The organism is Acidovorax sp. GW821-FHT10E03 (genome assembly GCF_059415205.1).
Genome location: NZ_JBWKMU010000018.1, coordinates 1 through 113117, shown reverse-complemented (window position 1 = coordinate 113117; position 113117 = coordinate 1). Strand labels below are relative to the sequence as shown.

The following is a 113117-nucleotide window of genomic DNA, read 5'->3' as shown; positions in this document are numbered from 1 at the left end:
GTCTACCGGCTGGTGGCGGGCCTGGCCGTGCTGCACCAGGCGCAGCGCGCTGGTCAGCGACGCGCCGACGCCGTCGTGCATCTCGCGCATGAGGCGCTGGCGCTCCAGCATCAGGGTCTGCTCGCGCTCGGCGGTGCGCAGGCGCTCGTGGGTGCGGCCCAGTTCGTGCTCCTGCGCGGCCAGGCGTTCGGCCAGGGTGGCGCGGGCGCGGGCGGCCTGGTCTTGCGCGTGGCTGTAGCGCGAGAACGCGAGGACCAGGAACAGCGTGAACAGGCCCACGCTGACATAGGGCGTGAGGTAGATGCCTTCGATGTTGCCCCAGTAGTTCTGCATGGCCATGTCGTGCAGGCTGATGGGTGCCACCATGGCGCCCCAGGCGGCCAGCAGCAGGTTGCTGGCGCTGCGCAGCCGCCAGGCCCCCACGGCGGCCACCGTGAGCAGCAGCAGCGTGGGCGGCACCATCAGCAGGCGCAGCAGCGGCAGCGTGGCGGTGTAGGCGGGCCACCACGACGGCAGCGCGGCGAGGGCCGCCGCCGCCAGGTACAGCGCCAGCGCCCGGCCCCCGCGCGGCCAGCGCTGGCCGTGAGCCAGGCACAGGAAGCACACCATGCAGCCCAGCGCGGCCAACTGCGCGGCCATGGCGATCCAGGTGAACCAGGCGAAGTCCATGTCCAGCCCCTCGCTGTCCACCAAGTAGGGCAGCGCGGCCACCGACTGGCAGGCCGCCATGGCGAAGAACAGCAGGAACAGGCGCACCTCGCCCTGCTGGCTGCGCCGGTACTTGAACCACAGCGCCAGCGCGAACAGGCTCATCAGCAGGAAGGCGGCGCGCCAGTACGACACCAGCCCCGTCTGCCAGAACATGCGCCAGCGCCAGGGTGTGAGCAGTTCCGTCGTGGGGCCGACCCACAACGACGACAGCGCACCGCCCACGCCCTGCTGGCTGGCCATGCGCAGGTGCACTTGCAGGTCGCCGGTGTGCGCGGCTTCATGAGGCAGGGCGCTCAGGCTGATCCAGATGGGGTCGTTGAAGCTGTTCCAGGGCCGGTCGCCGCGCGACTGCCAGACCAAGCGCCCCTGCACGTACACCGCCAGCGTCCCGATGGTCTGCCAGCGCGGGATGTACAGGCGTGTGCCCTGCGCCGTGGCGGCGAGCGCGCTGGCGGGCAGCGACAGGCGCCACCACTGCACCACGGGCGCGCCGCTGGCCAGCGCCGGATCGAGCACGCGCAGGGATCGCGGCACTGCGTGTGGCAGGTTGACCGCCTGCCAGGGCGTGCCGGAGGCCAGCACCGCGTCGTCTGCCGCGTGCAGCGAGGGCGGCGGCGCCCAGGCGGCACTGGGCGACTGCCAAGTCTGCGCTGCCGCCAGGTGGGCGGAGGTGGCGGCCTGGGCCAGGTGGCAGAAAACTATCAAAAAGAGAGCTGCCAGCGCTTTCTGGATAAGCGCCAGGGCCCGATTTTTCATGGATTGGCGGGTCACTCCAGCCAACCTTGACGCAGCGCGGTGGTGACGGCTTCGGCGCGGGTCGTCACCTGCAGCTTGACGTACACGCGCCGCACGAAGGTGCGCACCGTGTTTCGCGACACGCCCATGGCCTGGGCCACTTCGTCCACCGAGTGGCCGTGCGCCACCAGGCGCAGCAGTTCGACCTCGCGCGCGGAGGGGGCGGCGTCGATTTGCGCCGGGGCGGGCGGCGGCAGGGAGGGCAGGGCGTGGAGGCGCTGGCGTACCAGCAGCTTGCGCGCCACCAGCGGGTTGATGGGGCTGCCGCCCGCGTGCAGGCTGCGCACCTCGTCCAGAACGGCCTGGGGCGGCAGGTCCTTGAGCAGGTAGCCCATGGCCCCGGCCTCGATGGCGTGCAGCACGTGCGCCTCGTCGCCGAACATGGTGCTGACCATGGTCGCCGCCGCGGGCCAGCGCGCCTGCAGAGCGGGCAGCACGTCAAGGCCGCTGCCGTCGGGCAGGCCCAGGTCGAGCAGCAGCACGTCCAGCGGCGGGCCGTCCTGCAGGGCGGCCAGCGCCTCGGCCCGGCTGCACGCCAGCCATTGCACGCACATGTCGGGTGCGGCTTGCAGCGCATAGGCCAGGGCGATGCGGCAGGCCGCGTCATCTTCCACCACGGCGACGCGGATGGGGTTGTTGGGCAAGTCCATGCCCGCGGATGCTGCCACAGCCTCCGGCGCGCGTCTGTCGTCCTATAGGGGGACAGACAGGGGCGTGGAGGCTGCGTAGCCTTGCGCTGTGTCAAACCGTAGCCTTGTGTTGCAAGGCGATACAGGTGTCCCGGGGCTACAGGCCTTGCGGGACAAGCGCCAGCAGCTATCAAAAAATGACTCAACTCGCCCTCCACCGCCTTCTGTCCTTCACCACCACGCTGCTGCTGTCCTTGTCCGGCGCCAGCGCCCAGGCCGCCGTCTGCCGCGCCAGCCCCACGGGCACGGGCGACGGCAGCACCTGGGCGCAGGCCGCGCCGCTGCCCGCCGCGCTGGCGGATGCCGCCTGCACCGAAATTTGGCTCGCGCAAGGCAGCTACAGCCAGGCTGCGGATGCCGAGGGCTTTCGCATCGCGCGCAACCTGGCGCTCTATGGCGGCTTCATGGGCACCGAAAGCACCCTGGCCGAGCGGCCCGCGCCCGTGAATGCCAGCGCCACCGTGCTCGACGGCGAGAACCAGCGCCGCGTGCTGCGCCTGGACGGCACCACGCCCGGCGGCCACATCACCGCCAGCACGGTGATCGACGGCCTGAGCATCGCCCGGGGCCACGCCGCCATGGACGCTGGCGGCGGCCTGCTGTGCCACGGCCCCTGCAGCCCGCGCATCACGCACGTCGTCTTCTCGGGCAACTTTGCCGCTGGCGGTGGCGGCGCCATCTTCAACCGCGCCATGAGCATGGCGCCCGCCAGCCCCACCATCAGCCACAGTACCTTCAGCGGCAACCGGGCCTCCTCGGGCGGCGCCATCGCCAACTTTGCCCCGGGCGCCATCGCCAGCCCCGCCATCAGCCACAGCACCTTTCACGACAACCACGCCGCCACGCACGGCGGTGCTATCTACAGCAACGGCGGCCACCTGGGCAACAGCAGCCCGGTCATCACGCACAGCACATTCAGCGGCAATACGGCGCAGGAAGGCGGCGCGCTCTACAGCCTCGGCGGCGGCGGCGGCATCAGCATGCCCCAGGTCATCGCCAGCATCTTCTGGGGCAACACCACCACCACGGGACCGCAGATCAGCGACATCATCGAGGCCAGCACCACCGTCAGCCACAGCATCGTGGAGGGCGGCTTCGCCGGCACGGGCAACCTGGCCCTGGACCCGCAACTCGGCCCGCTGCAAGACAACGGCGGCCCCACGCTCACCCGCATGCCCGGCGCCACGGGCAGCGCCATCGACGCGGTGGACTGCGCTGCCACCGGCGCCACCACCGACCAGCGCGGTGCCGCCCGCCCGCAAGGCAGCCAGTGCGACATCGGCGCGGTGGAGCGGCGCCTGGGCAGCTATCCGCTGAACGTCGGCATCACCGGCCACGGCACCGTGGCGGGCGGCCCGGCCCCGTGCGCGGCCACCACCACCGCCACCTGCGCCTTCACCTACACGGATGAGGGTGCGCCGCTGCACGTCACCCTGGCCGCCACGCCCGGCACGGGCCAGGCCTTCGCGGGCTGGGGCGGCGCCTGCACTGGCACGGGCGCCACCTGCACCGTGGCGATCGACGGGGCGCGCAGTGTGTCGGCCCGTTTTGCCCCCACCGCGGGCCCCGGCCCCGGCGGCGCGCAGCCCATTCCCACGCTGGGCGGCGGCGCACTGGCGCTGCTGGGTGCACTGCTCGGCCTGCTCGCGCTGCGTCGCAGGGTTTGAAGTGTTTTTGGCCTTTACCCCTTATCCAATAAGCGCAAGAAGCTATAAAAAATGAAGCAAACCATTCTTCCCACGCTCCTCGCCGCCTGCCTGGCGCTGCCCGCCGTGGGGCTGGCCCAGACCTGCGCCAGCCCCAACGCCACCAGTGACTACATCGTGGGCCAGGCCGAAGGCCGCGCCAGCGCGATGCACTGGGAGACGGGGCTGGTCTGGTCGCGCGCCATCGAGGGCAGCACGCTAGCCGATCAGCAAAAGCCCTGGACGGACTGGATTAACAACTGGCTGCCCACGCCGTTCGCCGGGCAGGAGGACTGGGGCGTCAACGCGGCCCTGGCGCAAGACCGCCTGCACACCGGCGTCTGGCGGCTGCCCTACAAGCTGGAGAACAGCGCGCTGGCAGCGGGCTGCCCTGACCCGGACTTCCGCCTCAACCGGGAGGTGCTGCCCACCGTGCATGGACAGGGGGGGCTGCACGGGTCGCTCTGGACGGCATCGCCCCGGCCGGGCAACCAGGGCAGCGCCTGGCAGACCTTGTTCGACCAGCAGCCGCAGGTGGGCACCTGGCTCTCCACCAACTCCGGCGGAGAAGCGCGCCTGGTGCGCGGCGGACAGCCGTTTGCCAACCTGCCTGCGTCCCCGCCCGCCGATACCGTCCCGGCGGGCATGGTTGTGATCTACAACATCACCACCCCGCTGGCCAGCCAGTCGGGCGCAGGCGCATCGTGGGGCGGCGTGCGCATCAGCGGCAATGGCCGCCTGCGCGTGAATGGCGCAGGCTCCTGGGTGCGCGAGGCCATCGTGACCAGCGGCGACCAGATCCGCGTGCGCCTGCCGGCCCCGGCCACTGCGGGCCAGCAGGCCACGGCCACCCTGAGCCTGCGCAGCGGCGATACCACCGGCACCGCTGCCGCCGCCGCGAACGGCGGCGACGAAGCCACCCAGGTGCGCGAGAGCAGCATGCTCTTCACCCTCCATGCCAGCGCTGCGCCCGCGCCGCGCGCCTGCCGCGTCACGCCCAGCGGCAGCGGCGACGGCACCAGCTGGCCGCAGGCCGCCAGCCTGGACTTTGCGCTGGCCGAACCCAGTTGCAGCGAGGTCTGGCTGAAGCAATCCGCTGGCACTCCCTACGTGCCGTCCGGCGCGCAGGGCTTCGTCATCGAGCGCAACGTCAAGCTCTACGGCGGCTTCATTGGCACCGAGGCCGCGCTGGCCGAGCGGCCCCAGTCCGTGTCTCCCGGCCTGACGGTGCTGGACGCCAACAACAACAGCCGCGTGCTGTACCTGGACGGCAGCCTGGGCATCCCGCTTGATGACACGCTGATCGACAGCGTGTATCTGCTGCAGGGCGCGGCGGCCGGGCCTGGGGCCAACGGCGGCGCGCTGTACTGCAACGGCGCGGGCGTGGGCAGCGTGTGCAGCCCCTGGATAAACAGGGTGCACATCGGCGCCTCGTACGCCGACGGCGATGGCGGGGCCCTGTTCAACGACGCCAGCGGGGGCGGCGTCAGCAGCCCGGTGCTGACGAATGTCCTCATCAGCAACAACCACGCCGAGGGCCACGGCGGTGCCATCTACAACCGGGGCGAGGGCGGCACCAGCAGCCCCGTGCTGCGCAGTGTTTCTATGGAAGGCAACGACGCCTACAACGGCAGCGGTGGCGCCATGTACAACCTCGCCAAGGGCAGCGGCGGCGTCAGCAGCCCGGTGATCGAGCAGGCCAGTTTCACAGGCAACGGCGCGGGTGTGTCCGGCGGCGCCATCCACAGCCTGACGGAGGGCGGCGGCACCAGCCATATGCAGGTGCGCAACGCCACCTTCGCCATCAACCAGTCCTCCGCCGGCAGGCCCGGCGGCGCCATCGCCATCGTGGGGGTGGACGGGGATGCCCGCGTGGACGCGGTGCACGCCACCTTCATGGGCAACATGGCCGGTGGCAACGGCAACGCGCTCTTCACCCAGGGCGGCGTGGTGGGGGTGCGCAACTCCGTGCTGTGGGGTAGCGCGGCCACGCGCTCTCAGGCCGTCACCTTTTTCACGGGCTCCACCACCATCACCGACAGCCTGATCCAGGACGGCTGCGCGGGCGGCAACGTGGCCCCCATGGGCGGCACCGCCACCTGCAACGGCGTGACGCTGGACGCCGACCCCGAACTGGGCGCGTTCGGCGCCAACGGCATGGATGGCTTCCCCAGCCTCTACGGCTACCTGCCCGATCTCACCAGCCTGCTGCAGGACGCCGTGGCCTGCACCCTGCCGATCGACCAGCGCGGCATCGCCCGCCCGCAGGGCATGGGCGCCACGCCTTGCGATATCGGTGCGCTGGAGCGGCGGACCCATGTGGAACTGGCGGTCACCGTCACCGGCATGGGCGTCGTGAACGGCGCCCCGTCGGCCTGCGCCACTGGCACCTGCAGCTACAACTACCCTGGCGAGGGCACCCCGCAGCTCCTTACCCTCGCTGCCATGCCCGCCATGGGCCACACCTTCACCGGCTGGAGCGGCGCCTGCTCCGGCACTGGCACGTGCAGCATCACCATGGACCAGGCGCGCGCCGTGAGCGCCGAGTTCTCCGGCCCCATCGCGCACACCCTGGGCGGCACGGTAGCTGGCCTTACGGGTATTGGCCTGGTGCTGCGCAACGGTGGCGAAGACCTGTCGGTGCAGGCCAACGGCGGCTTCACCTTCTTGCAACCGGTGGCGGATGGCGGCAGCTACGCCGTCACCGTGAAGACCCCGCCCACGGGCCAGACCTGCACGGTAACGGGCGGCAGCGGCACTGCCACCGCCAATGTGATCAGCGTGCAGGTGGCCTGCGTCGCTGCCACTTACGCCGTCACCGCCCTGCCTGCTGGCGCTATGGCCTGCACATCCAACGCGGTTGCCTACCTCGGCACCGTCACATGCCACGCCACGCCGCCTGCGGGCCAGATCACGCAAAGCATCAGCGGCTGCAACGGCACACCCACGGGCGTGGGCGACAACGACTACACCACCGCGCCGGTCACCAGCGCCTGCACCATCACGGCGACCTTTGCGCCGCTGCCGCAGCAAACCCACACACTGGGCGGCACCGCTACGGGCCTTACGGGCAGCGGCCTGGTGCTGCGCAACGGCAACGAAGACCTGGCGGTGCAGGCCAACGGCGGCTTCACCTTCTTGCAGCCTGTGGCGGATGGCGGCAGTTACGCAGTCACCGTGCAGGCCCAGCCCACGGGCCAGCGCTGCACCATCGCCAACGCCAGTGGCAGCAACGTCGCCGCCAACGTGGGCAATGTGCAGGTGGCCTGCGCGCCATACTTCGAAGGCACCACCGTGCCCGCCAGCGGCCCGGGCGGTACCGGCAGCGCTACCTTCACCGGTGGCGGCCCCGCCTGCCGGTTCAACCTGGGCGCCACCCGCTTCGAGGCCGCGCCCGCCGCGCTGCCGCCGGGCCACACGCTGCCTCAGGGCCTGCTGCGCATCAAGCTCGTGGGCTGTACCACCGCCGTTGCCATGCAGGTCACCTGGCCCGAGCCCGTGGCCGGCTACACCAAGTACGGCTTGGCCGCCCGCACCGACACTCAGCCCAGCTACTTCGAGCCTGCCGGCCTTGTCATCAGCGGCCACACGGCCCGCTTCACCCTGACCGACGGCGCGCAAGGTGACGACGACTGGACGCCCAACGGTGAAATCGCAGACCCTTCTGGCCCCATGGCCCTGGCGGCCGAGGCCATTCCCACGCTCTCGGCCTGGGGCCTGCTGCTGCTGTCCGTGCTGCTGGGCCTGATGGTGCTGCACACCAGGAGACTGTCATGACACAACCCCGCCTCCGCCGGCGCTCGCGCTTCATGTGGCCGTTGCTCGCCGCCTGCGCCCTGGCCGGCCCCGCCCAGGCGGCCCCGTTTGCCTACATTCCCAACAGCAGCTCCGGCACTGTTTCGGTCATCGACGTAGCCAACGACACCGTCACAGCCACTGTGAACGTGGGCACCAACCCCTACGGCGTGGAGGTGAACCCGGCCGGCACCCGCGCTTATGTGGCCAACTCTGGCTCCGGCAATGTTTCCGTGATCAACCTGGCCACCAACACTGTTGTCGCCACCGTGCCTGTGGGCAACACTCCCACGGGAGTGGCGGTCAATCCGGCTGGCACTTATGCCTATGTGGCCAACTACGCCATCAACACTGTCTCGGTGATCGATCTGGCCACCAACACCGTCACGGCCGTTGTGCCTGTGAGTAGCCGCCCTTACGGTGTGGCGGTGAACCCGGTTGGCACTTATGCCTATGTGGCCAACTACGCCGCCAACACTGTCTCGGTGATCGACCTGGCCACCAACACCGTCATTGCCACTGTGCCAGTGGGCTCCAACCCTTCTGCCATAGCGGTGAATCCGGCCGGTACCCGTGCCTATGTGGCTAACCTCACCTCCGACAATGTCTCGGTGATCGACTTGGCTACCAATACCGTCGCAGCCACCGTGCCCGTGGGCAACGGCCCCATGGGGGTGGCGGTGAACCCTGCTGGCACCCGGGCCTACGTGAGCAGCCGCAGCACCGACAATGTCTCGGTAATCGACTTGACCACCGACACTGCCGTCGCCACCGTGTCAGTGGGCGACGGTCCTCTTGGTGTGGCAATAGACCCCGCCGGCACCCGCGCCTACGTGGTCAACCGCGGCTCCAACAATGTCTCGGTGATCGATCTGGCCACAAACACCGTCACCACCACCGTGGCCGTGGGGTGGAGTCCCGGAGCACTGGGCCTGTTCGTCGGCGGCCCCGTGCCAGCACCAGTCTCTCCCGCCGCGATCCCCAGCCTTCAGGCCTGGGCCTTGCTGCTGCTCGCGGCTGGGCTAGGGGGCCTTGGGCTGAAGCACCTGCGGCCTGCGCGGCGCGCTGGCGTTGCCGGACCGGGCTGAGGCTTCGGGGCGGGCCTGCGGGCATCCGGCGGCGCGGCTTGCGTCCCCGCAGCTCTCGAGCGCATATGTTGCCAGCACTGGCACATCCTCTTGTGTACACCAATGGCGCCACCGGCAAACCCGCCGCTGTACTGCTCGTTTGGACAGCAGGATCCACTGGCATGCGCTCGACCGTTGTACTTTTGCGCCACCTGGCACTGTGGGTCGCTGCGGGCCTGGCGAAGGTATTCGGATCGACCTTCCAGGCCCGATGGCTGAGCAGGTGGGAGGGTGGCTCGGCGTGCGTCTGAGTGCGCTGAAACTTTCCCATTGCCCATTGTCGTCTCAGACCGCCGCAGCTAGCCGGGCCGGTGAGCACAGTTCGCACGAAGTGGGTCTAGCGCCCAGGCTTTTCTGGAGCCTGCGCATGTCCATGCATGCCAGAACACGGCAAGGCAGAGCAACACGCGAACCAAAAAAGCCGCGGCGTTTTTGGCTGCGGCTTTTTGCGAGTTGGGGTTGTTAGAGGCTCTTGCGGAGCAGGGCCGCGAAGCGGGCTAGCGCCTACGGATACCAAAATGTCCACGTGGCATCCCGGGGAAATTGAAGTAGACCGTGCCTTTGAAGGGCTTGTGGCGCGCCAGATAGGCTGCTGCGCCCAGCAGCATGGGGGTATGGGCGTCGTGTCCGCAGGCATGCATCTTTCCGGCGCACTGGGATGTGTGTAGTGGGGCCAAGCTCCTGCATGTTGAGCGCAACTGGGTCTGCGCGTAGTGCAATGCTCGGCCCTTCGCCATTCGAGAGCTTTGCCACCGCACGTGTCACCGCCAGACCACGGTGCACTGGCAAGCCCATCAGCGAGCTGGGGCCGCTGAGTTGGATGGGCATTGATGGTCTCGGTCAGCGCTAGGCACTGCTCTGCTGCCTTGGCGGTAGTGAGGCCCGCATCTTTTTCCGTTTGCGCGGGCTTTGTGAAAAGCACACTGTTTTCTTCGAGCGCTAGGCGTGCGCAGGCCACCTCGACAAGAGGGGGCATCCGGTATGTGCTGCGCAATGACCTCGACCGCTGGCCCCACCGTCCCATGCGGGGTAGATGCACCCAGGGCGTTCGCTTCAGCGCCCGCCGCGCTCAATGCGCTCACACGCCCAGTGAAAGTTTCCGAACCTGCTTCCGTGACGCGAGCAATTTGTGTTGGCGAGGTCCGCCATAGGTCATTGGCTCTCCATTGGGGTAAACCCCAGAGCGGTTTTATGTATCCACGATGAAAATCCGTGCACGAAAATTATATTTTGCATACAAAACTATGAATTGCATACTGAATGGCTCAAAAGCACTGCGGGCGGTCGAGGCCTCGCGTGTTGGGCCGATTGCCAAGGATGGGTCATGAATCGCTTGTTGGATGCCTATTGCCAGGCCTTGGAAGCTGTGTGTGCGTTGTTGATGGCCGCCATGGTGGTCCTGGTATTCGGAAACGTGGTGCTGCGCTATTTCTTCAACACAGGCTGGCTGATCTCCGAGGAAATCTCCCGCTGGATGTTTGTCTGGATGGTGTTCATGGGCGCTGTGGTCGTAATGCGCGAGCGCGGCCACATGGGCACGGACATGGTGGTCGTGCGATTGCCCGCCTGGGCGCAGCGACTCTGTTTGGTGGCGGTGCAAGTCATCATGCTTTACATCACTTGGCTGATGTTTACCGGCAGTTGGAGCCAGGTGGTGGTGAATCGCGAAACGGAGGCACCTGTCAGTGGCCTCTCGGTCTCCATCTTCTACTTTGCGGGCGTCTTGTTCGCGGTGTCCACGCTGCTCATCCTGCTGCACCAGTTCTGGCTGACAGTGAGCGGGAAGCTCTCAGACGCTGAACTGGTGATGGTGCAGGAATCCGAAGAAACGGCACATCTCGTGCTGCCTCCATCCGTCGTCGCTGTGGATAGGCGCAAGTAAGCATTCATAAGAAATCGGAGACGGAAATGACGGTGCTCATCTTTGTAGGCGCGCTGCTGGCGGCCATGGCGATCGGTATGCCCATCGCCTATGCGCTGCTCTTCTCGGGCTTGGCCCTGATGTTCCACCTGGATCTGTTCGACGCACAGATCCTCGCGCAGAACGTGATCAACGGTGCCGACAGCTTTCCGCTACTGGCTGTTCCGTTCTTTATGCTGGCCGGTGAGATCATGAACGTGGGCGGTCTGTCCAAGCGCATCGTGCACTTGGCTATCACTCTGGTCGGGCACATGCGTGGGGGCCTGGGATTCGTTGCGATCATCGCGGCCTGCCTGATGGCAGCGTTGTCTGGTTCGGCCGTGGCCGATACGGCAGCACTGGCCGCTCTTTTACTGCCTATGATGGTCAAGGCAGGCCACGACAAGGCGCGGGCCGGTGGTTTGATCGCATCGGCCGGCATCATTGCGCCGGTGATTCCCCCCTCCATCGGCTTCGTGGTGTTCGGGGTTGCGGCCAACGTGTCCATCGGCAAGCTGTTCATGGCGGGTATCGTGCCCGGCCTGCTGATGGGGGTGGCCATCGCCGTGGCCTGGTGGCTGGTGGCGTCCCGCGAGAGCGTGAATCTCCCCGCTGCGTCCACGACGCAAGAGAAGCTCCAAGCGCTCAAGGGGTCGCTATGGGCCCTGGGTCTGCCTGTCATCGTGCTTTTCGGACTGAAGTTCGGCGTGTTTACACCCACCGAGGCCGCCGTAGTGGCTGCGGTGTATGCGTTGCTGGTATCTACAGTGGTCTATCGAGAGATCAGCCTGCGCCAGATGTACACGGTGTTCGTCTCGGCATCGAAGATCACCGCGGTGATCATGTTCCTGGTGGCAGCGTCCATGGTCTCGGCATGGCTGATCACCGTAGCCGACATTCCAGACCAAGTGATCGGCATGCTCAAGCCCTTTATGGACAACCCCACTTTGCTGCTGGTGGCAATCATGGTGCTGGTGATGGTCGTGGGAACAGCCATGGACATGATGCCCACCATCCTGATCCTCACTCCTGTGCTCATGCCCGTCATCAAAGAGGCTGGTATCGACCCGGTCTACTTCGGTGTGCTTTTCATCATGAACAATGCCATTGGCTTGGTCACCCCGCCGGTGGGTTCGGTGCTGAACGTGGTGGCTGGTGTGGGCAGGATGCGCTTGGACGATGTGGCCAAGGGGGTGGTGCCATTCATGATCGCCCAGTTCATCGTCATGTTCCTGCTGGTGCTGTTCCCCTCGATCGTGATGGTGCCTCTGAACTTCCTGACCAAGTGATTCTGAGGGATCTGCAATGAATACCAAGCTTTCCCCAAAGTCCACGACTGCTGGCGTGTTCGAGGCCGTGAGCGCGCACCTCAATGAGTTGCGCTCTGCCATTACAGAGCCCGTCCGCGTGCGCGAAGAAGACCTGGCCAACCAACTAGGGGTGAGCCGCACGCCAGTGCGTGAAGCGCTGATTCGGCTCGACAGCACCGGAGTCATCAGCCTGCGCCCGGGGCGTGGTGCGCTGCTGCAACCGGTGAGCGATCGTGACTACCGCGAATGGCTGCAGCTGCGTGAGCAGCTAGAAGGATTCGCCGCGCGCGAGGCAACGCTGAACGCATCGCAGCGTGACGTGATAGCACTGCGCGCCATTTTCGAGCCCTTCCTGGAGCCGGGAGTGGCCGAAGCCAAGGCGGCCCAGTATTCCCAAGCCAATGTGGCCTTCCACGTAGAGGTCATTCGGCTGGCCAACAACCATCTGCTCGAACGTGTGTGGGCGTCTTTCGGCCACCCTCAGACCAGTTACCGCCGCCAGACCATCGCTCGCCTGCACCGCAGCGCCGATTCTCTGCGCGAGCACCTTGAAATCATCGATGCCATCGAGCGGCGAGATGCCGACCTAGCCGAAGCCCTGGCACGAGCCCATGTGCGCGCACTGCTTGTGGCCGTTGAACAAGGAGGCTCGCAGCAAGTCGTGCAAAGTATTTCCCCACAGAAGCAGTCCACATGAAGTTCCTCAATTTCCTCCACGGTGATGGCGTCCGACTCGGCGCCGTGATCGCAGATACCCACATCCTCGACTTGACAGCTGCATGGCCGGTCCAGCCGGCGCCCGCATCGGTGGATGAACTCATCGCAGGTGGTGATGCTGCCGTCGCGCTAGCGCAGCAGGCCATCCAGACGGCCGGCGATGCCCTTGCCAGCGGCAATACCGCCAGCACCGTGCTCTATGCGAGCGCGACCATCCTGCCGCCAGTGGCGCTCACCGGCCGCAACATCTTCAACGTGGGCCGCAATTACCGCGAGCACATCATCGAAGGGAATTTGGCCAATGGCCGCCCGGCCGATGCCTTTCCGCAGGCCATCGAGTTCTTCACCAAACCACGCACCGCCCTGGTGGGGCACCGCGGCTGTGTACTGCGCCACGGCCAGTTGACCAATAGCCTCGACTACGAGGTAGAGCTGGCCATCGTCATCGGCAAGGGTGGGCGCGACATCCCTGTGGAGAAGGCGCACGAATATGTGTTCGGCTACACCATCCTGAACGATGTAACAGCGCGCGACCTGCAGCGCCTGCATGGGCAATGGTTCAAGGGCAAAAGCTTGGACACCAGCTGCCCGCTTGGCCCCGTGGTCGCGCATGCCAGCGCCGTCGAGAATCCAGACAACCTGAACTTGGTGCTGGAAGTCGACGGCGAAGAGCGTCAGAACGACAACACCAACTCCATGATATTCAACGTGGCCACCGTCATCGCGCAGCTGTCGGCGGGCATGACGTTGTTGCCAGGGGACGTCATCGCTACCGGCACCCCCAAAGGTGTTGGTTTTGCCCAGCGCCCGCAGCGGTGCCTCCAGGTAGGCCAGACCGTGCGAGCACGTATCGAGGGGATTGGCGAGCTGACCAATACCGTCGTCGCCTAGCACGCCTCAATAGCTGCGCTGCGCAGCTGTTCCATTCAACTTCCGCTATTCCTGAGGAGACAACATGGCCTTGATGACCCCTTTCCTGCCCAACGCTGAAAAGTACGGCCCCCTTGATTCGCGCAACGTGGCGGTGAACGACCTGCCCTGGAAGCCCACCCCGACGCCGGGCATCGATATGAAGGTGCTGGTGAAGGACGACGACACCGGCTTGCTAACGGCATTGTTTCGCTGGCAGCCCGGCACGGTGCTCGCGTTGCATGAACACGTGGAAATCGAGCAGAGCTATGTGCTCGAAGGTGAGTTCGAAGACGACGATGGTGTCTACATGGCAGGCAATTTCGCCTGGCGCCCCAGAGGCCATCGCCATGTCGCCCGCTCGCCCAAGGGTGCGCTGGTGCTGTGTTTCTTCCTCAAGCCGAACAAGTTTCTGGGTGGGGAACTGGACGGCCAGGAACTGAAGTAATTGACGTAGACCCCTTTCGATGGCCCCATTTTTTAGGAGACACACGTGACAGCACAAAAGACTTCCCCCCGTATCCGCAACCTGGGCCTGGCCATCACGACCGGCCTGATCGCCATGGGCGGCATGCAAGTACATGCGCAGGACATTCAGGACCGCAAGATCAAGTTCAGCTACGCCGTCGCCAAGGACAACCCGATCGGCTTGGCCGTGGACAAGTTTGCCCAGATTGTCGGCGCCAAGACCGGGGGCAAGATCAAAGTCACTGGCTACCCTGGCGCCACGCTGGGCAACGAGATCCAGTCGATGTCGTCTGCCCAGGGCGGTATCTTGGAGATGTCGGTGGTCTCCACCGCAGGCGCTGCCGGCAACGTGAAAGAACTTGCCATTTTCGACCTGCCTTTCATCTTCCGCAGCGAGAAGGAAGCCGATGCCGTCGTGGATGGGGAAGTCGGCCAGTCGTTGCTCAAAAAGTTCTCAGAAAAAAACCTCATTGGCCTGTGCTACATGGACTACGGTTTCCGCCAGGTTACCAACAGCAAGCATCCCATCAATCGCCTGGAAGACTTCCGTGACCTGAAGCTGCGCACACTGCAGAACCGCGTGTACATCGACGTGTTCAAGGCGCTGGGTGCCACGCCCTTGCCCCTGCCTTACCCAGAAACCTACACCGCGCTGGAAACCAAGGCCATCGACGGGCAGGAAAGCGCTTATCTGGTCACCAAGTCCAGCTCATATCAGGACATCCAGACCTACCTGACCGAAACCCGCCACTTCTATCTGCCTGCCGTCGTATTGGTGAGCAAGAAGTTTTGGGATCGCCTGAGCACCGCCGAGCGTGGCGTACTGGAATCCTCGTGCAAGGAAGCCCAGACCTACCACCGTGAAGTGAGCCGAAAAATGGAAGCAGACGTGGTCAAGGACCTTATCAAGGCCGGCATGAAGTTCAATACCATCGAGCCCGCCGAACACGCCCGCATGGTGCAAGCTACCGCATCAGTGATCGAGAAGTACAAGCCGGAACTGGGTGTCGACTTGGTTAACAAGACCATGGCCACTATCGAGAAGGCCCGCAGGACTCCCTGAACCTGATATAGCGCCTCCCGGACCGGCCATGCCCGGTCGCTTCCTGACAGGACGAGCGGACCTCAACACGGTCGCTTTCCTGCCCCAGAGCTGGCACGGCGTACCGCGCCAGAAGCAAAGGCGAACGCGGTGGCACCGGGTGCCGTCGCAACTCCCCGTGGTAGCAGTGGCCGATCCGGTCACGCTGAAGAATGTGCCGGCACCACGCATTGGCGCGCCGGACGAGATCGCCTGGCTGCTGGCCTTCCTGTGCTCATCAGGTGCCAGCTTTGTCTGCGGCGCCAGGCTTGATGTCAATGGCGGTTCCTATATGCGCTGAAGAGCAACCACTGAGAAACAGAATATGGACATGCAGTTTCAAGATCTGCGCGTGATGATCACCGCAGGTGCTTCTGGCATTGGCCTGGCCATTGCCCAGGCCTTTGCGCAAGCAGGGGCTCGGGTACAAATCAGCGACATCTCGGCGTCTGCCATTGAAGCTGCCGTGCCCTCGCTGCCGGGAGGTGGCGGCTGGATTGCGGATGCGTCCAACCCCGCTGCGGTGGATGCCTGGTTTGCGCACGCCTTGGCGACGCTGGGCGGCCTGGATGTACTGGTGAACAATGCCGGCATTGCTGGTCCTACGGCGCGTATCGAGGAAATCGAACCGCAGCAATGGGACGAGACCATTGCGGTCAATCTGCGCAGCCAGTACCTGTGCGTGCGCCGCGCGATTCCGGCGCTGCGTACATCGCATCGCGCCAGCATCATCAACCTCAGTTCGGTGGCCGGGCGCCTGGGGTACCCGCTGCGTACGCCCTATGCTGCATCCAAGTGGGCAGTCGTCGGGCTGACCCAAAGCCTTGCACTGGAACTGGGCGGCGACGACATCACCGTGAACGCCATCCTACCCGGCATCGTGGACAGCGAGCGCTCCCGGAACGTCACGGCGGCCAAGGCGCAGGCGCGCCAGATCAGTGAGGCCGACATGCTCACCGAAATCCTGGCGAACGTGGCCTTGCACCGCAAGGTGCAGTTGGCTGACGTAGCACAGACTGCGCTTTTTCTCGCGTCCTCAGCGGGGCGCAGTTTTACTGGCCAGAGCCTGAACGTTTGTGCCGGCATCCAATCCTTGCGTTGAAAGAAAGCAATCCACATGGCAAAGACCTATTTTGAAAAAAACTTTGGCTTACAGGGCCGCGTGGCCTGTGTGACAGGCAGTGCTGCGGGCCTGGGCCTGGCCATCGCCCGCCACCTGGGGCAAGCGGGAGCACGCATCGTGGTCAATGACCTGGACGCAGGCCGCTGCGAAGAGGCCGTGCGCTTGCTGACGGTGGAAGGCGTGGAAGCGCGTCATGCTGTGTTCGACGTATCCCAGGCCGAGGCGGTGGGCCAGGCCATTGACACACTGGCCTTCGACGGCTGGGCGCCCGACATCATGGTCAGCAATGCCGGAAACCAGAACCGCAAGTTGGTGACCGAGATGACGCTTGTGCAGTGGCAGTCGCTGTTCGATGTGCATGTGAACGGCGCCTTCAATTGCGCCCACGCGGTGTTGCCGCATATGACGCGCAAGGGCTTTGGCCGGATCATTTTGATGTCTTCCGTAGCCGGCCAAGCGTGTATGCCCGGTATCGCAGCCTACGCTTCGGCCAAGGGTGCTATCGCCGCATTCACCCGCGCGTTGGCGGTGGAGTACGGCAGCGCTGGCGTCAACAGCAATGCGCTGGCTCCGGGCTTCGTGCGCACCCAGTTCACGCAGGGTCTGCAGGAGCGCGAAGGTTTTGACAGCTTCCTGCAGAGCGCCGTGCCAATAGGTCGATGGGCAGAGCCCGACGACATCGCACCTGCCGTGGTGTATCTGGCGTCGAATGCTGGTTCGTTTGTCAATGGGCATGTTCTCGCCATCGACGGAGGAATGTTGGCCCGCATGTAGGACCGCAGTCCATTTGTCTCTACCCATTGTGTGATGCACCGTGCATCCCCACGAATCAGAAAGATCCCTGCCCATGTACATGCACCTCGTCATGATGGAGTTCATTCCCGATGCCGGCCCCGAGTTTTTCCACAAAGTGGAGGCCTATGCCGTGCGGATTCGCCAAGAATGCGCGGATGTGCTGACCTACCACTTTGGCGCCAATGAAGCAGCTCGATCCGATGGCTACACCCATGCGGTGGTGTCTGCGTTCAAGGGCCGCCCCGCGCACGACGCTTACCAGGCCAGTCCGGCCCATGTGGAAATGAAGACCTATATGGGGCCATACATCCAGCGACTTGTGGTTTTCGATGGCGCAGCGCCCCTGCAATTGCAATAGTCCTAGGTAGTACCTGGCATACGAACTTCTGCCCAGCTGTGGCGGCCATAGAGGGCAAGTTACGCCTGTTTCCGCTGCTGCTATTTACACAGAAAAAAGACGCCCAGCTCTGGGCGAAGGCAAATAATTTAGCCGACGATATTCAGTTCACGGGAGCGTAGTCAGCAATTCGAGACTCGGCACGACAGTGCGGGCCTGATCCTTCAGAGCCTGCTCGGTCGGATTTCTCGCGGTCTGGCTATGCACGGGAGATCCTAGCGCAACGTGGCCGCCATGGCGGCCTCAATTGATCTCGCAAGCTGTTAGAACTGATCGTTGGAGTCCGGGCGAGACAGCGCATCGCGGACCGCACGCGGAGCTGGTGGTCGGCATCCGAGAGGGTCCGTCGGCGGAGAGCCCGGTCCTATCTTTCGATGACTGCATTGCGCCGAAAAACGTGAGGTCAAATCCCCCTTCGCCGGGCTTCAATGCAGCGTAAACAAGAGTGCCTGCAGCTCCTGGCGATTGTGGACACGTAGTCGGTCATAGATCTGGCGTCGATAGGACGTAGTAGTGTGGGTGCTGATACCCATGTGCGCAGCGATCTGATCTTCGGGCAGGCCGCGTGCCAGCCAGTAGGCCAACTCGTGCTGGCGCTGCGGTAACCCAAGCGCACGCAGCGCGGGCAGCAGTTGCGTCACGCGCTGTACCCGCTGCGCGATGTGGATGCCCACCGCCCGGTCTTCGCCCTTGACGTCGGTCATCTGTGTGGCGCGCAGCGAGAACAAGCCGCTGGCGTTATGGAGGTCCATCTGCGGCAGTACGGGCGCGGCACCTTTCACCACGGAGCGCAGGCGCTCCAGCAACACCCGCAGCGCGCATGGCAGCTCGTTGCGCTGATACCACCGCAAGCCAAAGGCTAACGCCATCAACTTGTCTGCCTGGGGGGACGTCCACAGCAGCCGGCCCTGTGGCGTGGCCACCAGCGTGGCACTGTCAACCAATACGCTGCCCTGCGGATCTAGTTCGCCAGGCTGCAGGATGCGCGCCAGCCAAGGTTCCAGCCGCCCGAGCATGGCGGCGTCTTCAGGCGCGAAGCGGGGTGCACCAGGCTTGCGGCACAGCTTGAGCGAGCCGACGCCCTGGCTCTGCGGCGTGCGCAGCACCAGGCTCAGAAAGTCTTGCCACTCGCACGGCCGCGCCAACTCGTTGTAGAACTCGCTGCGCATGAACTCATGGCGCGGCACGGTGATGATCTGCTCCATCGATAGCACTCCATGCTCGTGGCGCATGGCGGCAGCGAAGTCGTGCAGGCTGTAGCGCACCAGCTTGAGTTCCGACGCTCTCAGCTGCGGATCGAAATAGAGGTGCATCCACTCGCGCGCGGCCGAGGGTTCGCTATACGCATCCCACACCCCGTCGGTATCGGGGTGGAAGTACACGCCTGTATCAAAGCCGATCAAGCGATGCAGTTCATGCAGCACAGGTTCGATAAGCTCCGGCCCGCTGAAATCCAGGCAGGCCATTTGTTGCAGGCGCGCCACGGCCTGTTGCTGAATGCGGGGAAGAGACATGGAGCCGCGATCTAGTTGTACGTCGCAACGTATCAATGCGCTGCGCACGCAACAACTTAGCACATGGATAACTTTTTTGCCCCACCCCCAAGGGGGTGCTGGCATGCAATGAGCTTCACCCCCCTAGGGGCGTGGCGGCGGGGGATGAGATTTTCTACAGTGCTTGGGATAGAAGTTTTTGCTCCCGTATCACATGAAAAAACAATGCATCGCCGCTTTGCTCGCCCTCACTGCCTGCGCCTGGGCGCAGGCCGCCACCCTGGTCGCCGATACCGCCGCTGACCTGAGCGACCCCACCCCAGGGGACGGCATCTGCGGCACGGGCGTAGCGGGCACCTGCTCGCTGCGCGCCGCCATACAGGAGGCCAACGCGCTGCCCGGCGCCGACACCATCACTCTGTACTCGGGCAACTACGAGCTGACGCAAGCGCCCGCAAACAACCTCCTCACCATCAGCAGCGACCTCACCATCAACGGCATGGGCGTGAGCGCGGGTGCCACCGCCATCAACGGTGGCGGCGACCGCCTGGTGCTGCAAATCACCGGCAACCACACCGTCAACCTGACCAACCTCGCCATCATCGGCGGCACCGGCGCGGGCTCGGCGTTTGGGGGCGGCCTGGTCGTTGGGGGCGGAACGGCCACACTCACTCGGGTGGGGTTGCAAGGCAACAGTTCAGCGAGCTCCACCACCAAGCAGGGCGGAGGCATCTATGTGCACGACACGGCCACACTCCACCTGATCGACAGCGTCGTGACCGGCAACACCGCTGGTATTGCCGGTGGCGGGGTCATGGTGCGCGTCGGCGGCACCGCGCACATCAGCGGCAGCACCATCGACAACAACACCGTGGCCAGCCCTGCCGGCAGCGGGGGCGGCATCGGCGTCGGCGGCACGCTGCACCTCGTCAACTCCACTATCTCGGGCAACACGGCGCCACAAGGCAGCGGCATCAGCGTGACGGCCAACGGCACTGCCGACGTCCGCTTTGCCACCATCGCTGCCAACACAGCCACCCAGCCGGGCGGTGCCCAACTGGCAGCGGTCGGTCCTGCCCAGATCAGCGGCAGCATCGTGGCCAACCCGACGGTGGGCATCAATTGCTGGAACCTGACGGACCAACTGCAATCCGGCGGCAACAACCTCGATAGCGGCACCACCTGCGGCTTTGGCGCGGCGGGCGACATCGCCAGCGCCAACCCGCTGCTGGCGCCGCTGGCCTACGTCAACAACCTGATCGCCCCCATTCATGCACTGCAAGCGGGCAGCCCCGCCATCAACGCAGGCCCCACCAGCGGAGTGATCCCCGCCACTGACCAACGCGGCGCCGCACGTGTGCAGATGGGGCGGGCCGACATCGGGGCCTATGAATCGGCCCTGGGCATCTGGGCCGGGGGGGGGTGGCGGCAACGTGCAGGCCGTGCCCGTGGACAACCCTTTTGCCTTGACGCTGACCGCCGTCGGTCTACTGGGCCTTGCTTTGCGTGGACGGCGCAAGAACTCCTAAAAAGATAGCTTTCTGCGCTTGCTAGATAAGTGCTGGTGGCACTTTTTCTGCCACACCCTCTTGCCATGAAAAAACAACTAGCTCTCATCACCCTGGCCGCATTCGCCCACACGGGCGCCTGGGCCGCCACCTATAGCTACACCAGCAACCTGTACGACTCGGCCACTGTGCACAACTTCATCGCCCCTTGTGGCGTGGGCGATTGCGCCAACTTCAGCACCGCCATGTGGCCGACGGCCACGATCACCACCACCGTGGCGCTCCCGCCCAACATGACGAGTGACTCCATCCCTCTGGGCAATATCACAGCGTTCTCGATTTTTGACGGCCTGGTCGCCTATGCCAGCGGCGACCCCTTGGTCACGCTGAACTTCGCCCAAGCCACCACCGATGCCGCAGGCCAACTGACAAAGCTGCAGATACTCGCTACGCGTTGGCAGCAATCCGGGCCGCATAACGGCGCCAACATGCGCTTGGACGACGTCAACACGACCTCTCGCAGCCGTCACAACGTGATCTGCCTGACCACTGCCCCAGCGCCTGGGGGTGGCGACACGTGTACCCAGAGCGAGGGCAACGGCACCTGGGACGACAACACCAGTTGGGCCGACCCAGGCGCCCTGGCGCCTCCAGGCCCCTCCGCTGGCGTGCAGTCCGTGCCGGTGGACAACCCCTTCGCCCTGGCGCTGACCGCCGCCGGCCTGCTGGGCCTGGCCCTGCGCGGGCGGCGCAATCTCACTTCTTAAAACTCACCCGCTTCCATGAAGAAAACCCTCACACTGCTGGCTGCCGCCTTCCTCCAGGCCGGCGCCTGGGCCGCCACCTACACCTACACGGGCCCGGCCTACACCGCGCCCGCCCTGCACAACTTCACCAACTGCCTTGCCGGCAATTGCGGCGCCTACACCACGGCCATGGGGCAGGCAGGCTCGTTCTCCACGGCGTCGCCTTTGCCGAACAATCTCAGCAACCAGGACATCACGGCGCAGGTGACTTCGTTCTCGTTTACCGATGGACTGACCACCTATGCCAGCAGCGACCCGCAGGTGTCGCTGGCCTACATCACGGCCACCACCATGGGCGGGGTGCTGGATCTCGCCGTCGCCGTGCAGCGCTGGCAAACGCCCGCCCCGCATGCGCAGGGCGACCACATCGACTTCATGAACATCCACTACGGAGGCGCCCACAATGGACTGTGCAACGCGCCACCGGGTCTCACCGTGCAGGGCGCCGTGATGTGTGGAAACATCGACTCGGGCGACGCCTATTCGAGCCAATGGGACGGCGAACCGGGCGGCACCTGGGCACTCTCCGCCACACCGCCCACGCCGGGCGGCGTCAACGCCGTGCCCACCTTGGGCGAATGGGGGCTGCTGCTGTCCGCCCTGATGGTGGGGGTGGGCGCGTGGCGGTGGCGCAAGCAGCGTTCTGCATAAAAAGAGGCTGAAGCAACTATGCAGCGGGCGTAAGCAGCTATTGAGTCGTTAGTGAGTTCACTCCATCTTTTGCGGGCAACAGCCCGCCTTTTTTTGTGCAGGAGTCTTTCGAGATCGCCCGAACAAATTCACCTAGTGCGCCAAGGCTTCGCGCAGACCAAATGCCATCAACTTCGATTCCGCAAAACGCTTGAAATATGAGCAAAATGAAGGATGTAAAGACCGGGGAACAAGCCGGGGAACAAGACGGGTTTTTGTCGTGAAAGTTGGCTTATATAAGCTGTTTCCATAAATCATTCAGTAGACGCCAGCCACCATAACCCCATCCAAGGGCGTCCACACTAATCCAGTGGACGCCCTTTTTCTTTGGTGAATCAACGACTTGCAGTCCATGGCCGTCTACAGCCGTCCACGCCCAGCCAAGCAAAAGTGGGGGTACAAGTGGCGGTACAAACCCAGAAAGCTGGTGAAATCGGGCTTTTGTACCCCCACTTCCCTCTGTAGAAGGGGGTTCGCCATAGGGGAATCTGTACCCCGCCGGCTGCCCTCATCCATCGTTTTGTACCCCCGTGCCCCATCCAAGACACCGCCACACATTGGAAACCGCTAGTCTGTGGCGGTTTTCTTTGCCCCGAAGTGTCTTCGTAGGGTGCTGAGAATCGCACCGAAGTCGCACGCGAATCGCACCGATCAGGCGCTTCCCACAATGCGCAATTCGGCCTTGGGCTTCTGGTAGTCCTTGCGGATGAACTTTCCGCAGGTCCGGAACACCTCCACGTCTTCATGTCCCAACTGCTGGGCGGCGTACCAGGGGTTCTGGCCAGAGGTCGGCAGGGTGGAGGCAGAGGCGTGGCGAACCTGATAGGGGTTCAGGTAAGGCACACCCGACCGCTTCAACGTCCTTCAGGCCGCCAGTCAGCCTCCGCTCCTGACGTGTACTCTGTTGGGGAGCCTTTCCCAGTTCTCCGGCACCGATGGGCGGAGCACGTGGTACTGCCCCGCCTATGCCCACGCCATATTGAAGACAACAAAGGCAGCAGCCACCCAGACCAGCAGGGCGATGTGGGTCAGTTGCAGGCTCTGTTGCCGGATCCAATAGCCGAACCACAGCCCCCCGAGATGCATGGACAACAAGAACGCTGCGAAGGTGCTCAATGCCAGGTTCAGCCAGGGCCGGGCGGTGACCAGGTCGCCCACGGCGAGCAGTTGCCAGCAGCCCGCCCAGCACGCGGCTGCCGCCACGGTCTGCAGCGCCAGCACCCACAGCAGCGCGAGTCGGTGAACGGCGGGCGAATCGATGGCCCGTGAAAGGAGTGGCGTGTCGATCGCGGGCTGCTGCTTCAGCGGCGCCATCGACATCGTTGCGCCGATGGCAGCTGTAGAGCCGCCAAGCGCGTGGCAGTTGTTGATGACGCTGATGGACAGCCAGATCGCCAGGCCCAAGGCATGGACCGCCAGGAACAGCTCCTGTGACATACCGGCCCCCATCACGAAATTCCTTGCCGACGGGTGATCCGGCGCGCCAGCAGTATGGCCACTGCGGGCGGCAGCGCGAAGGTAGCGAACAGCCACAGCGCGGCAGACTGTGCGCCCGCCGCGCCTCCTGGGCGGGTGAGCCCCGCTGCATTGGCTACAAGCCCTGCCATCGCCGCCCCGATCGCCATGCCATAGAGCTGTACCGTCGTGATGGCGGCCGACGCCGTGTCGGTTTCACCGGGCGGAGCGAGTGTCAGCAGGCGGGTGACCAGGTGCGGCCAGCCCATGCCCACGCCGGCGCCGACGCCTGCCAACGCCACACCGCAAAGCGCCATTCCTGCGCTCGCCGGCAGACCGGCGCCGGCAGGCACCAGCACCGCCAGGGCCAGCAGGGCAGCCGCGCACAGCATCGGTCCCGCGCGAAGCAGGCGCTCGGCGCGGGCTCCGGTACATCCCGAAGACACCAGCGAGCTCACACTCCAGCCGGCTGCCATGGCGGCGGTGAGGTAGCCCGCGGCCAGTGGCGTCAGGCCCTGCAGCACCTGCAGAAAGTAGGGCACGAAGATCTCGGTGGTGGTGCCGATAAGCAGCAAGGCGATGCTCGCATAGACCGCTCCCAAAGGTGAGCGCAGCCGCGTGGCGCCCGAAGGCAGCAAGCGCACGGATGCCCGGCGATCCCATGCAATCGCCGCGGCGCCCAACGCCAGCCCCGCTGCGACACCCGCCCCCTGCACCATCACTGCCGACGAGAGGCCGCCCACGGCGACCACCATCACCGATGCCATCAGCAACACGACCTGGGCCAAAGGGATGCCCGCCTGCGCAGGGACGGCCGCGGCCTGGGTGCGTGCAGGACGCAGCTTCAGGGTGGCCAGCAGCGCCTGTAGCAGCGCCACGGGTAACAGGGTCCAGAACGCCCATCGCCAATGTCCCGCCTGCGCGAACAGGCCGCCCACGGCCGGCCCGCACAGGGTGGCCACGCCCCACATGCCGGACACCAGGGCCACCGCGCGCGGCCACAGCGCAGGCGCGAAAACGATCCGTATCAGCGCATAGCTCAACGCGGCCAGTGTGCCGCCTCCCAGGCCCTGCACGCTGCGCCCGGCCAGCATCCACGGCATGGACGGCGCGCCGGCGCAGATGGCCGAGCCGAGCGCGAACACCGCCAACGCCGCCAGGCAGGCGTCGCGGGGCCCCGCCACACCGAGCAGCCGAACCGACAGCACGGCCCCCAGGATGGAGGCCACCACAAAGAGAGTGGTGCTCCAGGCGTACCAGTCCAGCCCTCCGATGTCCCGGACCACCGACGGCAATACAGTGGTCACGATGTGCACGTTGACGGCATGCAGCGCCACGCCACCGGTGAGGGCCAGGGCGAGCCAGCCATTCGTGCCGGTGAACAAGTCGCTCCAGGTGGCCGTTGAAACAGAAGGAGAAAGGGAAGGGGACACAGGAGAACTCATGGATTCACGGAGAGGGGAAAACGGGATGGCTTAAAATCCAAGTCATTCCTTGCATATTAAGTGGGTGCCATGATTTATACAAGTAAAAACTTTGAAAATAAGGCAGATCTGCCGACGGCGGATCGCATCCTTTTTTTCATCAAGTCCAAGGGCGCCGCATCCACTGCCATGCTTGCGACGGCGATGGACCTGACGCCGGAGGCGGCCCGGCAGCAAGTCCAGAAACTGGTGGCGTCGGGATGGATCGAGGGGCGGCAGGAAGCGCTGCCTGGCGTGGGGCGCCCGCGCCAGAACTGGGTGCTGACCGAGGCCGGCAACGGCCGGTTCCCGGACACGCATGCGCAGCTGGCCGTACAGATGATCGGGTCGGTGCGCGCGTTGTTTGGCGAAGAAGGGATGGACCGTCTGATCGCGCAGCGCGAAGCCGAGGCGCGGGCCACGTATCTGCAGGTCTGCAAAGGCCGGACCCTGAAGGAGCGGCTTGAACAGCTCGCCACCGTTCGTACCGAAGAAGGCTACATGGCGCGTGTCGAACGTGACCGGAGCGGCTGGCTGTTGATCGAGGACCACTGCCCGATCTGCATCGCCGCGCGCACCTGCCAGGGTTTTTGCCGTTCGGAACTGCAGCTATTCCAGGAAGTCGCTGGTGCGGATGCCCGAGTCAGTCGTGAGCAACATCTGTTGGCGGGCGCGACGCGTTGCGTGTACCGCATCGTTGCCGTCAACCGCCAGTCGTGAGTGCTTTCAAAACACCTGCAAAGGTGAGATCGGCCTGCTGCAGGTGGAGTGTGGTCGTGAAAGCCCGGCAGTCCACGGGCTGCTTTTCCCGGTGGCTGCCATTGAGGGCTGACCCAAAAAAAACACAGCCGAAGACTTGGCCTCGGCGGCTCGTCGGCAGGGGTGGATTTTTCAGTTTCGGCCTGGTGCATACCGCCTGCTCCTTGCTCCTTCCCAACGGCGGCATGCATTTCCTGTTTGCTGTTTGCCTACTTGGCCAGCGCCACCGTTGAGTGGCGCTGGCGGTATGACCTTGTCCGTTATCCCTTCCTTGTCCGGCGCAGGGCGTCGTAGACGCCTTTCTCGTAGGCGTACAACAGATCCATGACCCTTGCATCCGCGAAAGGGAAGGTCTGGGTCGCCAGCAGTCCGGCGATGCCGGTGTGCGGATCGATCCAGAAGAAACTGTTGGCCAGGCCGGCCCACGAGAGGCTGCCTGCGGGGCGGCCCGTAGGGGCTTCCTCTTCATTGATCTGGAATGCCAAGCTCCAGGTTTTTCGCAGGCCCGGGAAGAACTCCGCGTCAGCGGTCAGCGCAATGGCAGCCTTGAGCAGGCTCACTCGCGCGTTGCCGATCTGGTTGAGCATCAGGTGGCTGACCACCGTCTCCGGCTTCAGTACACGCTCGCCGTCAAGTTGGCCGAGGTTGAGCACCATGCGCATGAAGCGGGCATAGTCGCCTGCGGTGCTGTAGAGCGCGCCACCTCCCATGTGGAACTCGGGCTCCTGAGTGATCTCGAAAGGGAAGGGGGCAAAGGCGCCGTCTTCGCCGCGCAGGTGTACGCCGGCAAGGCGCTGGCGCATGTCGGGCGTGATATGGAAGCCCGTGCTGGTCATGCCCAGCGGCCCCCAGAGATTCTGGTGCATGAACTCGCCCAGCGTGAGGCCGGTCACGGCCTCGACCATGCGGCCGGCCCAGTCGATGCCTATGCCGTACTCCCAACGCTCGCCCGGGTCGGCCACCAGAGGCAGTTCCAGCGCCTTCAAGCGGCAGTCGATGGTTCCGGGGATGCCGAGCGCCGCCTGCACTTTTTGCATGTCGGGGTTCCAGATCTCGTAGCTGCAGCCGGAATTGTGCGAAAGCAGATGCCGCAGCGTGATCGGGCGCTTCGGCGGGCGGGTGATCGGTTGCCCTTGCGCGTCAAAACCGGTCAACACCCCCAGCGCGCCAATGGCAGGCACCACACGGGAAGCTGGCGCATCGAGGTCCAGCAGGCCGCGCTCGACGCACTGAATGGCGGCTACCGAAGTAATCGCTTTGGTCATTGAAGCAATCCACAACACCGTGTCGGGGCCCATGGCCGCACCGCCTCCCAACTGGCGCTCACCGGCGCTTCCTTCGTACAGGATGCCGTCCCGATCGGCTACGAGAGCCAGTACGCCCGGTGCGTGACCTCGTTTCACGCCGTCGGCAAGAATTTCGTCGAGCGCATTTTTCATGTTCATGTTGTCTCCTGGGAATTTTTGGTCACTCGCTTCAACGCCGCAGCATTGCGGGCGTCAGCGAGGAAAGTCTAGGAAACGAAGTGCGCTGCGGCTGGCCGTATCACGCCAGGTCTCTGGCCGCCATGTGCCAGCGACGGCCTGCCTTGTCAGCGCAATGCATGCGCCCGGAAAGCCTGTGGCGTCATCTGGCGTTGCCGATGGAACTGGCGAGCGAAATGCGACGCATCGGTGAAGCCGCAGCGCCGGCCAATCTCGCCCACCCCCAGCCGGCGAAACCGCGGCTGAGCGAGCAGGCCCGCTGCGGCCTCCACGCGCAGGGTCATGAGCGTGGACAGGTATCCCTGGCCTTGCGCGGCCATCGCCCGGTGCAGCGTGCGCAGCGACAAGCCGGCATCGGCTGCAACCTCTGCCGCTGTCAGCCCAGGCTGCATGAAACGGGCGCGCATGACCTGGAGGGACCGTTCGTAGGCCACCTGCATGGCGGGGCGCTGCGCACCATCGACATCGTCCAGCAGTGACAGCAGTCCTCCCAACTGGTCTTCGATCAACTCGTCCTGCGAGCAGGGTCGATCCACAAGGCCGCGAGGGACCAACGCTTCCTTGATGCCACGCAGCGCCAGCCCCCAGCCAGCGTCGCCCCGCAGCGGGCGTCCAATGAGCCGCGAAGGCTCGGGCAGCCACCGCTCAACCCAATCAATGGGCAGTTCGACCGACAGGTCGTCCAGGCCAGCGCCAAAGTCGAACTCGTAGGGTTCGCGAGAGTCGATGAGGATGGAATCCCCAGGCTGCAAAATGCTCGTGCGGCCCACGTGTACGGCGCGCCATGGAAGCTGGGGCTGCGATAGCAGGTAGTAGGCATTGCGCGGGCCGCGGGCTATCTCTGCGGCGGAGCGCAGGACCTTCTGCGGCGCACCCCGTGCTTGGTGCGGCAGGATGCAGTGAAGCGTGCAGCGCTCAATGCTGCCGAAGAAACCGTCTCGCTGCAGCGGCAAGGCGTCCATCTCCAGCACTTCGGCATGCAGCGCATCGCGCCAGCCCCGCAACCGCATGGATTCAGGCAGATTTTCCGACGACCAGGAGCTCAGGCTTCGCATCTCAGACCTCGGCGATTGATGGGCAAGCATAACGCGGCACTCACCGGCTTGGCCACCTGGCGCAAGTTGTGAGGCCCAGGAGTCGGCGTGGCCGACCGTCAAGCGACGGGCGGCTGGCAGCAGCGCCAGGGCGGCGCGAAAGGTGTTCCCGATGCCCACAAGGTCAAAGCCATGCAAGCCGTGACACCCCCCGGCGTGAACCAATTGGAAGCGCGGGCATCGAAGGTACTTTGCCGCCCCCTTGGCATGGCCCCTGTTCACGGCCCCGCAGCTTGTGTGCGGGCACTCCACCCATCAGAAATCAACCCTTTGCAATGACAACGAGACTTGATCACCCCTGGCTACCCCTTCGGGCTGCGACCACCTTCGCTGCAGCCCTGCTGCTGTCGGCGTGTGCCACGGTTGCACCACCTCCAAAAGCACCCATGCCAGAGCCTTTTCCGCCTGCCAGCCTGCCGGGCGCAGTGCAGTCCCATGTGTGGGATGTGACGTCCGCGGTGGACAGCCAGGGGCGGGCGGCCGCCCACTGGCGCCTGGACGGCCGCGCGCCCGTGCGGCTGCAGTTCGACAAGGGGCAGCTTCTGGTGCGCAACCTCTGCAATGCCGTGGGAGCCGCATACCAGCTCGACGGCCATCGCATCCAGCTGGCGCGTCCCACCAGCACGCTGCGCGCCTGCCCCGACAGTGTGCTGATGGCCCTGGAGCAGCAGGTGCTGGCCCAGCTGCCGGGTGCCCAGCGCCTGGATCTGCTGCCCGGCGGGGCATCACAGCCGCGCATGGTCCTGCACTTTGGCGACGGCAGCCGCTGGGAACTGGCGGGCACTCCCACGCCGCAGACACTGTACGGCAGCGCGGGCGAACGACTGTTCCTGGAGGTCGCGCCCCAGCGGGCGGCCTGCAGCCACGGCGTGATGAAGGGCGCTCAATGCCTGCGCGTGCGCGAGATCCGCTATTCCGCTGACGGCGTGAAGCAGTCGGAAGGCCCATGGAGCCTGTTTTACGACGAGATCCAGGGCTTTGCCCACGAGAGCGGCACCCGCACGGTGCTGCGCGTGAACCGGTTCAAGCGCCAGAACGTGCCGGCCGATGCATCGGCCTACGCCTACGTGCTGGACATGGTGGTGGAGACGGAGACCGTGCGCTGAGGAAGTTTCTCGACTGACTTCAGGCGTGCCCCAGTTTTCGCCGGGCGTTTTTCGGCCCCATGCTCCGGAGGTCGTCAATGCGCGCCAGCTGCGCGGCCCGAGGGCGCGCCTTGCCCGACTCCCACCGGCTCACGGACAACTGCGAGGCACCGAGCAACTGCGCCATCTGCGCCTGGGTGATGCCCAATGCGGCGCGCATCTGCCGGACGACCTCGGGGTGGAACTCCGCCTTCGACCCCTGTGCGATGGCCTTCTTGGCAACAGGCGGGGTTTCTTCCGCCACGGGGGGCTGACGCTTCGCAGCCTTGAGCTGCGAAGCGAGCGACTTGACTTCGCGTTTCAGGGCAGCGATCTCCGAGCGGTGGTTCGTGATCGCCTTGCGCATGCTCTGCAACTCAGGCTTGAGCTCCTTGCGCGCCATGCGCACGACTTCGGCCCGGAATGCGTTCGAGAAGGAATTCATGGGCGGATGGTACGTGATCTGCACGCACCCCGCAGGGCGCGACACTGACGACATGACCGGCTTGCACCGGCGGCCCGGGACGCATCTGGCAGCGACCGTGTCACGCAAACCTTCGCCCCACCACCACGGTCGCCACCACCGCCAGCGCAAACCCGAGCGTGGTGGCATCCACCGGTTCACCGAGCAGCGGTATGGATGCCGCAATGGCAAAGAACGGCTGCAAGAGCTGTACCTGGCCCACGCGCAGCGCACCCCCCAGCGCCAAGCCGCGGTACCAGGCAAAGAACCCGGCCCACATGGAAAACACTCCCACATAGACGAATCCCGCCCACGCAGTCGCCGACACGGATTGCGCGGGCCACAACAGGAAAGTGGCGGGCAACGTCACCGGCAGGGCCATCACGCACACCCAGCAGATCACACGCTCGGCACCCAGTGCAGGAGTCACCTGCGCCCCGTAGACATACCCCACGGAGGCGGCAATGACGCCCCCGACCAGGAGCAGATCCGCGACCTCGAAGCCCAACCCATGGCCGCCAGCACTGTGCGCCCGCAGCGCCGAGAACGCCACCACCAGCGCACTGCCCAGCAAGGCACAAACCCAGAACCCCGGGCGCGCGCGCTGGCGCAGCACCAAGGCGGCACACACCGAGGTGACCAGGGGCAGCAGGGCCGTGATCACTGCCGCATGGCCAGCCGTCACGGTGCGCAGGGCATAGGCCAGCAGCAAGGGATATCCCAGCAGGTTCCCCAGCACGGCCATCCCGAGCGGCTTCCACTGAACCCGGGTGGGCAAGGGCGGCCTGGTGAGCGCGAGAAACAGGACGGACAGCATGCCCGCAAGCGCGGCGCGCCCCAGCGTCACGAACCAGGGGGACAGCTGCGGCGCATCGACCGTGCCGGTGGCCAGGCGCGTGGCGGGCAGCGTGATGCCAAAAAACGCCACGCCCAGCACCCCCAGCCAAAGACCTGCGGTCTCGCGCCGGATGGACTGGAATGCGGAAAGCTTCATGGGAAGGGGCACAGGATGGAAGGAGTCCGGTCGTCTCGACACACAACACAAGGAAGCGCAAGGGTTGCGCGCACTGCGCGCAAAACTCCTGGCGTCTGAAGAGACAGGACCGCGCCGGCCACGGGCCAGCGCGACGGACGCAGGCTTACTTGCCCGCCTTTTCAGCCTTGCGCTGGGCCGCCCTGGGATCCACCACCGCCTTGAACCTGGCGCCGGGCACGAACTTGGGCACCGTGCTGGCAGGGATCTTCAGCGCCGCGCCGGTCGATGGGTTCTTGCCCGTGCGCGCAGCGCGCTTGGCGGACTTGAAAGTGCCAAAGCCCACCAGTTGAACGGCCTCGCCCTTCTTGACCGCAGTCTGGACGGCTTCGATCAGGGTTTCCAGCACCGCATTGGCAGCGGTCTTGGACAGGTTGTTCCTGGAGGCCAGGATGTCAACGAGTTCGGCGCGGTTCATGGTGGTGGCTCTCGATGCAAAGAGATGGGGAAAGTCGAGTTATAGCGCAGACACCCGGAACGCCGTCGCTCGGTGCCGGGCGGCACCTTTGGCAAGCACTCCGCCCCGGTCCTCTCGGCCAGCGCTTGACCGCTGATCGGTTGGTTGACCGTCTTTCCCTCCCAGCCCTCTTGAGCGGGATCCGCGCAGATTTGCGGCTGCCTGCACACCCGCTTCCCTCCAGGCAAAAAGAAAAGGCGCCCACAGAGAGCCCACAGGGCGCCCGGTCTGCCTGGCCAGTGCGGGTCTGCTCGACACCGGCGGTGGTTGGCCAAGCCTCCGGGCGTGCTCTGCGCGGTGGCCACGGCCGCCCCTGTGCGTGAGGGGGCTGGCAATTGCCGGCGCCCTGCTGCTGGCCTGTGAAACCCTGCCGGCGCTTGTCGGGGCTGCGCTGGCAGCTATCGAATCAGGAGCCCACAGCGCGGAGGCGCACGCCTGCGAGCAGCATCAGCGCGCTGAGCAGCAGCACGCCCCACTGCGACAGCGTGGGCACGGCCTGTGCGTTGCCCGGCCCGCCGGGGGCCGCCGCGCTGGGCGTGGCGGCGGCGGGCGGCGCCGAGGGGGCCGAGTCGATGCCGCCCAGGGCGGAAGCGACAACGGTGAAGGTGTAGGGCGTGCCGTTGGTCAGCCCCGTCACGGTGCAGCTGGTCGCGGGGTAGTTGGCGGTGCAGGTGCGGCCGCCGGGCTGGGCGGTGACGGTGTAGTGGGCGGGCGTGGTTCCGGTGCCTGCGGGGGGTTGCCAGCGCACGGTGACCTGGGTGTTGCCGGGCTGGGCGGTGACGTTGGCGGGGGGCAGGGGGGCGGTGTGGGTGTACAGCTCGCCGGTGTTCGTGACGGCGTCGCCAGTGGTTTCCCCGCCCAGCACCAGCACCTGGCCGCCAGCAAGCAGGGTCGCGGTGTGGCCCCGGCGGGCGGTGACCAAGTCGGGCTGCCGGGTGGCTTGACCCGGGCCGGAGGCAAAGGAGACTGTCGAGGCGATGACGCTGGCGCCACCCGCGCTGTCGCCCCCTGCCACCAGCACGTTGCCAGGGACACCAGGCAGCAGGGTGGCGCTGTTGCCGCCGAACTCGAAAGCGGGGAGATTCGGGCCCGCCGCCCAGGTGCTGTCGGCGGGGTTGAACACCAGGGTGGTCGTGACGTGGCTGTTGCCGCCTGCCACCAGCACCCGGCCATCGGGCAACAGCGTGGCGGTGTGCCGCGCACGGTAGAAGGTGTTCAGGGCGGGCACGGGCACCTCCGTCCATGCGCCCGTGGCGGGGTCGCGCAGGTAGGCGCTTTGGGCGGCGATGTTGCCGTTGTCGTAGCCGCCCACCACCAGCACGCGGCCATCGGGCAGCAGCGTGGCGGTGTGCTCGCGCCTGCGGGCGGGCAGGTCGATGCCGCTGGACCAGGTGCCGGTGACGGGGTCGAAGATTTCCACGGAGGACAGCGCCTCCTGCCCCGCGATGCCCCGGCCGCCCACCACGAGCACGGTGCCATTGGGCAGCAGCGTGGCGGTGTGGTGGGAGCGGCGCAGCGTCAGCTGGCCCGTGCTGGCGGCGAAGGTGTTGGTCAGAGGGTTGTAGAGGAGGCTGTTGGCGTTGGCGCTGTTCACCGGGCCGGCCTCCCGCCCGCCGACCAGCAGCACATTGCCGCCGGGCAGCGGGGTGGCGGTGTGGCCGAAACGGGGGCTGGGCAGGTCGGGGCCGCTGCTCCAGGTGTTGGCCGCGGGGTTGTACAGGCGGGTGGTGGCGAGGGCGATGGGGTTGTTTCCGCCATCCACGTTGCCGGTGTCGCCGCCCGCCACCAGCACGGTGGAATCGGCCAGCCGGGTTGCGGTGTGCAGCGTGCGGGCCTCGTCCATGGGCGCGATGGGGGTCCAGCCCGCATGGGCGGCGGCCATGCCCAGGCACAGCGCGCTGGCGTGCAGCAGGCGCCGCAGGGCTCTGCGGTGGTGGTGGGTGGGTGAGTGCATGGGGGTGAGATCCTCTTTTTTGTGGTTAAAAGTGGCTCCAGCGCTTTTCTGGAAAGGCGCTGGCAGCTATCGAATCAGGAGTGGATGGCACGGCGGCGAACGACTGCCAGCAGTACCAGCGCGCTCAGCAGCAGCACGCCCCACTGCGACAGCGTGGGCACGGGTTGCACACCACCGGGGCCTGGAGGCATCGCGCGGGGCGTGGCGATGACCAGCGGGAACGAGGTGGCGGACACGCTGCCATTGGCTCCGGTGGCCGTCACCCAGAGGGTGTAGGCCGTGCCATTGGTCAGGCCCGGCACGGTGCAGCGGGTGGTGGGCGCTGGCACGGTGCAGCTGGCGCCGCCTTGGCTGGCCGTGACGGTGTAGCTCACGGGCGGCGTGCCGCCCACGGGTGCCTGCCAGTTCAGTGTGATCTGGCCGTTGCCGGGCTGGGCCGTCACGCCCGTGGGGGCGCCAGGAGCGGGATTGGCGCTGGGTGTCGCGAAGGCCAATGAAGGAGGGGAGATGGACCCGTCCGCTGCGGCCGCCCTCACGAGGAAGCGGTAGCTGGTGCCGTTGCTCAGGCCGCTCACGGTGCAATTGGTGGCGGGGTGCGGCGCGGTGCAGGTGCCGCTGACGGCGCTCAGGTTCAGGGCGGTGACGGTGTAGCTCACCGGCGTGGCGCTCACCGCGCCGCCCACGGGTGCTTGCCAGCGCACGGCCACTTCGCCATCGCCGGGCGTGGCGGCGGCCTGGGTGGGCACGCCCGGCGGCAGCGGCGGCGCCTCGCAGTCGCTGGCGACGGCGACGGGGTTGGCGGTGCCTATGCGCAGGCCCAGATTGAGCTGCCGGAAGCTCCTCCCGCCCGATATGCCCTCGCTGAAAGTATTGCCGCCTCCGCCGAAGTAGGCATCCCAGCTCGGGGCGGTGGCGAGCACCAAGCCATCGACGGTGTAGGGGTTGTTGTTGCTGGCCAGGCTGGTGATGTTCAAGCCGTTGGGCAGCAGCGCTCCGCTGGCATCCGTGGCGGTAAAGGGGCCCGAGAACTGCGCCCCGTTGAAGCTGGCCTGCGTGTAGACCACGTTGGCGGCATTGTTCATGCGCCAGATGACGCACCTGAGGTCGGCGGGCCGCCATGTCTGGCTTTGGGCGGTATTGCCCCCGTTGTCGTAGACCATTGTGACGGCGTAGCGCTCGCCATCGCGGATTTCGGCGAAGGTGGACTGGTCGATGGTGCCGGTGCTGGTGATGGCGAACGGCGCGGCCTGCGCCGCGCAGGCCGCGGCAGTGGCCAGCACGGCTGCGAGCCAGTGGCGCAGGGGGTGGTGCATGGCGGGTGTCATGGGTTGTGGTTAAAAAGTGCCACCGGCGCTTATTTGTCAAGCGTTGGAAGCTATCGAATCAGGAGTGATTTCAATCGCGCCCGCTGGTCCTTGGCGGCGATGGAGCGTTCGTCCTCGTCGCCGAGGTAGGTGACGGGGGCGTCGGGTGCGCGCCACCAGGGCTGGCTGTGGCCGGGCGTGGAAAGAAGCATTCCTCTGGATGTGCTGTCGTTGGGAACAGGACGTGAAAAAGAGCGCTCAAGGGCGCCCCTTGCGGCGCGCGCGCATCACTTCCACGTTGGCGCGCTGCTCGGGCGTGAAGCCTGGCGCGGGCTGGGCGCCGGGCGCCTTCTCCACGGCCAGCGCCATGCCCGCGTGCAGGGCGGCCAGCGTGGCGGTGGCGTATTCGCGGCTGGTCAGGCCCTGGCGCGCCAGCGCGGCGCGCACCTGGGGGTGGGCGTCGAGCTTGCGGGCGAGGTCCTCGACCGACTCGGCGTCGTCGTCGTCCTCATCGCCGCTGCTCCCGGGCGCCTGCGGCAGCTTGCGCAGCTCGGCCGCCGCCGCTTCCATGCGGTCCAGCAGCGCGGGCGTGAGGCGAAAGTGCGCCGGGTCGGCGGCGCCCGCCGCCCAGGCGCTGGCGGTGGTGGCGACCAGCGCCAGCGCGGCGAGGGTGTGGGTGATGGCGAGGGGCATGGCAGTGTTCACGAGGACAAGGTTTTGGTTTGAAGTAAAAATGGCCGGAAGCGCTTGCTGTACAAGCGCTGGCAGCTATCAAATTCGATGAGGATTTACGCAAGAACGGGTTCCGGAAAGACGTTTGCACCATGGCAAGGCCGCTGTGGCATCCTTGTTTGCGCACGTCCTGTCGATGTATCCAGGCAGCCGGGCCGGCCCGCCGTGGGGATGCGCGCAAGGCTAGGGGCGCACCGCCCGTGCGGCCCCACCCCGGCGGGGTAGTCGTGCGGCGGCGCGGCGCGCTACATTCGCGCTTTCGTGAAAAAAACCATGCCCACGCCCCGCCGCGCCACCCAAGCCGCCGCCCATCTGCGGCAACTGGCCTGCCTGGATGCCACCGGGCCGCACGCCATCGCGCCCGTGCTGGGCGAGCTGCACCACCTGATCGGGTTCGACGCGGGCTGCCTCATCCACCCCGGCGCGGGCGGCGAGATGGAGGTGTTCGTGGAGAGCCCCGTGTTGCAGGCCGCGATGCCCGACTATTTCGACCCGCGCATCCTGGCGAGCGAGGCGCGGGTGATGCACCGGGGTGCGCGCTTGTTTCAGGAGGCGCTGCGCGTGGAACGCGGCGCGCTGATGCTGCCGCAGATGGCCAAGGTGCCCCTGTCCGAGCTGGTGCGCAGCGACTTCTTCAACGCGGTGCTGCGCCCCGGCGACGTGGGCGATGGCCTGAAGCTGCCGCTGCACACGCGCGCGGGCCAGGGTGTCGGCATGTTGTGGCTGTACCGCCGCGAGGCGGACCGGCGCTTCACGCCCGAGGACGCCGCCGCGCTGGGCCGCCTCGAACCCGTGCTGGCGCGCGCGCTGCAGCCGCTGGATCCGGGCGAGGCCGGTGGCGACAGCGAGGTCTGCGGCCAGGGCCTGCTCGTCGTGTCGCCCGATGGGCGGCTGCAATGGATGTCGCCCGAGGCGCAGGCGCTGCTGGCGCTGGCCCTGGGCACGCGCTGGCGCGCGGGCGGCGGCAGTGATCTGCCGGACGTGGTGCGCCTGCTGGTGCAGCGCCTGTTCTGGCCCGCCACGGACGGCGAGGCGCCGCTGCCCGACGTGGCGGTGCGCAATGCCCACGGCGCGTTCTCGCTGCGCGCCACGCGCCTGGCGGGCGTGGCGGGGGCGGGCGAGGCGGCCGCCATCCACATCACCCGCCGGGTGCCGCGCGGCACCCGGCTGCTCGCGCACCTGCGCGCGCAGGACCTGCCCCGGCGCCAGGCCGAGCTGGCCTACTGGCTCGTGCGCGGTGCGCAGGAGTCGCAGATCGCCGAGCGCATGGGCGTGAGCATCAACACCGTGGCCTACCACCGCCGCCAGCTCTACGACGCTTTGGGCGTGCAGGGCCGCCAGGGGCTGGCCGAGCGGCTGCTGCCACCCCCATCGACAACTACCCCCCTGGGGTAGGCCGCGCGGCGCGCGGGGCCGATAGATTCGGCCCTCCATGCCCACGCACCACCAGGCGACGAACGCCATTGCGCACCTGCGCCACCTCGCCCGCCTGGATGCGAGCGGTCCGGAGCTGATCGCGTCCGTGCTCGCCTCGCTGCACGCGCTCATCGGCTTCGACTCCAGCGGCTACTTCTACCCCGGTGCGGGCGGCGAGCTGGACGTGCACATGGAACACCCCGCCGTGCAGGCCGCCGTGCCCGACCACTTCGACCCGCGCATCCTGGCGAGCGAGGCGCGGGTCTTTCACAACGTGTTGCAGCACGGCGACGACATCGCCCGCCACCCGCGCGGCCCGCAGTCGCTGGCGCAGATGCTGCGCGTGCCCGCCGCCGAGCTGCTGCGCAGCGACTACTACAACGTGGTGATGCGCCCCGCCGGCGTGGCCGACTGGCTCAGCCTGCCACTGCGCGCGCCGCAAGGCCAGGGCATGGGCCAGGGTGTGGGCATGCTGTTCCTGTTCCGCCCTCCCGGGGCGCGGCCCTTTGCCGACGAAGACCTGGCCATGCTGGCGCGGCTGCAGGCGTGGCTGGCGCGCACGCTGTGGCCCGGCGGCGTGAACGCGGGCGGCGAGGTGCTGCGCGAGGGCGTGCTCGTCGCCACGCCCCTGGGCCAGCCACTGTGGGCCTCGCCCGAGGCCGAGGCGCTCATGGCCCAGGCGCTGGGCTGGCGCTGGCGCGGCGCGGGCCGCGCGCCGCTGCCGCATGCGCTGCAGCTGCTCATCCAGCGCCTGCGCCTGCCCGGTGCGCCCGCGCCGGAAATGGCGCTGCGCAACGCCCACGGCGCGTTCCACCTGCGCGCCGCGCCCCTGGCCGCGGCCACCGGCCCCGGCGAGGCCGTGGCCCTGCACATCACCCAGCGCGTGGCCCCCGCGGCCCGCCTGCTGGAGGCGCTCGGCCGCACCGGCCTGCCCCCGCGCCAGCGCGAACTGGCCTACTGGCTTGCGCGCGGCCTGCCCGAATCGCGCATCGCCGGGTGCATGGGCATCAGCGCGAACACGGTGGTCTACCACCGGCGGCAGCTCTATGCGGCGCTGGGCGTGGCGAGCCGGGCGGAGCTGCTCGAGTGCCTGGCGGTCGGCGATATTGTCTGAGGTGTTTTGGCCCGCTGGCGCTTGTGCATCAAGCGCTATAAGCTATCAAATTGGGAGCATTCTGGCCATGCGGTAGCCAGCCAGCCATGCCAGCAACAGCAGGCTGGCGGCCAGAGCCGGCAGCAGGGCTCAGCGGTCCGTCGGGGCGTGAACCCGGTCCACCAGGCTCAGGACGACCCCAAGGCGCCCGACAACAAGCCATGACCTGGGAGGGCAGGGCGTGCGGAGGTCATGCCCATTTCCAAATCCTGCGCAGCACGAGGGCAACGGCGAACAGGCCCACGAGCAGGGGCGTCGTGGCTCCGGCAAAAAGCCAGCAGGGGAGGGCGTGGCTGAGCGCGGCGGTTTTCATGTTTTCGCTCCAGGGAAATACGAATACTGTGTAAATATACAGTATTTGGCTGGACATGTACCGCAGCGGCGCGAAGGGAAGGCCTGGCGGGAGCGGGTTTGGTGGGGCGCGCAATCAGCGAGAGCAAGCGGGGCCTGTCCGCAGGGCGGGACCGCTTGCAGCGGACGGTGGATGCCTTGCCTCTGGAAGGCCGACCACGCTGTCCGCAGGGGTATGGGGGAAACCATTGTTCGCCCTGTCCGCGCATGATGGGGACAAACCTTGGTTGCGACCGGAGCTGGGCAGTTCGCCGTAAGTACCGCAGCGCCCAGAATGGAAGGTGCGGTATGTCCATCACCATCACCGTCGCGCCGACGGTCGCCCGCGAGGCCTTCGAGCGAATAGAGGCCCTGGCCCAGGGGTTGCCAGAAACCGATCCCAACTTCGAAGGCCTGTCCATCCGCGTGGAGCGGCACGACTTCACCGGTGTGCGCGACCCGCACGATGAGTTGCGAGCAGCGCACCTGCTGCATCTGGTCGAGGATGCGATTGAATCCGAGACAAGCCATTTTGGCGAGCTGCAGCCTTCCCCCCAGTGGGAACGGCAGTCACCCTCATCCCTGTTCTAAAGAAACCGCGAGGATGCTGCGCGGCTTGCGGGGGGGGGCGGGTACCCCCAAAGAGACACGCGGCGGTTCGTGGCCGCGCTGAAACCTTGCATGGCGGCCCGGCCGGGGCGCCGCGCCACCACGGGCCCGGCGCCAAAAAGCAGAGGCCATGCGTCCCCGGGGCGCCGCGCCCCACCCCTGGGGGTGGGTTGCTGTGGGGGGCCGGTGTGCTAGCTTTGCCTCCACGCATTGCCTGGATGCGCTGTGGCACATAACTCAACTACTCCATGCCTTTTTCCCGTATTCAGCGGCGCGCCCTGGCGCGCCTGCAACAGCTGGCCTGTCTGGACGTCAACGGTCCGCAGCTCATCGAACCCCTGCTGCATGAGCTGCACCATCTGATCGCCTTCGACACGAGCGGCTACTTCCACCCTGGCAGCGACGGCGCGCTGGATGTGTACATCGAGCCATCGCTGGCGCGTGACTTGATGCACCTGTACTTCGAGCCGCAGGTGAGGGCGAGCGAGCACAAGGTGATCCGCCGCAGCGCCCACGATTTCGCCGCCGCCGTGCGCGAGGACCATGGGCCGCAGGTGATGGAGCAGCTGATCACCGTGCCGATGGGCGAGCTGCTGCGCAGCGACTTCTACAACCTGGCGCTGCGCCCCGCGGAACTGCTGGACTGCCTGAGCCTGGTGCTGCGCACGCCACAGGGGGCGGGCGTGGGTGCGCTCAAGCTGTATCGCAGGCCGCAGGCGCCGCGCTTCGGGGCCGAGGACGCAGCCCTGCTGGCCCGGCTGGAGCCGTGGCTGGCGCGCATCCTGCAGCCCGGCGAAGTGGATGCGCACGACAGCGTGGTGCATGAAAGCGCCATGCTGGTGGCCTCGCCGCAAGGGCAGCTGCTGTGGACATCGCCCCAGGCCGACCGGCTGATGGCGCTGGCGTTCGGGCCGCGCTGGTACCGGCGTGCCGAACTGCCGCCCGCGCTCCAGGCGCTGCTGCAGCGCCTGGAACATGCCCGCCAGGGGGGCAGCGTCCGCGCGCCGCCGCAGCTGGACCTGCGCAACGCCAGCGGCGCGTTTTCGCTGCGCGCAACGCTGATGGCTGCCGCGGCCGGCGAAGGCCGGGCGGCGGGCATCCACATCACCCAGCGGGTCTCGCGCGTGGCGCAGCTGCTGCCCGCGTTGCGCGCGCTGGGCCTGCCGCAGCGCCAGCACGAGCTTGCGTACTGGCTCGCGCGCGGCCTGCCCGAGGCGCAGATCGCCACGCGGATGGGCATCAGCGAGAACACCACCACCTACCACCGCCGCCAGATCTACACACGGCTGGGCGTGCAAAGCCGGCTGGAGCTGCAGGACTACCTCTTCGCACCGGCATGAGGGAGGGCACGGCCAGCCGCGCGCACGCGCCCACGCACGCACCACGGACCCGGTGGGCTGGCGCCGGAGTGGAGATGGCCTTGACGGCGGCGCGGCGCACGGCCGCTACCCCGGATGGCCGTCGGCCCGTGGGCGGGACAGCACCGGCCAGTAGCGCACGGCGTACAGCGCAAAGCCTGCCGACCAGAGGGCGGCGGACAGCAGGCTGGCGTGCACCGTCTGCGCGGGGCTGGCGAGCGGCACCGCCACACGCACGGCGGCGGCCAGCAGCACCAGCAGGTAGCAGGCGGTGTCGCAGCGGTCCGCGCGCAGGGGCCGCCCCGTGTGGCCGCGCGCGGTGCGCGTCATCATTCCGATGATGAGACCGCCCACCGCGCCCACCGTCAGGGCGTGGGTGGCCAGGGAGGAGGCCGCCAGGCCCAGGTCGCCCAGGCAGCGAAGCAGCAGGTGCACGGGAATCCAGAGATAGGCCATGTGCAGCACCCAGACCAGCGGCACGCGCAGCGCCGTCCAGGGCTGCCACAGCGCCCAGCGCCAGGTGTGAGCCAGACAGGCGAATGCCGCGATGGTGGCCAGTGGCCATCCGCCCAGGCCCGTGGCGTCCGCGGCGAGCAGGGCCAGCACCGATCCCAGCGCGGCCTTTTCCACGGCAGGCCGCCGGGTTGCTTGCGCGCCCGCCACGCCGTTGTTGGTGAACATCGGGATCACGCGCCCGCCCATGACGGCCAGGATGAAAAGAACCACGTCCAGCGCGATCCGGATGCCGAGCCCTGCGGGGACGGGAAAGACGCCCAGCTGCGACAGATGGAAAAGCAGCATGGCGGCGCCCAGCAGCAGGAGCAGCGCCACAAAGAAATAGTTGCGCTGGTTCCGCGCCTTCCAGAACGCAATGCCCAGGCTGGCCGCCGCGGCCAGCGGAAACGCCACGTTCACCACGGCGGCCGTGGCTGCGAAGGGTGTGAGCACCAGAATCCGTCCCGCCACCCACAGGGCGGCCAGCGCACCCAGGCGCCATCCCGTCGGGGTGGGAAGGTTGGTCCAGTTGCGGCCGGCGGTGAAGAGAAAGCCCACGATGACCGCCAGCGCGAAGCCGAACAGCATCTCGTGGGCATGCCAGAGCGGGCCCGCCAGATAGGGGCGGCCCAGCGCGCCGGAGAACTGCAGCGCCCACAAGGGAACGGACAGCGCTGCGAACACGCTTGCCAGCAGGTAGAACGGCCGGAAACCGAGCGCGAACAGGGCCAACCGCCGGGACGGGGCGGGGCGCGGTTCTTCCATGCCGATAGGGAGTGCCATGGCGGTAGGGCCCCGGCCCGGGCTACGCACCGCCGCAGGCGCCGCAGCATTGCCCGCTGCCGTGGCCTGGGGCGCGTTGTTTCTGGATGCGCACGCGCCATTGCGCGGGCCCGTTCTCCAGGTAGCTCCAGGTGAACTGGCCCGGCAGTTCTTCCTGGAACTGGTAGTACAGCGGCCGGGGATCGTGGTCGTTGACCAGGTCCATGGCCTGCCCGGCAGCCAGCTTGCCAAAGGCGAGAAAAATGGACGGATGGCGCTCGCGGAGAGCGATTGCGCGCACGTCGATGGTGGCTGCGGTGGTTGCTTGGTCTGGCATGGTGCTTAAAGATTCATGTTTTATGAATCTATTATGGGGCGTGCCGTCGGAACGTCAATTGATGAGTGTCAATGAATGGATGCCGTGAGGGATGCCGTGATGAATGCCATGGCCATGCCGAGCCCGGGCAGGCACGGCGCGGTCAAGGGCGGGGCCTGCCTGTGCCTGCGCCTGCCGCAAGCCCGGCCGGCTTCGGCGCCGGGGGCCGTCGCTTGTTCAGGAAAGGGAGGAGGCCGCGGTCAGCTCGCCCAGATCGCGTTCGAGCAGTGCGGGGTCGCCCAGCTGCAGCTCGATCAGGCGGCGCAGGTGGGTCACGCTGTCCAGGTCGATCCCGCGGCACAGCAGACCGGTGTGCAGCCCCTCCACGTGCGCGACCTCGGTGGACATGGCGATGTGGTTGCCGGTTTCGGCCAAGGGAATGGTGAGCTGGCACAGCATGCCGGTCTGCAGGTTCGCCTGCGCGGGTGCCACCAGCAGCGCGCCCTTGAGCGAAAGGTCCTGCACGTGGACGCTGAAGGCGTCGGTGGACGTGGTCAGCAAGGCCGGCGCGTCAAAGCCGACGCGGACAAAGTGGCGGCGTTCGTGGGGCATCGCTGTCTCCTGGACCGAAGCGGGTGGTGGCACATGCTACTCCAAGCCCGGCGGCTGCACGCATTTGCCGGGCACGCCGGGCCGCCGGATGAACCTGCTTCAGGCGGCGTGGGGCGGCGGCGGGCAGCCCGGTTCTGTCGCCATTTGCTTACATCTTTTGCGCGGATTCGGGTTTAGGGTAGGGCGGGCTTTGTTACAAATCAGGGTCCGCGCACCGCAGCCGCACATCGTGTGCTGTTCCGGGCGGTACAAGCAAGGAGTTCCCGATGAAAACCACAACCATGACCACGATGTCCACGATCCGTCTCCTCCTGTCTGGCGCGGCGGCCGCGCTGCTGCTCGCCGCGGCGGGCGGCGCGCATGCGCAGACCTACATCAATGCCACGGTGGGCGGCGAGCTGGCCCCCGGCGTGTACGGCCGCATCAACATCGGCAATGCGCCACCGCCGCCGCTGCTGTATGCCGAGCCGGTCATCATCCACCGCCCCGCGGTCGTGGTGCCGCGCTCGCCGATCTACCTCTACGTGCCGCCCGGCCATGCCAAGAACTGGGGCAAGCACTGTGCGCGCTACAACGCGTGCAGCCAGCCGGTGTACTTCGTGCAGGAGCCGCCACCACGCCGTGGCCCTCCGCACCGGGGCCCTGGCCGCGATGACCGCCGGTGGGATGACGACCATCGCCACGGCGGCAAGCAGGACCGCGACCATGACCGGGGCCGCGGCAACAATGGCAAGGGCCATGGACATGGCCACCGCGACTGACTGATTGACGGACCGCGCGGCGCACCTCCCTGCAAGGCCGCGCCGCGCTGCACCGCGTTTGCGCCATCGCAGACGCGGTGCCGGCACCAGCGGTTAAGCTCGGGCCTCTATGGCCCAAGTCACTTTTTCTCCCCCCTTCACCGCCCCCCAGGATGTCGCCAGCCAGCTGCGGCAGAACGGCTTTGCCGTCCTGTCGCCGGCGGACGTGGCCCGCTGGACGGGCTGCGCCCTGCCGGAATTGCTGGGCCTGAACGGCGACTGGGCGGGGCTGCCCCCCGATGATTTCCTCAAAGACGGCGGGCGCTACCGCCGCCGCCGCCATGCCTGCTTTGTGGTGCAGGACGGGCAGGTGCGGCAGGTGCCGCACCGCGCGCACTGGCAGCCTGTGGAGTACAACGCGCTGCATGGCGGCATGGAGCGCTGGTTTGCCCCCATGGAGCCCGCCACCGTCGCCCGGCCGGTGTGGCAGCAGCTGCTGGCAGCGCTGGCCGGGGTGTCCGATGCCGTGTTTGCGCGCTCCGAGGCGCCTGCATCCTGGTTCGTCGAGGCCCACCAGTTCCGCATCGACACCACCGACGGCATTGGCCGGCCCACCCCCGAGGGCGCCCACCGCGACGGCGTCGACCTGGTGGCCGTGTTCCTCGTGGGGCGCGAGGGCATCAAGGGCGGCGAGACGCGGGTGTTCGAGGCGGCGGGCCCCAGCGGCCAGCGCTTCACGCTGACCGAGCCGTGGTCCCTGCTGCTGCTGGACGACGCGCGCATGATCCATGAATCCACGCCCATCCAGCCCCTGGCCGAGGGGGGGTATCGCGACACCCTCGTGGTCACCTGCCGCCGGGGTGGTTTCCAGGGGGCGGATGTGGTCGGGCAGGCCCCTGCGGGCCGCTGAACGCCGGCAAGGGAGTGCGCCCGATTTGATGCGAATCAAGATGCGCGGTATGGTGGGCGTTCAAACTGATGTCCATGGCCGGGCCACAAGCCAGGTCCCACACTCAACTCAAGGAGAAGCACCATGTTCAAGCACATTCTGGTTCCAGTCGACGGTTCCAACACCTCGATGCTCGCGGTCTCCAAGGCCGCGGCCCTGGCCAAGACCTTTGGCAGCGCCGTGACGGCGGTCTACGTGGTCGATCCCTATCCCTTCACGGGCGTGGGGGCTGATTTCGCCTACGGCCAGGCCCAGTACATCAACGCGGCCACCGCCGAGGCCAACAGCGCCCTGGATGCCACCAAGAAGGCCATGGCCGAGGCTGGCGTGCCGGTGACCACCGTGGTGGGCGAAGGCCACGCAGTGCATGAAGGCATCCTGCGCGCGCTGGAAAGCACGGGCGCCGATCTCATCGTGATGGGCTCGCACGGCCGCCGCGGGCTTGAAAAGCTGGTGCTGGGCAGCGTCACGCAGCGCGTGCTGGGCGTGGTGCACATCCCGGTGCTGGTCGTGAGGGACTGAGCGCCATCCCCCATGAGGAACGGCTCCGAAAGGAGCCGTTCTTCATTTCAGTTCTCGATGGCGCCGCGCACCAGCGCATCCCACATTCCACAGCTCGTGGAACAGGCACGCCCTTCGCCAGTGCACCCGTGGATCTGGCTTTGCCAGCCACCGGGTGCGTCCCCCTTCAGGGGGAAGGCGCGAAGCGCCTCAGGGGGTCACTCAATCTTCGCGCCCGAGGCTTCGACGATGCCCTTCCACTTGGCGTAGTCGGTCTTGAGCAGGGTGCCGAACTGCGCGACGGACATGGCTTCCGGCTCCGCGCCCTGGGCATGGATGGCGGCCTTCATGTCGGCCGTGGCCAGGAGCTTGTTGATCTCGGCGTTGATGGCACTCACCACGGCGGCCGGCGTGCCGGCGGGGGCGAACACGCCGTACCAGGTGCTCACGTCGAAGTCCTTGAAGCCCGACTCGGCCACGGTGGGCACCTCGGGCAGGGACGAGCTGCGCTTGGCCGAGGTCACGGCCAGGGGGCGCAGCTTGCCGGACTTGATCTGGCCCATGGCCGAGGGCAGGGACGAGACCAGCAGGTCCACATTGCCCGCCAGCGCATCCATCAGCGCGGGATTGGATCCCTTGTAGGGAATGTGGCTCAGCTTCACGCCCGCGGCCTTCTCGAACAGGTCGCCCGCCAGGTGGATGGACGTGCCGTTGCCGGGCGAGCCATAGGTGATGGTGCCGGGCGCGGCCTTGGCGGCGGCCACCACGTCGGCCAGGGTCTTGTACTTGGAGTTGACGCTGGTGGCGATGACCACGGGCGTGTAGGCGACGTGGGCCACGGCGGTCAGGTCCTTGGTGGGGTCCCAGGGCAGGTTCTTGTAGAGCCAGGGGCCGATCACGAGGTTGTCCTTCTGGCCCATCACGAGGTCATAGCCCGTGGGGGCTGCCTTGACGGCCTCGCCGATGCCGATGGTGCCGCCGGCACCCGCCTTGTTGTCGGCCACCACGGTCCACTTGGCGCTTTCGGTGAGCTTGGTGGCCACCAGGCGCGAGAGGATGTCGGTGCCGCCGCCGGGCGGGAAGGGCACGATCAGGCGGATGGGCTTGGTGGGGTAGGCTGCAGCCGGTGCGGGGGCCTGGGCGTGCGCGGTGGTGCCCACGGCGAAGGCGAGGGCGGTGAAGGAAAGCAGGGTGCGAATCATGGTGAGAGATGTCTCCGTCGGTTCAATATGGACAGGCGGCCGCGCAGGCGCGCTCCGCTCTGCTGGTCTTGGTGCCAGCACCCACGGATGATCGCCGATCCTGCGCGGGGCTGGCCTTGCCGATACAGGGTGGCAACATCGCCACTGGCGATGGCAAGGCCGGGCGGCACGGGTCAGATGCGCTCGAAGATCGCGGCGATGCCCTGGCCGCCGCCGATGCACATGGTCACCAGCGCGTAGCGGCCCTGCACGCGCTGCAGTTCGTGCAGCGCCTTCACGGTGATGAGCGCGCCGGTGGCGCCGATCGGGTGGCCCAGCGAGATGCCCGAGCCGTTGGGGTTGACCTTGGCCGGGTCCAGGTCCAGATCCTTGGTCACCGCGCAGGCCTGGGCGGCAAAGGCTTCGTTGGCTTCGATCACGTCGAGGTCGTTGACGGTGAGGCCCGCCTTCTTCAGCGCCAGCTGCGTGGCAGGCACCGGGCCAATGCCCATGTATTTGGGGTCCACACCGGCGTGCGCATAGGCCACCAGGCGGGCCAGGGGCTTGGCGCCGCGGGCCTTGGCGGCACCGCCTTCCATCAGCACCACGGCGGCGGCGGCGTCGTTGATGCCCGAGGCGTTCCCGGCCGTCACCGTGCCGTTCTCCTTGAGGAACACGGGCTTGAGCTTGGCCAGGTCATCCATCGTGGCGCCGGGGCGAAAGTGCTCGTCGGTGGCGTATTGGACATCGCCCTTTTTGCTCTTCAGGGTAACGGGCACGATCTGGTCCTTGAACACACCGGCCTGCGTGGCGCGCTCGGCGCGGTTGTGGCTCTCTACCGCCAGCTTGTCCTGGTCTTCGCGGCTGATGCCCCACTTGGCGGCGATGTTCTCTGCCGTCACACCCATGTGGATGTTGTGGAAGGGGTCGTGCAGCGCGCCGATCATCATGTCCACCATCTTGGTGTCGCCCATGCGCGCGCCCCAGCGCATGTTCAGGCTGGCGAACGGCACGCGGCTCATGTTCTCGGCACCGGCGCCGATGGCCACGTCGGTGTCTCCCAGCAGGATGGACTGGCTGGCGTTGACGATGGCCTGCAGGCCCGAGCCGCACAGGCGGTTGACGTTGTAGGCGGGCGCGCCTTCGCCGCAGCCGCCGTTGATGGCGGCCACGCGCGACAGGTACATGTCCCTGGGCTCGGTGTTGACCACGTGGCCGAACACCACGTGGCCCACGTCCTTGCCTCCCACGTTGGCACGCGCGAGCGATTCGCGCACCACCAGCGCGCCCAGCTCGGTGGGGGGCACGTCCTTGAGGCTGCCGCCAAAGGTGCCGATGGCGGTGCGCACTGCGGAAACGACGACGACTTCACGGGTCATGGGGAGGTCCTTTCAGATGGGTTTCAGATAAAATTGGCCGCTAGCGCTTGTCCATAAAGCGCTGGCAGCTATAAAAACAGGAGTATTGGGGCTCTAGGCGTCCCGGACATCGGCCACCGGGTTGGTGCCGAAGTCTGCGCGTTCCAGCCAGGCGAGCACGCGGGTGGCGGCGTCGGCAGGCGATGTGAGCTGGCCACCCGTCTTGAGGTTGGCGAAATTTTGCTGGTCCGGGAACGCCTCGGGGGCGGCGCCGCGCAGCTGCACCTGCATGTCGGTGTCGATCACGCCGGGGGCCAGCGAGCATACCTTGGCGCCCTGGGGCTTGATGGCTTCGTCCAGCGCCACGCAGCGCGTGAAATGGTCCATGCCCGCCTTGGCGGCGCAGTACGCGGCCTGCGAGGCCATGGCCCGGCGGCCCAGGCCCGAGGAGATGTTGAGCACCTTGCGCGGCACCGTCCAGGCATCCGTCGCGCCCAGGAAGGCGGCGGTGAGCTGCATGGGCGCCTCCAGGCCCACGCGCAGGGCATGGGCCAGGTCGGCGGCATCGCTGCCCGAGAGGGGGGCGATGCGCGGGATCACGCCCGCGTTGTTGATGAGCGTGGCGCTCGCGAACACCTGCGGGCCCTGCGCCGCGAGCCAGCTTTGCAGCCTGTGCGCCGCCTGCTCGCCCTGCGAGAGGTCTTGCTGCCATTGTTCGAGGGTGACGCCCGCCGCCTTGGCTTCGGTGGCCAGGTCCGCATTGGCGCTGCGCGCGATGCAGATGAGGGTGTTGCCGCTGCGCAGGAGTTGCTGGGCCATGGCCAGCCCCATGCCGCGCGATGCGCCGGTGAGGATGTAGAGGTGGGTATGAGGCATCCTCCCATCGTACTGCGGGACGCCCGGCTCAGCTGTCTCCGGCAGGCTCCAGCGCCGCGAGCAGCAGCGACAGCCGCGCGTCCAGCGCCGCGAGGTCGGCAGCCTTGAGCGGCGCCAGGATGCGGTGCTCGTTGGCGACGTGGGCCTCGACAGCGCGGTCGATCAGCGCCAGCCCCTCGGCGGTGAGCTGCACCAGCGAGCTGCGCGCATCGTCGGGGTTGGGCAGGCGCGTGATCCAGCCCTGGGCCTCGAGCTTGCCCATGCGGTGCGTCATGGTGCCCGAGGTGACCATGAGGGTGGAGAACAGCGTGGTCGGCGCCAGGCAGTAGGGCGCGCCGCTGCGGCGCAGCGTGGCCAGCACGTCGAACTCCCAGAAGCTCAGTCCGAACCCGGCAAAGGTCTCGTCGAGCCTGCGCTGCAGCAGCGCGGCGCAGCGCTTGATGCGCCCGATGGGGCCCATGGGGCTCACATCCAGGTCGGGGCGCTCGCGGCTCCACTGGGCCAGGATGGCATCTACGGCGTCGGGCTGGCGTGGGGTGGCCATGGGCTTTGTGATCGATTTATCTTGATTTCAAGATTGTATGGTAGAGTATTTTTATCTTGATTTGAAGATAAATTGCCATGCAAAGCACCCGCACCTCTCCCTGGCTGGATGCGCTCGCCACGGCCGTGGGCCCGGTCATCTGGGGCTCCACCTACATCGTCACCACCGAGCTGCTGCCGCCCGACCGGCCCTTCACCGCCGCGCTGCTGCGCACCTTGCCCGCGGGCCTGCTGCTGGTGCTGTGGTGCCGCCGCTGGCCGGCGTGGGGCGACTGGGTGGGCTGGCGGCGGCTGATGGTGCTGGCAGCGCTCAACATCGGCGTTTTCCAGGCGCTGCTGTTCGTGGCCGCCTACCGGCTGCCGGGCGGCGTGGCCGCCGTGGTGGGCGCGGTGGGCCCGCTGGTGGTGATGGGCCTGGCCTGGGCACTGGATCACCGCCGCCCGCCCGCCCTGGCCCTGGGCGCGGGCGCGGCCGGCGTGCTGGGCATGGCCGCACTGCTGCTGTCGCCCGGTGCGCGGTGGGACATGGTGGGCGTCGGCGCGGCATTGGTCGGCACCGTGTGCATGGCGGCAGGCACCTTCTGGTCGCGGCGCTGGCGGTCCGACCTGCCGGTGCTGGCGTTCACGGGGTGGCAACTGCTGGCCGGCGGCATCATGCTCGCGCCCCTGGCCTGGCTGGTGGACCCGCCGCTGCCCGCGCTCACCGCCCCCCAGGTGGGCGGGTATCTTTACCTGAGCATCGCGGGCGCGTTGCTGGCTTATGCGCTGTGGTTTCGCGGCATAGCGCGCCTGCCGTCGGTGGCGGTGTCGTCGCTCGGGCTGCTCAGCCCCGTCACGGCCGTGCTGCTGGGCTGGGTGCTGCTGGGCCAGGCCATGACGGGCGTGTCGCTGGCCGGCATGCTGGTGGTGCTGGCCAGCATCCTGGCGGTGCAATGGGCGATGTCGCGGCCCGTGGCGCCGGCGCGGCTGTAGCGGCGGGCGGTACCGGCCGCGGGGTCAAAAATCCGCCGCCCATTCGAGGGCAAGGTGCGCTCCGGTGGCCGGGTGTGCAAAGGCCAGGTGGCTGGCATGCAGCAGCAGGCGCGGCGCGAGGCCCCGGGTGGCCGCGTCGGCATACAGTGCGTCTCCCAGGATGGCGTGGCCCACGGCCGCCAGGTGCACACGCAGCTGGTGGGTGCGGCCGGTGACGGGCGCAAGCTCGACCCGCGTCGTGCGGGCGGCCAGGTCGCAGCTCAGCGCGCGCCAGCGGGTCAGGCTGGGCTTGCCCTGCGTGGCGTCGATCACCCGCAGCGGGCGCCGGGCCCAGTCGGCGGCGATGGGCAGGTCGATCTCCTGCCATGCCGCGGGGTCGGCCGCGCCCTGGCCCATGCATCCCCGCACCACCGCCTGGTACCTCTTGTGCACCGTGCGCTCGGCAAAGGCACGGCTCAGGCGGCGCTGGGCCTCCAGGTGGCGCGCCATCAGCACGAGGCCCGAGGTGGCCTGGTCCAGCCGGTGAACGATCAGCGCCCCTGGCCAGTGCTGCTGGGCGCGGGTGCTCAAGGCATCCTGCTTGTCCGGGCCGCGCCCGGGCACGCACAGCAGGCCCGACGGCTTGCAGAGCACGAGCAGGTCCGCGTCCTCGTACAGCGCCCGTGGGGCGGGGCAGGCGGCGGCTCCAGGCGCGCACGCCTGGGCCGCGGGCTCGGAGGGGCCTTCACCGGGCGGCATCGTCGCCGCCCACCAGGCGCTGCACGGTGGCGCAAAGCTCTTCCACGTCGTTGGGCTTGTGGATCAGCGCCTGCGCGCCCTCGGCCAGCGCGGCCTGTTCGATCTCGGCCGTGACGTAGCCCGAGGCCAGGGCCACCGGCAGGTCGGGCCGGATGAGGCGGGCCTCCCGCACCAGGTCCACGCCGCAAAAGCCCGGCATGTTGTAGTCGGTCACGAGCAGGTCGTAGCAATCGGGCGCCGCGTTCAGAGCTGCCTTGGCCTCGTGCGGGTCGGTGAAGCCGCTGACTTCGTAGCCGCGGCGGCGCAGCAGGCGCTGCACCAGGAACACCAGGGCCTCGTCATCGTCCACGTACATCACATGGGGCTTTCTCGGGGGCGGCTCGCACCCTGGGGGCTCTGGTGTGTCCGGCGCGGCGGCGGGGGCGGGGGCCGTCGCTGCCGGCATCGGCACCGGGGGCTCGGCGGCGGCGCTTGCGGCGGCCACCGGGAAATACAGCGTGAACCGGCTGCCCTGGCCCGGCGCGCTGTGCACGTCCACGCCGCCCTCATGGGTGCGCATCACGCCATGCACCACCGCCAGGCCCAGGCCGGTGCCCTGGCCCACCGGCTTGGTGGTGAAGAACGGCTCGAAGATGCGTTCCAGCGTCGCCGCATCCATGCCCGGGCCGCTGTCGCGCACCGACAGGGCCACGTAGTCCACGGGCGCCAGGCCCAGCCGTTCGCTCAGGCGCTGGTCGGGCTGCACGGTGGCCGCCTCCACATGGATGCTGCCGCGCTCCGTGTCAATGGCGTGGACCGCGTTCGTGCACAGGTTGAGCAGCGCCTGCTCCACCTGCGTGGCATCCGCCAGAACAGGCGGCAGGCCCGCCTGCAGCTGCATGTGCAGCTCGATGGCGGGTGGAAGGGTCACGCGCAGCAGGCGCTCGGTGTCGTGCACGACCTCGGCCAGCGACACGGCTGAGCGCTGTGGCGGTTCGTTGCGGCTGAAGGTGAGGATCTGGCGCACCAAGTCGCGCGCGCGGCGGCCGGCCTTGTCGATTTCCCCCAGGCTCACCAGCACGGGAGAGCCCGGCGCGCAGTCGGCCTGGGCCAGCGCCACGTTGCCCAGAATGGCCCCCAGGATGTTGTTGAAATCGTGCGCGATGCCGCCGGCCATGGTGCCCACGGCCTGCATCTTCTGCGACTCGCGCAGCTGCGCCTCGAGTTCGTTGCGGTGCGCCTCGGCCTTCTTGCGGCCCGTGAGGTCGCGGGCGAAGACGGTGGTGGTTTCGCCTTCGGCGTGGCGCTCGAACGAGACGCTCACTTCCACGGCCAGCTCCTTGCCGCTGGCGGTGAGGGCGGTCATCTCGCCCAGCATGGCCTGCGTGGTGAGCTGCGCAAACGCCAGGGCCTGGGCGGCATCGGGCAGGAAGCGGTCGAGGGTGCTGCCCAGCGCATCGCTCGCGCTGCACTGGAACAGCGCGGCCGCTGTGGGGTTGAAGACCGTGATGCGCCGGTGCTGGTCCACGCAGATGATGGCGTCCAGCGCCGAGTTGATGACGGCTTCGAGCCGCCTTTCGCTCGCGTGCAGCTGCTCGTTGCGCTGCTGCAATGTGGCCGCGCTGTGCTGCAGCGCCTGGCGTTCCGCGAGCAGCGGGCCCTGGTCGATCACCGCGCACAGGAACTGCGGCAGCGGCGGGCCGTTGCTTTGTGGTGCCTCGATGTGCGCGATGTGCAGGTCGCCGGTGATGCGCGTGTCCGCATTGATGGAAAACACGACCTCCTTGGCCTCGCTGCGGCCCAGGTCCCGCGCCAGCGCGAAGGCCTCGCGCACGCGCCTGGCGTCCTGCGCGCGCACGAAGGGCATCAGCGCCGAGAGAGGGCGGTCGCGCTCGGTGGGCTGGAATGATCGGTGCGCCATGGAGTTCGCCTGCACCACCAGATCGTGCTCGTCCACCACCATGAGGGCCAGCGGCACGCTGGCGAACAGCGTCTCGAAGCGCTCGTAGGCACTTTCGGCCACCGTCTGGCTGTAGCGCAGGACCTTGTTCTGGCTCTCGAGTTCGGCCTGGTAGGCCCGCAGCTCCGCCACCAGGCTGTCGGCCGGCGAGCCCTCCCGCGCGGCAGGCGGCGCCGTCCGCACGACGGTTGGGCCCGCGGTGTCCGCCGCATGGGCTGGCATCCGGCGGGCAGGATCCAGAAAGGACAGGTCGGGTTCGCTCATGAAGGGGGCGTGGCGTCAACGTGAAGGAGAGGCAGGCGCGGGCGTGGTGGGGCGCCCAGCCGGGGCCGCCCGGGGCGCATGCGCGCAAGTGTACGCCCGTGAGGCCTGGCCCCTGGGGGGCCCACGGCGTAACCCTGGACGCACAAGGGAGCCGCCGCAGGGCACCCCCCGCGAAGCGGCGCACGCGAGCGGGCACGGACCGGTAACCCGCATTTCAAGGGCCGATTGTTGGCCAAATGGGAACAATGCTTTTCCCGGGGATGGCTTACCGAACCGGGGGTGTTTGCCTACAGTTCATTACACCGGGCCCTTGTCACCCATGCCCTGCAAATACCCTTTCACCACAGGATTCGACCATGACCACCCTTGATACCACTGCGGCCGCCCAGCCCCTGCTGAACAAACTGCAATGGCGCTATGCCGCCAAGAAGATGAACCCCGCCAAGGCGGTGCCGCAGGACAAGGTCGAGCGCATTCTCGAAGCCGCGCGCCTCGCCCCCACCTCCAGCGGACTGCAGCCCTTCGAGATCATCGTGGTGACCGACCCCGCCGTGCGCGCGCGCATCCAGCCCATCGCATGGAACCAGGCGCAGATCACCGACGGCTCCCACCTGCTGGTGTTCGCGGCATGGGACAACTACACGGCCGAGCGCATCAACATGATGTTCGACCTGACCAATGACCAGCGCGGCTTCAAGAACGAGGGCTGGGAAAACTACCGCCAGATGCTGCTCTCCAGCTACCCCCAGCGCGATGCGGAGGTGAACTTCCAGCACGCGGCGCGCCAGGCCTACATCGGCATGAGCGCGGCCCTGATTGCCGCCGCGTTCGAGGAGGTGGACTCCACGCCGATGGAGGGGTTCGACCCCAGCGCGCTCGATGAGATCCTGGGCCTGCGTGCACGCGGCCTGCGCAGCGTCTCGATTCTCCCGCTGGGCTATCGTGCCGAGGAGGGCGACTGGCTGGTGAGCCTGAAGAAGGTGCGCCGCCCCCGCGAGCAGTTCGTGACCGAGGTCTGAGCCCGGCGGGGTTTCCCGCGTGCGCCTGCGCTAGGCAGCTTGTCCCAGGCCTCGTGCACCGACCCTCCCGGCCGCCCCCTTCCTTGGGTGCGGCCGGGTTCTGGCATTTCAGCGCACCGCCGCAGGTGCATCGCTCACGCGGCGCATGGGCGTCAGCACGAAGGCCAGCGCCGCCAGCACGACCAGCGTGCCGCCGCTGGCCGCGAACAGCTGGGCCAGCGTGATGCTCTTCATCGCCCAGCCCGTGACGGCGGCGGAGATGGGTGCCAGGCCCATGAAGATGAACATGAACAGGCTCATCGCGCGGCCCAGCAGCGCGGGAGGCACGCGCTGCTGGATCCAGGTGAACACGCTCACCTGCATGAAGCCGCCCAGCAGGCCGATGGCGAGCATCAGCACAGAGCCCTGCCACACGGCCGTGATCAGGCCCATGGGCATGAACAGGGCGCCGATGACCGCATCGAACGCGAGGATGGTCATGCCCAGGCTGCCGATGCGCAGCCGGGGCACCATGCCGGACACCACCATGCCCAGCAATGTTCCCGCGCCATGGGCGCCCACCATGATGCCGAAGGCCGCCGCGCCCAGCTGCGGCGTGCTGCTGGCCAGCACCGGGATGGCGATGTGGATGGGCCCCATGATGAACAGGGCAATGGCGCTCCAGTAGAGAAAGCAGGTGCGCAGCTCGCCGTCGCGCCAGAAATGCACCAGGCCTTGCGCCACCGATGACAGCACGGCCTGCGGGGCCGCCGCGGGCTGCGGCGTGCCGCCGTGGGTGCGCACCTTGGAGAGCGTCCAGGCCGACAGCACAAAGCTCAGTGCGTCCAGCGCGAAGGCCAGGCCAATGCCGGTGGCGTTGGCGCGGGTGCCGCCATGGCCGCCGGCGCCGGCCGTGGCGGCGTCGCCAAACAGCGCGATGAGCAGGCCCGCGAGCAGCGGGCCCAGGAACATCGTGAGCTGGCGCAGGCCCAGGTTCACGCCATTGGCGGCCTGCAGCTGGTGGCGGGCCACGACGTGCGGCATCATCGCGACCCCCGCCGGGATGCTGAACGCCGTGGCCAGGCCAATGCCCAGCGACAGCGCGTACACCATCCACAGCGTCAGGCTGCCGGCCAGCACCAGGGCGGCCAGCACGGCCAGCAGCACCAGGTTGATGTACTTGGTGATCATCAGCACCTGCTTGGGCGAGTGGCGGTCCACCAGCGCGCCGCCGATCAGGATGAACAGCGCGCGCGGCACGCTGATGAGCGCCAGCACGGTGCCCAGCACCAGCGTGTCGCCGGTCATCTGCAGCACCAGCCAGGGCAGGGCGATGAGCGTGAACTGGTCGCCCAGCATCGAGAGGAATGCGCCGCCGGTCAGCCAGCGGAAGTTGCGGTCCTTGAGCAATGCGGCGCGTTGGTCCGGGCCTGCCGGGCTTGCCGGTGCGGGCCGGGCATGCTCGGCGCGCGGCGGCGGATTGTCGCGGGTGGGGGTGTCAGTGGGCATGGACAGGTTCTCCAGGGTAGGGGCGGGAATGGCGGTGGCCGTTGAGCAACTGGCCCACCGCGGTAAAGCGGACACACAGGTGATAGCTGGCCAAACACAGGGCCGTGGTCGCCAGCACGTTGAGAAAGATCTTGGCCGTCGCGGGGATCGGCACGCCGTACAGCAGCGCGCCAAAGCCCACCGTCAGCGGCAGGTGCACCAGGTACACCCAGTACGCGCTGTCTGCCAGGTAGGCCAGCCAGGCCCTGGGCCGCGCCATATGCCGCAGAAACAGGCCGATGAGCGCAAAGCTCCACAGCCAGGACGCGGCGTTGTAGGCCAGCGCCATCCAGAACTGGAGGTGCCGGGTGGCCGACACGGGCGCGGCCAGCACGTCGGTGAATCCACCGGTCAGCAGCACCAGCGCAAAGGCCGATGCTTCGGGCTGGGCCAATATCTCCGACAGAAACCCCGTCACCATGAAGCATGCAAGACCCGCGGCGGCGAACACCGGCCACAGCCGTTCGTAGCGCGCCATCAGCCGTCGCCGCTGGGCGTACAGGCACAGGCCGAATGCATAGAACAGGCCGTTGTGCACCCATTCCGCGAGCGGCGGCAGGAAGGACCCGCTGGGTGTGACGATGCCGTGGTCGTAGTGCGCGCCGATCCAGGCCAGCGGCAGCGTGAGCACCACCCCACCCACCGGCGATGCGCACAGCCATGCCGCGATGGCCTGCAGGCCGCGCTGCGCGGACTGTGGCAGCGCCCGGGCCATGGCCCACACCGGTGGGGTGAGCAGGGTCAGCCACAGCAGCATCCACAGGAACCACAGGTGCATGGTGGGCGGGCCTTGCGGAACGTTGGGGCCCCGGGGCAGCAGGCTGCGGTCCACACCCCAGGTGCCGTGCGCCATGCGGTGCAGGAACATCAGCCCGAGCAGGGTGGTGGCGATGAACAGCGGCGGCCAGAACACCGCGAACGGCAGGCCCAGGCGGCGCACGCGGTGGCGGGCCATGCCGGCCAGCCCACGCTGCTGCACCAGCAGTGCCACGAAGAACCCCGCCAGGATGAAGAACAGCGGCATGCGAAACGCGTGGATCACCGCCACCAGCAGGTCGGCCACGGGCGTGGACAGGTCGTCGTGCCAGGGCAGGGGCGAGGGGGCTGCCATGTACGCGATGGAAGCGTGCAGCACGATGCCCAGCCACATCATGGTGGCGCGCAGGTGGTCCAGCGCGTGCAGGCGCCCTGCGGCGGCAGGGGACGCGGGGAGAACGGGAGAAGAAGGGTCGGCAGTCATGGGTCGGTCTGTCAGAAGACCGACTGTCAAGCCTCACGTTGCGTGAGGGTCAAGCGATTTTTACTGTTTTTTTACGGATGGGTGGTGCGGCTGGCCCCGCAGCGGCGGCATGCACGTGGGCGAGGGCAGCGTGCAGGTACGCACGCACGGGCGCGCTCAGTGGCGAGCCCGCCTGCAGCAAGGGCTCCTGCATCGACGCGGTGAGCAGCTTCTGGCGCAGCGCCGCGTCGTTGCGTGTCAGCTGGCCGAACAGCGCATCCCAGCGCTGTGCCGCCGCCGCAGCGTCGGCGTGCTGCGGGGCCACTCCGCGCGCCAGCAGTTGCTGCACCGAGCCCTCCAGCGCCGCCCACTGGGTGTGGGGCACATGGCCCAGCGCGCGCAGGTCGTCGCGGGTCAGGTACTTGTCGAGCAGGTTCATGCGCAGCTTGATGGCGACTTCGACGTACTCGATCATTTCGCCCGGCGGCGCATGGTTGCGGCCGTGGGTGGTGGGCTCGGTGCGGAACATGTGGCCCCAGCGCTCCAGCAGGTCCATGTCGCCGCCCATCCAGTGCAGCATCAGCGCCATCCAGCGGTACGCCAGCGCCTGCACCTCCGGGGCGTCGGGCGGCAGCTGGCGGTCCATGGCGCTCTGCACCAGGTCCTTCACGACCAGCCAGTCGGCTTCGATCAGGCTCCAGTTGGTGAAGATCTGCTTGAGCTCGGCCGAGCTGAAGTACTTGCCATAGGTCGTCATGAGCGCCAGCGCTTCGAGCCAGTTGCCCATGTCGGGCTCGGCCCCTGCCATCAGGCCATCGCGCAGCATGGTCAGGCGGCCGCGCAGTTCGGTGGCTTGCGATATCTGTTGGTCGAGCGCGCGGATCTGCTGGCCGATGATGCGCTCGGGCGCCATGGTGTCGCCCACCAGCAGGTCGCCGATGTCGCTGAGCGGCAGGCCCATCTGCCGCATGGTCTGGATGCCATGCAGCCGCTGCACGTCGGCCTGGCTGTACAGCCGGTAGCCGGCGTCCGACCGGCCCGAGGGCTTGAGCAGCCCGATTTCGTCGTAGTGGTGCAGCGTGCGCACCGTGAGGCCGGTGCGCCGCGCGAGGTCACCGACCTTCAGCAGCATGGGTCTTCTTACTTGCGCACCGAGATCAGCTCGATCTCGAAGTTGAGCGTGCTGTTGGGCGGAATCACCCCGCCAGCGCCGCGCTCGCCATAGGCAATCGCTGCCGGGCAGGTCAGCTTGGCCTTGCCGCCGGGTTTCATGCGCTGCACGCCTTCGGTCCAGCAGGGGATCACGCGGTTGAGCGGGAACTCGGTGGGCTCGCCGCGCTTGTAGGAGCTGTCGAATTCCTTGCCGTCCAGGAACGTGCCCTTGTAGTGCACCTTCACCGTGTCGGTGGCCTTGGGCGATTCGCCCGTGCCTTCCTTGAGGGACTCATAGACCAGGCCGCTGGCCGTGGTCACCGGGCCCTGAACCCGAGCGTGCGCGCAGAAAAATGAAGCGGCCAGCGAGCCGGCAAGTATGAGGGAAGAGGAGAGGCGCACGGAATTCCTTAGTAATCTAACGAGGGACGCAAGTGCATGCATGGCGTCAGTGGCGCGCCAGTGTAAGCGTTCGGAACTGGCTCCACCCACAGTCATCGTTTTGGGACGGCGGGCGAACCGTTGTTGTCAGTACCTGTTTAACAACAAGCGATTTACCACTGTCAGCTTTGTACTCCAACTCCTGTGCAGCAATTTAACGAAACTGATGGCAATAAAAGCAAAAAATGCGTAAAACCAATCGAGTAGCGTCGAACGCTTGACATAAGGTCGACGTTGAAAGCGAGATATTGACCTGGAGGACTCTCTCCGCTTGCTGCATGCCTCTTGCCCTTTGTGCGGCATGGAGGAGAAGAACGAGACAGGCGCAGCACGCGCCGATGGTCTTAGGCTTCGGCAGGCTGCTCCGAAGCTATGATCAAGCAAGTCGTGACATCTGGCAAACCCTAGGGGAAGCGCTGCGGACAGGACTGGGGCGCATGCGTTCGAAATCAATGAGCGGCTCTACCGCATGTGAGTCTATGCATGTCCGTGAGATCACCCTATGTGCAACTTGCCAGTCCTCTCCGAGGGTGTTCAACCACTGTGGGGGGAACGGTGTCTGCCTTGTCCATAGACCGATTGATAACCGGTGTCGGCCGGCACAAGATTGAACTGCGCAGTTCTCTGCACGATAAGTGTGTTAGTGGGATGAAGAGAGCATGTCGCAATTTGCTGGACCCGCATATTGCATGAGAATTTTAAACATTAAGAGGCGAACTTTGCAAATAGTTATCCCTATGTCAGGTTTTGGAGAAAGATTTCGTCGCGCCGGTTATGAAGTTCCGAAACCACTGATAGAAATTGAAGGAAAACCGATTGTGGCGCATGTCATTGACATGTTCCCGGGTGAAGAAAACTTCGTTTTTATCTGCAATCAGGCACATCTGGATGAGCCATCATACCGTATGGAAGCAATTTTGCGGCAATATTGCCCATCAGGAAAAATTGTTGGCATACCGCCGCACAAGCTCGGTCCGGTAAATGCGATTCGTCAAGTTGCACATCTGCTTGACCCAAAGCAGGAAGTAGTCATTAATTATTGTGATTTCACGTGTTACTGGGATTGGCATAACTTTAAGGACTTTGTTAAACAGACGGGCTGTTCAGGAGCTGTACCAGCCTATAAAGGATTTCATCCGCATTCGTTGGGGAATACAAACTACGCATACATGCTCGAAAAAGACGGATGGATGCAGGATATCCAGGAAAAGAAACCATACACATCCGACCGCATGAATGAGTATGCATCAAGTGGTACATATTATTTTTCATCTGCACAGCTTATGAGCCGGGCATTTGACGCGGTGATTGATCGGGATCTGAATGTTGGGGGCGAATATTATGTAAGCCTTTCTTGCAAAGTACTGGTTGAAGATGGAAAATCGGTAGCAGTTTATCCATTGCAGCACTTCATGCAGTGGGGTACACCCGAGGATGTTGAAGAATACAATGCCTGGTCAAGAGTATTCAAAGCTTTGATTGCGCCACCGAAGAATAAATCTGTCCCACGTGGGGCTCTGGTAATCCCCATGGCTGGATTGGGCCAGCGTTTTGTGAACGAGGGTTACGTCCAGACTAAGCCTCTTATTCCAGTCTCGGGTCGATCGATGGTGGCTCAGGCTACTCATGATCTCCCCAGCGCAGAGCAGCACGTTTTTGTCCTTCGATCGGATATGGCAGGATACGAGAATATAGTTGATGAGCTAAAAAACCTATATCCCGACGCGATCATTAAAAAAGTCGATCATGTTACGGAAGGCCAAGCATGTACCGCGTCAATTGGTGTGGAGGCACTGGTGCAAGAGCGAGGGCAAAGCATGACTCCAATCACCATTGGTGCTTGTGACAACGGAGCGCTCTATGATATGGATATCTTCTCCAGGCTTGCAAACGATCCTCAGGTCGACGTGATTGTTTGGGGTATCCGGTCATATCCGAACGCCACGCGTCATCCGAATATGTTCGGATGGATAGATGCAGAAGATGGCATAGTCAAGCATATTTCGGTAAAAAAACCACTGGATGCGCCTGCCTCTGACCCCGTGGTCTTGGGAACTTTCACCTTCCGTCGTGAAGCGGATTACCGACGCGCCTACGAGCGACTCCTTGAGCGTGATGGCCGGGTTAACGGCGAATTTTATATTGATTCCCTCATTAATGACGCGATCGCGCTCGGCTTGCGATGCCATCTTTTTGAGGTAGACAGTTACTTATGCTGGGGTACCCCGGCGGATCTGAAAACTTTCGAATACTGGCAATCCTGTTTTCACAAATGGACGAGCCACCCTTATCGGCTGGGCCTAGACCCCCGCATACCTCCCGAGCAAGTGGCGGTCCTAGAGCGAGGCTACCAAGCAATCATTCCCGAATTGCCGAAAGATCCGCATGCTTAGACGCGAGTTGACGATATTTCTGGTTGTCGGCGTGACTACAGTTATCCTGGATTTTTTGACTTACCGCAGTATTGTCGCTTTGGAATTGACCAGGGTCGAAATGGCAAAAACAATTGGATTTTTGGCAGGAACTTTGTTTGCATACTTCGCGAATCGAATCTGGACCTTTGGTCATAAGCCGAAGGTATCCGGCACTATGTGGCGATTCGCAATGTTATATGCAGGGACACTTCTTGCCAATGTTGTTGTCAACTCATTGATGCTGAAATTCTTTAGAGCAAATACTTTTGTAATAAATATTGCATTCATTGTTGCAACAGGGTTTTCGGCTTGTCTTAATTTTTTGGGTATGAAATTTTTCGTTTTCCGCAGTCGCCCTGCGGGGAGGCCTCAATGAAATTTTCCTTGGTCATTCCCTGTTATAACGAGGCAAAAAATATCCCGTTACTTCTGGATCGCTGCAAGACACTGACAGAAGGTGAGAATATTGAGGTCATTCTCGTGGACAATGGTTCCACTGACAATACGAGTGAGGTGCTCGATCGGTTGCTTCCCTCGTATCGCGGGTGCAGAAGTACTCGTGTTGAAATCAATCAAGGATACGGATACGGTATTATTGCCGGGCTGAAGGCGGCGCGAGGAAGCCTACTAGGATGGACTCATGCCGATATGCAAACAGACCCCCAGGACGTGCTTTCCGGTCTTGATCTGTTTGAAAAGCATGGAGAAGATATATTCGTAAAAGGGCGCCGTTATGGTCGGCCCATTATGGATGTATTTTTTACTGTTGGAATGAGTATGTTTGAAACAGTACTTCTCATGCGTCCGATGTGGGACATCAATGCCCAGCCAACAATGTTCTCGCGAAGATTCTTTGAATCTTGGGAAAGTGCTCCAACAGATTTTTCCCTTGATCTTTATGCATACTATGAAGCTCAGGAGCAAAAGATCAAGGTGTATCGTTTTCCGGTTGCGTTTGGCGAGAGAGCGCATGGCTTTTCGCACTGGAATATAAATTGGGCAGCAAAGAAAAAATTTATAAAAAGAACCATTGATTTCAGCTTCCAATTGAGGAAAAGAGCCAAATGATGGAAATCATCTCTCATCGTCGTAACACAATAACAGAGTTGATATCGACCGATTCGAAGTATGGTGTGGAAGTTGACGTCAGAACGGATCATGGGCAACTTATTATCCACCATGATCCCTGCAAGCCCGGGGAATCTTTCGAGGAGTGGATTGGTCTATATCGACACGGCACTCTTATACTCAATGTGAAAGAAGAGGGGTTGGAGCCATATCTCATCTCATTGATGAAATCCAACGGCATATCTAATTATTTCTTTCTAGATCAATCGTTTCCATTTATGATTAAGTGGTCTAATGCTGGCGAAAGACGTTGCGCGGTACGAGTTTCAGAATTTGAATCCATCGAAACAGCACTATCTTTGGCTGGTAAAGTTGATTGGGTCTGGGTGGACTGCTTCACGCATTTTTCATTGGAAGAAGAAGAAGCGGGCAGATTAAAAGATGCTGGATTCAAACTTTGCCTTGTTTCTCCCGAGCTTCAAGGCCGAGACGCTACTGTGGAAATTCCCGAACTGGCATCGCTTCTGACGGAGCGACACATCGTGGCAGATGCTGTTTGCACTAAACGCCCTGACCTCTGGGAAGCCACGATTAATTTCAAATGAAAAAGCTGTTTATACATCCATTTTTTCTTTTAGGGCTGATGCTACGGGTGGTGCTGATAATTGCGTTGAGCCCACTACCCATCGCAAACTGGTATGCCCCATTCCTGGATATAGGCACCTCGGTATTAACTGTCGACCCCTGGTCGGTCTGGATGAACCAGGGCGGTGACCTAGTTGCTTTTCCCTATGGATATGCAATGTGGCTGCCGTTCCTCCCTTCTGTGTTTGCGGCGAAGGTCATTGGCGCTCCTTTGGAATACGCCTATGATTTCACACTGCTGTGCGCTGATTTTTGTTTGTTGCTGACGCTTCGAAAACTACTTCCCAATCAACAAAAATTAATTTTGTTGGCCTATTGGCTGTCCCCCATCATTATTGTTGCGAGTTATGGGTTTGGTTTAAATGATCTAATCCCTGCCTTGTTCTTGGTTCTTTCGATGCTTTGTGTGCGCAGAGTGGATTTAAGATGGGGTGGGGCACTTTTGGCAGTCGCAATTTCAGCAAAATTGAGCATGATCGTGGCCGCTCCATTTTTTGCGATCTATTTAATCCACAATCGCGCTCTTAGGCAGCGGGCACTGGAGTTCGCCGGTGGCTTTTCCCTCGCTGTTCTTGTGCTCGGTGGCGCCTTCGTGTTCTCATCTGCGGGCATGCAGATGCTGTTGAACAATCCAGAAATGGAAAAGATATACCAGCTGGCGGTAGGTCTTGCGGGTAATGTTTACATTTTTATTGTCCCCTTGACTTACCTGCTAGTCCTTTACTTGACATGGCGAGTGCGGCGTCTGAATTTTGAGCTGTTTCAAGCCACTATTGGAATGTCATTTTTGCTCGTTGTCGTATTAACACCTTCTTCACCCGGGTGGTTTGTATGGTGCATTCCATTCCTTGTTCTCTATCAAGCGATGAGTGGTCGCATTGCGGTCTTGCTGGTGGGGGCATTTTCAGTGGTATACGTGGCAAGCGCTCTGCTATTAACACCTTTGCATTTCTCGAATGGCAATAAATTCGCGCTTGCCAGCTTGTTTCCCATTACCACTCCATTAAGTGGGCACGCAGCATCGCTTCTTTACACGATGATGGCTGCAATCGGTGGAATTCTTGCCATCAGAATTTGGAGGGAAACTATCAGTCGAAACGATTTCTTTCGCCTTAGCCGCAACCCTTTTGTTGTGGGAATTGCGGGAGATTCTGGGGCGGGCAAAGATACATTCGCTGATGCGATTTCAGCATTGTTCGGTGACCACTCGACAGTCAAGCTTTCAGGTGACGATTATCACTTGTGGGACAGGCAGAGGCCGATGTGGCAGGTAATGACACATTTGAATCCCATGGCGAATGACCTAGAAGGATTTTGTAACGATCTTGTCTCGTTATCGGATGGAAAAAACATCCTCTTGCGGCATTATGATCATAAAACAGGAAAAATGAGCAGGCCCTTTGTGCTTCACAGCAATGATTTTATCATTGCGAGTGGATTACACGCACTGTACCTTCGTGCACTTCGAGACTGTTATAATCTCAAAATATATCTTGAGATTGATGAAGGGTTGCGTCGCTATTTCAAGATAAGACGTGACGTGCACCAGCGTGGGCACACGCTGGACAAGGTCTTGGGGTCATTCAAGAAAAGAGAACCGGATTCCGAGCAATTTATTCGACCACAATCCAAGCATGCGGATTTGGTCCTTTCTCTGCAGCCGATTCATCCTGGAATGTTAGAAGGTGTGGATGATAAACATCCGCTTCGTTTGAAATTAATTGTAAATACTAGGAATGGGTTCAACGAACTTACTATTCATCGAATTCTCGTTGGCGTTTGTGGCTTGCATGTTGATGTTGTCATGAGCGATGACGGCTCGGACGTGCAACTCACAATTGAGGGAGAAACATCTGCTGAGGATGTTGCCATGGCTGCGGAAATTCTATGCCCTCGTGTTCGTGACTTTCTAGATATTTCGCCAATATGGCAGGATGGTATGTTGGGGTTGATGCAATTGATCACGCTCACCCATATTAATCAAGCTCTGACTACGCGATTTATTAAATGAAGATTATTAATAATGGGCGATTTGATCGTCTTCCCGATGCGATTTTGTTTGACACGGATAATACGTTATATCCGTATGAGCCCGCGCATTTCGCAGCGCAGCAAGCGATCCGGCAAAAGGCTGCAAAAAGCTTTTCAATATCTGCAGATGATTTTGATAAAGCGTTTAGTCAAGCCCGATCAGAAGTTAAAGAGCGTCTAAAAAATACTGCATCTTCCCATAGTCGGTTACTTTATTTGCAGAGGATGTTGGAGATCATGGGATTGGGTTCCCAGGTGCTTCTGGCGCTCGATTTTGAGCAAACCTATTGGCGAACATTTCTGAGCAATGCAATTCTATTTGACGAAGTCAAGGAGTTGTTGGATGATATTCGTCTGCTGGGTATTCCTACTGCCATTGTTACAGATCTGACTGCGCAGATTCAGTTTAGAAAGGTAGTATATTTTGGTCTTGATCACTATTTCGATTATATCGTCACGAGCGAAGAGGCTGGATTCGATAAGCCACACGAAGCACCCTTTGAAATTGCACTACAAAAAATGCGGCCGAAGGGTGCCTGTATTTGGATGATCGGTGATAGCGCTATCAACGATATACAAGGGGCGCGCGAAAAAATCAATGCTGTGACGCTTCAAAAAATTCATCATGGAGTAAAAGTAGGTGAGGGTTTGGCCGAAGCCGATGCTACATTTGGTGAATTTTCTGAGCTGCGACACTTGCTTAGAAAAATAGGTGGCTGAAATGATTGGCTCTAGAACTGCAATGGAACATGATGTCCGGAGTTACTGCGCAAAGATTGGCACGGACCCGCTGCTGGTTCAAGGAGCTGGAGGGAACGCTTCTTGGAAGGAAGGCGATACGCTTTGGATTAAAGCTTCTGGAACTTGGCTGTCAAATGCTGAAAAGGAAAATATCTTTGTTCCGGTTGACTTGAGCGGGCTGAATGCGGCCATTGCGCGGGATTGTTTTTCTGAAACACCCAGAGTTGTAGGAGATTTCACACTAAGGCCTTCTATTGAGACCATGCTGCATGCATTAATGCCGCATCGAATTGTCTTGCATCTGCATGCCGTAGAAGCCTTGGCGCACTTGGTTCGAAAAAATTATCTTGATGATTTACAGGCCCTCTTGAGGAGAGTTGTTGATTTTGCGGCGATAGAGTATCTGAAGCCGGGAGAGTGTCTTGCGCGTGCGACGGCAAAGGTTTTGAGGGGCCGCCCGGACGTGAATGTAATATTCCTGGCAAATCATGGCGTAGTGTTGGGAGGAGAGAGCATCGCGGAAATCGATGATTTGCTTTCTAACCTACTGACGTGCCTTAGGTGTGAGCGAATTATGAAGGATGCTGAATTTCTGCCATTTTCTGCGGCTAGTGCTGTATCTTCTTATATGCCCGTCGATGACATAGGGATTCAGCAATTGGCGCTGGATGACAGGCTTTTTCGTAGACTGCAATCCGACTGGGCCTTGTATCCAGATCATGTCGTTTTTCTTGGACCTGTTGCCCACGTCTACGCATCGGGTGAGACTTTTCAGAACGAAAATTGCCATAGCGATTCTTCTCCTGAAATTGTTTTTATTAATGAAAAAGGAGTTTTTGCCAAGTCGTCGTTTACACAAGCAAAAAAGGCCCAACTTCGGTGTTACTTCGATGTCTTGGTGCGGCAGCAACCCGAATGTAAATTGAATGTTCTGACAGGCGACCAAATTGCGGAGTTGTTGAACTGGGATGCTGAGAAATATAGGATGACTCTGGCAAAAAGTGCGACAAACGTGAGCTCTCGTCCGGTATGAAAAACGTGGAGCGACTTCGCCAAATGCGTGATGAGTTGTTCGCTGTCAGTGCATTACCGTCACGCGCCGATCTGAGTCCTGATCGGCGCCCCGGGTGGTTGTTTGCTGCCTTAGTTTTGCTCTACTTGATGGGCCAATTGGTGATGCAGCCTAACTGGATGCTGGGCGGTGAAATGTGGGCCGAGATGGCTACCAACTACTATGCTCACGCCGATTCACCATCAGTTTTGCATAAGCTGTTTTCAACGGATGCCGGGTACATTCCCTTTCCTCAGCGGCTGCTTGCTTTTTTGGGAAATCAATTTAGGATTTCCGCCGCCTGGATTCCATATTTCTATACTTGGTCATCGGTTTTGCTTTCGGCCATGTTGGTTGGCGTATTTTGTTTGGCGCCTTTTAGGAAATTGGCAAACAGTGACTTGCTGCGGTTTTTTGTCGCATTTTCGGTATTGGCAGTTGCAGATTTTGAAACAAAGACCTTTATAAATTTTAGTTATTTTGCTGCTTTTTTTGTGGCAATTGTCACTGCGCTTGCATTGGTAGATGTGGCGGATGAGAGTCCGTGGTGGGCTTGGTTCGCGCCCATCTTTATGTTGTCTAAACCTGCGCTTCTCGCCGCTTTGCCCGCAATGGTTATCGTGGCGATTGTCAGTCGATCTAGGTTTCGCATGATCGCATTCGCCGCCCTTTTGATGGGATTGATCCAATGCGTGCAAATGATCATCAGCTCTCAGTCAGGTGTCATGCCGTTTAGGGAGAACGAGGTAGTTTTGGGGGTGAAAATACTCGCTGCCATTAAGTATTTTTTAGGCTTTTTGGGGATTTTCGCGGTAGGCCCAATTTTGGTGCTTAAAAAATCCATCTTCATGCTTGTGGGATTGATTATTCTATCGCTCAGTTTATATTTGATTGTTTTGAAAAAATCTACTGCCAATGCATTGATTTTGGTTGGGTTGTGCCTTTCGTTTTTTAACTTCCTGTTGAACGCTTTTGCATTGAGTGATTCATGGACCGTCAATGCGGTGAAGCTGTTGGGTATTCCGATTTATAGGCATACCATTGTTGGTTTTTTTGGATCGATTTTGTTGATGTGTGGGGTGTTTTGTCATCTCGGTCGCATGCTTGAGATGCATTGGGATCTGCGTCTCTCGAAGAAGTTGGTGGCGATTTTATTTTTGATCTGGTTCGTTTCAGTGGGTTGGTTCGCATTTTCGATTCGTACGAGTAAAGAGCCTCTCTCTCCCACCATAGGTAATTCTCAGTGGCAAGTGCTGGCGCCTGCGATTGAGGATGGGACTACGCCGCTTTGTGTTCCGATAAACCCGTGGTGGAAAAATGCGAATTGGATTTACCAAAGAGGCTGTACTTCTCTGAATCCGCCACCAGCATGGGAAGATGGGCACCTTCGGGTCAAGGAGAACCGCATTTTTCAAAGCGAGCCGCCCGCAGTTTTGCTAGATAAAAATGTGGTTTCGGCAGCTGTGCTCGTTAAACCGACGACGGCAGGAATGCACTTGGTAGAGGTGAAAATGCGCGTGCAGCTGAAAAGTGGAGATGTCGAATATTTTTCGGGCTCCCGCGAGGTTGATAAGGATGGCGGATTGATTATGTTGATTGGAAGGCGTGTAGTTGCCGGTAACGAAATTCAACGGGTTAATATTGAATTTAATTTACCTCTTGATGTCGCACGCGGTGTGAGAGACTCCGGCGATTTCCCAGGTGTTGCCTGGATGGGAAATTAGTTAATTTGCGAAACACCCATCTCTGGATGGTTTTTTTTATTTGCGCAAGGAATTTCTGTCGGTGAGGTCTTTCGCTTTCCCATTAACCACTGGGTGAACCGAGCCGTGCTTTGAATTGGCGAAGCGCCATCACGTAGCCCATAAGCCATAAAGATGGAGAGGGCGCTTGCGCCTCCATCCCTCAAGGGGGGAGGCATTGTTTTTCCTGTGACTGATCTTGGCCGTACCGCGCGGCTTCTGCGCATCCGCTTCGGGCCGATTCTGTGCGTGCTCGTCACCTCGCTAGCCGTTGCTTTCGTCGCTATCTGCCTGCCGGTACACAGCAAGCGTTGCAAGCGCACGCAGCAATAGTGCCAGTCGTTGGCCGCGCTATGGCGTATCACCGCACGGATCGCTGCCACTTGAGGTAGAACTACGCGGTGATCGGCTTCACGGTGTGAATGTGCCGGCTGCTGTGTTTGGTAGGCTGCGACCTTTGGCAACCCGGTGCGCATGGATGGCGAGATGGGCTGTCCACGACGGAGGGGGAGCCGTTAGTTGGCAGCTTATTTTTGCGGGAACTGACTCTCGCGCTGGAAGAAAGCGGTACACACCGATCCCTCCACTAGTCACTAGTTGTACCACTGGTCTCAGCTCCGCAGTCGCTGCCGATGACCCCTGCCGCTTTTGAATATTCGAGGTTGGACCAATGCTGCCCCCTCCCAAGGAGGCAGAGGCACCATCATCGGTGGTCACCCAGCACTACGACCTTGCTATTTCGCCAATACTTCGTACTGCAGCGAAGTACTTGCGCTGAGCTGGTACGGCGGCGCGTGTCGCCCCCCGCAGCCAAGTCGGGCAAATGCCGGATGCGCGGTTCCGGCGCGGCAGGTCCGCAAGCGCTGCGAGTGCTGGTCGCGGCGCTCAAGGCACCGCACGCGGTCAGGCGTAGTCGGACACCGGGATGCAGCTGCACGCCAGGTTGCGGTCGCCCCACACGTTGTCCACGCGCCCCACGGGCGACCAGTACTTGCTGCTGCGCAGGGCGGCCACGGGATAGGCGGCGGTCTCGCGGGCGTAGGGGCGGGTCCACTGCGCGCCCAGCAGGCTTTGCGCCGTGTGCGGCGCGTTCTTGAGCGGGTTGTCGTCCTGCGGCAGCGCGCCATTTTCGATTTGCCGGATTTCCTCGCGGATGGCGATCATCGCGTCGATGAAGCGGTCGATCTCGAACAGCGTTTCGCTTTCGGTGGGCTCCACCATCAGCGTGTTGGGCACGGGGAAGGACAGCGTGGGCGCATGGAAGCCGTAGTCGATCAGGCGCTTGGCCACGTCCTCGGCCATCACGCCGCTGGTGTCCTTGAGGCCGCGCAGGTCCAGGATGCACTCGTGCGCCACATGGCCGTTGGCCGAGGCGTAGAGCGTGGGGTAGTGGTCCTTCAGGCACGCGCTGATGTAGTTGGCGCTGAGGATGGCTGTCTCGGTCGCGGCCTGCAGGCCCTCGGCACCCATCATGCGGCAGTACATCCAGCTGATGGGCAGCACCGCGGCGTTGCCCAGCGGGGCGGCGCTGACGGGGCCGACCTTGCCGGCGCTCGGCTCCAGGGGCTGGTCGCCACGGCCGGGCTGGCCGGGCAGGTAGGGCACGAGGTCTTCCACCACGCACACGGGGCCCACGCCGGGGCCGCCGCCGCCATGGGGAATGCAGAAGGTCTTGTGCAGGTTCAGGTGGCTCACGTCGCCGCCGAACTCGCCGGGGGCGGCCACGCCCACCAGGGCGTTCATGTTGGCGCCGTCCACGTAGACGCGCCCGCCGTGGCTGTGCACCAGGGCACACAGCTCCTTCACCTGGGTCTCGAACACGCCGTGCGTGCTGGGGTAGGTGATCATCACGCAGGCCAAGTGCGCGCTGTGCAGCTCGCACTTGGCCTTCAGGTCCGCCAGGTCCACGTTGCCATTGGCGTCGCAGGCCGTCACCACCACCTGCATGCCCACCATCTGGGCACTGGCGGGGTTGGTGCCGTGCGCGCTGCTGGGGATCAGGCAGATGTTGCGGTGGCCCTCGCCCTGGGCCTCGTGGTAGGCCTTGATGGCCAGCAGGCCGGCATATTCGCCCTGCGAGCCGGCGTTGGGCTGCAGGCTGATGCCCGCGTAGCCGGTCGCTTCGCACAGCCAGGCACGCAGCTGTTCATCCAGTTCGCGGTAGCCCTGGAGCTGGTCGGCGGGGGCAAACGGGTGCACGCCGGCGAATTCGGGCCAGGTGATGGGGATCATCTCGCTCGTGGCGTTGAGCTTCATGGTGCAGCTGCCCAGCGGGATCATGCTACGGTCGAGCGCGAGGTCCTTGTCGGACAGCTGGCGGATGTAGCGCAGCATGCCGGTTTCGGAGTGGTGGGTGTTGAACACCGGGTGCGTGAGGTAGCTGCTGGCGCGGCGCAGCCCGGCGGGAATCAGCGGCTCCACGCCGTGCTCGAACGCCTCGAAGGTGGGCAGGGCCTGGCCGTCCTGGGCGAAGATCTTCCACAGCAGTTCGACATCGGCGCGCGTGGTTGTCTCGTCGAGCGAGATGCAGAGGTAGTTCTCGAAGTAGATTCGCAGGTTGGCGCCCATCTGCACTGCGCGAGCAGCTATTGATTTGGTAGCGCTGTCGGTTTTGAGCGTGAGCGTGTCGAAGCAGCCCTGGGGGCGCACGGGGGCGCCTAGCTGCGTGAGTCCCCTGGCCAGGATGGCCGTGTAGCTGGCCACGCGCTGCGCGATGCGTTTCAGGCCGTCCGGGCCGTGGTACACGGCGTACATGCTGGCGATCACGGCAGGCAGCACCTGCGCAGTGCAGATATTGGACGTGGCCTTTTCGCGGCGGATGTGCTGCTCGCGCGTCTGCAGCGCCAGGCGGTAGGCGGGCTGGCCGTGCACGTCCACGCTCACGCCCACCAGGCGGCCGGGCAGGCTGCGCTTGAACTCGTCGCGGCAGGCCATGTAGGCGGCGTGCGGGCCGCCCGCGCCCATGGGCATGCCAAAGCGCTGGGTGGTGCCAACCACGATGTCGGCGCCGTATTCCCCCGGGGGCGTGATGAGCGTCAGGGCCAGCAGGTCGGCGGCCACGATGAAGGCGGCTTGCTTGGCATGCGCCTTGTCCACATCGGCGCGCAGGTCGTCGATGCGGCCGCTGGTGGCGGGGTACTGGGCCAGCACGGCGAAGTAGTCGCCGGCCAGCAGGTCGTTCCATTCCTCGGCGGAGTTGGCCAGGCGCACTTCCAGGCCCAGGGGCCTGGCGCGGGTCTGGATGACTTCGATGGTCTGCGGGTGCGCGTCGCCGGCCACCACGAACACATTGCTCTTGCTCTTGACCGAGCGCCTGGCCAGGGTCATGGCCTCGGCGGCGGCCGTGGCTTCATCCAGCATGGACGCGTTGGCGATCGGCATGCCGGTCAGGTCGCACACCATGGTCTGGAAGTTGACCAGCGCCTCCATGCGGCCCTGCGAGATCTCGGCCTGGTAGGGCGTGTAGGCGGTGTACCAGGCGGGGTTTTCGAGAATGTTGCGCAGGATGACGCCCGGCGTGTGCGTGTCGTAGTAGCCCTGGCCGATGAAGCTCCGCAGAACCTTGTTCTTGGACGCCATTGCCTTGAGTTCGGCCAGCGCAGCGGCTTCCGTGGCGGGCCGGGGCAGCGACATCGCGCGGTTGCGCGCGATGGAGCGCGGCACGATGCTCTCGATGAGCGCGCTGCGCGAGGCTTCGCCGATCACGGACAGCATGTGGGCTTCGTCGGCTGCGTCGATGCCGATATGGCGGGGCAGGAACTCGGTGGTGTTCTCGAGTGCGGCGAGGGTGGGCAGGGGGGCTTGGGAGGTCATCGGCGGCGGCACAGTGCAAGGAAACACATTGGCCCGGCGGGGAGGCGCCGGGCCGCGGGGCATCGGAGGGTCAGGCGTTCTTGGCGAACTCGGCGTAGGCGGGTTCGTCCATGAGCGCATCGAACTGCAGCATGTCCGTCACATGGACCTTGAAGAACCAGCCGGCACCCATGGGATCGCTGTTGGCCAGCGAGGGGTCGGCGCGCAGTGCTTCGTTCACTTCGACGACTTCGCCGGTGACAGGCATGTATACGTCGGCCGCGGCCTTCACGGACTCGACCACGCCGGCCACGTCACCCTGGGTGAAGGTCGTGCCGACCTCGGGGAGGTCCACGAAGACCACGTCGCCCAGGGCGTCCTGGGCATGCAGCGTGATGCCCACGGTGGCGGCTTCGTGGTCGGAGATGTCGATCCACTCGTGGTCCTTGGAATACTTGATGGTCATGGGGGAAGCTCCAAAAAAAGGGGTAAACAGAAAAAGTGCCGATGCCAGCCGCCACTTTAGCCGGGCTCGGGCCGTTGCAGAGGCTCAGCCGCGGTGGTAGCGCGCGGGCGTGAACGGCATGGACACCACCTCCATGGGCACGGCCTTGCCGCGCACGATGGCGTTGACGCGCGTGCCGATGGCGGCAAAGGCTGGCGCCACGTAGCCCATGGCCACCGGCTTGTCCACGGTGGGACCTAGCAGGCCGCTGGTCACTTCGCCGATCTTCTGCCCGTCGGGGCCTTGCAGTTCGGTGTGCTCGCGCACGGGCACGCGTTCTAGCGCGACCAGGCCCACGCGCTTGCGCTGCAGGCTGGCGGGGTTGTCGATCTGCGACAGCACCTTGTCGGCACCGGGGAAGCCGCCCGCGCGCGCGCCGCCGGTGCGGCGCACCTTCTGGATGGCCCAGTTCAGCGCCGCCTCGGGCGGGGTGGTCGTGGTGTCGATGTCGTTGCCGTACAGGCACAGGCCGGCTTCCAGGCGCAGCGAGTTGCGGGCGCCCAGCCCGATGGGCTTGACCTCGGGCTGGGCCAGCAGCGCGCGTGCCAGGGTTTCGGCCTGGGACGCGGGCACCGAGATCTCGAAGCCGTCCTCCCCGGTGTAGCCGCTGCGGGTCACGAAGCAGTCGCAGCCCGCAATGGAAAAGTCGCCACCCGTCATGAATACCAGCTTTTCGACGCCGGGTGCCAGGCGCGCCAGGGCGGTGACTGCCTGCGGGCCTTGCAGCGCCAGCAGGGCGTGGTCGGGCATGGGGATGACGTCGCAGCGCTGGCCGATGCGTGCCTGGATGTGCGCGATGTCGCCTACCTTGCAGGCGCCGTTGACGATGACGAACAGGGTGTCATTGCCCTGGTTGAAGAACATCAGGTCGTCGATGACCGTGCCTTCGTCGGTGAGCAGCAGGCCGTAGCGCTGCTTGCCCACGGGCAGGTCGATCACGTCGACGGGCATCAGGGTTTCGAACGCGGCAGCGGCGCCGGGGCCGACAAGCTTGAGCTGGCCCATGTGCGAGACGTCGAACAAACCCGCCGCGTTGCGCGTGTGCAGGTGCTCGGCCATCAGGCCGGCAGGGTACTGCACGGGCATGGAGTAACCCGCAAACGGCACCATGCGGGCGCCCAGCTCGGTGTGCAGGGCGTTGAGGGGGGTGGTCAGCAGCGGGGCGGTAGGGGTGGTCAAGGCGGACTCCGGGGCAAATGGTGGCCGCGGCCCCATGGGTCGCGGGATTTGCCCTGCTGTCCGCTTTACCTGAGAGATTCACCGCAGCGCCCTGGCTGGCCGCGCGGCTTGCTCCTTCGGTGGATGGGTGCCGTGCTGCACGGTCCATCTCTCTCCAGCAAGGGAACGCCCGCATCACTGCGGGCGGTTGCCAGTCCTTTTGCCTGAGCGTTCGGCTGCTGCCTGCGCCTTCGGCGGCCCCTTTCGTTGATGGGAAGGGGCTCTCTCCTGACGGCCGCCAGTATATCCGCTGGAAGAAGCCGCGCAGGCGCTATTTGATGAACCCGAGCACCTTCGGCAGCCAGGTCGACAGCTGCGGGATGAAGGTCAGCACCACCAGCACCACGCCATGCGCCCACAGGAAGGGCACCAGCTCGCGCACCAGCTGCGACATCGGTACGCGCGAGACGTTGCAGGTGACGAACAGCAGCCCGCCCACGGGCGGCGTGATCATGCCCAGCGTGAGGTTGTAGATCACCACCATCGCGAAGTGGATGGGGTCGATTCCCAGCTTCACGGCCACGGGCGCGAGGATGGGCGCCAGCACCATCACGCCCGGCAGCGGCTCGATGAAGATGCCGAACAGCAGCAGGAAGATGTTCACGATGATGAGGAACATCCACGGCGAGAGGTTCATGCCCACCAGCCAGTCGGCCATCTGCTGCGGAATGCCCTCGATGGTCAGGATCCACGCGAACGCGGCCGACAGCCCGATGATGATCAGCACCGAGGCCGACAGCAGGGCCGAGCGTGCCAGGATGTCGGGCAGCGCCTTCCACTGCAGCGTGCGGTAGACGAACTTGCCGCACACCAGCGCATAGAACACCGCCACCACCGAGGCCTCGGTGGGCGTGAACCAGCCGGCGCGCATGCCGCCCAGGATCACCACCGGCAGCAAAATGGCGGGCAGCGCCTTCCAGGTGGTCTGCAGGATATCGGCCAGCGGCGGCATCCGGCCGTCGCCCTTGTAGTTGCGCTTCTTGGAGACGTGGAAGTTCACGATGCACATGGCCACCGCGATCAGCAGGCCCGGCAGCAGGCCGGCCACGAACAGCGCACCCACCGACACCGTTTCATCCTGCAGCGCATAGATGATCATGATGATGGACGGCGGGATGATGGGCCCGACGATGGCCGTCGAGGCCGTGAGCGCCGCCGCGTACGAACGGTCGTAGCCGGCCTTGTCCATCATGCGGATCAGCATCGACCCCGGCCCCGCCGCATCGGCCAGCGCCGAGCCCGAGATGCCCGAGAAGAAGGTCAGCGAGACCACGTTGGTGTAGCCCAGCCCGCCGCGCTTGTGGCCCACGAACTGCCCGGCAAACCTCAGCAGCACCTCGGTCAGCGAGCCGCCGCTCATGAGTTCGGCCGCGAGGATGAAGAAGGGCACGGCCATCAGTGGAAAGCTGTCGATGCCGGTGAAGGTTTCCTTGAGCAGCACCATCAGCGGGTAGCTCTCGGCCAGGATCAGCGTGGCCGCGGTGGCCAGGCCCAGCGCAAACGCCACGGGCACGCCCATGGCCAGGAACAGGCAGGCCGAAACGATGAGGATGATGGACGCGCTCATAGGGAGGCACTCGCATTCGCATCGAAGTGTTCATCGGCCGCAAAGTTGCGGTCGAGCACGTAGCCGCGCACGATGAACAAAAAGTGCACGATCAGCAGCACGCCGCCGATCAGCATGGCGCTGTAGATGTAGGCGAACGGGGTCTGCGTCACGGCCGTCATCTGGAACATGGTGCGCTGCATGTACAGCCAGCCGTACCAGACCATGAAGCCGAAGAAGGCGAACAGCAAGGCCGCGACCACGGCACGCAGGGCGATGGCGCCCGCGCGGGGCAGGGCATCCTGCAGGTTCTCCACCGCGATGTGGCCGCCATAGCGCAGCACGGGGCCGGCGCCCAGGAAGGTCAGCCAGATCATCATGTGGCGCGACACCTCCTCGGCCCATTCGAGCGAGTTATGGGTGACGTAGCGCATCACCACGTTGGTGAAGATGATGATGGACATGGCCGCCAGCAGCAGGATCAATGCCCAGCGGTTGGCGGCCAGAAAATAGCGTTCGAAGGTTTTCACGGGACGGTATTGGACAAGGGCGTGCAGGGTCAAAGCAAAAGCGCCCGGCGCCTTGTGTGGGCCGGGCGATGCGGGGCGCGGGTCAAGAGCGGCTCACACAGCCCAGCGAAGCGGTCCTGGTAAGGCGTTGCGTCGCAGAGAGTACAACCAGTACGGCAAGACGCAACAACGACGCCAGGAGGGCTGTGTGAGTCGCTCAAAAGAGTTAACGAACGTCCTGGATCTTCTTGATGTTGTCGGCGCCGAACTCCTTGGCGTAGCCCACATAGGCGGGCTTGAGGGCTTCGCGGAAGGCGGCGCCGTCCACCGTCTTGGTGACCTTCATGCCTTGCTGCTCCAGCAGGGCGATGCCGTTGTTCTCGTCGTCGTTGACCTTCTTGCGCTGGGCCACCGAGGCGCTCTTGGCGGCGTCGGTGAAGACCTTCTTGTCCGCATCGTTGAGCTTGTTCCACACCTTGGGCGAGAGCAGCAGCAGCGCCGGCGAGTACACGTGGCCGGTGAGCGACAGGTGCTTTTGCACCTGCGAGAACTTGGCCGACAGGATCACGGGGATGGGGTTCTCCTGGCCGTCCACCGTGCCCTGCTGCATGGCGCCGAACAGCTCGGGGAAGGCCATGGGCGTGGGCAGGATGCCGAAGGTGCGGTAGCCGTCCATGTGCACCTTGTTCTCCATGGTGCGCATCTTCAGGCCCTTGGCGTCCTCGGGCTTGACGATGTCGCGCTTGCTGTTGGTCATGTGGCGGAAACCGTTCTCCGTCCAGGCCAGCGCGATGATGCCCTTGCTCGGGAACTTGGTCAGGATGTCCTGGCCGATGGGGCCGTCCATCACCTTGCGCGCATGGTCGTAGTCGCGGAACAGGAAGGGGATGTCCACGATCTTCACTTCGGGCACGAAATTGCCCACGGGGCCGGTGGAGGTGTTCACCAGGTCCTGCGTGCCGAGCTGGATGGCCTCGATCTGCTCGCGCTCGCCGCCCAGCGCGGAGTTGGGGAAGTACTGGCACTTGTAGCGCCCCTGCGTGCCCTTCTCGACTTCGTCGCAGAAGACCTTGGAGCCCACGCCGTAGTGCGAATCGGGCGCCGTGGCGTAGCCGATCTTGAGCGTGGTGGTCTGCGCGCTGGCGGTGGCCATCAAGCCGAGCGCAAGGCCCAGGCCCGCAGCGAGGGAAGTCAATTGCATGGTGTCTCCTGTGAGTATGTTTCTTGCCGCGCCCCCTTGCACGCACCAGCGGAAAGGGTGCTGGCAGCATGGGTTGGCGGTCCTGAAAATTATGGCGCTGCAGCATGGCCCCGGGCATCGGGGTTTGTGCTGGTAAGCGTGCTTATTAACGCGCTGGAAGGAGGCAATCGTCGCCGGGGCGACAAAGGCAGGCTGCTGGCCTGGGCCAGGCAAGGGGGAGGGGGGAAGGGGCAGCCGGGCGGCCGCGAAGGTAGGTGCTTGCTTGTCAAGCGCCCCGGTCTGGCGGTAACCAGTCCGGGGCCCTGTCAGTTTGTGCGCTCCGGTAAGAGCGCCTTGATGTCCAAAGTATGCGCTGCGAGGCGCAGCAGTTCTTTCCATGTTTCGCTTGAATTTTCAAGTTTGCAGAAAAATTTGCTGCATATGGTGATATTCATGAATAATTGTGGCCATGGATCGTCTTGACAGAAAAATTCTCGCTGTGCTTCAGGGCAACGCCCGTGCCAGCCTGCAGGAGATCGGCCAGGCGGTGGGCCTGAGCGCTTCGCCGTGCTGGGGCCGCATCAAGAAGATGGAAGAGGCCGGTGTCATCCAGGGCTACACCGTGCGCATCAACCCGCAGTCGCTGGACCTGGCGGACACGGTGCTCGTGCAGGTCACGCTGGACAGCCATTCGGACAACACGCTTGAAAAGTTTGGCGAAACGCTGGCCAGCATTCCCGAGGTGATCGAGGCGCATCTGGTCTCCGGCGACTATGACTATCTGCTGCGCATCGTGGTCAAGGACACGCGCGACTACGAGCGCCTGCTGCGCGAGAAGCTCTACAAGATCAAGGGCATACGCCACAGCCGCTCGAGCTTCGTGCTGCGCACGCTCAAGAAGGCAGACCTGCCACTGTTTGCGGGCTGATTCGCCTCGACGTGGCGCTGCAGTGCAGAGGGAGGGGTTCGGACATCGATGGTCCTGATCCGTGTCGTCGATGCACTGCGCTGGCGGCGCGCGCGGCGCGCCATGCCCTGGGTCACCAGGCGTTGCGCCGTGGCCTCTTTTTTCCTGCCGGCAAAAAGTGCTGTGGAGTCGGCCGTTGCAGAATGGCGCCGTTTTTGCACTGGACGGCATGACGCCGCCCAGCCTGGCGCGCTCCTGCGCACCACGGCGGTGCGCGCGCCCCGTCAGCCATTCGTCAGTGATGCCCTGGGACCCCTCGCCATGAACCTGCGTTTCGTCGAAGCCTTCTACTGGGTGGCCTCCCTCAAAAGTGTCACGCGCGCCGCGGAAAAGCTGTTTCTCACGCAGTCGGCCATGTCCAGCCGCATCGCCGCGCTGGAGGAGGAGCTGGGTGTGTTGCTGCTGGACCGGCGCGACAAGCACTTCAAGCTCACCGTGGCCGGCACGCGGTTTCTGACCTACGCCAAGCGCATGCTGGAGCTGCAGCGCCAGCTCAAGACCGAGATGGGATCGGGCGGGCCGCTGGAGGTGTCGATCCGGCTCGGCGCCATCGAATCGGTGCTGCACTCCTGGCTCATTCCATGGGTGGAGCAGCTGCGCAAGGACAACCCCTTGCTGGAGCTCGAGCTCACGGTCGAGTCCACGCCCGTGCTGCTCGATCAGATCCGGCGGGGCTCGCTCGACGTCGTGTTCGCGGCGCTGCCTGCATCGGCCGACGGCATGCGCAGCCAGGCGGTGACGCCCATGGAGATGGTGTTCGTGGGCAACGGCAATATCCACCGCAAGCGCCGCTATGTGCTCGATGATTTTGCCGACACGGACATCCTCACCTTCCAGCGCGGCTCGCAGCCGCACGTGTACCTGCTCGACACCTTTCGCAATGCGCAGGTGGAGCCGCGCCGCGTGCACACGGTGTCGTCCATTTCGGCGATGGTGCAGCTGGTGCAGGGCGGCTTCGGCGTGGCCACGCTGCCGCGCCTGGCGGTGGAACGCATGCTGGCGTTTCCAGACCTGCGTGCCCTGGCGTGCGACACCGTGCTCAAGCCCCTGCCCATCCACGTGAGCTACCGCGAGGATCCTTCCTCGCCCGCGATGGAAGCCATCGTTCGCTCCTCGATCGACTTCATCGAGAACATCCAGCCGGGGCCCAAGGGGCCCACCCGCACCCCCCGCAAAAGAAGCAGCGCCCCGCGGTCCTAAGAGGCACAGGGCACCCTAGCACAGGCGTGCCACTTCACGGCCCAGGGCCATGCATCTGCGGATGCCGCAGTGCCTCGGTGTCGCCATCGCAACCGTCCCCGTGGCGGGTGCTCCACAACACCCTGGGGTTAACCCTGAAGCGGATATCAGGGTAATCCCTTGGCACCAACTTGGTTCCCCTTGCCCCAATGAAGTGCATCGAGAAAATCGATGACCTGAGCAAAATTTTTTGAATTTGCCAGCGCCTGCCGCCCCCCAACACAATCCGCCCAACGCCAGACGAATGGCATTTCCCACGACAAGGAAACACGGTGGATTCAGTTCAAGAAAAAGCGCTGGCGGTTTTTGGGTCCGAGGGCATCGACGACCCCGTCCATGTGCGCAGCGTGATCCGGCGAGGCGGCTGGGCATCACACACCAGCGGCCTGGCCCATGGCCGGGTGCAGGGCAACCTGGTGATCCTGCCTGAAGTGCAGGCGGGCGACTTCCTGCGCTTTTGTCAGCGCAACCCCAAGCCCTGCCCGGTGCTGGCGGTGAGCGAGCCCGGCCAGTTCGCGCTGCCCACGCTCGGGGGCGGCATCGACATCCGCAGCGACGTGCCGCAGTACCGCGTCTGGCGCCACGGCGAGCTCACGCAGGAGGTCGCAGACATCGCCGACCTGTGGCGCCCCGACCTCGTGACCTTCATCCTCGGCTGCTCGTTCTCGTTCGAGTCCGCGCTGCAGGAGGCCGGCATCAGCCTGCGCCACATCAACGAAGGCAAGAACGTGGCGATGTACCGCACGAACATTGCCACGCAGCCGGCAGGGCCCTTCGGGGGCGCCATGGTGGTCTCCATGCGGCCCATGCCTGCGGCCGACGTGATCCGTGCGGTGCAGGTCACATCGCGCTTTCCCAACGTGCATGGCGCGCCGGTGCACATCGGCGACCCTGCGCTCATCGGCATTGCGGACATCGCAGAACCCGACTACGGCGACGCCGTGCCGCTGATGCCCGGCGAGATCCCTGTCTTCTGGGCCTGCGGCGTCACGCCACAGTCCGCCATCCTGAACGCCCAGCCCGCGTTCTGCATCACCCATTCCCCAGGGTGCATGTTGGTCACCGACCTTCTCAATCACCACCTCGCCAGCTTTTAACCAAGGAGTTTCCCCATGAAGAAAATGATGTTCGGCCTGTGCGCCGCGGCCGCCGCATGCCTGGCCCATGCCGAGACCAGGTGGGACCTGCCCTCGGGCTATGCCGTCAACACCTTCCAGGTGCAGAACCTGCAGCAGTTCGTGCAGGACGTAGGCAAGGCCAGCGGCGGCAAGCTCAAGATCACGGTGCACCCCAACGCATCGCTGTTCAAGGCCAATGAAATCAAGCGCACCGTGCAGTCCGGGCAGGTGGCGATCGGCGAGTTCATCCTTTCCGGCGCTGCCAACGAGGCGGCGGTCTACGGTGTGGACTCCATTCCGTTCCTTGCCACGAGCTATGCGGACTCCAAGCGCCTGGACCAGGCCTCGCGCCCGCTGCTGGTCAAGACGCTGGGGGCACAGGGCATGAAGCTGCTCTACACCGTGCCATGGCCGGCGCAGAGCCTGTATTCGGTGAAGCCTGTCACGGCCCTCAAGGACCTCAAGGGCACCAAGATGCGGGCCTACAACCCGGCCACGTCGGTCATCGCCAACCTCATCGGCGCGCAGCCGGTGACGATCCAGCTGGCCGAGCTGTCGGCGGCGCTGGCCACGGGCACCGTGGACAACTTTCTCACCTCCAGCGCCAGCGGCGTGGACAGCAAGCTCTACGAAAGCGTGAAGTACTTCTACGGCGTGGCGGCCTGGCTGCCGCGCAATGCCGTGGTGGTGAACCAGAAGGCCTTCGACAGCCTGGACAAGGCCACGCAGGACGCGGTGCTGGCGCAGGCCGCGATTGCCGAGCAGCGCGGCTGGGCGCTGAGCGAGCAAAAGGACCAGGAGTACCTCAAGGAACTGGCCGCCAAGGGCATGCAGGTGGACGTGAGCGCCGAGAACCTCAAGAAGGAGCTCAAGACCGTGGGTGAGCGCATGACGGCCGACTGGATCAAGACCGCGGGCGATGACGGCAAGGCTGTCATCGATGCCTACAACGGCAAGAAGTGAGCAGGCCGCCATGTCCCTCATGCCTCCTACATCGGCCATTGCGGGCGATGCGCCCCCGGCCCTGGCCATGCCGCCGCACGTGCTGCGGCGCGCGCTGGACGGCGCGTACCTGGCCGCCGGCGCCGTCGGGGCTGCCTGCATCGCCGTCATCTGCGTGCTGATGGTGGTCCAGTCGCTCGGGCGCCAGTTCGGCTTTCCGACCGGCGCCATCAACGACGTGGTGGCCTGGCTGTGTGCCGCAGCGGCCTTCCTGACCATGGCCCATGCCTTCAAGCACGGCGATTTCGTGCGCGTGACGCTGGTGCTGGAGAAGCTGTCTCCCGCCACGCGCCGCAAGTACGAGGTGGCCTGCCTGACCGTCGCGGCCGTGGCCATCGGCTACCTCACCTGGTGGGCCTGTGTCTTCACCTACGAAAGCTGGCAGTTCAAGGAACTGGCCCAGGGCCTGTGGGCGATTCCCATCTGGATCCCGCAGATGAGCTTTGCGCTGGGCTCCGTGCTCTTTCTCGTCGCCGTGGTCGATGAGTGGTGGATCGTGGTGCAGGGCGGCGTGCCTACCTTTGTGCGGCTGGTGGAAGAGCGCCACGCCAAGGGCGACTTTTCTTCGGATCTTTAAGGAGCATCCCCATGGACATTCTTTCCATCGGCGCCTTCCTGTTGCTGCTCATGCTGCTCATGCTGTCCGGCGGTGTCTGGATCGCCATGACGCTGGCCATCTGCGGCTGGGTCGGCCAGGCCTTCTTCACCAGCAGCCAGCCCGGGCTGAACCTCTTTTCGGCCTTCTGGGAGAGCAACGCGAGCTGGGAGCTGGCGGCGCTTCCCCTGTTCATCTGGATGGGGGAGATCCTGTTTCGCACCCGGCTGAGCGAGGACATGTTCAGCGGCCTCGCCCCCTGGCTGAGCCGTGTGCCCGGCCGGCTGTTCCACACCACCATCCTGGGCTGCGGCATCTTCGGCTCGGTGTCGGGTTCGTCGGCGGCCACCTGCGCCACCATCGCCAAGGTCTCGCTGCCTGCGCTCAAGAAGCGCGGTTACAACGAGAGCATCGCGATCGGTTCGCTGGCCACGGCAGGCACGCTCGGTATCCTGATTCCGCCGTCCATCACCATGGTGGTGTACGCCGTGGCGGCCGATGCCTCCATCATCCGCATCTTCCTGGCGGGCTTCTTGCCCGGCTTGCTGCTGATGCTGCTGTTCTCGGGCTACATCGCCTGGTGGTCCGTGCGCAACAAGCAGCTCATGCCTGCCGACGAGCCGCCCACCACCTTCCGCGAAAAGCTGTATCTGTCGCGCAACCTGATTCCCTGTGCGCTGCTGATCGTGTTCATCTGCTGGTCCCTGGTGGCCGGCTGGGCGACGGCCACCGAGTGCGCGGCCTACGGTGTGGTGGGTGCCCTGGCACTGGCCGCATGGTGCAGGGCGCTGACCTGGCAGAACTTCAAGGAAGGCCTGGCGGGCTCGGCGCGCACCAGCTGCATGATCATGTTCATCCTGGCGGGCGCCGCGTTCCTCACCAAGACCATGGCCTTTACCGGCATACCGCGCGAGCTGGCCGAATGGGTCGATTCGATGCACCTGTCGCCCTACGCGCTGATCGCCTGCCTGGTGGGCGTGTACCTGGTGCTGGGCACCGCGCTCGACGGCATCAGCATGATCGTGCTGACCGCTGCGGTCGTAATGCCCATGGTCGAGAAGGCCGGGTTCGATCTCATCTGGTTCGGCATCTTCGTGATCCTGCTGGTCGAGATCGCCGAGGTCACGCCGCCCGTCGGTTTCAACCTCTTCGTGCTGCAGAACATGACCGGCAAGGACAGCAACCTGATCGCCAAGGCAGCCATACCGTTCTTCCTGTGCCTGGTGGTGTGCATCGGCCTGATCACGGTCTTCCCGCAGATCGTCACCATCGTCCCTGACCTCGTGATGGGCCAGCCGAAGTAGCAACCGCGGCCTGCGTCGGCCCGTTTTCCCCTGTGTCTGCCGGCCCCCGCGCCGGCCCCTCATCCCCCAACAGGAGCTTGCCATGAAGATGGTCTTGCTGGCCGCGCTCGCCGTGGCCCCGGCGCTGCACGCCCAGACACAGTGGAAGCTGGCCACCGGCTACCGGGTGGAGTCGTTCCACACGCGCAACATCGTCCAGTTTGCGCAGGATGTGGAGCGCGCATCCTCAGGCGCCCTGCGCATCGAGGTGCACGCCAACAACACGCTGGCCAGGCTGGCGGACATTCCGGCCGCAGTGCAGGGCGGCAAGGCCCAGGCGGGCGAGACCATCATGACCAGCCTGGTGGCAGACATGCCCATCGCCGGGGCCGATGCCGTGCCCTTCGTGGTGCACAGCTATGCCGATGCGCGCCGCCTGTGGGACCTGCAGCGGCCTTTGATCGACACGCACCTTGCGGCCAAGGGCATCAAGGCGCTGTACGCCGTGCCCTGGCCGCCGCAGGGGCTCCTGAGCGTTGCACCCGTGCGCTCATCGGCCGATTTCAAGGGCACCCGCATGCGTACGTACAACCCCGCCACGGTGCGCATCGCGCAAATGCTGGGCGCCACGCCGGTGGATGTGCCCATGGTCGACGTCAACAAGGCGCTGTCGGCGGGCAAGCTCGACTCCATGATCACCTCGGCCCTGACCGGGGTGGAAAACCAGGTCTGGGGCCAGATCCGGCAGTACTACGGCATCAACGCCTGGTTTCCCAAGAACATCGTTTTTGTCAACCAGCAGGCCTTCGATGCGCTGCCCGCCAGCGTGCGCGAGGCGGTGGTCCAGGCCGCCGCGCAGGCCGAGGCGCGCGGCTGGGCCCTGAGCGCGGCGGTGGCCGAAGAGTCGGTGGCCGAACTTCAGCGCAGGGGCATCAAGGTGGACCGCGCCCCTGCCGAGCTGGACTCCGAACTCCGGCGCCTGGGAGAACGCTTCTCCCGCGAGTGGGTGCAGTCCGTCGGCAATGAGGCCAACAAGATTTTCATTCCGTACTACTTTCAACGTTAACCAGTGAGTCTCATCACCATGCAAGTTCCCTCTACAGTGACCACCGCACCGGCTGGCAACCGCTGGCAGTTCTGGATCGACCGGGGCGGCACTTTCACCGACATCGTGGCCAAGCGGCCCGATGGGTCGCTCACCACCCACAAGCTGCTGTCCGAAAACCCCGAGCAGTACAAGGACGCGGCGGTGGCGGGCATACGGCACCTGCTGGGGCTGAAACCCGGCGAGCCGGTCACGTCAGCGCAAGTGGAGTGCGTGAAGATGGGCACCACGGTGGCCACCAACGCGCTGCTGGAGCGCAAGGGCGAGCCCACGCTGCTGGTCACCACGCGCGGCTTTCGCGACGCGCTGCGCATCGCGTACCAGAACCGCCCACGCCTCTTCGACCGCCACATCCAGCTGCCCGAGCTGCTGTACAGCGACGTGATCGAGGCCCGCGAGCGCATGGGCGCCCGGGGGGACGTGCTGCAGCTGCTGGATGAAGCCACGCTCCGGGGCGACCTGCTGGCCGCCTATGGGCGCGGCCTGCGCAGCGTGGCCATCGTGTTCATGCACGGCTACCGCTACGCGCAGCACGAAAAGGCGGCGCAGCGCATCGCCCTGTCGGTGGGGTTCACGCAGATCAGCACATCGCATGAAACCAGCCCCATGATGAAGTTCGTGAGCCGGGGCGACACCACGGTGGTGGATGCATACCTCTCGCCCATCCTGCGCCGCTACGTGGACCAGGTGGCCAGCGAGATGCCGGGCGTCAAGCTGTTCTTCATGCAGTCGTCGGGCGGCCTGACCGATGCGGGCACCTTCCAGGGCAAGGACGCGATCCTGTCCGGCCCGGCGGGCGGCATCGTGGGCATGGCGCGCACGGCGGGCCTGGCGGGGCACGAGAAGGTCATCGGCTTCGACATGGGCGGCACGTCCACCGACGTGAGCCACTACGCCGGTGCGTTCGAGCGCGAGTTCGAGACTCATGTGGCGGGTGTACGCATGCGCGCGCCCATGATGAGCATCCACACGGTGGCGGCCGGCGGCGGCTCGGTGCTGGCGTACGACGGCTCGCGGTTCCGCGTGGGCCCGGAGAGCGCGGGTGCCAACCCCGGCCCCGTCAGCTACCGCCGGGGTGGCCCGCTGGCCGTGACGGACGCGAACGTGATGGTCGGCAAGGTGCAGCCACGCTACTTCCCCAGCGTGTTCGGCCCGGCCGCCAATGAGACGCTGGACGCCGACGCGGTGCGCGAACGTTTTCAGGACATCGCCACGCAGACCCGGCGCAAGCCCGAGGAAGTGGCCGAAGGCTTCATCCAGATCGCCGTGCAGCAGATGGCCAACGCGATCAAGAAGATCAGCGTGGCGCGCGGCTACGACGTCACGCGCTACACGCTGCAATGCTTTGGCGGCGCGGGCGGCCAGCATGCTTGTTTGGTGGCCGATGCCCTGGGCATGACGCGGGTGTTCGTGCACCCGCTGGCGGGCGTGCTCAGTGCCTACGGCATGGGCCTGGCGGACCAGAACGTGATCCGCGAGCAGGCGGTGGAGATGCCGCTGGCCGCCGAGGTGCTGCCTCTGATCGCCGAGCGCCTGGACACGCTGGGCTCTGCCGCCCAGGCCGAGCTGGAGCGCCAGCAGGTCAGTGCCAACCCGGTGCAGGTGCGCCACAACGTGCATGTGCGCTACGAAGGCACCGACTCCGCGCTGGTCGTGCCCTTTGGCGACATGGCGGCCATCCAGTCCGCCTTCGAAGCGGCGTACCGCCAGCGCTTTGCCTTCCTGATGGTGGGCAAGGGCCTGGTGGTGGAGGCCGTGTCGGTCGAGGCGGTGATCGCCGGCGATGCGCCCGCAGAGCCGCGCCTGCCGGTGCACGCCCACCGCAAGCACCCGCTGCGCGAAACGGTGAAGATGTATTCGGGCAGCGAGTGGCACGACGCAGCCCTGGTGGTGCGCGAGGACCTGCGCCCCGGCGACGTGGTCCCCGGCCCCGCGATCATTGCCGAGAAGAACACCACCACCGTGGTGGAGCCGGGCTGGTCGGCGCGCCTGACCGACCTGGACCACCTGGTGCTGGACCGCGTGACCGCGCGCAAGGTGCAGTACGCCGCCGGCACCACGGTGGACCCGGTGCTGCTGGAGGTGTTCAACAACCTGTTCATGAACATCGCCGAGCAGATGGGCCTGCAGCTGCAGAACACCGCGTACTCGGTGAACATCAAGGAGCGGCTGGACTTCAGCTGCGCGCTGTTCGATGCCACCGGCAACCTGATCGCCAACGCGCCGCACATGCCGGTGCACCTGGGTTCGATGGGCGAGAGCATCAAGACCGTGATCCGCGAGAACACCGGCAAGATGCACCCCGGCGATGTGTTCATGCTCAACGACCCCTACCATGGCGGCACCCATCTGCCCGATGTGACGGTGATCACGCCGGTGTACGTGGCCGAAGGCGCTGAGCCCACGTTCTACGTCGGCAGCCGGGGCCACCATGCGGACATCGGCGGCACCACGCCGGGCTCCATGCCGCCGTTTTCCACGCGCATCGACGAAGAGGGCGTGCAGATCAACAACGTGAAGCTGGTGGACCGCGGCATCTTCCTGGAAGAGGAGGTGCGCACCCTGCTGGCCACGGGCGGCGGCACCACGGCGTACCCGAGCCGCAACCCAGAGCAGAACCTGGCCGACCTGCGCGCGCAGATCGCGGCCAACGAAAAGGGCGTGCAGGAGCTCGCGAAGATGGTGGAGCAGTTCGGCCTTCCCGTCGTGCAGGCCTACATGCGCCATGTGCAGGACAACGCCGAAGAATCGGTGCGCCGCGTGATCACGCAGCTCAAGGACGGGCAGTTCACCCTGCCACTCGACAACGGCGCGCAGATCAGCGTATCGGTCAAGGTCAACGTGGCCGAGCGCAGCGCGGTGATCGACTTCGCGGGCACCAGCGCGCAGCAGACCAACAACTTCAACGCGCCGCGTGCAGTGTGCATGGCCGCGGTGCTGTACGTGTTCCGCACGCTGGTGGACGACGACATTCCGCTCAATGCCGGGTGCTTGAAGCCCTTGCAGGTCCTCATCCCGCAGGGCTCCATGCTCAACCCCAACCCGCCGGCCTCGGTGGTGGCGGGCAATGTGGAGACCTCCACCTGCATCACCAATGCGCTGTTCGGCGCCTTGGGCGTGATGGCGGGCAGCCAGCCCACCATGAACAACTTCACCTTTGGCAACGCGCAGTACCAGTACTACGAAACCATCGCCGGCGGCAGCGGCGCGGGCGCGGTGTTCGATGCCTCGGGCCGCACGGTGCGCGGGTTCGACGGCACCAGCGTGGTCCAGACCCACATGACCAACTCGCGCCTGACCGACCCCGAGGTGCTGGAGTTCCGCTTCCCGGTGGTGCTCGACAGCTACGAGATCCAGCGCGGGTCCGGCGGCGCCGGGCGCTGGGCCGGCGGCGATGGCGGCGTGCGGCGCGTGCGCTTTCTGCAGGCCATGACCGCCAGCATCCTGTCCAACGGCCGGCTCAATCCCGCCTTTGGCATGGCAGGCGGCCAGCCGGGCCGCGCCGGGTCCAACCGGGTGCTGCGCGCCAATGGTCAGGTTGAGGAACTGGGCCACATCGGCGCCGCGCTCATGGAGCCGGGCGATGTGTTCGAGATCTCCACGCCCGGCGGCGGCGGCTATGGGGAATGTGCGGCGCATTGAGCCGGGGCAGGAACGCCGCGGCCAGGGGCAGGCACGGCGCTTGCGTTCCTGCACGCCAGCCGCCCCCGTGGGGCGCATGTTGAACCAGGGAAGGGATTTTCATGAGCTATCTGCCTGCCACCACCGCGTCGGCGTTGCCCGCCCAGGCAAGGGCTTCGCCACGGGCCCAGGCGTCGGCGCGCACCGCCGGCGGCGGCGGCACCGCGGCGCCCCCCCGGCGGCGCAACCTGAGCGTGGGCCAGAAGCTCGCCACCAGCTTTGGCCTGCTGGGCTGCGCGGTGGCCCTGCTGGGTGCGATGACCTGGATGACAGGCGAGGGCACCCGCCGCCAGGCCGCTCTGCTTGCGGGTGAGCAGCTGCCCATCGAGCGCTCGGTGCGCGACTGGAAGACGCAGTCCGTCACCATCGGCCAGATCGCGCTGCGCGCCACGGTGTCGTCCGACGTTTTCCCCCTGGTGGCCGAGCTGCGCAAGCAGCTGGCGGATGAAGACGCCATGCGCGGGCGCATCGAGGCGGCGCTGGCCGGTGCTTCCACCGCCGAGCACACCAAGCCCCTGTGGGCGGCGGCCCAGGCGCAGCGCCAGCAATACGCGGCACTGCGCGACACGCTGGTGCAGAACGCCCTGGAGTCCAAGGTGATCAGCCAGAAGGAGCTGCAGGACCATGCCGCAGCGCTCACGCGCTACCTGCAGGCGATCGACCTGTTGCTCGATGCGTCGGAGCAGTCATCGCTGGCGGCGGCCGACACCATGGTCGCCGACGCATTGCGCGCGCAATGGATCAGCGCCATCGCCGTGCTGGTGGTGGTGGGCCTGTCGGGGTTGTTCGGGTGGCTGCTGCGGCGCTCCATCGTGCTGCCGCTGCGCCAGGCGTGCGAGGCCGCCGCGCAGGTGGCGAACGGCGATCTCACGGTGCACCTGGAGACCCGCCGCACGGACGAGATCGGGCAGTTGCTCACCGCGCTCAATGCCATGGTCGAGTCCTTGCACTATGTGGTGACCGAGGTGCGCGATGCGGGCGATTCCATCCACGTGGCCAGCTCCGAGGTGGCGGCGGGCAACACCGACCTGAGCGCGCGCACCGAGCATGCGGCCAGCAGCCTGCAGCAGACGGCGGCGAGCATTGCCCAGCTGGCGCAGATGGTGGCGGCCAATGCCGACAGCACCGGCCAGGCCCATGCGCTGGCGCGCAATGCCAAGGGGGTGGCCAGCAAAGGTGGCGAGGTGGTCGGCCAGGTGGTCACGACGATGGAAGAGATCAATGCCAGCAGCCAGAAGATCGCCGACATCGTGGGCATCATCGACGGCATCGCGTTCCAGACCAACATCCTGGCGTTGAACGCGGCGGTGGAGGCGGCCCGTGCCGGTGAGCAGGGCCGCGGATTCGCCGTGGTGGCCAGCGAGGTGCGGGGCCTGGCCGGGCGCAGCGCCAACGCGGCGCGCGAGATCAAGGCGCTGATCGCCGACAGCGTGGGCAAGGTGAGCGACGGCGCGAGGCTGGTGGTGACTGCGGGCTCCACCATGGACGACATCGTCCGCAGCGTGGAGCGCGTGACTGCGCTGATGTCCGAGATCAACGAAGCCAGCACCGAACAGAGCACGCAGATCGGCCAGGTGAGCCAGGCGGTGGACCAGCTCGACCACATGACGCAGCAGAACGCCGCGCTGGTGGAAGAGGGCGCGGCGGCCGCGCAGAGCCTCCAGGACCAGGCGCACCGGCTGGCGCAGGCCATGGGGCAGTTCCAGCTCGTTCGTGCAGCGGTTTGAGTTTGGAAAATCCAATAAAAAAAGGCCTGCAGCGCAGGCCCATCAAGCGCAAGGCGCTATGATTTTTATAGTTACATGCCCGAGTAGTTGGGGCCGCCGCCGCCCTCGGGCGTGACCCACACGATGTTCTGCGTCGGGTCCTTGATGTCGCAGGTCTTGCAGTGCACGCAGTTCTGCGCGTTGATCTGCAGGCGTTGCGCATCGCCGCCCTTGGCGGTGTCGGGCACGAACTCGTACACACCCGCCGGGCAGTAGCGGGCCTCGGGGCCGGCGTACTTGGCCAGGTTGATGTTGACCGGCACGCTCGCATCCTTGAGCGTCAGGTGGGCGGGCTGGTTCTCTTCGTGGTTGGTGTTGCTGATGAAGACGCTGGAGAGGCGATCGAAGGTCAGCTTGCCGTCGGGCTTGGGGTAGACGATGGGCTTGCACTCGGCCGCGGGCTTCAAGTAGGCATGGTCGGGCTTGTCGCGGTGCAGCGTCCAGGGGATGTGGCCGCGCAGCACGAACTGCTCGAAACCGTTCATCAGCGTGGCCGTGGTCAGGCCGTACTTGAACCAGTTCTTGAAGTTGCGGTCCTTGTTCAGCTCGGTGTAGAGCCAGCTGGCCTCGAATGCCTCGGGGTAGGCCTTGAGTTCGTCGTGCTGGCGGCCGGCCACGATGGCGTCGTAGGCAGCCTCCGCGGCCAGCATGCCGGTCTTGATGGCGGCGTGGCTGCCCTTGATGCGGCCCACGTTCAGGTAGCCCGCGTTGCAGCCCACGAGCGCGCCGCCCGGGAAGATGGTCTTGGGCAGGGCGTTGATGCCGCTGGCGTTGATGGCGCGCGCGCCATACGACAGGCGCTTGGCGGTGATCTCGCCCTTGTCGTTCTCGAAGTAGTAGCGGACGTTCGGGTGCGTCTTCCAGCGCTGGAATTCCTCGAACGGGCTGAGGTAGGGGTTCTGGTAGCCCAGGCCGGTCACGAAACCGAGCGCGACCTTGTTGTCGTCCAGGTGGTACAGGAACGCGCCGCCGTAGGTGTCGTTCTCCATGGGCCAGCCGGCGGTGTGCATCACGAAGCCGGGCTGGTGCTTCTTGGGGTCGATCTCCCACAGCTCCTTCACGCCGATGCCGAAGCTTTGCGGGTCGCGGTCTGCGTCCAGCTTGTAGCGCGCGATCAGCTGGCGGCCCAGGTGGCCGCGTGCGCCTTCGGCGAACACGGTGTACTTGCCCAGCAGTTCCATGCCCAGCTGGAAGTTCTCGGTGGGCTCGCCGTCCTTGCCGACACCCATGTTGCCGGTGGCCACGCCCTTGACGGAACCGTTGTCGTTGTAGAGCACCTCGGCGGCCGCGAAGCCGGGGAAGATCTCCACGCCCAGCGCCTCGGCCTGCTCGGCCATCCACTTGGTCACGTCGCCCAGGCGAACGATGTAGTTACCGTGGTTCTGCGCGAACGGCGGCAGGAAGACGTTGGGGACACGAAAGCCCGACTTTTCCGACAGGAAGATGTAGGCGTCATCGGTCACCGGCTGGTTCAGCGGGGCGCCGCGTTTTTTCCAGTCGGGGATCAGCTCGGAGAGCGCCTTGGGGTCCATGATGGCGCCCGAGAGGATGTGCGCGCCGGGCTCGGAGCCTTTTTCCAGCACCACCACCGAGACATCCTGGCCTTTTTCAGCGGCCAGCTGCTTCAGGCGGATCGCGGTGGCCAGGCCGCCGGGGCCGCCGCCAACGACCACCACGTCGTATTCCATCGATTCACGGGGACCATACTGGGCGATGATTTCTTCGTTTGTCATGGGCTTCTCGTCGGGCGTTTGATAATGGGCTATTTTCTACAGAGCAGGGTGCAATGCCCTGTCTGGCTGGCGACTGATTGTATTCACGGAATAGAGACAATCGAACGACCGTTCTATTTTGATCAGTGGGGAAACTCTAAATGGCTTACAGCATCGACTTGTCCGGCCGCGTGGCCTTCATCACGGGCGCCTCCAGCGGCCTGGGCGCGCAGTTCGCCCGCACGCTGGCCCGCGCCGGCGCCGGGGTGGTGCTGGCCAGCCGCCGGGTGGAAAAGCTCAAGGAACTGCGCGCACGCATCGAAGGCGAGGGCGGCGATGCCCATGTGATCGAACTCGACGTGACGGACCATGCCTCGATCAAGTCCGCCGTGGCGCATGCCGAGACGGAGATGGGCTCCATCGACATCCTCGTGAACAACTCGGGCGTGAGCACCACGCAGCGCATCCAGGACGTGACGCCCGAGGACTACGACTTCATCTTCGACACCAACGTGAAGGGTGCGTTCTTCGTCGCGCAGGAGGTGGGCAAGCGCATGCTGGCGCGCTCGCGCGGTGCGGCGCCGGGCAGCTTCACGGGCGGGCGCATCATCAACATCGCCTCGATGGCCGGACTCAAGGTGCTGCCGCAGATCGGCGCCTACTGCATGAGCAAGGCCGCCGTGGTGCAGATGACCAAGGCCATGGCCATGGAGTGGGGCAAGTTCGGCATCAACGTGAACGCGATCTGCCCCGGCTACATCGACACCGAGATCAACCACCACCACTGGAACACCGAGCAGGGCAAGAAGCTCATCGACATGCTGCCCCGCAAGCGCGTGGGCAACGCGCAAGACCTGGATGCGCTGCTGGTGATGCTGGCCAGCGACCAGAGCCATTTCATCAACGGCGCGGTCATTGCGGCGGACGACGGTTTTGCGGTATAGGTTCCCCCTGAGTCGCTGCGCGCCTTCTCCCTGAGGGAGGCTCCACCCCGCGGTCTGGCAGGGCCAGTTCCACGGTGGCACGGGTGTTGGGTGGGGCGCGCCAGCTGCGTAGGCCGTGATCGTGCAAACAACTGAGTCAACGATGAAGATCGAAATCCCTGAGGTCAAGAAACTCGTCCATGAAATGCGCTTTCCCGTGCGCTGGGGCGACATGGACGCCATGGGCCATGTGAACAACACCGTGTATTTCCGCTACCTGGAAACGGCGCGCATCGACTGGATGGTGTCCGTGGGCTGCAACCCCGACCCGCACGGGCAGGGTCCGGTGATCGTCAACGCCTTCTGCAACTTCTACCGCCAGCTCGAATACCCGGCCGACGTGCTGCTCAAGCTCTATGTGAGCGATCCGGGCCGCACCACGTTCGAGACCTGGGGCACGATGGAGCGGGCGGACCAGCCGGGCGTGGTCTGCGCCGCGGGCGGCGCCACGACGATCTGGGTGGATTTTCCGCAGCAGAAGGCCACGGAACTGCCTGACTGGATGCGGGCGCTGGTCAGCTGAGGCGGGGGCGGACGGCCCGCGGGCTCAATCGGCCGGCAGCGCGATGCAGTGGGCCAGCGGCACGCCGCGCTCCTGCGCTGCGCCCAGCAGCAGCACCCGCCGCAACTCGGGCAGGTAGCGGACCGCGGTCTGTGGTGCGCTGTAGCCATTGGTGTCGGACAGGCTTTCCTGCATGCGCAGCATCCGGCCCGTTGGCCGGTGTTCGATGGCCAGGGTGCGCACGCCCGTATAGAAAGTGCTGTCGATGCGGCCTTCGGTGCCGAAGAAGCCGCCGCCCACGCGGGCCTTGCGGTGCGTGCCCTGGAACGTGGTGGCGATGCGCAGCTGGCCGTCGCGGCTGGTGCAACTGCCCTCGAATGCGGCCGCGCAGTCCATGGGCAGCGGGTTCTGCCGCACCATGACGGGCTGCACGGCCGGTGCCCGCAGCGCTGCGACGGGCACCGGTTCCAGGTGGGCGCAGTCCGTGTCAGGCACCACCTTCCAGGCCGTGGCGCCGGGGGAGTCCGCGATCTGCAGCCGTGGTATGCCCACGCCCGCGCCCAGGTAGTAGGCCGGTGCCGCGTCCCCGCTGCGGTAGAGCGTGGACGACAGCAGCGGCGACAGCGCGCCGGGGGGCACGGCCAAGGGCAGTGGGTGCACGGCCAGCGTTCCGGCGGGAGGCCCGAACCCGGCGCACCGCGCCGCACCCGCCGTGAAGGCGAGCGCCAGCAGCAAGGCTCCGGGCGCGGCGCGCATGGCGTCAGGCGGCAGGCTTGGCCTTGGGCACGCGACCCATCAGGTAGAACTCGGAATTGGGCAGCATGCCCGCGAAGCTGGCCATGCGGTTGGACAGGCCGAAGAACGCGGTGATGGCCGCGATGTCCCAGATGTCCTCGTCGTCGAAGCCGTGGGCGTGCAGCGCGGCGAAGTCGGCATCCTCGATCTCGTGCGAGCGTTCGCAGACCTTCATCGCGAAGTCGAGCATGGCGCGCTGGCGCGGCGTGATGTCGGCCTTGCGGTGGTTGACCGCCACCTGGTCGGCCAGGAAAGGCTTCTTTTCGTAGATGCGCAGGATGGCGCCATGCGCCACCACGCAGTACAGGCACTGGTTGGCGGCGCTGGTGGTGGTGACGATCATCTCGCGCTCGCCCTTGGTGAGGCTGCCTTCTTCCTTGAGCATGAGCGCATCGTGGTACGCAAAAAACGCGCGCCACTCGGCCGGGCGCCGGGCAAACGCCAGGAACACGTTGGGGATGAAGCCAGCCTTCTCCTGCACTTCGAGGATGCGGACGCGGATGTCTTCGGGCAGGCTGTCGAGCGAGGGCACAGGGTAGCGGGTCACAGGGGTCTCCTTGTCGATTTTTCAGTAGGTGGCAGGCATCAGTATCCGGGATTCAGGGATGCCACTGCGTGGCGCGCACGGGGCTTTGCGCGGGCGCTGCCGTGTTGCCCGCCAGCGCATACGACAGCTGCGTCGCGGCGCCGATCACCGTCTGGGCCAGGGCTTCGAGCTTTTCGGCCGGCAGGCGCGATGCGGGGCCGGAGATGCACACCGAGCCCATCAGGCGCCAGTGCATGCCGAACACCGGCGCCGACACCGTGGCCACGCCTTGCTCGCGTTCGCCGATGGACCAGTGGTAGCCCTTCCTGCGGATGTCTTCGTACGCCTTGCCCGGCTCGCCCGAGAACGCCAGGATCACGCGGCCCGGCGAGCCTTTGTCCAGCGGCAGGCCCTCGCCCATGCGGGCGTGGTGGCGCAGTGCCTGCGGGCCCTCCACGCGCACCAGGCAGGTCCGCACCTGGCCTTCGCGCACGTAGAAGGCCGCGCTTTCGCCCGTGGCGTGGGTCAGCTCGCGCAGCGCGGGCTCCAGCACGTTCTGCACATCAAAGCCCGCCTGGTAACGCGCGCCCAGCCAGCCCGCGGCAGGGCCCAGGCGCCAGTCGCCGTCCTCGCGCTGCACCATGAAGCCCGACTGCGCCAACGTGCGCGCCAAGCGCAGCACCGTGGTCTTGTGCAGGCCGCAGCGGCGGCTCAGCTCGGCCAGCGGCAGGCTGGATTCGCCCAGGGCAAAAGCCTCCAGCACCTGCAGGGCCCGGGTGACGGCGATGACACCCGTCGCAGGCTCGGAGTCTGCGGCCCCTGAGGCCTCTGGGGCTGGCACGGGGGCCGGTGGCTTGGGCGCCGGTGCACGGTGGGCTGCAGGACGCGCGGGTTTGCTGGGGCTGTTGCTCATGGTGCCATTCGTTTCATTGTGTGCAACGCCATTGTATGGGTTGAAACGTCTGCGTAAAGTCGCGGCCACGGCGCCGGGCCCTCGCAGGTTCTGCGGACCGGCGTGAATAACCACCATAAACGGAGACAAATCCATGCCAGCTTTTCCATCGCTTTCGCGTGCCGTCGGCGCGCACCTGTGCCACGCTGTGCTGGGCCTTGCCGCCCTGGCCGCACCCGCTGGCGCAGCCCTGGCGCAGGCCGCCTACCCCAACAAGCCCATCCGCCTGATCGTGCCGTTCCCACCCGGCGGCGGCACCGACATGATCGCGCGCACCGTGGCGCAAAAGCTCACGGACCAGAACAAGTGGAACGTGATCGTGGACAACCGCCCCGGCGCAGGCGGCAACCTGGGCGTGGACGCCGCGGCCAAGTCGGCCCCCGATGGCTACACGCTGGTCATGGGCCAGACCAGCAACCTGGCGATCAACCCCACGCTGTACCCCAAGCTGCCCTACGACCCCATCAAGGACCTGGTGCCCGTGGCACTGGTGTCGTCGTCGCCCATCGTGATCGCCGCGCCGGCCAATTCGCCCTACAAGACCTTTGCCGATGTGGTGGCCGCATCCAAGGGCAAGCCCGACGCGCTCACCCTGGGCTACTCGGGCAACGGCACGGTAGCCCACCTGGCCGGCGAGCTGGCCGAGAACGCGGCGGGCATCAAGCTGCGCCACATCCCCTACAAGGGCGCGGCCCAGGCCATGACCGACCTGGTGGGCGGGCAGATCGATCTGTACATGTCGTCCGTGCCCACGCTGCTGGGCCAGGTGCGCAACGGCAAGCTCAAGGTGCTGGCCATCACGTCGGCCAAGCGCTCGTCGCAATTGCCGGATGTGCCCACGCTGGCGGAGTCGGGCTACAAGGGCTTCGAGGCCGTGACCTGGTTCGGCATCCTGGCGCCGGCCGGCACGCCCGCTCCCATCGTGGCGCAGCTGAACAAGGCGATCAACCAGGCACTGCAGCACGCTGAAGTGGCCGAGAAGCTGCGCTCCGAAGGCGGCGATATCTTGGGCGGCTCGGCCGATCAGTTCGGCCAGCTGCTGCGCACCGAAGTGCCGCGCTGGGGCAAGATCGTCAAGGACTCGGGCGCCAGCCTGGACTGATTTAGGGCATTGCCCTCAACAGGCCCGTCTCCTTGGGGAGCCTTGCCGTGTACCGCACTGCCTGCGGCTCCCCGCCCAGCGATCCGTTGAAATGCCAAGCGCGCCCCACGCCCGGGCCCCACACGTCGCCCGTCCATCTTTTTCCAACCGCATTGCCTGCAGCCGCTCCACGTCCGCGGTCGCGCTGCGGCATGGGCATTGCGCAGCTGACACCGTGCCACCGCCGCAGCCGCGCAGGCCCCACCGTTTTTCGTGCTCTCTACAAGGAATTCACCATGAGCCAACTCCCCGACATCATCCGTGACATCGACCGCGTGAGCGCCGAGGTCGTGCACAAAGCCGCGACCTTCCAGGCCGCCATCCTGGCCGACGTGGCGGGCCGCCGCGGCACGATGCATGGCCGCGTGGCCCCGGTGCACCAGGGCATGCAGGTGGCCGGCCCGGCCTTCACCGTGGAAGTGCGCCCCGGCGACAACCTCATGATCCACGCCGCCATCGCGCTGGCCCAGCCGGGCGACGTGCTGGTGATCGACGGCAAGGGCGACCTGACCGCCGCCCTCATGGGCACGCTGATGCTCAGCGCCTGCAAGAAGCGCGGCCTGGCCGGCGTGATCGTGGACGCGGCCATCCGCGACAAGCTCGAGATCCTGGAACTGGACTTCCCCGTGTTCAGCGCGGGCTTCAATCCCGCCGGGCCCACCAAGTACGTGCCCGGCCGCATCAACCACCCCATCTCTGCCGGCGGCGCCACGGTGAACCCCGGCGACCTGGTGGTGGGCGATGCCGACGGCGTGGTCGTGATCGAGCGCGCCAAGGCCCCCGGCATGATGGCCCTGGCCGACAAGAAGGTCGCCGACGAGGCCGCCCGCATCGACGCCATCGCCCGCGGCGACACGGCCTCGAAGTGGCTGCCCGCCGCGCTGCGTGCGGCGGGTGTCCTCCAGGAAGGGGAATCGCTGTGAGCACCAACCCCACCATCATCGTCACGGGCGCCGACCTGGCGCAGCAGGCGCTCGGTCTGCTCACCGGCTACGACATCGTCTACGCCGGCAAGACGCCGACCGAAGACGACATGGTCGCCCTGGCCAAGCAACACGATCCGGTGGCCATCATCGTGCGCTACGGCAAGGTGGGCCCGGCCGTGATGGACGCGGCGCCTTCGCTCAAGGTGATCTCCAAGCACGGCAGCGGCACCGACACCATCGACAAGGTGGCGGCCAAGGCGCGCGGCATCGAGGTGGTGGCTGCCGTGGGCGCCAATGCCGCGGCCGTGGCCGAGCAGGCGCTGGTGCTGCTGCTGGCCTGCGCCAAGTCGGTGGTGCAGCTGGATGCACGCATGCATGCCGGCCACTGGGACAAGGCCACGCACAAGAGCCTGGAGCTCTACGGCCGCACGGTGGGCCTGGTGGGCCTGGGCGCCATCGGCCTGCGCTTTGCCAAGATGGCCGACGCGTTGGGCATGCGCGTGATCGGCTTCGACCCGTTCGCCAAGAACCTGCCCGACTACGTGCAGAGCGTTCCGCTCGAAACGATCTGGTGCGAGGCGGATGCCGTGTCACTGCACTGCCCGCTGACCGACGAAAACCGCGGCATGCTGAACGCCGCCACGCTCTCACAGTGCAAGCGCGGCGTCATCGTGGTGAACACCGCCCGCGGCGGCCTCATCGACGAAGCCGCGCTGCTGGCGGCCGTGCGCTCGGGCCAGGTGATGGCGGCGGGCCTGGACAGCTTTGCGGTGGAGCCCATGGTGGCCGGCCACCCGTTCCAGGGCGAGAAGAATTTCATCCTCAGCCCGCACATCGGCGGCGTGACGAGCGACGCCTACGTGAACATGGGCGTGGGCGCGGCCCAGAACCTGCTCGCCGTGCTGGCCCGTGAGGCGGCAGCCGCCCCAGCCGCGTAGCCAGGGCGGGGGACATGCTCGTGAGCACAATTTTCAAGCAAAAATGGCCTCTAGCGCTTACCTGCAAAGCGCTGGAAGCTACGCTATTGATAGCGCCTGCAGCGTGCCTTGCGCAGGCTGGCGACTATCCATCCAAGCCCGTGAAGCTACCGGCCTTTGTGGTTTGATAAATATTGACTATCAATCGAATTCAATCGATTCAATTTACGTGTCATGGATTGCTTCCTACCATTGGTCTCGCCAAGTGCCTGAACCGCTTACACAAGGAGAGACCCATGACGACAGAAGCCCAATGCCCTTTCGACCACGGTAAGGCCGCCGCGCCCAAGGGCCGTGGCAACGCGGACTGGTGGCCCAACCAGCTCAACCTGCGCCCGCTCAACCAGAGCTCTCCGCTCGTCGACCCCATGGGCGACGGCTTCAATTACGCCGAAGAATTCAAGAGCCTGGACCTGGCCGCCGTGAAGGCCGACCTGCACGCGCTGATGACCGACTCGCAGGACTGGTGGCCGGCCGACTTCGGCCACTATGGTCCGTTGTTCATTCGCATGGCCTGGCACAGCGCCGGCACCTACCGCCTGGCCGACGGCCGCGGTGGCGCGGGGGCCGGGCAGCAGCGTTTTGCGCCGCTCAACAGCTGGCCCGACAACGCCAACCTGGACAAGGCGCGGCGCCTCCTGTGGCCCATCAAGCAGAAATACGGCCGCAAGATTTCCTGGGCCGACCTGATGATTCTCACCGGCAACGTGGCGCTCGAATCCATGGGCTTCAAGACCTTCGGCTTCGGCGGCGGCCGCCCCGACGTGTGGGAACCCGATGAAAACGTCTACTGGGGCGCAGAGACCACCTGGCTGGGCGGCGACAAGCGCTACAGCGGCGAGCGCGACCTGGCCAAGCCCCTGGCCGCCGTGCAGATGGGCCTGATCTACGTGAACCCCGAGGGTCCCAACGGCAACCCCGACCCGATCGCGGCGGCGCGCGACATCCGCGACACCTTTGCCCGCATGGCCATGGACGATGAAGAGACCGTGGCGCTGATCGCCGGCGGCCACACCTTCGGCAAGACCCACGGCGCGGGCGACGCGGCCCTGGTGGGCAAGGAGCCCGAAGGGGGCGGCATCGAGGACCAGGGCTTCGGCTGGATCAGCAAGCACGGCAGCGGCTTTGGCGGCGACGCCATCACCAGCGGCCTGGAAGTGACGTGGACCACCACGCCCACGCAATGGAGCAACAACTTCTTCGAGAACCTGTTCGGCTTCGAGTGGGAACTGACCAAGAGCCCGGCTGGCGCGCACCAGTGGACGGCCAAGGGCGCCGAGGCGACGATTCCCGATGCGCACGATCCCTCGAAGAAGCGCGTGCCCACCATGCTCACCACCGACCTGTCGCTGCGCTTCGATCCGGCCTACGAGAAGATCTCGCGCCGCTTCCTCGCGCACCCCGAGCAGTTCGCCGACGCGTTTGCGCGCGCCTGGTTCAAGCTCACGCACCGTGACATGGGTCCGCGCGTGCGCTACCTGGGCCCTGAGGTACCGGCCGAAGTGCTGATCTGGCAGGACCCGATTCCCGAGGTGGACCATGCCCTGGTGGACGACCAGGACGTGACGGTGCTCAAGGCCAAGATCCTGGCGTCCGGCCTGTCGGTGCCCGAGCTGGTGTCCACGGCCTGGGCCTCGGCCTCCACCTACCGTGGTGGCGACAAGCGCGGCGGCGCCAACGGTGCCCGTGTGCGCCTGGCACCGCAGAAGGACTGGGAAGTGAACCAGCCTGCGCAACTGGCCAAGGTGCTGGGCCAGCTCGAAGCGATCCAGCAGGACTTCAATGCCGCGCAGAGCGGCGGCAAGAAGGTCTCGCTGGCCGACCTGATCGTGCTGGGCGGTGCTGCGGCCATCGAGTCGGCCGCCCGCAGCGCAGGCCAGGAAGTGGTCGTGCCTTTCACGCCAGGCCGCATGGACGCCTCACAGGAGCAGACCGATGTGCCTTCGTTCGAGGTCATGGAGCCGCTGGCCGATGGCTTTCGCAACTATGTGCGCCCCGGCCTCGAAGGCGCGGTGGCCGAGCTGCTGATCGACCGCGCCAACCAGCTCACGCTGACCGGCCCCGAGATGACCGTGCTGGTGGGCGGCCTGCGCGCCCTGGGCGCCAATGCAGGGCAGGGCCGGCACGGCGTGTTCACGCAGCGTCCCGGTGTGCTCACGAACGACTTCTTCGTGAACCTGCTGGACATGCGCACCCGGTGGCAGAAATCGGCCTCCGAGGCCGGCGTGCTGGAGGGCGTGGACCGTGCGAGTGGCGCTCCGAAGTGGACGGGCACGGTGGCCGACCTCGTGTTCGGCTCCAACTCGCAGCTGCGCGCGCTGGCCGAGGTGTATGGCAGCAGCGATGCGCAGGCGGTGTTCGTGCAGGACTTCGTGAAGGCATGGACCAAGGTCATGAACCTGGACCGCTTTGATCTCGCGCCCGCGGCACATCCAGCACAGGCCTGAGCCCCCCGGACTGACGACGCCACCGGCCTGGCCTCCTTGGGGAAGGGCTGGTGGCGTTGTGCTTTTCGGGCGGGCAGGGCGGCTACCATGGCGGCCCCAAACCGAACCGGAGAGCCCGCATGACGCAACCCCCATCCTCCAAGGATTTCGACAAAGGCCTGGCCACGCGCAAGCAGGTCATGGGCGAGGACTTCGTGGCCAATGCCTTTGGCAATGCCACGGAGTTCACCCAGCCGATCCAGGAGTTCATCACCCGCAATGCCTGGGGCGATGTCTGGCAGCGCCCGGGGCTGGACATGAAGACGCGCAGCCTGATCACCGTGGCGTTCCTCACCGCGCTGGGCAAGCAGCACGAGCTCAAGGGCCATGTGCGCGGTGCACTCAACAACGGCGCCACGGCGGCCGAGATCCAGGAGGTGCTGCTGCATGCCAGCATCTACTGCGGACTGCCCACCGCCGTGGAGGCTTTCCGCACGGCCGCCGACGTGATCGACGGGCCGAAAAAATAAGGCTTCAGCCCGCCAGGAGCTTGTGCACGAGATCGGCTGCGGTCGACGCGTTGTACTTGCGCATGAGGCGGGCGCGGTAGATCTCCACCGTGCGGTGGCTGATCTCCAGCGTGCGGCCGATCTCCTTGGAGGTCAGGCCTTCCAGCAGGCGTGCCGCCACTTCGCGTTCGCGGCCTGTCAGCTCCGCTTTCACGGGGCGCTGGGAACTCAGGTCTTCGAAGCTCCAGATGCCCGATTCATGCGGTGCATTGCGATTGAGCGCGCGCCCCGACACATGGCACCAGAAGACCTCGCCGTTGGCGCGCTTCATGATGCGGTTGTCGGCGTAGTGGCCCTTGGCGTTCAGGATGGGCTCCATGTGGGCGCCCAGGCGCTCATACTCGTCGGCGCTCGGATAAAGTACCTGGAAGGACTGGCCGATCAGCACCTCGCGCGAGGCGCCGAACATCTCGCAGACCTGCCGATTGCAATCGACCATGGTGCGGTTGCGTGACAGCACCAGGCCCACGGGAGCCATGTCGAAAGCGAGCCGGTAATCAACGTCCATAGTGCAAATCTTTAGGGGATACTACTTATTCGGGTACGTAGTATCGTAGCGCATCCAAAATTCACAAGGAGATCGTGGTGAACAAGATATTCCCCTCCGCGGCCGAGGCCCTCCGGGGTGTGGTTGCAGACGGCCAGCTCATGGCTGTGGGCGGTTTCGGGTTGTGTGGCATTCCGGAGGCGCTGATCGATGCGCTGCGCGATTCGGGTGCCAAGAATCTCACCGTGATCTCCAACAATGCGGGCGTCGACGGCTTTGGCCTGGGCAAGCTGCTCGAGACCCGCCAGATCAAGAAAATGATCTCTTCGTACGTGGGCGAGAACAAGGAGTTCGAACGCCAGTACCTCGCGGGCGAACTGGAACTGGAGTTCACGCCCCAGGGCACGCTGGCCGAGAAGCTGCGCGCCGGCGGCGCGGGCATTCCGGCCTTCTTCACCAAGACCGGCGTGGGCACCATCGTTGCGGACGGCAAGGAGCTGCGCGAGTTCGACGGCGAAACCTATGTGATGGAGCGCTCCCTGGTACCCGAGGTGTCGCTCATCAAGGCGGATGTGGCGGACAAGTCCGGCAACCTGCGCTTCAACCTCACCGCGCGCAACTTCAATCCCGCCGCGGCCACGGCCGGCAAGGTCTGCATCGTGGAGGTGGAGCGCATCGTGGAAACGGGCGAGCTCGCGCCCGATGACGTCCATCTGCCCGGCATCTACGTGCACCGGATCGTGCTCAACGCCAACCCTGAAAAGCGCATCGAAAAACGCACCATCACCGAGAAAGCAGGAGCCTGACCATGCCGTGGACCCAAGACCAGATGGCCGCACGCGCGGCGCAAGAACTCGAAGACGGCTTCTATGTGAACCTGGGGATCGGCATCCCCACGCTGGTGGCCAATTTCACGGGCGACAAGGAAGTGTGGCTGCAGTCCGAGAACGGCATGCTGGGCATCGGCCCTTTCCCTACCGACGACAAGGTGGACCCCGACCTCATCAATGCCGGCAAGCAGACCGTCACCACGATCAAGGGCTCGTCGATCTTTGGCAGCGACCAGTCGTTCGCCATGATCCGCGGCGGCAAGATCAACCTGTCCATCCTGGGTGCCATGCAGGTCAGCGAGAAGGGCGACCTGGCCAACTGGATGATCCCTGGCAAGATGGTCAAGGGCATGGGCGGCGCCATGGACCTGGTGGCTGGCGTCAAGCGCGTGATCGTGCTCATGGAGCATGTGGCCAAGAAGAAGGACGGCACTGAAGACCTCAAAATCCTGCCCCAGTGCACGCTGCCCCTGACGGGCGTGGGCGTGGTCGACCGCATCATCACCGACCTGGCCGTGCTGGACGTGACGCCCGAAGGCCTCAAAGTCATTGAACTGGCACCCGGCGTCACCTTCGAAGCCCTGCAGGGCAAGACGGGCGTGACGCTGCTGCCGTAAGGCGTTGCTTCATGCGCCGCCGCATGCGGCGGCGGGTTGACCCTTCAGGCATGCAAGACAAAAAGGCCGGAACCCTTCACGGGGCTCCGGCCTTTTGCGTGGCGGCTGCGGTGCGCCTGCACCGCATGGCGGTGGCCTTTTACATCGCGCCGATTTCACCAGCGGGGATCTGGCCGGTGCGCACGGCTTCAGCAGCCTGGGCACGCACGGCGGCGCGGTCGGCGGTGGATTGGTAGGTCACCACGCGCGAACCTGCGGGTTCGATGGAGCGGGTCTGGGCCACGGTGGCGGCTTCGGCGGCCACTTCGGCGCGGGTGCGGTTCGTCTCGAACTTCGTGGCGAACTGCGAGGCATCGGCCTCGTCGGCCTGGGCACCAAAAGAAGCGAAAGCGGCCACGGCGGCGATGGAGAGGAAGCGGGCGGTCTTGTTCATGATGAAATCCTTCAGGAAGAAAAAAGCGTCTCAGAAAAACCGGGACAAAAACCATTTCTGAACCGGGTTCGGTGAGTCGCCTTGCGGGTTCGGCTCATCGATGGGTTGAACTGTACGCCTGGGGTATCCAAAGAAAAACCATCTGGTCGCGAACTAACTGTTCCAGTTTTGGCAACAGTTGACGGGCGCATGGCGGCACACGCCGCGTCCTGCGCCGGGGCAACAAAAAAGGGCCTGTGGGCGTCTGGCGACCACAGGCCCTCCGGTTTCAGGGATTCATCTCATGCCGCTGTGTAGAGCTCCCAGGCCTCGGATGCGCTCGCGCCGCGGTGGATCATCGCCATCAGTGCGTTGACCACCGCCGACGGGTTGGCGTGCTGGTACACGTTCCGGCCATAGACCATGCCCACGGCCCCCTGGTCCAGCAGCACGCGCGAGCGCGCGAACACCTGCTGCAGGTCTTCGCGGCCGCCGCCGCGCACCAGCACCGGGCAGCGCGCTGCCTGCACCACGCGGTGGAATTCGGCGGGGTCGGTGGTGGGGTCGGCCTTCACGATGTCGGCCCCCATCTCGCGCGCCAGGCGCACCAGGGTCACGATCTTCTCGGCGTCGCCATCGACCATGTAGCCGCCTTGCTCGCTGTGCGGGCGCATCACCAGCGGCTCGATCATCAGCGGCATGCCGTAGCGGTCGCAGTCGGCGCGCACGCGCGCGATGTTCTGCACGCACTGGCGGAAGAGGTCGGGTTCATTGGGCAGCATGAAAAGGTTGACCACCACGCAGGCCGCATCGCGCTGGACGGCCGGCAGCACGGGATCGTGCTCGTTCTGCAGCAGGGCCCACATCACGCGGTGGGCCGTGGCGTTGTAGGGGTTGCCCATGTCGATGCGCATCACCAGCGCCGGCTTGTTGCGGCCCGGGCGGTCCTGCAGCAGGTCGGCCTGGCCGTAGTTGAGCTGGATGGCGTCGGGCGCGGCGGCCACGAGCTTGTCCATCACGCCGGGCATGTCCTCCAGCCCGTTGAGGAACGAGGGTTCGTTGCACACGCCGTGGTCCAGGGCGATGTCCAGGCAGCGCCCGTGGGTCAGCAGGCGGTTCAGGCGTGCGGTCTTGTCCTTCGACATACGAAGAGGTCCTTGGTTGGTGGGAGTAAGAAAAAGGGGGAAGAGGTTCGTCAGGCCAGCGCCATCAGGTGCCGGGCGGCGGCCGTGTCGATGCGCAACACGGCCTCCTCGGGCAGGTCCAGCGCGCCGGCGGTGGCGTTCTCGGTGGCCTGTGCCCGCGTGCGTGCACCGCACAGCGCCACCGATACATTGCCGCTGGCCAGCGTCCAGGCGATCATCAGCTGACCGAAGGAGCAGCCCAGTGGCCGGCGCACTGGTTCGAGTTCGTCGAAGAAGGCCTTGAGCCTGGCGCGGTTGGCCGCGCTGAAACGCGGGTTGCTCGCGCGCTGGTCGTCGCCCGTGAATTCGCGCGCCGGGTCGATGGGGCCGGCGAGCAGGCCCAGCGCCAGCGAGGAGTAGCCCAGCATGGCCACGTTATGGCGGCTGCACAGGGGCAGCAGCGTCTGCTCGATCTCGCGGTCGATCAGGCTGTAGCGCTCCTGCGCCGCGTCCACGGGACCGTGCTGCAGGTACTCGGCCAGCGTCTCGGGGCTCGCGTTGCTCACGCCAATGGCGCGGATCTTGCCCTGCTGCTTGAGCGTGAGCAGGGCGTCCATGGTCTCCTCGACCGGCGTGGTGGCGTCCTGCCAGTGGGTGATGTACAGGTCGATGTAGTCGGTCTGCAGGCGTTTCAAGCTCTCCTCGGCCTCGTGGAAGATCGATTCGCGGCCCAGGTGGCGGTACACGGGGTGGCCGTCTTCGTCGAAGAAGTGCGTGCCCTTTTGCGTGTGCCACACCAGGCCGCACTTGGTGGCGATCACCGCCTCATGGCGGCGGCCCTTGAGGGCGGCGCCAACGATGTTTTCGGAGGCGCCCAGGCCATAGGCCGGCGCGGTGTCGATCAGCGTCACCCCGGCGTCGAGCGAGGCGGCTATGGCGTCGGTGGCGGCGGCACTGTCCTGGCCGCCCCACATCCATCCGCCCATGGCCCAGGTACCGAGGCCGATGGCCGAGCACTGGATGCCCGACGGGCCCAGGGTGGTGGTCTTCATCGCTGCGTTCATCATCACGGCATTCATCGTTGGGTCTTTCGGGTGTTCATGAGGTGGTCGATGGTCACGGCGGCCAGCAGGATCAGGCCCTTGATCACGTCCTGCCAGTAGGGTGACACGTCCAGCAGGATCAGCGAGCTGGTCACCACCGAGAGCAGGGCCAGGCCCAGCACGGCACCGAGCACCGTGCCCGAGCCGCCCTTGAGGCTGGCGCCGCCGATCACGGCTGCGGCAATCACGTTGAGCTCCATGCCCACGCCGAAGGTCGGCGTGGCTGCGCCGAAACGTGCGGTGTAGATCACCCCGGCCAGGCCGGCCGAGGCCGCGCACAGCACCGTGACCCAGAACTTCACGTGGCCCACGCGGATGCCCGAGTACAGCGCCGCCTTCTCGTTGCTGCCGGTGTAGAACACGCGGCGCAGCAGGCTGGCTCGGCGCAGCACGAAGTCGCTGACCACCACAATGAAAAGGAAGATCAGGATCACCGCCGGAATGCCGAACAGCGTGCCCTGACCGATGAACTTGAACGAGGCCGGCAGCGAGAACAGCGACTGCGGCGTGCCCTGGGTGAGTGCCAGGCACAGGCCGCGCACGATGACCATGAAGGCCAGCGAGGCGATGAAGTGGTTGAGCCCGATGCGCACCACGCAGCCGCCGATCATGGCCCCGATGAGGGCGCTGGCGGCGATTGCGATGAGCCCGGCCGTCCAGGGGTCGAACCCCATCAGGAACAGCTTGCCCGTGACCACCATCGCAAAGCACACCACCGAACCCACCGACAGGTCGATGCCGCCCACGATGAGCAGGATGGTCATGCCTACCACCACGATGCCCTCGATGGAAAACGAGAGCAGCATGGCGCGGATGTTGTCCCAGGTCAGGAAGTAGGGCGAGGCGAAGCTCATGCCGATGCACAGCACCAGGATGATGACCAGAAGGCCCATCTCGCGCATGCTGGTCAGCCTGGTTCCGCCCGGCTTGCCGGGCCCTCCCTGGGGTTTCTCGCGCAGGGGCTGCAGGCCGGCCACGCTGCCGGCATCCAGTTGTGCGGGGTGATTCATGTCATCTCCTCTTGTTGTCGTTCCAGTCCCGAGGCCAGCCGCAGCAGGGCCTCTTCCGTCATGTCCTTGCCTTGCACCTCGCCCGCGACGCGGCCATCGCGGATCACCAGGGCCCGGTCGCACAACCCGATGATCTCGGGCAGCTCCGAGGAGATCACCACCACGCCCACGCCCTGGCAGGCCAGGTCGCGCAGGATGTGGTGGATCTCCGACTTGGCGCCCACGTCCACGCCGCGCGTGGGCTCGTCCATCAGCAGCACCGCGGGGTTGGTGGCCAGCAGCTTGGCGATGGCCACCTTCTGCTGGTTGCCGCCCGAAAGGCTGGCCACCTCGATCTGCACGCCGTCGGACTTGAGCTTCAGGCGCGCGCCCAGCTCCTGCGCCAGCCGGTGCTCGGCCGCACGCTGCAGCAGGCCGAAGCGCGAGCTCACGCGCGCCAGCGCCATGGAGGCGATGTTCTGCGCGATCGGCAGGTCCAGGTACACGCCTGCGGCCTTGCGGTCCTCGCTGAGGTAGGCAATGCCTTCGCGCAGCGCGTCGCTGTATTTGCGGATGGCGAGCTGCTTGCCGTTGAGGCGCACGCTGCCGCCGGTGGCGGGGCGCAGGCCGCACAAAGTCTGCGCCAGCTCGCTGCGCCCGGCGCCCATGAGCCCGGCGATGCCCAGGATCTCGCCGCGCTGCACGGTGAACGAGACGCCATGCACGCGCTCGCCGTCGGCCAGGTCGCCCACTTCGAGCACATGCTCGCCGCGGTCTGCGTCCTGCTGCTTGGGCGGGTAGTAGTTGCCCAGGTCGCGCCCGACCATGCGGCGCACCAGGCCGTCGGCATCGAGCTCGGCCAGCGGCCCCGAATGCACGTTGCGGCCGTCGCGCAGCACGGTCACGCGCGTGCAGTGCGCAAAGATCTCGGCCATGCGGTGGCTGATGTAGATGATGGCTATGCCCTGGTCCTTGAGGTCGTGCAGCACCCGGAAGAGGGCGGCCGACTCGTTGTCCGTGAGGGCGGCGGTCGGCTCGTCGAGGATCAGCACCTTGCAGTCGAGCGTGAGCGCCTTGGCGATCTCGATCAGCTGCTGGCTGGAGATGGGTAGGTCCCCCACGCAGGCGGCGGGGTCGATGTCCTGGCCCAGGCGCCTGAGCACCTGGGTGGCACGTGCGTTCAGGCCGGCGTAGTCCATCCAGGCCTGCCGGCCGGCATTGATCTCGGGCATGAAGATGTTCTCGGCCACGGTGGCGTCGGCGCACAGGGCGATCTCCTGGTGCACCAGGCCGATACCCAGGCGCATGGCCTGGGCCGGACCATCGATGGTCACCACGCGGCCGTCGAGCAGGATCTCGCCCGCATCCGGCTGGTGGATGCCATCGATGATGTTCATCAGCGTGGACTTGCCCGCGCCGTTCTCGCCGCACAGGGCGTGGATCTCGCCCGCCTGCAGCGAGAAGTCCACGCCCGAGAGCGCATGCGAAGCGCCGAAGCGCTTGCAGATGCCACGCAGCGCGAGCAGGGGAGCGCCCTTGGTGGTGGTGCTCACTCGCTGATGCCCTTGGTGCCGCGGCGGGCGAGGTACTTGTCCCAGTAGAAGTCGTCGGCGTTGGCCTTGCTGACCACGGCCAGGCCGTTGTCCAGGAAGGGCACGGCCATGGGGTTGGTGCCGTTGCGCTTGGCGTCGTTCATCGGGTCGATGAGGCCGGGGTTCTTGGCCAGGAACAGCATCATCATGCCCATGTAGCCCTGCATGCCCTGGTTGGGGTTGATGGCGCCGAACACGTCGCCGGACTTGATCATGTCCAGGATCTTGGCGTTCACGTCGCAGCACATCACCTTGATGTTCTTCTTGGTCTCCACCTTGGCCTGGGCCGCACCGAGCGCCGAGTTGGCCTCGGGCATGAACAGGGCGCCCAGGTTGGGGTTGGCCTGCGCCAGGCTCTGCACGGCCTGGTAGGCCTTGTTCGGGTCCTGGTTGCTCGCGGCGCGGCCCACCAGCTTCATGCCGGGGTGCTTGGTCTTCATGCGGTTGATGAAGGCGGCGATGCGGCGGTCGTGGTTGTCCTGGCCGGGGTTCTCCAGCACGGCGAACTCGCCCTTGCCGTTCAGGGATGCAGCGATCGCGTCGGCCGCCTGCGCACCTTCACGCTCGTTGTCCGAAGTGATGAAGGACGTGCGCTTGGAGTTGGGCGAGTCGGCCGCGAAGGTGACGACCGGGATGCCCATGGCTGCTGCGCGGTTGATGGGCTCGATGAACGGGTCGGGGTTCATGGGGTGCAGCAGGATGCCGGCGGGCTTGCGTGCCAGCTCCTGCTCGAACGAGGCCAGCTGCTTGTTCACGTCGTACTCGGGGGTGCCGGTGTAGCGGGTGCGGACACCCAGCGTGCGGCCCAGCTGCTTCATCATTTCGTAGACCGGGAACCAGTACTCCACACCCGAGACCATCACGTTCATCACGTAGACGTCGCTGGGGTTGCCGCGCAGGCCGCCCGCTGCGGCGGGGGCCGCTGCAGGCTGCTGCGCGAATGCGCTGGTGCCGGCCAGGCCGATACCGGCGGCGGCTGCGGACTTCAGGAAATTACGCCTCATTTTTTGTCTCCTCTTGTTGAACGGTGCAGCATGGGATGCTGCTTTCTCCAGGGCTGCGATGGGGTGCTTGGTGTCACGACAGTTGTTATGACAGGTAGAATGTAAGCGTGGATCGAATCTCCAGATAGTTAGGGGAAACACTACTGGATATACCCGCTGGTTCGGCGGAAGCTGTTATGACATGAAGACCCAACTACTGATCGGCATCGACCTCGGGTCGAGCAGCCTCAAAGCCCTGGCCCTGGAGGCCGCGAGCGGCCGCACCGTCGCCCTGTCCCGCATGCCCCTGCAGCACGACCGCCTGCCAGGCGGTGGCTGCGAAGTGGGCGAGCCCATGCTCCGTTCGGCCCTGTCCGCCGTGCTGCGCGATGTGGCCCACCAACTGGGCCGCCGCGTGGCCGACGTGCGCGCCATCGGCTGCACGGGGCATGGCGCAGGCCTGTACGCTCTGGATGCGCGCGGTGAACTCGCAGGCGGGCGCGCCGTGGCCTCGACCGACCAGCGCGCCGGCGCACGCGCCCAGTCCCTGGCCGCCAGCCACGGGCCGCAACTGCTGGCAGACGTCGGCTGCCAGCCCTGGCCCGGCCAGCCCACCGTGATCGCCGCCGAGTTGCTGGGCAGCGACGCTGTGCGCAGCGGTGCCTTGCAACGCCTCATGTTCGCCAAGGACTACGTGGGCTTTCTGCTCACGGGCGAGATCGCCACCGACGCCAGCGACGCCAGCACGGCGGGCCTGCTCTCGGTGGCCACCGGCACATGGTCGCCGCTGGCCTTTGCGGCCTCGGGCGTCGCCGATCTTTCACCGAAGGCCTTCGGGCCGCTGGTGGACAGCGGCGAGGTGATCGGCACGCTGCACACTTCGGCGGCCGAGGCGCACGGCCTGCCAGCGGGCATCCCGGTGGCCATGGGCGCCATCGACCTGCTGGCGTCGATGACCGCCATCCGTGCCGAGGAGCGCGGCCGCGCCGTCTCGGTGCTGGGCACCTGGTGCGTCAATGCCGTCATCGGCCCGGTGGTGGAACCCCGGCCCGACGTGGTGGCCGTCGTGAATTTCGGGCCGAGCGACCGGCGCCTGTACATGGAGAACAGCCCCTCGTCGATGGCCAATATCGCCTGGCTGGCCGGGGTGCTCGGCCTGCCCGATGCGCGGGCCGTGGTCGACCTGGCGATGTCGGTGCCGTTCGGGGCCGGAGGACTGCGCTTTCTGCCTTTCGTGAACGGCGGTGCGGGCGTCTCGGCCGGCTTTGTCGGCCTTCAGAGCCACCACACACGCGGCGACATGGCGCGTGCCGTGGTCGATGCAGTCGCGGCGCTGCATGCACGCCATACGGCGCGCCTGGCGGCCGGCGGGCTGCCGGTGTCGGCCTCCACCGTGCTCGGTGGCGGCGCCAGCGACACGCGCCTGGTGCGCCTGCTCGCGGGCCTGCTCGGGCACCCGGTGGAGCGCTGCGCCGACGACGAGACCGGCGCGCGCGGCGCGGCGATCTACGCGGCGATGTCGCAAGGCATCGACACCCACCCCTTGCGCGCGCCCTGCGACACGGTCGAACCCGACGCCAGCCAGGCGCGGGCCCATGCGGACTTCAATGCCAACTTCAACGAACTGATAGCCACCATGTCCCCTGTATTCGGCCATCTGGCGGGCACATCGCCGGGCATTGCTGCGCCGCTGCCAGCGCTTGCGCCCACCCCCACACCCGCGCAGAGCATGGAGGCCTTGCCATGAGCACGCCTGCACCATTGCCTTTCGTGCGCCCGGCCGCCGTGTCGGGGCACCATTTTTCGACCGTGATCGTGGGCGCCGGCATCAACGGCGTGGGCGTGTTCCGCGACCTCTCGCTGCAGGGCGTGGACTGCCTCATCGTGGACAAGGGCGACTTCAGCGCGGGTGCCAGCAGCGCGCCCTCGCGCATGATCCACGGCGGCCTGCGCTACCTGGAAAGCGGCAGCTTCTCGCTGGTGGCCGAGGCCACGCGCGAGCGCAACCTGCTGCTGCGCAACGCGCCGCACCTGGTGCAGCCGCTCAAGACCGTGGTGCCGCTGTCGAGCTTCTTCGGCGGGCTGATGAGCAGCGCGCTCAAGTTCCTGGGCCGCACGCCGCCCCAGCGCACGCGCGGCCTGCTGGCCGTGGCCACCGGGCTGCGCCTGTACGACCTGCTAGGCCGGCGCCAGCGCGTGATGCCCAACCACCGCATCAGCCGCGTGCAGCCGGCCGACCGCCTGCTGTTCCGGGCGGCCGTGCGCTGGACGGCGACCTTCTTCGACGCCTGGATCAGCCACCCCGAATGGCTGGTGCTGGAGCTGGTGCGCGACGCCTGCCGCGACCAGCCCCGCTCGGCGGCCGTCAACCACTGCCGCGTGACGGGCTGCGCGGGCAAGACCCTCACGCTGCGCGACGAAGTCACGGGCGAGGTGGTGCAGGTGACGGCCGACACGGTGGTCAATGCCAGCGGCGCCTGGCTGGACCGCAGCACCGAACTGCTGGGCGGCCCCGGCCCGCGCGTGATGGGCACCAAGGGCTCGCACCTGGTGCTCGACCACCCCCTGCTGCGCGACGCGCTGGGCGGGCGCATGGCCTATTTCGAGGCGCTGGACGGGCGCGTGTGCATCGTCTACCCCTTCCTGGACCGGGTGCTGGTGGGCTCCACCGACATTCCGGTGGACGACCCCGACCAGATCGCCACCGAACCTGCCGAGGTGGACTACCTGCTGGAGGTGCTGGGCGAGGTGTTTCCCAACCTCTCCTTCGGCCGCGGTAACGTGGTCTACACCTATGTGGGCGTGCGGCCGCTGGCGCGCTCGGACGCCGACAAGCCGGGGCAGATCTCGCGCGACCATTCGGTGGTGATCGATGCACCGTCCCCATCGCGCGATATCCCGGTCGTGGGCCTGGTGGGGGGCAAGTGGACCACCTTTCGCGCGCTGGCCGAGGAGGCCACCGACGAGGTGCTGCGCCTGCTGGGGCGCGGGCGCACGGCCTCGACCCGGCAACTGCCCATTGGCGGCGGCACCGACATGCCGCAGGGCGGGCAGGCGACCGAGCGTTTCATCGACCGCATCGCCCAGGATTCCGGCCTGGGCCGTGCCCGCGCCCAGGCACTGCTGCGCCGCTACGGTACCCAGGCCTTGCGCATGGCCCAGCACTTCAAGGTGGCCGGCGACGTGCCGCTGCAGCATGCACCCGACTACTCGGCGGCGGAGGTGGCCTGGCTGTGCACCGACACCGGCGTGATCCACCTCGACGACCTGGTGATCCGGCGCACGCTGCTGGCCATCCGTGGCCTCGTCACGGACGCGGCGCTGGCCGAGATGGCGGGCATCGCTGCACGGGCGCTGGGCTGGGATGCGGGGCGCGAACGGCAGGAACTGCACAATTGCACCACCGCACTGCGCGAACGCCATGGCGTGCGCCTGGCTCCCGCAGTCCCTGATCACACCGATGCAGCGCCGGCTTTCCATGCATCATTGACCATCCACCCGGCCCTGAGCCCGTCCTGACGTGAATTCACCGACCGAACTCCAGCCCCTGCTCGACCGCAACTCCGAATCGCCCCTGTGGGCGCAGTTCCGCGATGCCCTGCGCCTGCAGATACTGCAGGGCGAACTGGCCATCGGCGCCAAGCTGCCGTCCGAGGCCGAACTGGGCGAGCAGTTCGGCATCTCGCGCATCGTGGTGCGCGAGGCGCTGGCCGACCTGGTGCGCAACAACCTGATCTACAAGATCAAGGGCCGTGGTGCGTTTGTCGCGGCGCGCGAGCGCGACGAGGATTTCGTTTCCACCGTGCTCGGCTTCTCCGACGAGATGGAGCGCAAGGGCCGTTCGGTGCGCACCCAGGTCCTTGGTCAGCAGTTGCGCGCACCCACGCCGCAGGAGATCAGCGCGCTGGGCCTCACGGACGACACCCAGGTGGTGGCCTTGAAGCGGCTGCGCAGCGTGGATGGCGAGCTGCGCCTGCTGGTGGAAACCGTGGTGCCCGCCGACCTGGCGCCCGGCCTGCACCGCATGCGCCTGGACGACCGCTCGCTCTACGACGTGTTGCGCCGCCAGTACGGGGTGCGGCTGGTGCGCGCCGAGCGCTGGATCGACGCCGTGCTGCCTGACGCCGAGACCTGCGAACTGCTGCAGCTGGCAAGCCCCGAGCCGCTGCTGCGCATCGAGTCCATCGCCTATGGCGCCAATGGCCGCCGCCTGGAGTACTACAACGCCTTGCACCGCTGCAAGTCGAGCCGCCTGCACGTGCAGACAACGACATGATGACCCCCTGAGGCGCGGGCAGTCTCTCCAGGCAAAACGGGCTCCCGCAGGAGCCCGTTTGTCATTCATGCCTTCATGGCAACCACCGCGCGGAAGGAACGGGGGGCATGGCCGCCCCGCCGCACGGCAATTACATGGCGTTGCCGATTTCGCCCGCCGAGATCTGGCCGGTGCGCACGGCTTCAGCAGCCTGGGCACGCACGGCG

The 113117-nt window shown here is 65.4% G+C and carries 103 protein-coding genes and 2 riboswitches (1 of these 105 running past the window's edge); of the genes, 56 read left to right on the top strand and 47 right to left on the bottom strand.

Translation table 11 applies throughout. The annotated features are described in order from the left end of the window. Positions 1 to 1467: the 5' portion of a sensor histidine kinase gene (locus tag AC07OD_RS26780; protein WP_255594679.1), read on the bottom strand. 510 nt of this gene lie to the left of the window's left edge; the window shows 1467 of its 1977 coding nt (coding positions 1-1467); it begins with the start codon at positions 1465 to 1467; its stop codon lies off the left edge, out of view. 11 nt (positions 1468 to 1478) lie between these two features. Beyond that, positions 1479 to 2156: a response regulator transcription factor gene (locus AC07OD_RS26775; RefSeq protein WP_369643925.1), complete on the bottom strand. Its 678-nt coding sequence runs from the start codon at positions 2154 to 2156 to the stop codon at positions 1479 to 1481. A gap of 176 nt (positions 2157 to 2332) precedes the next feature. Between AC07OD_RS26775 and AC07OD_RS26770 the strand changes: the two genes are divergently transcribed. Genes AC07OD_RS26770 through AC07OD_RS26760 form a run of 3 tightly spaced genes read left to right on the top strand, consistent with a single transcriptional unit; the run spans position 2333 to position 8763 of the window. Continuing rightward, positions 2333 to 3862: a choice-of-anchor Q domain-containing protein gene (locus tag AC07OD_RS26770; RefSeq protein WP_369643924.1), complete on the top strand. Its 1530-nt coding sequence runs from the start codon at positions 2333 to 2335 to the stop codon at positions 3860 to 3862. Positions 3863 to 3913: 51 nt separating this feature from the next. Continuing rightward, the gene (locus tag AC07OD_RS26765) at positions 3914 to 7657 is read left to right on the top strand and encodes an IPTL-CTERM sorting domain-containing protein (RefSeq protein WP_494598421.1); all 3744 of its coding nucleotides are present in this window, start codon (positions 3914 to 3916) and stop codon (positions 7655 to 7657) included. Beyond that, positions 7654 to 8763, top strand: coding sequence for a YVTN family beta-propeller repeat protein (locus AC07OD_RS26760; RefSeq protein WP_369643922.1), 1110 nt, complete (start codon positions 7654 to 7656; stop codon positions 8761 to 8763). The genes AC07OD_RS26765 and AC07OD_RS26760 overlap by 4 nt, the downstream gene beginning before the upstream one ends. 536 nt (positions 8764 to 9299) lie before the next feature. Here the strand turns inward: AC07OD_RS26760 and AC07OD_RS26755 are convergent. Next, positions 9300 to 9410: a hypothetical protein gene (locus AC07OD_RS26755; protein ID WP_370628488.1), complete on the bottom strand. Its 111-nt coding sequence runs from the start codon at positions 9408 to 9410 to the stop codon at positions 9300 to 9302. 716 nt (positions 9411 to 10126) lie between these two features. Between AC07OD_RS26755 and AC07OD_RS26750 the strand changes: the two genes are divergently transcribed. The 10 genes from AC07OD_RS26750 to AC07OD_RS26705 all read left to right on the top strand — a co-directional run bounded on the left by AC07OD_RS26750 (position 10127) and on the right by AC07OD_RS26705 (position 17463). Continuing rightward, entirely contained in the window at positions 10127 to 10684 is a 558-nt protein-coding gene (locus tag AC07OD_RS26750; protein WP_494598420.1) for a TRAP transporter small permease, read from the top strand. 26 nt (positions 10685 to 10710) lie between these two features. Further along, a complete protein-coding gene (locus tag AC07OD_RS26745) occupies positions 10711 to 11991 on the top strand; it encodes a TRAP transporter large permease subunit (protein WP_218295275.1) in 1281 nt (426 codons plus the stop codon). A gap of 16 nt (positions 11992 to 12007) precedes the next feature. Further along, positions 12008 to 12709 (top strand): GntR family transcriptional regulator, encoded by a 702-nt coding sequence (locus AC07OD_RS26740; RefSeq protein ID WP_218295274.1) that lies wholly within the window; start codon positions 12008 to 12010, stop codon positions 12707 to 12709. After that, complete coding sequence (locus tag AC07OD_RS26735) at positions 12706 to 13620, top strand: fumarylacetoacetate hydrolase family protein (RefSeq protein ID WP_218295273.1); 915 nt, start codon at positions 12706 to 12708, stop codon at positions 13618 to 13620. Before AC07OD_RS26740 ends, AC07OD_RS26735 begins: the two co-directional genes overlap by 4 nt. Positions 13621 to 13684: 64 nt before the next feature. Then, positions 13685 to 14086: a cupin domain-containing protein gene (locus tag AC07OD_RS26730; RefSeq protein ID WP_218295272.1), complete on the top strand. Its 402-nt coding sequence runs from the start codon at positions 13685 to 13687 to the stop codon at positions 14084 to 14086. 45 nt (positions 14087 to 14131) lie between these two features. After that, entirely contained in the window at positions 14132 to 15169 is a 1038-nt protein-coding gene (locus tag AC07OD_RS26725; protein ID WP_369643921.1) for a TRAP transporter substrate-binding protein, read from the top strand. Positions 15170 to 15197: 28 nt separating this feature from the next. Further along, on the top strand, positions 15198 to 15488 hold the full coding sequence (locus tag AC07OD_RS26720) for a hypothetical protein (RefSeq protein WP_492255251.1): 291 nt from the start codon (positions 15198 to 15200) through the stop codon (positions 15486 to 15488). 24 nt (positions 15489 to 15512) lie between these two features. Then, positions 15513 to 16289 carry an SDR family oxidoreductase gene (locus tag AC07OD_RS26715; protein WP_218295270.1) on the top strand — a complete coding sequence of 259 codons (777 nt, stop codon included), beginning with the start codon at positions 15513 to 15515 and terminating at the stop codon, positions 16287 to 16289. 15 nt (positions 16290 to 16304) lie between these two features. After that, on the top strand, positions 16305 to 17084 hold the full coding sequence (locus AC07OD_RS26710) for an SDR family NAD(P)-dependent oxidoreductase (RefSeq protein WP_218295269.1): 780 nt from the start codon (positions 16305 to 16307) through the stop codon (positions 17082 to 17084). A gap of 73 nt (positions 17085 to 17157) precedes the next feature. Further along, a complete protein-coding gene (locus AC07OD_RS26705) occupies positions 17158 to 17463 on the top strand; it encodes a Dabb family protein (protein ID WP_218295268.1) in 306 nt (101 codons plus the stop codon). 464 nt (positions 17464 to 17927) lie between these two features. On the opposite strand, the gene AC07OD_RS26700 is transcribed toward AC07OD_RS26705, so the two are convergent. Beyond that, positions 17928 to 19016 carry a helix-turn-helix transcriptional regulator gene (locus tag AC07OD_RS26700; RefSeq protein WP_369644023.1) on the bottom strand — a complete coding sequence of 363 codons (1089 nt, stop codon included), beginning with the start codon at positions 19014 to 19016 and terminating at the stop codon, positions 17928 to 17930. Positions 19017 to 19209: 193 nt separating this feature from the next. On the opposite strand from AC07OD_RS26700, the gene AC07OD_RS26695 reads away from it, so the two are divergent. The 3 genes from AC07OD_RS26695 to AC07OD_RS26685 are packed head-to-tail and all read left to right on the top strand — an operon-like array spanning position 19210 to position 21960. Continuing rightward, positions 19210 to 20532 carry a choice-of-anchor Q domain-containing protein gene (locus AC07OD_RS26695; RefSeq protein ID WP_494598419.1) on the top strand — a complete coding sequence of 441 codons (1323 nt, stop codon included), beginning with the start codon at positions 19210 to 19212 and terminating at the stop codon, positions 20530 to 20532. Positions 20533 to 20589: 57 nt separating this feature from the next. Continuing rightward, entirely contained in the window at positions 20590 to 21270 is a 681-nt protein-coding gene (locus AC07OD_RS26690; protein ID WP_494598418.1) for a hypothetical protein, read from the top strand. A gap of 15 nt (positions 21271 to 21285) precedes the next feature. Then, positions 21286 to 21960: an IPTL-CTERM sorting domain-containing protein gene (locus AC07OD_RS26685; protein WP_494598417.1), complete on the top strand. Its 675-nt coding sequence runs from the start codon at positions 21286 to 21288 to the stop codon at positions 21958 to 21960. Positions 21961 to 22650: 690 nt separating this feature from the next. On the opposite strand, the gene AC07OD_RS26680 is transcribed toward AC07OD_RS26685, so the two are convergent. The 3 genes from AC07OD_RS26680 to AC07OD_RS26670 form a co-directional block, all read right to left on the bottom strand. Then, positions 22651 to 22842: a site-specific integrase gene (locus AC07OD_RS26680; RefSeq protein WP_370627716.1), complete on the bottom strand. Its 192-nt coding sequence runs from the start codon at positions 22840 to 22842 to the stop codon at positions 22651 to 22653. 120 nt (positions 22843 to 22962) lie between these two features. After that, positions 22963 to 23448 carry a DUF2165 family protein gene (locus AC07OD_RS26675; RefSeq protein ID WP_492246371.1) on the bottom strand — a complete coding sequence of 162 codons (486 nt, stop codon included), beginning with the start codon at positions 23446 to 23448 and terminating at the stop codon, positions 22963 to 22965. Beyond that, entirely contained in the window at positions 23448 to 24899 is a 1452-nt protein-coding gene (locus AC07OD_RS26670) for an MFS transporter (protein ID WP_494598416.1), read from the bottom strand. The genes AC07OD_RS26675 and AC07OD_RS26670 overlap by 1 nt, the downstream gene beginning before the upstream one ends. 69 nt (positions 24900 to 24968) lie before the next feature. Between AC07OD_RS26670 and AC07OD_RS26665 the strand changes: the two genes are divergently transcribed. Beyond that, positions 24969 to 25637: a helix-turn-helix transcriptional regulator gene (locus AC07OD_RS26665; protein WP_494598415.1), complete on the top strand. Its 669-nt coding sequence runs from the start codon at positions 24969 to 24971 to the stop codon at positions 25635 to 25637. Between the two features lie 299 nt (positions 25638 to 25936). Here the strand turns inward: AC07OD_RS26665 and AC07OD_RS26660 are convergent, their stop codons facing one another. Together AC07OD_RS26660 and AC07OD_RS26655 are read right to left on the bottom strand one after the other, a co-directional pair. Further along, a complete protein-coding gene (locus tag AC07OD_RS26660) occupies positions 25937 to 27121 on the bottom strand; it encodes a serine hydrolase domain-containing protein (RefSeq protein WP_369644018.1) in 1185 nt (394 codons plus the stop codon). Positions 27122 to 27267: 146 nt separating this feature from the next. Continuing rightward, entirely contained in the window at positions 27268 to 28245 is a 978-nt protein-coding gene (locus AC07OD_RS26655; protein WP_494598414.1) for a helix-turn-helix domain-containing protein, read from the bottom strand. Positions 28246 to 28640: 395 nt separating this feature from the next. On the opposite strand from AC07OD_RS26655, the gene AC07OD_RS26650 reads away from it, so the two are divergent. Further along, on the top strand, positions 28641 to 29360 hold the full coding sequence (locus AC07OD_RS26650) for a DUF4377 domain-containing protein (RefSeq protein WP_494598413.1): 720 nt from the start codon (positions 28641 to 28643) through the stop codon (positions 29358 to 29360). A 19-nt stretch (positions 29361 to 29379) separates the two neighbouring features. Here AC07OD_RS26650 and AC07OD_RS26645 read toward each other — a convergent pair whose 3' ends face one another. From AC07OD_RS26645 to AC07OD_RS26615, 7 genes are all read right to left on the bottom strand, one after another. Beyond that, a complete protein-coding gene (locus AC07OD_RS26645; RefSeq protein WP_218295259.1) occupies positions 29380 to 29823 on the bottom strand; it encodes a helix-turn-helix domain-containing protein in 444 nt (147 codons plus the stop codon). Between the two features lie 100 nt (positions 29824 to 29923). Beyond that, positions 29924 to 30835, bottom strand: a complete 912-nt coding sequence (locus tag AC07OD_RS26640) for a DMT family transporter (RefSeq protein ID WP_492809009.1) — start codon at positions 30833 to 30835, stop codon at positions 29924 to 29926. Positions 30836 to 30980: 145 nt separating this feature from the next. Beyond that, positions 30981 to 31292: an HU family DNA-binding protein gene (locus AC07OD_RS26635; protein ID WP_494598412.1), complete on the bottom strand. Its 312-nt coding sequence runs from the start codon at positions 31290 to 31292 to the stop codon at positions 30981 to 30983. Between the two features lie 445 nt (positions 31293 to 31737). Further along, positions 31738 to 33285, bottom strand: a complete 1548-nt coding sequence (locus AC07OD_RS26630) for an IPTL-CTERM sorting domain-containing protein (RefSeq protein ID WP_494598411.1) — start codon at positions 33283 to 33285, stop codon at positions 31738 to 31740. 74 nt (positions 33286 to 33359) lie between these two features. Next, positions 33360 to 34610 carry an IPTL-CTERM sorting domain-containing protein gene (locus AC07OD_RS26625; RefSeq protein ID WP_494598410.1) on the bottom strand — a complete coding sequence of 417 codons (1251 nt, stop codon included), beginning with the start codon at positions 34608 to 34610 and terminating at the stop codon, positions 33360 to 33362. Positions 34611 to 34660: 50 nt separating this feature from the next. After that, positions 34661 to 34801, bottom strand: a complete 141-nt coding sequence (locus AC07OD_RS26620; protein WP_494598409.1) for a hypothetical protein — start codon at positions 34799 to 34801, stop codon at positions 34661 to 34663. A 46-nt stretch (positions 34802 to 34847) separates the two neighbouring features. After that, a complete protein-coding gene (locus AC07OD_RS26615; protein ID WP_369644013.1) occupies positions 34848 to 35282 on the bottom strand; it encodes a hypothetical protein in 435 nt (144 codons plus the stop codon). A gap of 312 nt (positions 35283 to 35594) precedes the next feature. On the opposite strand from AC07OD_RS26615, the gene AC07OD_RS26610 reads away from it, so the two are divergent. Next, positions 35595 to 36716: a helix-turn-helix transcriptional regulator gene (locus tag AC07OD_RS26610; protein ID WP_492245391.1), complete on the top strand. Its 1122-nt coding sequence runs from the start codon at positions 35595 to 35597 to the stop codon at positions 36714 to 36716. 37 nt (positions 36717 to 36753) lie between these two features. Further along, on the top strand, positions 36754 to 37851 hold the full coding sequence (locus AC07OD_RS26605) for a helix-turn-helix transcriptional regulator (RefSeq protein WP_218295252.1): 1098 nt from the start codon (positions 36754 to 36756) through the stop codon (positions 37849 to 37851). A 229-nt stretch (positions 37852 to 38080) separates the two neighbouring features. Here the strand turns inward: AC07OD_RS26605 and AC07OD_RS26600 are convergent, their stop codons facing one another. After that, positions 38081 to 38203: a hypothetical protein gene (locus AC07OD_RS26600; protein ID WP_255590824.1), complete on the bottom strand. Its 123-nt coding sequence runs from the start codon at positions 38201 to 38203 to the stop codon at positions 38081 to 38083. 326 nt (positions 38204 to 38529) lie between these two features. On the opposite strand from AC07OD_RS26600, the gene AC07OD_RS26595 reads away from it, so the two are divergent. After that, a complete protein-coding gene (locus AC07OD_RS26595) occupies positions 38530 to 38811 on the top strand; it encodes a hypothetical protein (protein WP_218295251.1) in 282 nt (93 codons plus the stop codon). Between the two features lie 266 nt (positions 38812 to 39077). Beyond that, positions 39078 to 40169 carry a helix-turn-helix transcriptional regulator gene (locus AC07OD_RS26590; protein WP_494598408.1) on the top strand — a complete coding sequence of 364 codons (1092 nt, stop codon included), beginning with the start codon at positions 39078 to 39080 and terminating at the stop codon, positions 40167 to 40169. A 105-nt stretch (positions 40170 to 40274) separates the two neighbouring features. Here AC07OD_RS26590 and AC07OD_RS26585 read toward each other — a convergent pair whose 3' ends face one another. The 3 genes from AC07OD_RS26585 to AC07OD_RS26575 form a co-directional block, all read right to left on the bottom strand. Next, entirely contained in the window at positions 40275 to 41465 is a 1191-nt protein-coding gene (locus AC07OD_RS26585; protein WP_218295249.1) for an NnrS family protein, read from the bottom strand. A gap of 22 nt (positions 41466 to 41487) precedes the next feature. After that, positions 41488 to 41781: a DUF2249 domain-containing protein gene (locus AC07OD_RS26580; RefSeq protein WP_494598407.1), complete on the bottom strand. Its 294-nt coding sequence runs from the start codon at positions 41779 to 41781 to the stop codon at positions 41488 to 41490. Between the two features lie 216 nt (positions 41782 to 41997). After that, complete coding sequence (locus tag AC07OD_RS26575) at positions 41998 to 42372, bottom strand: PilZ domain-containing protein (RefSeq protein ID WP_218295247.1); 375 nt, start codon at positions 42370 to 42372, stop codon at positions 41998 to 42000. Positions 42373 to 42638: 266 nt separating this feature from the next. Here AC07OD_RS26575 and AC07OD_RS26570 point away from each other — a divergent pair, with 266 nt between their 5' ends. From AC07OD_RS26570 to AC07OD_RS26560, 3 genes are all read left to right on the top strand, one after another. Beyond that, positions 42639 to 43133, top strand: a complete 495-nt coding sequence (locus AC07OD_RS26570; protein WP_218338732.1) for a hypothetical protein — start codon at positions 42639 to 42641, stop codon at positions 43131 to 43133. 109 nt (positions 43134 to 43242) lie between these two features. Next, a complete protein-coding gene (locus AC07OD_RS26565; RefSeq protein ID WP_218295245.1) occupies positions 43243 to 44022 on the top strand; it encodes a 2OG-Fe dioxygenase family protein in 780 nt (259 codons plus the stop codon). Between the two features lie 123 nt (positions 44023 to 44145). Continuing rightward, positions 44146 to 44583, top strand: a complete 438-nt coding sequence (locus AC07OD_RS26560) for a universal stress protein (RefSeq protein ID WP_218295244.1) — start codon at positions 44146 to 44148, stop codon at positions 44581 to 44583. 197 nt (positions 44584 to 44780) lie between these two features. Here AC07OD_RS26560 and AC07OD_RS26555 read toward each other — a convergent pair whose 3' ends face one another. From AC07OD_RS26555 to AC07OD_RS26540, 4 genes are all read right to left on the bottom strand, one after another. After that, entirely contained in the window at positions 44781 to 45764 is a 984-nt protein-coding gene (locus tag AC07OD_RS26555; RefSeq protein WP_492255263.1) for a tripartite tricarboxylate transporter substrate binding protein, read from the bottom strand. Positions 45765 to 45937: 173 nt separating this feature from the next. Then, positions 45938 to 47122 carry a beta-ketothiolase BktB gene (bktB, locus tag AC07OD_RS26550; protein WP_494598406.1) on the bottom strand — a complete coding sequence of 395 codons (1185 nt, stop codon included), beginning with the start codon at positions 47120 to 47122 and terminating at the stop codon, positions 45938 to 45940. Between the two features lie 93 nt (positions 47123 to 47215). Further along, positions 47216 to 47977: an SDR family NAD(P)-dependent oxidoreductase gene (locus tag AC07OD_RS26545; RefSeq protein ID WP_218295241.1), complete on the bottom strand. Its 762-nt coding sequence runs from the start codon at positions 47975 to 47977 to the stop codon at positions 47216 to 47218. Between the two features lie 28 nt (positions 47978 to 48005). Next, positions 48006 to 48521, bottom strand: coding sequence for a MarR family winged helix-turn-helix transcriptional regulator (locus AC07OD_RS26540; RefSeq protein ID WP_218295240.1), 516 nt, complete (start codon positions 48519 to 48521; stop codon positions 48006 to 48008). A gap of 77 nt (positions 48522 to 48598) precedes the next feature. Between AC07OD_RS26540 and AC07OD_RS26535 the strand changes: the two genes are divergently transcribed. Beyond that, positions 48599 to 49492, top strand: coding sequence for an EamA family transporter (locus AC07OD_RS26535; protein WP_494598405.1), 894 nt, complete (start codon positions 48599 to 48601; stop codon positions 49490 to 49492). 24 nt (positions 49493 to 49516) lie between these two features. Here AC07OD_RS26535 and AC07OD_RS26530 read toward each other — a convergent pair whose 3' ends face one another. Together AC07OD_RS26530 and AC07OD_RS26525 are read right to left on the bottom strand one after the other, a co-directional pair. Next, the gene (locus tag AC07OD_RS26530; RefSeq protein ID WP_494598404.1) at positions 49517 to 50230 is read right to left on the bottom strand and encodes an RluA family pseudouridine synthase; all 714 of its coding nucleotides are present in this window, start codon (positions 50228 to 50230) and stop codon (positions 49517 to 49519) included. Then, complete coding sequence (locus AC07OD_RS26525; RefSeq protein WP_494598403.1) at positions 50217 to 52433, bottom strand: hybrid sensor histidine kinase/response regulator; 2217 nt, start codon at positions 52431 to 52433, stop codon at positions 50217 to 50219. The genes AC07OD_RS26530 and AC07OD_RS26525 overlap by 14 nt, the downstream gene beginning before the upstream one ends. A gap of 356 nt (positions 52434 to 52789) precedes the next feature. On the opposite strand from AC07OD_RS26525, the gene AC07OD_RS26520 reads away from it, so the two are divergent. Further along, positions 52790 to 53452: an NAD(P)H-dependent oxidoreductase gene (locus AC07OD_RS26520; protein WP_492809033.1), complete on the top strand. Its 663-nt coding sequence runs from the start codon at positions 52790 to 52792 to the stop codon at positions 53450 to 53452. Positions 53453 to 53560: 108 nt separating this feature from the next. On the opposite strand, the gene AC07OD_RS26515 is transcribed toward AC07OD_RS26520, so the two are convergent. Genes AC07OD_RS26515 through AC07OD_RS26500 form a run of 4 tightly spaced genes read right to left on the bottom strand, consistent with a single transcriptional unit; the run spans position 53561 to position 57752 of the window. Further along, complete coding sequence (locus tag AC07OD_RS26515) at positions 53561 to 54940, bottom strand: MFS transporter (protein WP_494598402.1); 1380 nt, start codon at positions 54938 to 54940, stop codon at positions 53561 to 53563. Beyond that, positions 54930 to 56219 carry an acyltransferase family protein gene (locus AC07OD_RS26510; RefSeq protein WP_492255269.1) on the bottom strand — a complete coding sequence of 430 codons (1290 nt, stop codon included), beginning with the start codon at positions 56217 to 56219 and terminating at the stop codon, positions 54930 to 54932. Before AC07OD_RS26510 ends, AC07OD_RS26515 begins: the two co-directional genes overlap by 11 nt. Before the next feature lie 49 nt (positions 56220 to 56268). Then, a complete protein-coding gene (locus tag AC07OD_RS26505; RefSeq protein ID WP_494598401.1) occupies positions 56269 to 57330 on the bottom strand; it encodes a MerR family transcriptional regulator in 1062 nt (353 codons plus the stop codon). 8 nt (positions 57331 to 57338) lie between these two features. Further along, entirely contained in the window at positions 57339 to 57752 is a 414-nt protein-coding gene (locus AC07OD_RS26500; protein ID WP_370628486.1) for an FKBP-type peptidyl-prolyl cis-trans isomerase, read from the bottom strand. Positions 57753 to 58528: 776 nt separating this feature from the next. Between AC07OD_RS26500 and AC07OD_RS26495 the strand changes: the two genes are divergently transcribed. The 8 genes from AC07OD_RS26495 to AC07OD_RS26460 are packed head-to-tail and all read left to right on the top strand — an operon-like array spanning position 58529 to position 67465. After that, positions 58529 to 60184: a sugar phosphate nucleotidyltransferase gene (locus AC07OD_RS26495; protein ID WP_494598400.1), complete on the top strand. Its 1656-nt coding sequence runs from the start codon at positions 58529 to 58531 to the stop codon at positions 60182 to 60184. Then, positions 60177 to 60581: a GtrA family protein gene (locus tag AC07OD_RS26490; protein ID WP_492910575.1), complete on the top strand. Its 405-nt coding sequence runs from the start codon at positions 60177 to 60179 to the stop codon at positions 60579 to 60581. The genes AC07OD_RS26495 and AC07OD_RS26490 overlap by 8 nt, the downstream gene beginning before the upstream one ends. Continuing rightward, positions 60578 to 61273 carry a glycosyltransferase family 2 protein gene (locus AC07OD_RS26485; RefSeq protein WP_492255272.1) on the top strand — a complete coding sequence of 232 codons (696 nt, stop codon included), beginning with the start codon at positions 60578 to 60580 and terminating at the stop codon, positions 61271 to 61273. Before AC07OD_RS26490 ends, AC07OD_RS26485 begins: the two co-directional genes overlap by 4 nt. Beyond that, entirely contained in the window at positions 61273 to 61878 is a 606-nt protein-coding gene (locus AC07OD_RS26480; protein WP_218295229.1) for a phosphatidylinositol-specific phospholipase C/glycerophosphodiester phosphodiesterase family protein, read from the top strand. The genes AC07OD_RS26485 and AC07OD_RS26480 overlap by 1 nt, the downstream gene beginning before the upstream one ends. After that, positions 61875 to 63929, top strand: a complete 2055-nt coding sequence (locus tag AC07OD_RS26475) for a uridine kinase (RefSeq protein ID WP_494598399.1) — start codon at positions 61875 to 61877, stop codon at positions 63927 to 63929. The genes AC07OD_RS26480 and AC07OD_RS26475 overlap by 4 nt, the downstream gene beginning before the upstream one ends. Continuing rightward, entirely contained in the window at positions 63926 to 64669 is a 744-nt protein-coding gene (locus AC07OD_RS26470; RefSeq protein ID WP_218295227.1) for an HAD family hydrolase, read from the top strand. The genes AC07OD_RS26475 and AC07OD_RS26470 overlap by 4 nt, the downstream gene beginning before the upstream one ends. A gap of 1 nt (position 64670) precedes the next feature. Continuing rightward, the gene (locus tag AC07OD_RS26465) at positions 64671 to 65723 is read left to right on the top strand and encodes a class II aldolase/adducin family protein (RefSeq protein WP_494598441.1); all 1053 of its coding nucleotides are present in this window, start codon (positions 64671 to 64673) and stop codon (positions 65721 to 65723) included. Further along, the gene (locus tag AC07OD_RS26460) at positions 65720 to 67465 is read left to right on the top strand and encodes a hypothetical protein (RefSeq protein ID WP_494598398.1); all 1746 of its coding nucleotides are present in this window, start codon (positions 65720 to 65722) and stop codon (positions 67463 to 67465) included. Before AC07OD_RS26465 ends, AC07OD_RS26460 begins: the two co-directional genes overlap by 4 nt. 921 nt (positions 67466 to 68386) lie before the next feature. On the opposite strand, the gene gcvP is transcribed toward AC07OD_RS26460, so the two are convergent. The 6 genes from gcvP to AC07OD_RS26430 all read right to left on the bottom strand — a co-directional run bounded on the left by gcvP (position 68387) and on the right by AC07OD_RS26430 (position 76254). After that, positions 68387 to 71296 carry an aminomethyl-transferring glycine dehydrogenase gene (gcvP, locus tag AC07OD_RS26455; protein WP_494598397.1) on the bottom strand — a complete coding sequence of 970 codons (2910 nt, stop codon included), beginning with the start codon at positions 71294 to 71296 and terminating at the stop codon, positions 68387 to 68389. Positions 71297 to 71366: 70 nt separating this feature from the next. Continuing rightward, positions 71367 to 71741, bottom strand: coding sequence for a glycine cleavage system protein GcvH (gene gcvH, locus AC07OD_RS26450; protein ID WP_218295223.1), 375 nt, complete (start codon positions 71739 to 71741; stop codon positions 71367 to 71369). 84 nt (positions 71742 to 71825) lie between these two features. After that, a complete protein-coding gene (gene gcvT, locus AC07OD_RS26445; protein WP_218338722.1) occupies positions 71826 to 72995 on the bottom strand; it encodes a glycine cleavage system aminomethyltransferase GcvT in 1170 nt (389 codons plus the stop codon). Between the two features lie 10 nt (positions 72996 to 73005). Next, positions 73006 to 73127, bottom strand: a riboswitch (glycine riboswitch). A gap of 13 nt (positions 73128 to 73140) precedes the next feature. Then, a riboswitch (glycine riboswitch) is annotated at positions 73141 to 73239 on the bottom strand. 30 nt (positions 73240 to 73269) lie between these two features. Further along, on the bottom strand, positions 73270 to 74565 hold the full coding sequence (locus tag AC07OD_RS26440) for a TRAP transporter large permease (protein ID WP_494598396.1): 1296 nt from the start codon (positions 74563 to 74565) through the stop codon (positions 73270 to 73272). Further along, positions 74562 to 75074 carry a TRAP transporter small permease gene (locus AC07OD_RS26435; protein WP_494598395.1) on the bottom strand — a complete coding sequence of 171 codons (513 nt, stop codon included), beginning with the start codon at positions 75072 to 75074 and terminating at the stop codon, positions 74562 to 74564. The genes AC07OD_RS26440 and AC07OD_RS26435 overlap by 4 nt, the downstream gene beginning before the upstream one ends. Before the next feature lie 205 nt (positions 75075 to 75279). Then, positions 75280 to 76254 (bottom strand): TRAP transporter substrate-binding protein, encoded by a 975-nt coding sequence (locus tag AC07OD_RS26430; RefSeq protein WP_218295219.1) that lies wholly within the window; start codon positions 76252 to 76254, stop codon positions 75280 to 75282. Positions 76255 to 76702: 448 nt separating this feature from the next. On the opposite strand from AC07OD_RS26430, the gene AC07OD_RS26425 reads away from it, so the two are divergent. The 9 genes from AC07OD_RS26425 (at position 76703) to AC07OD_RS26385 (ending at position 88950) form a co-directional block, all read left to right on the top strand. After that, positions 76703 to 77161, top strand: a complete 459-nt coding sequence (locus AC07OD_RS26425; protein WP_218338721.1) for an Lrp/AsnC family transcriptional regulator — start codon at positions 76703 to 76705, stop codon at positions 77159 to 77161. A 300-nt stretch (positions 77162 to 77461) separates the two neighbouring features. Continuing rightward, a complete protein-coding gene (locus tag AC07OD_RS26420) occupies positions 77462 to 78400 on the top strand; it encodes a LysR family transcriptional regulator (protein WP_255590818.1) in 939 nt (312 codons plus the stop codon). Between the two features lie 335 nt (positions 78401 to 78735). Next, positions 78736 to 79536: a putative hydro-lyase gene (locus tag AC07OD_RS26415; RefSeq protein WP_255590900.1), complete on the top strand. Its 801-nt coding sequence runs from the start codon at positions 78736 to 78738 to the stop codon at positions 79534 to 79536. A 15-nt stretch (positions 79537 to 79551) separates the two neighbouring features. Continuing rightward, on the top strand, positions 79552 to 80520 hold the full coding sequence (locus tag AC07OD_RS26410; RefSeq protein ID WP_218338719.1) for a TRAP transporter substrate-binding protein: 969 nt from the start codon (positions 79552 to 79554) through the stop codon (positions 80518 to 80520). Positions 80521 to 80587: 67 nt separating this feature from the next. After that, positions 80588 to 81136 (top strand): TRAP transporter small permease subunit, encoded by a 549-nt coding sequence (locus AC07OD_RS26405; RefSeq protein ID WP_218295339.1) that lies wholly within the window; start codon positions 80588 to 80590, stop codon positions 81134 to 81136. Positions 81137 to 81147: 11 nt separating this feature from the next. Next, positions 81148 to 82458, top strand: a complete 1311-nt coding sequence (locus tag AC07OD_RS26400) for a TRAP transporter large permease (RefSeq protein ID WP_218295215.1) — start codon at positions 81148 to 81150, stop codon at positions 82456 to 82458. Positions 82459 to 82540: 82 nt separating this feature from the next. Beyond that, positions 82541 to 83503 (top strand): TRAP transporter substrate-binding protein, encoded by a 963-nt coding sequence (locus AC07OD_RS26395; RefSeq protein ID WP_218295214.1) that lies wholly within the window; start codon positions 82541 to 82543, stop codon positions 83501 to 83503. An 18-nt stretch (positions 83504 to 83521) separates the two neighbouring features. Continuing rightward, a complete protein-coding gene (locus AC07OD_RS26390) occupies positions 83522 to 87184 on the top strand; it encodes a hydantoinase B/oxoprolinase family protein (RefSeq protein WP_494598394.1) in 3663 nt (1220 codons plus the stop codon). A gap of 101 nt (positions 87185 to 87285) precedes the next feature. Next, the gene (locus AC07OD_RS26385) at positions 87286 to 88950 is read left to right on the top strand and encodes a methyl-accepting chemotaxis protein (protein ID WP_494598393.1); all 1665 of its coding nucleotides are present in this window, start codon (positions 87286 to 87288) and stop codon (positions 88948 to 88950) included. Between the two features lie 71 nt (positions 88951 to 89021). Here AC07OD_RS26385 and AC07OD_RS26380 read toward each other — a convergent pair whose 3' ends face one another. Next, positions 89022 to 90722 (bottom strand): electron transfer flavoprotein-ubiquinone oxidoreductase, encoded by a 1701-nt coding sequence (locus AC07OD_RS26380; protein WP_218295211.1) that lies wholly within the window; start codon positions 90720 to 90722, stop codon positions 89022 to 89024. A 140-nt stretch (positions 90723 to 90862) separates the two neighbouring features. Here AC07OD_RS26380 and AC07OD_RS26375 point away from each other — a divergent pair, with 140 nt between their 5' ends. Beyond that, positions 90863 to 91645, top strand: coding sequence for an SDR family oxidoreductase (locus tag AC07OD_RS26375; RefSeq protein WP_218295210.1), 783 nt, complete (start codon positions 90863 to 90865; stop codon positions 91643 to 91645). Between the two features lie 142 nt (positions 91646 to 91787). Continuing rightward, positions 91788 to 92207, top strand: a complete 420-nt coding sequence (locus AC07OD_RS26370; RefSeq protein WP_218338716.1) for an acyl-CoA thioesterase — start codon at positions 91788 to 91790, stop codon at positions 92205 to 92207. 24 nt (positions 92208 to 92231) lie between these two features. Here AC07OD_RS26370 and AC07OD_RS26365 read toward each other — a convergent pair whose 3' ends face one another. From AC07OD_RS26365 to AC07OD_RS26355, 3 genes are read right to left on the bottom strand one after another with little or no spacing between them, the layout of a single operon-like run. Then, entirely contained in the window at positions 92232 to 92942 is a 711-nt protein-coding gene (locus AC07OD_RS26365) for a hypothetical protein (protein WP_494598392.1), read from the bottom strand. Between the two features lie 4 nt (positions 92943 to 92946). Further along, positions 92947 to 93528, bottom strand: a complete 582-nt coding sequence (locus AC07OD_RS26360) for a peroxidase-related enzyme (RefSeq protein ID WP_218338714.1) — start codon at positions 93526 to 93528, stop codon at positions 92947 to 92949. A gap of 52 nt (positions 93529 to 93580) precedes the next feature. Then, positions 93581 to 94420, bottom strand: a complete 840-nt coding sequence (locus tag AC07OD_RS26355; RefSeq protein WP_255590817.1) for an IclR family transcriptional regulator — start codon at positions 94418 to 94420, stop codon at positions 93581 to 93583. A 133-nt stretch (positions 94421 to 94553) separates the two neighbouring features. On the opposite strand from AC07OD_RS26355, the gene AC07OD_RS26350 reads away from it, so the two are divergent. The 5 genes from AC07OD_RS26350 to AC07OD_RS26330 all read left to right on the top strand — a co-directional run bounded on the left by AC07OD_RS26350 (position 94554) and on the right by AC07OD_RS26330 (position 100459). Continuing rightward, positions 94554 to 95561, top strand: coding sequence for a Bug family tripartite tricarboxylate transporter substrate binding protein (locus AC07OD_RS26350; RefSeq protein ID WP_218338713.1), 1008 nt, complete (start codon positions 94554 to 94556; stop codon positions 95559 to 95561). Positions 95562 to 95836: 275 nt separating this feature from the next. After that, positions 95837 to 96523, top strand: a complete 687-nt coding sequence (locus AC07OD_RS26345) for an RraA family protein (RefSeq protein ID WP_494598391.1) — start codon at positions 95837 to 95839, stop codon at positions 96521 to 96523. Beyond that, positions 96520 to 97464: an NAD(P)-dependent oxidoreductase gene (locus AC07OD_RS26340; protein ID WP_494598390.1), complete on the top strand. Its 945-nt coding sequence runs from the start codon at positions 96520 to 96522 to the stop codon at positions 97462 to 97464. Before AC07OD_RS26345 ends, AC07OD_RS26340 begins: the two co-directional genes overlap by 4 nt. Positions 97465 to 97739: 275 nt before the next feature. Further along, positions 97740 to 99950 (top strand): catalase/peroxidase HPI, encoded by a 2211-nt coding sequence (gene katG / locus AC07OD_RS26335; RefSeq protein ID WP_494598389.1) that lies wholly within the window; start codon positions 97740 to 97742, stop codon positions 99948 to 99950. Positions 99951 to 100069: 119 nt separating this feature from the next. Further along, entirely contained in the window at positions 100070 to 100459 is a 390-nt protein-coding gene (locus AC07OD_RS26330; protein ID WP_218295202.1) for a carboxymuconolactone decarboxylase family protein, read from the top strand. 4 nt (positions 100460 to 100463) lie between these two features. Here the strand turns inward: AC07OD_RS26330 and AC07OD_RS26325 are convergent, their stop codons facing one another. Further along, positions 100464 to 101006 (bottom strand): PAS and helix-turn-helix domain-containing protein, encoded by a 543-nt coding sequence (locus tag AC07OD_RS26325; RefSeq protein ID WP_218295201.1) that lies wholly within the window; start codon positions 101004 to 101006, stop codon positions 100464 to 100466. Positions 101007 to 101083: 77 nt separating this feature from the next. Here AC07OD_RS26325 and AC07OD_RS26320 point away from each other — a divergent pair, with 77 nt between their 5' ends. Further along, positions 101084 to 101791 carry a CoA transferase subunit A gene (locus tag AC07OD_RS26320; RefSeq protein WP_218295200.1) on the top strand — a complete coding sequence of 236 codons (708 nt, stop codon included), beginning with the start codon at positions 101084 to 101086 and terminating at the stop codon, positions 101789 to 101791. 2 nt (positions 101792 to 101793) lie between these two features. Next, positions 101794 to 102432 carry a 3-oxoacid CoA-transferase subunit B gene (locus tag AC07OD_RS26315; protein WP_492244832.1) on the top strand — a complete coding sequence of 213 codons (639 nt, stop codon included), beginning with the start codon at positions 101794 to 101796 and terminating at the stop codon, positions 102430 to 102432. 139 nt (positions 102433 to 102571) lie between these two features. Here AC07OD_RS26315 and AC07OD_RS26310 read toward each other — a convergent pair whose 3' ends face one another. The 6 genes from AC07OD_RS26310 to AC07OD_RS26285 form a co-directional block, all read right to left on the bottom strand. Further along, the gene (locus AC07OD_RS26310; RefSeq protein ID WP_218338710.1) at positions 102572 to 102865 is read right to left on the bottom strand and encodes a DUF4148 domain-containing protein; all 294 of its coding nucleotides are present in this window, start codon (positions 102863 to 102865) and stop codon (positions 102572 to 102574) included. Between the two features lie 281 nt (positions 102866 to 103146). Beyond that, positions 103147 to 103989: a class I fructose-bisphosphate aldolase gene (locus AC07OD_RS26305; RefSeq protein WP_494598388.1), complete on the bottom strand. Its 843-nt coding sequence runs from the start codon at positions 103987 to 103989 to the stop codon at positions 103147 to 103149. Between the two features lie 50 nt (positions 103990 to 104039). After that, positions 104040 to 105047, bottom strand: coding sequence for an aldo/keto reductase (locus AC07OD_RS26300; RefSeq protein ID WP_494598387.1), 1008 nt, complete (start codon positions 105045 to 105047; stop codon positions 104040 to 104042). Next, on the bottom strand, positions 105044 to 106081 hold the full coding sequence (locus tag AC07OD_RS26295; RefSeq protein WP_494598386.1) for an ABC transporter permease: 1038 nt from the start codon (positions 106079 to 106081) through the stop codon (positions 105044 to 105046). Before AC07OD_RS26295 ends, AC07OD_RS26300 begins: the two co-directional genes overlap by 4 nt. Continuing rightward, positions 106078 to 107613, bottom strand: a complete 1536-nt coding sequence (locus AC07OD_RS26290) for a sugar ABC transporter ATP-binding protein (RefSeq protein ID WP_494598385.1) — start codon at positions 107611 to 107613, stop codon at positions 106078 to 106080. The genes AC07OD_RS26295 and AC07OD_RS26290 overlap by 4 nt, the downstream gene beginning before the upstream one ends. Further along, entirely contained in the window at positions 107610 to 108656 is a 1047-nt protein-coding gene (locus tag AC07OD_RS26285; RefSeq protein WP_007854385.1) for a substrate-binding domain-containing protein, read from the bottom strand. The genes AC07OD_RS26290 and AC07OD_RS26285 overlap by 4 nt, the downstream gene beginning before the upstream one ends. A 181-nt stretch (positions 108657 to 108837) precedes the next feature. Here AC07OD_RS26285 and AC07OD_RS26280 point away from each other — a divergent pair, with 181 nt between their 5' ends. From AC07OD_RS26280 to AC07OD_RS26270, 3 genes are read left to right on the top strand one after another with little or no spacing between them, the layout of a single operon-like run. Beyond that, the gene (locus AC07OD_RS26280) at positions 108838 to 110382 is read left to right on the top strand and encodes an FGGY family carbohydrate kinase (RefSeq protein WP_494598384.1); all 1545 of its coding nucleotides are present in this window, start codon (positions 108838 to 108840) and stop codon (positions 110380 to 110382) included. Further along, entirely contained in the window at positions 110379 to 112154 is a 1776-nt protein-coding gene (locus AC07OD_RS26275; protein WP_494598383.1) for a glycerol-3-phosphate dehydrogenase/oxidase, read from the top strand. Before AC07OD_RS26280 ends, AC07OD_RS26275 begins: the two co-directional genes overlap by 4 nt. 1 nt (position 112155) lies before the next feature. After that, on the top strand, positions 112156 to 112911 hold the full coding sequence (locus tag AC07OD_RS26270; RefSeq protein WP_218295192.1) for a GntR family transcriptional regulator: 756 nt from the start codon (positions 112156 to 112158) through the stop codon (positions 112909 to 112911). The last annotated feature ends 206 nt before the right edge of the window (positions 112912 to 113117 follow it).

Excerpts from the sequence above, each read along its gene's own strand:
- AC07OD_RS26775 (WP_369643925.1), bottom strand. The coding sequence starts at position 2,156 with ATGGACTTGCCCAACAACCCCATCCGCGTCGCCGTGGTGGAAGATGAC.
- AC07OD_RS26770 (WP_369643924.1), top strand. The coding sequence starts at position 2,333 with ATGACTCAACTCGCCCTCCACCGCCTTCTGTCCTTCACCACCACGCTG.
- AC07OD_RS26765 (WP_494598421.1), top strand. The coding sequence starts at position 3,914 with ATGAAGCAAACCATTCTTCCCACGCTCCTCGCCGCCTGCCTGGCGCTG.
- AC07OD_RS26760 (WP_369643922.1), top strand. The coding sequence starts at position 7,654 with ATGACACAACCCCGCCTCCGCCGGCGCTCGCGCTTCATGTGGCCGTTG.
- AC07OD_RS26755 (WP_370628488.1), bottom strand. The coding sequence starts at position 9,410 with ATGCTGCTGGGCGCAGCAGCCTATCTGGCGCGCCACAAGCCCTTCAAA.
- AC07OD_RS26750 (WP_494598420.1), top strand. The coding sequence starts at position 10,127 with ATGAATCGCTTGTTGGATGCCTATTGCCAGGCCTTGGAAGCTGTGTGT.
- AC07OD_RS26745 (WP_218295275.1), top strand. The coding sequence starts at position 10,711 with ATGACGGTGCTCATCTTTGTAGGCGCGCTGCTGGCGGCCATGGCGATC.
- AC07OD_RS26740 (WP_218295274.1), top strand. The coding sequence starts at position 12,008 with ATGAATACCAAGCTTTCCCCAAAGTCCACGACTGCTGGCGTGTTCGAG.
- AC07OD_RS26735 (WP_218295273.1), top strand. The coding sequence starts at position 12,706 with ATGAAGTTCCTCAATTTCCTCCACGGTGATGGCGTCCGACTCGGCGCC.
- AC07OD_RS26730 (WP_218295272.1), top strand. The coding sequence starts at position 13,685 with ATGGCCTTGATGACCCCTTTCCTGCCCAACGCTGAAAAGTACGGCCCC.
- AC07OD_RS26720 (WP_492255251.1), top strand. The coding sequence starts at position 15,198 with ATGCCCGGTCGCTTCCTGACAGGACGAGCGGACCTCAACACGGTCGCT.
- AC07OD_RS26715 (WP_218295270.1), top strand. The coding sequence starts at position 15,513 with ATGGACATGCAGTTTCAAGATCTGCGCGTGATGATCACCGCAGGTGCT.
- AC07OD_RS26710 (WP_218295269.1), top strand. The coding sequence starts at position 16,305 with ATGGCAAAGACCTATTTTGAAAAAAACTTTGGCTTACAGGGCCGCGTG.
- AC07OD_RS26705 (WP_218295268.1), top strand. The coding sequence starts at position 17,158 with ATGTACATGCACCTCGTCATGATGGAGTTCATTCCCGATGCCGGCCCC.
- AC07OD_RS26700 (WP_369644023.1), bottom strand. The coding sequence starts at position 19,016 with ATGTCTCTTCCCCGCATTCAGCAACAGGCCGTGGCGCGCCTGCAACAA.
- AC07OD_RS26695 (WP_494598419.1), top strand. The coding sequence starts at position 19,210 with ATGAAAAAACAATGCATCGCCGCTTTGCTCGCCCTCACTGCCTGCGCC.
- AC07OD_RS26690 (WP_494598418.1), top strand. The coding sequence starts at position 20,590 with ATGAAAAAACAACTAGCTCTCATCACCCTGGCCGCATTCGCCCACACG.
- AC07OD_RS26685 (WP_494598417.1), top strand. The coding sequence starts at position 21,286 with ATGAAGAAAACCCTCACACTGCTGGCTGCCGCCTTCCTCCAGGCCGGC.
- AC07OD_RS26675 (WP_492246371.1), bottom strand. The coding sequence starts at position 23,448 with ATGGGGGCCGGTATGTCACAGGAGCTGTTCCTGGCGGTCCATGCCTTG.
- AC07OD_RS26670 (WP_494598416.1), bottom strand. The coding sequence starts at position 24,899 with ATGAGTTCTCCTGTGTCCCCTTCCCTTTCTCCTTCTGTTTCAACGGCC.
- AC07OD_RS26665 (WP_494598415.1), top strand. The coding sequence starts at position 24,969 with ATGATTTATACAAGTAAAAACTTTGAAAATAAGGCAGATCTGCCGACG.
- AC07OD_RS26660 (WP_369644018.1), bottom strand. The coding sequence starts at position 27,121 with ATGAACATGAAAAATGCGCTCGACGAAATTCTTGCCGACGGCGTGAAA.
- AC07OD_RS26655 (WP_494598414.1), bottom strand. The coding sequence starts at position 28,245 with ATGCTTGCCCATCAATCGCCGAGGTCTGAGATGCGAAGCCTGAGCTCC.
- AC07OD_RS26650 (WP_494598413.1), top strand. The coding sequence starts at position 28,641 with ATGCCAGAGCCTTTTCCGCCTGCCAGCCTGCCGGGCGCAGTGCAGTCC.
- AC07OD_RS26645 (WP_218295259.1), bottom strand. The coding sequence starts at position 29,823 with ATGAATTCCTTCTCGAACGCATTCCGGGCCGAAGTCGTGCGCATGGCG.
- AC07OD_RS26640 (WP_492809009.1), bottom strand. The coding sequence starts at position 30,835 with ATGAAGCTTTCCGCATTCCAGTCCATCCGGCGCGAGACCGCAGGTCTT.
- AC07OD_RS26635 (WP_494598412.1), bottom strand. The coding sequence starts at position 31,292 with ATGAACCGCGCCGAACTCGTTGACATCCTGGCCTCCAGGAACAACCTG.
- AC07OD_RS26630 (WP_494598411.1), bottom strand. The coding sequence starts at position 33,285 with ATGCACTCACCCACCCACCACCACCGCAGAGCCCTGCGGCGCCTGCTG.
- AC07OD_RS26625 (WP_494598410.1), bottom strand. The coding sequence starts at position 34,610 with ATGACACCCGCCATGCACCACCCCCTGCGCCACTGGCTCGCAGCCGTG.
- AC07OD_RS26620 (WP_494598409.1), bottom strand. The coding sequence starts at position 34,801 with ATGCTTCTTTCCACGCCCGGCCACAGCCAGCCCTGGTGGCGCGCACCC.
- AC07OD_RS26615 (WP_369644013.1), bottom strand. The coding sequence starts at position 35,282 with ATGCCCCTCGCCATCACCCACACCCTCGCCGCGCTGGCGCTGGTCGCC.
- AC07OD_RS26610 (WP_492245391.1), top strand. The coding sequence starts at position 35,595 with ATGCCCACGCCCCGCCGCGCCACCCAAGCCGCCGCCCATCTGCGGCAA.
- AC07OD_RS26605 (WP_218295252.1), top strand. The coding sequence starts at position 36,754 with ATGCCCACGCACCACCAGGCGACGAACGCCATTGCGCACCTGCGCCAC.
- AC07OD_RS26600 (WP_255590824.1), bottom strand. The coding sequence starts at position 38,203 with ATGAAAACCGCCGCGCTCAGCCACGCCCTCCCCTGCTGGCTTTTTGCC.
- AC07OD_RS26595 (WP_218295251.1), top strand. The coding sequence starts at position 38,530 with ATGTCCATCACCATCACCGTCGCGCCGACGGTCGCCCGCGAGGCCTTC.
- AC07OD_RS26590 (WP_494598408.1), top strand. The coding sequence starts at position 39,078 with ATGCCTTTTTCCCGTATTCAGCGGCGCGCCCTGGCGCGCCTGCAACAG.
- AC07OD_RS26585 (WP_218295249.1), bottom strand. The coding sequence starts at position 41,465 with ATGGCACTCCCTATCGGCATGGAAGAACCGCGCCCCGCCCCGTCCCGG.
- AC07OD_RS26580 (WP_494598407.1), bottom strand. The coding sequence starts at position 41,781 with ATGCCAGACCAAGCAACCACCGCAGCCACCATCGACGTGCGCGCAATC.
- AC07OD_RS26575 (WP_218295247.1), bottom strand. The coding sequence starts at position 42,372 with ATGCCCCACGAACGCCGCCACTTTGTCCGCGTCGGCTTTGACGCGCCG.
- AC07OD_RS26570 (WP_218338732.1), top strand. The coding sequence starts at position 42,639 with ATGAAAACCACAACCATGACCACGATGTCCACGATCCGTCTCCTCCTG.
- AC07OD_RS26565 (WP_218295245.1), top strand. The coding sequence starts at position 43,243 with ATGGCCCAAGTCACTTTTTCTCCCCCCTTCACCGCCCCCCAGGATGTC.
- AC07OD_RS26560 (WP_218295244.1), top strand. The coding sequence starts at position 44,146 with ATGTTCAAGCACATTCTGGTTCCAGTCGACGGTTCCAACACCTCGATG.
- AC07OD_RS26555 (WP_492255263.1), bottom strand. The coding sequence starts at position 45,764 with ATGATTCGCACCCTGCTTTCCTTCACCGCCCTCGCCTTCGCCGTGGGC.
- bktB (WP_494598406.1), bottom strand. The coding sequence starts at position 47,122 with ATGACCCGTGAAGTCGTCGTCGTTTCCGCAGTGCGCACCGCCATCGGC.
- AC07OD_RS26545 (WP_218295241.1), bottom strand. The coding sequence starts at position 47,977 with ATGCCTCATACCCACCTCTACATCCTCACCGGCGCATCGCGCGGCATG.
- AC07OD_RS26540 (WP_218295240.1), bottom strand. The coding sequence starts at position 48,521 with ATGGCCACCCCACGCCAGCCCGACGCCGTAGATGCCATCCTGGCCCAG.
- AC07OD_RS26535 (WP_494598405.1), top strand. The coding sequence starts at position 48,599 with ATGCAAAGCACCCGCACCTCTCCCTGGCTGGATGCGCTCGCCACGGCC.
- AC07OD_RS26530 (WP_494598404.1), bottom strand. The coding sequence starts at position 50,230 with ATGCCGCCCGGTGAAGGCCCCTCCGAGCCCGCGGCCCAGGCGTGCGCG.
- AC07OD_RS26525 (WP_494598403.1), bottom strand. The coding sequence starts at position 52,433 with ATGAGCGAACCCGACCTGTCCTTTCTGGATCCTGCCCGCCGGATGCCA.
- AC07OD_RS26520 (WP_492809033.1), top strand. The coding sequence starts at position 52,790 with ATGACCACCCTTGATACCACTGCGGCCGCCCAGCCCCTGCTGAACAAA.
- AC07OD_RS26515 (WP_494598402.1), bottom strand. The coding sequence starts at position 54,940 with ATGCCCACTGACACCCCCACCCGCGACAATCCGCCGCCGCGCGCCGAG.
- AC07OD_RS26510 (WP_492255269.1), bottom strand. The coding sequence starts at position 56,219 with ATGACTGCCGACCCTTCTTCTCCCGTTCTCCCCGCGTCCCCTGCCGCC.
- AC07OD_RS26505 (WP_494598401.1), bottom strand. The coding sequence starts at position 57,330 with ATGCTGCTGAAGGTCGGTGACCTCGCGCGGCGCACCGGCCTCACGGTG.
- AC07OD_RS26495 (WP_494598400.1), top strand. The coding sequence starts at position 58,529 with ATGTCAGGTTTTGGAGAAAGATTTCGTCGCGCCGGTTATGAAGTTCCG.
- AC07OD_RS26490 (WP_492910575.1), top strand. The coding sequence starts at position 60,177 with ATGCTTAGACGCGAGTTGACGATATTTCTGGTTGTCGGCGTGACTACA.
- AC07OD_RS26485 (WP_492255272.1), top strand. The coding sequence starts at position 60,578 with ATGAAATTTTCCTTGGTCATTCCCTGTTATAACGAGGCAAAAAATATC.
- AC07OD_RS26480 (WP_218295229.1), top strand. The coding sequence starts at position 61,273 with ATGGAAATCATCTCTCATCGTCGTAACACAATAACAGAGTTGATATCG.
- AC07OD_RS26475 (WP_494598399.1), top strand. The coding sequence starts at position 61,875 with ATGAAAAAGCTGTTTATACATCCATTTTTTCTTTTAGGGCTGATGCTA.
- AC07OD_RS26470 (WP_218295227.1), top strand. The coding sequence starts at position 63,926 with ATGAAGATTATTAATAATGGGCGATTTGATCGTCTTCCCGATGCGATT.
- AC07OD_RS26465 (WP_494598441.1), top strand. The coding sequence starts at position 64,671 with ATGATTGGCTCTAGAACTGCAATGGAACATGATGTCCGGAGTTACTGC.
- AC07OD_RS26460 (WP_494598398.1), top strand. The coding sequence starts at position 65,720 with ATGAAAAACGTGGAGCGACTTCGCCAAATGCGTGATGAGTTGTTCGCT.
- gcvP (WP_494598397.1), bottom strand. The coding sequence starts at position 71,296 with ATGACCTCCCAAGCCCCCCTGCCCACCCTCGCCGCACTCGAGAACACC.
- gcvH (WP_218295223.1), bottom strand. The coding sequence starts at position 71,741 with ATGACCATCAAGTATTCCAAGGACCACGAGTGGATCGACATCTCCGAC.
- gcvT (WP_218338722.1), bottom strand. The coding sequence starts at position 72,995 with ATGGGGCCGCGGCCACCATTTGCCCCGGAGTCCGCCTTGACCACCCCT.
- AC07OD_RS26440 (WP_494598396.1), bottom strand. The coding sequence starts at position 74,565 with ATGAGCGCGTCCATCATCCTCATCGTTTCGGCCTGCCTGTTCCTGGCC.
- AC07OD_RS26430 (WP_218295219.1), bottom strand. The coding sequence starts at position 76,254 with ATGCAATTGACTTCCCTCGCTGCGGGCCTGGGCCTTGCGCTCGGCTTG.
- AC07OD_RS26425 (WP_218338721.1), top strand. The coding sequence starts at position 76,703 with ATGGATCGTCTTGACAGAAAAATTCTCGCTGTGCTTCAGGGCAACGCC.
- AC07OD_RS26420 (WP_255590818.1), top strand. The coding sequence starts at position 77,462 with ATGAACCTGCGTTTCGTCGAAGCCTTCTACTGGGTGGCCTCCCTCAAA.
- AC07OD_RS26410 (WP_218338719.1), top strand. The coding sequence starts at position 79,552 with ATGAAGAAAATGATGTTCGGCCTGTGCGCCGCGGCCGCCGCATGCCTG.
- AC07OD_RS26405 (WP_218295339.1), top strand. The coding sequence starts at position 80,588 with ATGCCGCCGCACGTGCTGCGGCGCGCGCTGGACGGCGCGTACCTGGCC.
- AC07OD_RS26400 (WP_218295215.1), top strand. The coding sequence starts at position 81,148 with ATGGACATTCTTTCCATCGGCGCCTTCCTGTTGCTGCTCATGCTGCTC.
- AC07OD_RS26395 (WP_218295214.1), top strand. The coding sequence starts at position 82,541 with ATGAAGATGGTCTTGCTGGCCGCGCTCGCCGTGGCCCCGGCGCTGCAC.
- AC07OD_RS26390 (WP_494598394.1), top strand. The coding sequence starts at position 83,522 with ATGCAAGTTCCCTCTACAGTGACCACCGCACCGGCTGGCAACCGCTGG.
- AC07OD_RS26385 (WP_494598393.1), top strand. The coding sequence starts at position 87,286 with ATGAGCTATCTGCCTGCCACCACCGCGTCGGCGTTGCCCGCCCAGGCA.
- AC07OD_RS26380 (WP_218295211.1), bottom strand. The coding sequence starts at position 90,722 with ATGACAAACGAAGAAATCATCGCCCAGTATGGTCCCCGTGAATCGATG.
- AC07OD_RS26375 (WP_218295210.1), top strand. The coding sequence starts at position 90,863 with ATGGCTTACAGCATCGACTTGTCCGGCCGCGTGGCCTTCATCACGGGC.
- AC07OD_RS26370 (WP_218338716.1), top strand. The coding sequence starts at position 91,788 with ATGAAGATCGAAATCCCTGAGGTCAAGAAACTCGTCCATGAAATGCGC.
- AC07OD_RS26365 (WP_494598392.1), bottom strand. The coding sequence starts at position 92,942 with ATGCGCGCCGCGCCCGGAGCCTTGCTGCTGGCGCTCGCCTTCACGGCG.
- AC07OD_RS26355 (WP_255590817.1), bottom strand. The coding sequence starts at position 94,420 with ATGAGCAACAGCCCCAGCAAACCCGCGCGTCCTGCAGCCCACCGTGCA.
- AC07OD_RS26350 (WP_218338713.1), top strand. The coding sequence starts at position 94,554 with ATGCCAGCTTTTCCATCGCTTTCGCGTGCCGTCGGCGCGCACCTGTGC.
- AC07OD_RS26345 (WP_494598391.1), top strand. The coding sequence starts at position 95,837 with ATGAGCCAACTCCCCGACATCATCCGTGACATCGACCGCGTGAGCGCC.
- katG (WP_494598389.1), top strand. The coding sequence starts at position 97,740 with ATGACGACAGAAGCCCAATGCCCTTTCGACCACGGTAAGGCCGCCGCG.
- AC07OD_RS26330 (WP_218295202.1), top strand. The coding sequence starts at position 100,070 with ATGACGCAACCCCCATCCTCCAAGGATTTCGACAAAGGCCTGGCCACG.
- AC07OD_RS26325 (WP_218295201.1), bottom strand. The coding sequence starts at position 101,006 with ATGGACGTTGATTACCGGCTCGCTTTCGACATGGCTCCCGTGGGCCTG.
- AC07OD_RS26315 (WP_492244832.1), top strand. The coding sequence starts at position 101,794 with ATGCCGTGGACCCAAGACCAGATGGCCGCACGCGCGGCGCAAGAACTC.
- AC07OD_RS26310 (WP_218338710.1), bottom strand. The coding sequence starts at position 102,865 with ATGAACAAGACCGCCCGCTTCCTCTCCATCGCCGCCGTGGCCGCTTTC.
- AC07OD_RS26305 (WP_494598388.1), bottom strand. The coding sequence starts at position 103,989 with ATGTCGAAGGACAAGACCGCACGCCTGAACCGCCTGCTGACCCACGGG.
- AC07OD_RS26300 (WP_494598387.1), bottom strand. The coding sequence starts at position 105,047 with ATGAATGCCGTGATGATGAACGCAGCGATGAAGACCACCACCCTGGGC.
- AC07OD_RS26295 (WP_494598386.1), bottom strand. The coding sequence starts at position 106,081 with ATGAATCACCCCGCACAACTGGATGCCGGCAGCGTGGCCGGCCTGCAG.
- AC07OD_RS26285 (WP_007854385.1), bottom strand. The coding sequence starts at position 108,656 with ATGAGGCGTAATTTCCTGAAGTCCGCAGCCGCCGCCGGTATCGGCCTG.
- AC07OD_RS26280 (WP_494598384.1), top strand. The coding sequence starts at position 108,838 with ATGAAGACCCAACTACTGATCGGCATCGACCTCGGGTCGAGCAGCCTC.
- AC07OD_RS26275 (WP_494598383.1), top strand. The coding sequence starts at position 110,379 with ATGAGCACGCCTGCACCATTGCCTTTCGTGCGCCCGGCCGCCGTGTCG.